We start from the raw sequence: 115,343 nt of genomic DNA, 5'->3' as shown, positions 1-115,343 counted from the left end.
GTCATGGCCACTGCCACCTGCAGCTGGTCGATATCATTGGTTATCCGGGTAATGAGTGAAGGTGTGCCGATTTTATCAATCTCGGCATAGGAAAGCCGGTTAATGTGCGCAAAAAAATCACGCCGCATAAGCGTGCCTGTCCCCTGAGAAGCCCTGGCGGCAAAATATTGGGCAATCAGCGCAAAGCACAGACCCGCCGCGCCCAGAGCCACCATCAGCCCACCCATATGATAGACATACCGGGTATCGCCATTTTTTATTCCCACATCAATAATGCTGGCCATGACCAGCGGGACAATCAGCTCAAAAACCGCCTCAGTCAGCTTGAAAAATGGTCCGAGTATCATCTCTTTTTTAAAATGCTTAAGATAATGCGCTAGTTTTAACATTTCTCTTCTCCTGTCTTTACGTCTCATCAGGACTATGTTATCATAAAAATAACCATATGAATAATATTTAGTTTATATATCTTCTATACAAAAAACAAATAGAAAGGAATCCCAATGGATCTCAAACAGCTGCTTTATTTTAAAACAGTGGTGGAGGAGGGAACAATCTCCGCCGCGGCTAAAAAGCTGAATCTCTCTCAACCTCCGCTCAGCCAGCAGATCAAACAGCTGGAATCCGAGCTGGGCGTCACGCTGATGGAGCGCGGCGCCCGAAAAATTACTCTGAACGAAGCAGGCAGAGTGTTGTATGAAAAGGCCTGTACCCTGCTCACACTGGCAGAACAGACCGTGCAGGAGCTCCGCGATATTCACGACGGCCTGGAGGGCACGCTCACCCTCGGCACCATCTCTTCTTCCGGCGCTATCATTTTGTCGGACGCGCTCCCGGCTTTTCATTCTCTTCACCCGCATATCCGGTTCGAGCTTCACGAAGGCACTACCTTTCAGGTCATCGACCTGTTAAATGCCGGCATTATCGAGCTCGGCATTGTGCGCACGCCTTTTCATTCAGAAGGATTTGAAACGCATTTTTTAGAGTCTGAGCCCATGGTTGCAGTCGGCGCTCCTGCTTTTTTTGAGGGTATTGCCTCCGATATTATTACACTCCAGGCGCTGTCTCAAAAGCCGCTGATCTATTATCGCCGCTTTGAGTCTCTGATTGAAGGCGCTTTTGAATCGGCAGGCTTGCCCTCAAAGGCGGTCTGCAAAAATGATGATGCCCGGACATCTCTCATGTGGGCCAATGCTGGCATCGGCGTTGCGGTAATCCCCAGCTCCGCCAGCCGGATCATCGACTCTGCCAATACTGTCTGTAAAAATATTGACGCCAAAGTTCTGAATACGCAGGTAGCCCTGATCTGGCGAAAAGGACATACCCTGAGCCGTATCGCCCGTTCTTTTTTGACCTTTTTTTAACATTGTAGCCTTCTTTCGTTTTCACCCTTGACAAACCACAATATCTGGTGTATCATATGATTAGTTAAATATTGAATGATCCTATGTTCAAGGGAAAAAGGTGAAAATCCTTTGCTGTAATCGCAGCTGTAAGGTAAAATGCCCGTTTCAATCCACTGTCCTGACGGATGGGAAGGGAAACCGGATGATATTACCAAGCCAGAAGACCTATATAGGAGTTTATTCTTAAGTGCCTCCGATTTAGAGGGTTTGAGAGCTACCATGTACTGTGTTAGTATTTTTTATCCTTCTTCGTATCCGGAGAAGGATTTTTTATTTCTCCTCCTTCCCGTACATGGTTGGACTTCAATGAACACAGAAACTACATCTCCAACAATTTAATCATCGCTCAATATTTGACACTTGTTTGGGATTAAAATCTGCCATTTTAAAACGCCAAAAGGGGTGGTGTGTAACACCCCTTTCCCCAAACAATTTAAACAGTTCCCAATATTTATTAAAATACTGTGTATTATTTATTAATACCGTCCTCCCTTTTTCTAGCTTTAACGCCTGAAAAGATTAATCAATTTCTCAAAAAACAGAAATCCCGCTGAATCTATCAGCGGGATTTTTGTTTTTATTTTTTATAAGATTCTTTTGCGTTTAAAGGCCATCAGCCCTGCCAGCATGACAATGAGTATGCCTGCTGTTATAAAAGCCGCGGCACCCGGGTCTGTAATGACACCGGTTGCCGGGTTGCCGGCTCCGTAAGGTGCAGAGGACGACGGCGCAAGATTATTTTCTGCGATGCTGTCTGGATTCTCATTGCCCTGGCCGTTTTCCGGACTGTCTGGTCTGGTGTCCGGCTTTTGATCAGGATCTGCTGTATCCTGATGTTCGATGACCAGATTATCGTCGGAATCTTTGTCCAGTCCGATTAGCTCAGCTCTGCTTTTCTGATAATCCGAAACATCGACCATTTCAAGCTGGCTGGCTTCAACGGTGTATTTTTCACCTGCTTTTCCCTTAACCGTCAACGTACCGATGTCAATTTTACCTGCTGGCAGCTGCCCTTTTCGGGTAACGGCCAGCGTGGCTTCTTTTCCATCATTTCTTGTGATAATTTTCACACGGCTGTCCTCTGTGCTGAGGGCACTGCCTGCCTGAATTGTTCCGGTGAAGGCTGCTCCGTCACCGGAAATTTTTAATTCAAGGGAAAAGCCTTTAATGGTTTTATCCCCCAGATTTGTCAGCGAAAGATTAACCTGATTCGCATTTTGTCCTTTTGTGACCAACAGCTCAGGGCTGTTATCTGCTGCCAGGACTGGCATTGAAAAAAGGATTGCCATGAGGGTTGCAAGACAGCCAATGCCTATTTTTCTCAGTTTTTTATTTTGCTTCATTACTGCTCTCCTATTCCTCTGGTATCTGTTCGCCGGTCAGCCTGATGTTCGGCAGGCTGTCGGGTAATTTCACGTCAAATGTATCACTGGTGAGGCGCTGCCCTTCATTGGTTTCCATATTATTGACTCGGTATAGCTCAACCTTAACCGTCACCGGAAGCTTCTTCATATCCAGCTGATCCTTATCAATCCAGTAAATCCAGGTTCCCTGGCTGATTTCACCGATATTGCCATTTTCCGGTATATTGGCCATAAAGATACTCGCTGCTTCATTATCCTTACCGACAACGTTGTTGCCGTCTTGATCCTTCAGCAGCACAGCGTTAAAGCCCGGATGCCCACGATAGCTGCCCGTAAAAATAAGGGATCCAGCCTTAATGGCCGGCTGGTCTGGATCATAGACGAAATCCTCTTCCAATAGTCCTATGCCACTCTGCTCAAGCTCCACATTATCTCCCGGAGGTCCAATAATATCAAGCTCTGCCGCGCTTACGCCTGCCGCACCATTTGCTATTATCCGCACATACTCTGCCCGGTAGGTGATCAGCTGGTTCGCACCCTCCTGGTCCTTTTCATTAAAATAAACGGTCGCTTCAGGCTTTTCTGTAGTCATTGCGAAGCTGCCCTTTGCGGCATCCTGCCATTTCACACCATCCTCACTTACCTGGATGGTATAATTTTTGATGGTATTCTCCACAAAGGCTCCATCTTTTACCGCTGCTGTGTATTTAAAGCCGACAACAGGCATATTTTCATGCAAATTGATGGTAATCTGCGGATTGTTTGTGGTCTTAGTTCCTTCATAGATACTGCCATAATCATTGTCATAGAGCTTGGCCAGCGCCGGATGGCTTAGACCTGAGCCCGTACAATCCTCGATATATTCATCGCCTTCAGAAGTCATATCGGTATCCATGGTCCATTTTGTCTTTGCGATGCTTCCGTCGTGCTGGATTTTGATCGGCTCGAGCGCCAGAGCTTCGGTTTTATTCAGGTAATTGTCGTAAGCGACCACCTCGTATTTCAGCACACGGTTGTTCATTGAGGAGATCACGTCTGTGTAGGAATTGCCTGTTGTAAAGCCAACCACCTCGCCATTTCGGATAATTTCATAGCCTAAAATCGCTTCGGAACTTTTGTTTACACCCAAATTGAAAATAATCTTCTTTGAGTCCTTCCCATTTTCCACGGTATGGTTCAGAGTCGCCTCAACCTTTGTATTCTTAGCCATTGCCGGCGCCCTTTCAATCCGTTTGTGTCTGGCGTCATCGTTCAGATAATAGATCGCCCGTTCCTCTTTGGGATACTTGCTCACATACTCAATGGTTTCTTCATTTGGCGTCAGCCCCCACTTTTCAAAATAAGCGGTTAAATCCTTTTTGGCTGTATCACTCGCCATACGGATTAACAGGTTATCTTTGTCTGTCTTCATCGTATTTCTACGGTAATTTTGATACAGGCGGCCATAGAAGCTGTCGGGATCATCGAGATTGTTGTAGGTATCATCATATGCGAGGTGCAGCTGCCAAAACATACCCAGCTGTGTAAATACATTGCTCGCGTAGCCCTTTGTGCCAGAAGTGACCTTCTGGTATATTGCGGGGTAATCGGCCCGTGCTTCTGCTTTCTCATCAAAGGTTTTTACAAGCTGAGAGAGGATATTGTTGGAGGTTTCACCGTAGACCATATCACCCTCATCGGTCACATGTCCGATTTCATGGGCGATTCCCCAGCCATAGAGGTTTCCGCCTCCCATGGTTCCGTCCGCCTGTTTCGTATGTGGCCGTCCATGTGTCAGACCGCCGACTGAGCCATACTCAATGCCGATATGCTGGCCGGTGGCATACATAAACGCGCCGGTAAACATACGGGTATAACGGATATTAATTCTGGAGCCAGGCCATTTATCTTTAGCATTCTCCGCATCTCTGGACAGTCCTTTTGAATTATAGGTAATGTCCATCAGCTGTTCCATGGCCAGACTGTTCTGATAGAGCTGCTCAATCTGTTCGCTTTCACTGCCGTTAAGGGCTTCGAGCACAGCTGTCGCCGGTACAGAAAGCAGCATCTGGTTCGTCATAATATCGGTGCTGTTGTAAATGCTGGATTTTTTATCCCATTGATGTTTCGATTCTTCACCGGCATACATGTCCGGCACTTTGGCGACAAAAGCTTTCAGTTCTTTAATATAGGACTGGATCGCCGTTTTTGCGTCATTCTCATCTGTGATTCCCGTTAAATTCAAGTATGGGATCTTTGTCGCTCCTGCCACTCTCACCTTGATATCCTTACCGGATGGGCTGGCATTAGGATAACGGATATACAGGGCTCCGCCGCGTTCACTGTCTTCACCGCCAATCTGCTCAAGGGTAATTTCGTTCTTCCCTTTCTTTAAATTAACGGTCTTGCTCCAGCCTGTTTTGACGTCAGGATGGTATTGGGTATAGACAAGCTGCGGAAGAACATTTCCTTCTGTTCCCACATAAACGTTGATGGTGTCGCCCGCTTTTGCGGCCAGGCCCAGCGGCTGAAAATCATTCAGCGCCATGGCAAAGCCCAGATTGCCATTTTTGGCGTTTGATACATTCTGGTCTACAAGAACCGTATCATCAATATTGGTTTCACTCAGAATCGCTTTTGCCAATATGAGCTCTGAAAGAATGGAATCCTTATCTGGATGAAACTCTCCGCTCACAGTATCTGGAGTATTGGCGCGCTCAATAAGCTTATCCACAATCTCCATGGTTACGCTGTCTCTCAGTTCCACATGTAAATCATCCATGAACAGGGCGTTTGTTTCATCTGCCAGACTGTCGTAAGCGTAGAATTTTATTTCCGAAATTCGGCAGCGCGCATTGGGTGCGCCGGCCCAGTAGAGCGCTGGATTCATCTGAATTTTGACGGGTTTAATCTTTTCATTGATGCGGATACGATAGTATTCTTTTCCATTGGTGCTCTTTTTCGCCTGAACCGCAAAGTCTTTTCCGATGTTCAGATCGTGTGCCTGTCCGGCCTCATCCCACCAGCGGATTTTCATGTAGGCGTTATAAGTGCTTGGCTCACCTTCGCCGCGCACCAGCACAATATCGTTCATTTCATAGGACTGGTCAAATTCTACGACCGGCGCCTGAAGCTTGCCTGACCAGCCGCCGGCATTCCAGCCCCCATAATTCCAATACGAGGTATAGTCATTGTCCACAATATCAAATTTATCATAGGCCTGTTCATAATCACTTTCCTTTAAATAAGGATAAGTGACGTCCTTAATATGGGCGGTGGGCTGGTTAACCTCACCGGCACGGTTGATCAGCTTATAATTTGATGTAACCGGCGGCTCAATGGATTCTGTGGTGCAGGTATATACAGATGATCTTGCCCCTTCACCAATGGCGTTATAGCCGGTCAGGTAAACTTCATATTCAGCCTGATCCTTAAGGTTTTCAATCACATAGCTGGTGTTTTCTAAATTTCCAGCCTTGGTGTATTCACCGTTTCCCTTTTCACGGTAGTAGACATTATATCCAGTAGAATTTTTTTGTTTTTCCCAGTTAACCGTAATCTGGCGGTATCCGCCTTTTAGGGTGATTCCCTCTGGCTGTTCAGGCACTGAGGTTGGCAGAGGTATTCCAATTACAGGCTCGCTGAAGCCGCTTTCCCAGTTTCCGCCCTCTGATCGGTTAACAGACTGAACCGAAATTTTATACTCCACAAAGTTGGTCAGATCACTGATCGTCAGGGAAGTTCCATCCACAGGTGTCAGCACAGTCTCTGCCTTACCGCTTTTGGGGTCTGTATAACTCATTTTAACCTCATAGCCTGTTACATTGCTCTGTGCTTCCCAGCTGACAGTCAGACTTTCATTGCCAGAGGCTACCTGAACGTTTGTCGGGATGCTCGTCACCTGCTCGACTATTTTATCCTTGGTATTATTCAAGAATTCAACCTTTGAAATTTCCGCCAAATTACTGCTCGCCTTATTGGTTTCTTTTACAATGATCGTAACCTTTTTAATCGCAACCTGCCCTTTCAGGTCAATAACAATGGTTGACGGGGAGGCTTCATCTGTCAAAAAGAGATAATCCGCCTGTCCTTGGAGATCGAAATCCACAGATTTTATGTTGTCCAGTTCATCGGTTACCTCAATGGTTCCCCTCTTTGGCGCATTTTCAAGCCCCAGTTCACTGGGGGCAATGCGAAGCTCTGTCGCTATGACTGGCTCCTTCATTACAAGCGGAATTCTCAGAGGCGTATCCTCCGAAATAGTGTTTCCATCTTCCCTTGCAAACTGAACCGCGCCTGCCTGGTCGGAGGCCGTACTGAAAAGTTTTGCAATATCCCCGCTTTTTATCGTCACAGGATCCTTTTCACCTGTTTTGATTTCCACGTTGTCAGGATCTACAATCGGGGAGGTGTCACTGATCTGTACTTTTCCTGAGTCATGGGACACACCCATATTTTCCTGTAAATAGACCAGATCGACAATATCCACGGTTCCATCTCCATTCAGGTCACAGTCCGCTTCAGAAGAACCAAGGCTTTTCATAACCGCATCGTAATCGGCATCGTCAATGCTGCCGTTTTGGTCGACATCGCCTGTTAAAATTGAACCGCCCATAAATTCGACACGTTTGGAGCTTCCCTGGAGACTTACCTGCGCCTGAGCTGGCACTACTCCCTTGTCAGAGACGGTGACAGTGTAGTCGCCAATCGGCAGACTGTAAAAATTGACATTGGCAAAATAAATCTTTGCATCGGGCTTTTGCTCGTTGTAAAGAACGCTGCTGCTGTCCATCTCATTAGAATCTCTGTCAAAAAGCAGTGTCTTATACTGGATACTCCTGCTGCCAAAATCCGTTGTGGCCTTTTCGCTGACGACATCCTTTAAAGGGATTTCCTTGGACGTACCGTCGCTGGCTGCCAGCGTCAGGACTGCTGTTTCTGACAGCTTTGTTCTTGGTTGGCTAAAGTGGATTTCCACCTCGATATTTCCCACCAGGTCAACAGACGCTCCTGCATAGAGGGCACCCGCCTCTTTCTTTTCCGGCTGAGGCTCAGAAGACTCAACTGCCTCAGAAGATGCCTCCTCCACACTTTCCGCGGTTTTGTCCACTTCCTGATTTTCTGTCACGGTATTATTCTCTGTTATTTGGGCTGAAGGCTCCTGTCCCGCTTCCTCCGCCAGAATAGATACCGGAAAGCTCGCAAACAGCATAACAACTGACATAAAACAAGCTAACCATTTTTTCATGTTTTTTTCCTTTCCTTCTCTTATATAAATACTCCCAGTCTTTTGCCGCTCATCTTATTATGCTCGTACAAACAAAAAACGACTGCGAAAGGGCGCAGCCGGGCAGTGTCCATCGATGAGGATGGATTTCCGTAGCAGCTGGCTGCCATTACCGGTTACCGGTTTTAGGCCCTTTAGTTTTGCGTCTCTGCCTTTCAACAGATTTGCCCTTTTTACGTTTTAAAAACGTTATTAAATTAAAATCACTATAGACTATGTCTCATTATAACAGGCACGATTCGCCGCGTCAAGAATCATTGATTATTTCGCAATAAAAAGATAAAGACCAGAGTAAAAAGCTACTCTGGTCAAAAATATAAGCTACGACTTACTCGTCTTCAGGAATTGTGTTTAAATCATTAAAATCCATGTAATTTCCGGTCACAATGAAATATACTGTTTCAAAAATATTGGTGGCGTGATCGCCAATTCTCTCCAAATGACTTCCAATAAAGGAAAAACTCATGGCCTGGAGCGCCATCTCTGGATTTTTGTTGATTTCTGCAATACAGTCACTGTGCAGGGTATTGTTCAAACGGTCAATTTCATCCTCATATCGGACCACATCGTCCATTTTACTGATATCCTCATCGATATAAGCCTGTATGCACATTTTCAGCTGGTCTTCCACCATCTTCGCCATCTGTGGAATATTATCGAGCTTTTTGTAGTATTCCTCCTTGCGCAGACAGATCACCTTTTGGCAGATATTAACCGCTAAATCCGCGATTCTCTCAAGGTTTGTAATAATCTTATAGGTTGAAGAAAGCCTTCTCAAATCTCCCGCAACCGGCTGCTGTCTTGCAATAACCTCGCTGACGATCTGCTGAAGCTGAATTTCCTTCAAATCCACGATATCATCTCGGCTGATGACACTCCTGGCCAGCTTTACATTTTGTTCTTCCAGCGCTGTAATTGAATCGGACAGCATCCGTTCTGCCTGGGAAGACATCAGCAGAATTTCATTCTTAATGGTTTTTAATTCTTCATTATAAACTTCTCTCATTATTCGCTCCTTTATCAACCAAATCGTCCGGTAATATAATCCTCAGTACGTTTATCTCCCGGATTCATAAAAATGGTGTTAGTTTCATTATACTCAACGATTTCTCCCATAAGGAAGAATGCCGTTCTGTCCGAGATTCTGGCTGCCTGCTGCATGGAGTGTGTTACGATGATAATCGTATAATTCTTTTTAAGCTCCTCCATAAGATCCTCAATTTTTGAAGTAGCGATGGGATCAAGGGCAGAGGTTGGCTCATCCATCAGAATAACCTCCGGCTGCATGGCGATGGTTCGGGCAATGCAGAGACGCTGCTGTTGTCCGCCGGAAAGGCCAAGAGCCGATTTGCCCAGACGGTCGCTGACTTCATCCCACAGCGCCGCCCCCACCAGGCTGTCATGGACAATTTTATCAAGTTTCTTCTTATCTTTCAAGCCCTGGCATTTTGGTCCATAGGCGATATTGTCATAAATACTCATCGGGAACGGGTTAGGCTTTTGAAAAACCATGCCCACCTTTGTTCTGAGCTGAATAACATCCGTATCTTTTTCATAAATATTTTTGCCGTCAAAATTCAGCGTCCCTTCAATACGGACAGAGTCGATTAAATCGTTCATACGGTTCAGGCAGCGCAAAAATGTAGATTTACCACAGCCAGAAGGACCGATAAAAGCGGTTACTTCATTCTCATAAATATCAATATTGATCTTCTTCAGGGCCTGAAAATCGCCGTAATATAAATCCAGATCCTTCACATCAAATTTTTTCTTCTTATCCATTTTAACCTCGTCTATTTTTTATGGGCAACATCCAGCTTGTCCGCTGCCAGCCTCGATAAAATATTCAATACAATAACGATCAATACAATGACAATGCCAATGGCACAGGCCAGCTCAATGTTTCCCTCTTCCTTAGCCACATAGTAAGCCTGAACCGTCAGTGTGCTTCCCGGTGAAAACAGCGTTCCTGGGATCTGCGCAACGGTCCCTGCCGTCAGCAGCAGCGCTGCCGATTCGCCAATTACCCGGCCAATACTCAGGAGCACCGCGGTCACAATACCAGGAACCGCTGAGGGCAGCACGACCTTAAACACCGTCTGAAGCTTCGTCGCGCCAAGGGCCAGGGAGCCTTCACGATAACTGACCGGAACAGTCTTAAGGGCTTCTTCTGTGCTTCTTATAATAACCGGAAGCAGAATAATCGCCACTGTTAAACTGCCTGACAGTAAAGATATCTGAAATTTCAGGGCGACAACGAAAAACGCCATCCCAAAGAGACCAAAAATAATCGACGGAATACCTGAGAGACACTCTGTGGCAAACCGGATCGCGTTGACCAGTCTGCCGGGCTTGGCGTATTCAGTCATGTATATGGCCGCCAAAATACCGATTGGCAGCGCAATGATCAGTGACAGAAACACCATATACAGTGTTGTGATAATATTGCTGAAAATGCCACCGCCAGGGTTGACCACCTTCAGCTTGAGCGTACTGCCGCCATCATCGACCAGCTGGGCAATTTCCTGCAGCGATAAATCTGCCACGTCAGCGCCATCCACGCTTTCCAGTACATAGTCTGTTTTGACCGCTGTGCCTTTGCCGGTTGTGTCCTTCGTGGCGTTTAAGCTCGAATCTTTTTCGATATAACTGAAAATCACCTGCTTGTGCTGTTCGTTTCTCTTTGAATAGTCGACCTTCATAATGGCCGCCCCTAAGGACTCGATATAAAGCGGCTCGCCATCCGGCGTTTCATATTTTTTGTAGTAATCCGATTTTGACAAAAGATCCGCCTCATTGATCGAGAGGGGAACCTCTTTCTTTTCCGCCATCTGATAGCCGACCTTATCGTTAAAATCTCGGGTGATAAAGTTCCAGTCCACCATGCCAATCCCTTTTACAAAGATAAAACCAATGATAAATAATAAAATACCAAGAGTAATGGCTGTGGCAGCGTAAATAATTCCTTTTACGCAATTGTCTTTTACTTTTCTGCTCATGCTCCTCAGCCTCCAATTTTTGATTCGACAAATTTATTAACGATAAAATTGATGATCATAATAAATACAAACAGAACCACACCTGTAGAGAACAGAAGCTGCTGATGTACCCCAGAAGCATAGCCCATTTCAAGGGCGATATTGGTGGTTAATGGCCGGATCTGGTCAAAAATACTGGTGGGAATGCCAGCGATAGGATTACCGCATACCAGCATAACCGCCATGGTCTCACCAATCGCCCGGCCAATCCCCAAAATAATACCTGTGATAATACCCGATCTGGCCGCTGGGATAATCACCTTGAAGATGGTCTGGATCTTAGAAGCGCCCAGGGCCAGGGAGCCCTCGCGGTATGCGTCTGGAACTGCGGATATGGAGGTTTCAGAGATACTGACCACTGTCGGCAGGATCATGACTGCCAAGACAATGATCGTCGCTAAAAGGGATTCGCCCTGGGCCATAGGCGAAATTTTAAGTACATAGGGCACAATGATCCCAAGACCAAAAACACCGTACAACACTGAGGGAATACCGGCCAGCAGTTCAACGGCAAACCGGACTATTTTTCCAATCCGTGTGCCTGCCAGCTCGGAGATAAACACAGCTGTCAACAGTGCGATGGGAACGCCAATGGCAATGGCCCCCAGGGTCGCGTAAACTGAGCCGACAATCATGTAAAAAATACCATACATGTCTGATCCCGGCCGCCATTCTGTCCCTGAAATGAACTTCCAGAAGGAATAAGAGCCGTTAACAAAAGGCTCCAGCCCGTTGACAAACACATAGATGGTAATGGTAACGACGCTGATGATCGATACAAGGGCGCAAAGTAAAAAAATCTTTTCAACAACTTTCTCGCCTACTTTGGTTTGTTTCTTTTCTTCCAAGTAAATGATCTCACTTTCTTAAAGAATTTTATTTTAAAAGCAGAACCCTATCTTACGCTGATTCCACCATTTTTTTCTACAATCGTCTGTCCCTCGTCTGTCATAATAAAATCAAGAAAAGCTCTGGTCTGCGGTGTGAGGTTTTTTTCATTATAAAGCGCTAAAAATGGCCGTGACAAGGCATAGCTTTCATTCAGCACATTTTCCATGGTCGCCTCCACCCCGTCTACCCTGAGCGGTTTGACGGACCGGTCCACAAAGGTAATGGACACATAGCCGATGGCATTGGGATTTGCTGAGACTGTGGACTGAACATTTCCGTTGCCTTCCTTGACTGTAGCGCTGGGCTTCAGCTGTTCTGTAAAATCCAGAAGCTCTTCCACCGCGGTTCGTGTTCCGGCGCCGTCTTCTCTCGACACCACCGCTATAGGGCGGTCTTCACCGCCGACTTCCTTCCAGTTTGTAATCTTTCCGGTATAAATCGCCTTAATCTGATCTTTTGTCAGATCTTTTACAGGGTTCTCGTCATTGACGATTACCGCAATACCGTCATAGGCAAATATCAATTCAGTCAGATCTGTCTTTTCAGACTCCTTGAGCTCTCTGGACGCGCATCCAAAAGAATACGTGCCATTTGCCGCGTTTTTAATGCCATCGGAAGAGCCTGTGCCGCTATAGGTAAATTTTACTGCCGGATGCAACGCTCCAAATTCCGCGCCCTCAGCGTCTATAATTTTTTGAACAGAGGTGGAGCCCCCTCCATTTATTTCTCCTGAAATTTCACTTGAATAAGAGGGCGTCACCTCATTACCGCAGCCAGAAAGCGAAAAAGACAGCAGAACCAGCACTGTCAATGCCGCCATCCAAGACAAAGATCTTTTCATTATTCATTCTCCTTCATGATTAACCTAAATTTAACATTACGGTAATCATATCAAAGAAAGCCGCCGGATTCGTGCAGAGAATGTTAAGCCAATGTTAAAATCAGGTTAAATCGCACCACTTACACTCCGGTTTATCACGCGCGGTATTTTGCCTTAAATCTTCGTTTTTCTTATCTGATCAAAATCTTGTTTTTCTGTTCAGGACTCTTCAATTATAGCGAACCCATGTTAAGAGCGTATTACGAACAGGTTAAGGCTCAAAAATGTCACGTTTTCATAAAACTTTTTTGATTTGACACCATATTTCCTTTATACCCAAAAAACAAAAAAGCCCATTGGAAATCTCCAATGGGCTGCAAGATTTTTAACCTCTTGCTTTTTTTCGTATATTTCGTTTTTCAATAAAAGCCTTAATAATATCCACACAGCTGTCTTCACCTAAAGCACCGCTGTTCAGGCACAGGTCATAGTTATCTGCCTGTCCCCATTTTTTGTCAGAATAATAGCTGTAGTAGTTGCTTCTTCTTTTGTCAATCTTTTTAACCGTCTCCTCAGCCTTCTTCAGATTTAAATCATAGATTTTAGATACCTGATTAACCCGCTCCTCAAAATCGCGATGAATAAAGACATCCACAGTATCCTCATCATCCCTGAGAACATAATTTGCGCAGCGTCCCACGATGACACAGGAGCCTTCGGCTGCAAATTTACGAATCACATCAGACTGGGCCAAAAACAAACGGTCGGTCATTGGCAGCTCAACGGTTGGTGAAAAATGCCCGGCACCAAAGAATGAACTGGTGGCAATGGAATACAACAGGGAGTTGGTTGGAGTTTCTTCCAGATCCTTAACCATTTCCGGATTAATACCGCTTTCCTTAGCGCCTTCATCAATAAGCTCCTGATCATAAAACGGAATCTCCAGTGCTTTTGCCAGTTTCTTACCAATGTTTCTTCCTCCGCTGCCAAACTGACGGGCAATGGTTATAATAATACGTTCACTCATGTCAGCTTCCCCCTTTATTCATTGATTTCTAATTCTAGTTTACCTGTTTTTGCCAATAAATTCAAGTGTTTCATTTCAAACATGACTAAAATCAAGGCTAACAAAAATGCCATGGCATCTGCAATCGGCCCTGCATATAGGGCGCCGGTGACACCCGTAAAGGCGGGAAGAATGATAAACAGCGGTATCAGAAAAAGAATCTGCCTTGACAGCGAAATCAAGGTAGCCTTTAACGGTTTACCGATGGCCTGAAAAAAGATCGAGGTTACCATCTGAAAACCGTTTAAAAAGCAGACTGACAGAAAAACACGAAAGGTCCTGAGTGCAAAATCATTGTACAATGCGTCCTCCTGTCCAAAAATATTGACGATGCCCTGTGTACAAAATTGAAACAGCACAAATCCGATACAGGCAAACACCGTCGCAATTCCCGCAGACATAAAAAAGGTTTTCTTCACACGATCGTAATTCTGAGCTCCGTAATTATAACCAATGATTGGCTGTGAGCCCACGCCGATTCCAATAAGGATGGACATCAGAATCTGGTTTACCTTCATGACAATACCAATGGCAGATAAAGGGATCTCCGCGCCATATGGAGACATTGCGCCGTAATATGCCAACACATTGTTGGTCACAATGACGACGACCGTAACTGCCAGCTGGTTTACACAGCTTGAAATGCCAAGCGAGCAGACCATCTTGCAAATTTTTCCCTTTAGCTTCAGATACTCTTTTTTTAAGGTAATATTTTTAAAGCGCACCAGATAAAACATCGTAATGACAAAGGTGGCAATCTGTCCAAGAATTGTCGCAAAAGCAGCACCCGAGACGCCCCACCCAAAGATAAAAATAAATACCGGGTCCAGAATAGTGTTGATAATAGCGCCTACAATCATAGCAGCCATCGAAAAACGCGGACTTCCGTCTGCACGAACAACTGAATTTAACCCCGCGCCCACCAGTACAAAAGGCAGACCAATAACGATAACGCGGGTATAGGCTTCAGCATAAGGAAAAACAGTTTCCGTTGCACCAAACAGATGCAGCATCGGTTTTAACAAGAGCATCCCAAAAACAAAAAAAAGAATTCCAGCAATCGTCAGCATGGTAATCGTATTTCCCACACCTCTGGCGGCTTCCTCATTTTTCCCTTCGCCCAGCTTCAGACTGAAATAAGCCGCACACCCGTCACCGATAAGCAACGCGATGGCCAGAGAGATGGTTACCAGCGGAAAAGCCACATTTGTGGCGGCGTTTCCAAGGTATCCTACCCCCTGCCCAATAAATATCTGGTCAACAATATTATAGAGTGCATTGACAAGCATTGACACAACGCAGGGCACTGCAAATTTAGCGATAAGCTTTCCGATTCGCTCAGTCGCAAAATACGAACTATCCTGTTTCTTAATCATTTCTTCCGACATACTTTTTCCTCTCTTCTTCTTAAGTAAAAGCTAGTTAATGGTTTCATGTGAAACTAATTATAAATTTAAAACTGTTTAATGTCAAATGAAAAATAAAAAAAATCCGTCATCATGACGGATTCAGCATATCAAAAACCTCAAGAGATGGAGCCTTTTACCGAAGGAAGAAAAAGGTGTCCTGCGGGCACTGCATTTACACCTGTATTTTCTTCAATAAAAAAGACGCTTAATCTCCCCAGTGTCCGGCATTTCTGGTAAAAAGGCGTGATTCCCGACCGTTTACCGCAGCGCTTGGACCCTTTTTCTTATCTGGATAAAGGGCGCAGTCTCGGCCTGCGCCACTTCTTTGGCAGATTGAATCCGTCATCATGACAGATTTATAATTTTCTTACCGCGTTGCCCGGTAATACGCATAGGTCATAGGCTCTGACTTGTGAAAAGCTTCGCCGCCGACAACTTTGCCGATAAACATATTGTGTGTTCCAAGGTCAACCGTTTTTTCTACCTCCAGCTCAATAAAGCATAAGGTATTTGGCAGGCCAGGACACCCTGTTTTTTCACCTGTAATATAAGAAACATCTTTAAATTTATCTACGGTGTGACCACTCTGAAAACCAAAATGCGTTACCAGATCATGGTTATTCTGGCCAAGGACCGAAACGCCAAACACACCGGATTTTTCGATCATTTCAGCTGTGCGGGTTCCTTTGTTAATGCACACACTGCCGCGCAGCGGCGTGTCCGTAATCTGAATGAAGCTGTTCGAGGTCATGCCGTTAATTTTGTCCCCATCCTTTGAAGAAATGATATATAATCCATAGCTGACATTAAACAGCAGGCTTTGCAGCTTATCCTTTTCTTCTTTAGAAAGACCATCCTCGGGCTCATCCTCTACCAGCACAAATTTATCCGGTCCCACGCCACAGATCGGGCATTTTTCCGGCGGTGTATCCCCTTCATGAATATAATTACAGACTGTGCAGCGCCATCTTTTAGGCTTTTCTTCTTCAATTAATTCAAATTTATCCGGTCCCACACCGCAGATCGGGCACTCCGCGGGCGGTGTATCCCCTTCATGAATATAACCGCAGACCGTACATCTCCATTTTTTCAAAGTATTCACCACTTTCTTTTAATTTTCTACTCTCAATAATAAAACATTTTAGAATAATTTTAATTTAAAAAACAGTCTTTGTCAATTCTATTATATACCCATTTTTACTTTTTATAAACAAACAACGAAATATTCTCATATTTTTCCATTTAAAAAAAAGCCTCATTAAAGAATGAGGCTTTTTCCGATTATTCATAATAAATTTCATCAATTGGTTTTCCAGCCGGAACCATCGGGTATACACCCTCTTCCTTGGAAATATTGCAATGAACAAGCACCGGCTCCTTCATATCTTTGATCTTTTCAAGCGCATCATCCAGCTCTTCAAGGCTGTTAACCTCAAAGCCCTTGATGCCGCTGGCAGCCGCCAGCTGAAGATAGTCCGTAGTTCCCTGATCTAAATCGGTCTGGGCATAACGTTTTTCATTGAAAAGCTTCTGCCATTGACGCACCATGCCAAGCGTCTGGTTATCAAAGAGGAATATCTTGATGGGCAGGTTATAACGCTTCACCGTAATAAGCTCCTGACAATTCATACGGAAGCTTCCATCGCCTGCAACCAGGATAACATCTTTATCCGGTTTAGCAAGCTGAACACCCACCGCAGCGCCTAAGCCAAAGCCCATGGTGCCAAGCCCGCCGGAGGTAACATATTGGCCTGGGAATTTAAATTTCCAATACTGGCCAACCCACATCTGATGCTGGCCAACCTCGGTTACAACATAAGCGTCCTTGAAAACATCGTTGATATGCTCCAGCATATTTTTAGGATTGTATTCATTTTTAGGCCGTTCAGGCAGCGGCCATTCCGCGATCTGTTTATACCATTCAGGATGCTTCTTCTCTTCCACCAGCTTAGAGAGCGCTGGCAGCACATCCTTGATATTAGCCTGAATATGAACATTAACCTGAATATTCTTTTCAAACTCTGTCGGGTCAATATCAATGTGAATAATTTTTTTATCCCGCATAAATTCATTAATATTACCGGTTACACGGTCACTGAAACGGGCACCTATGGCGATCAGGGTATCACAATTGATCACCGCTAAGTTGCACTCCTGAGAACCATGCATTCCGACAAAGCCCAGTGAAAGCGGATTATCTCTCGGGATACAGCCCAGGCCCATCAGGGAATTAGCAACAGGAATCCCAGCTTTTTCCGCAAAAGCGACCAGCTCTTCGCTTGCGCCAGATTTTAAAACACCGCCGCCGGCATAGATCATTGGCCGTTCAGCACGGTTAATAAACTCCGCGGAACGAACCAGCGCGTCGCGGCTCGGCGTTGGAAAATAGTTTACAGGCTTCCGCTCATCGCTCAGAGGAACATACTCTGTTTCAGTCATAAAGATATCTTTTGGGATATCAATGACGACAGGACCCGGCCGTCCTGTAGATGCAATGTTAAATGCCTCGTAAATGGATGGCGCCAGCATGGAGACATCTCTTACCTGAAAGCTGTGCTTTGTAATCTGCATCGTTACGCTGACAATATCAATTTCCTGAAAAGAATCCTTTCCTAACAAGGATTGTGCCACTTGTCCGGTAAAAACAACCAAAGGCACAGAGTCCAGATAAGCATTGGCAATTCCGGTAATGGCATTGGTGGCTCCCGGACCAGATGTCGTAATCGCAACACCCACCTTGCCGCTGACACGGGCATAGCCGTCAGCCGCATGAACACCATTTTGTTCATGACATGGCTCGATCTGAGCAATTTTATGATCCATCCGGTAGAAAGCATCAAAAAGTGGTATGACAACGCCGCCCGGGAAAGAGAAAACATGTTCAACTCCCAATTCTTCGAGACAGCGTACGACAATCTCTGATCCTAATAATTTTTCTGCTTTTTTCATAGTTCTCTCCTCTATTTCTCTGGTTAACGGCAAATATAAATCAATCGTACTGCCTAAAATAATATCTGGCAGTACGATATTTTATAAGAGCCGCTAGCCTTGACTATTCTAAAATAGCTCCCTTATTTGCAGAAGACACAAGCTTTGCATAACGGGCCAGGTAACCCGTTTTAATTTCCGGTTCTTTTGGCGTCCAGCCCTCCCTGCGTTTAGCCAGTTCTTCCTCACTGACCTTCAGCTCAATGCTGCGGTTAGGAATATCAATGGAAATGATATCGCCTTCCTCTACAAAAGCGATTGGGCCGCCGGCCGCCGCTTCTGGTGAAACATGACCGACACAGGCGCCTCTGGTGGCGCCGCTGAAACGGCCATCTGTAATCAACGCAACAGAGCTGCCAAGCCCTCTTCCCATGATGGCAGAAGTTGGATTCAGCATTTCGCGCATGCCCGGGCCGCCTTTTGGTCCTTCATAGCGGATAACCACTACATCGCCAGCGTTAATCTGATCATTATTAATGGCCTCCTGTGCTGCTTCCTCGCTCTCAAACACTCTGGCAGGGCCTTCATGCTTGAGCATTTCCGGTACGACCGCGGACTGCTTAACCACACAGGTATCTGGTGCCAGACTTCCTTTCAGAACCGCAATACCACCGGTTTTGCTGTAAGGATTTTCGACAGGGCGAATAACCTCAGGATTCAGATTACGAACCCCTTCGATATTTTCGCCCACTGTTTTTCCTGTGACCGTGATTAAATCTGTTTTTAACAGACCAAGCTTGTTGATTTCACTCATAACCGCATAAATCCCACCAGCGGCGTTCAGGTCTTCCACATAGGTATGGCCCGCAGGCGCCAAATGACACAGATTCGGTGTTTTCTCGCTGAGCTCGTTGGCAATTTCCAGATTCAGATCCACACCACATTCATGGGCAATCGCCGGCAGGTGCAGCATCGAATTCGTGCTGCAGCCCAGTGCCATATCCATTGTCAATGCGTTTCTGAAAGCATCCGCTGTCATAATATCCTTTGGACGAATATCCTTTTCGAGCAGTTCCATGATCTGCATACCCGCGCGTTTTGCCAGACGCAGACGTTCGGAATAAACGGCCGGGATTGTGCCGTTACCCCGCAGACCCATCCCCAAAACCTCAGTCAGGCAGTTCATGCTGTTAGCAGTATACATCCCCGAGCAAGAGCCACAGGTCGGGCAGGTGTTACATTCATATTCTTCCAGTGTTTCCTGAGACATTTTCCCAGCAGTATAAGAGCCTACCGCTTCTGACATACTGGAAAAGCTTGTTCTCAGATCACCTACCCGTCCGGCCAGCATTGGGCCGCCGCTGACGAAAATAGCAGGCAGATTAAGGCGGGCTGCCGCCATTAAAAGTCCGGGAACATTTTTATCGCAGTTCGGAATCATTACCATAGCGTCAAAGGCGTGGGCCATTGCCATGGCTTCGGTAGAGTCGGCAATCAGATCTCGGGTAACCAGAGAATATTTCATTCCCTGATGGCCCATTGCTATTCCATCACAGACAGCGATTGCTGGAAATTCCAGGGGAACGCCGCCAGCCAGACGAACGCCGGCTTTTACGGCTTCTGTAATTTTATCGAGATTCATATGCCCCGGAACGACTTCATTATAAGAGTTAACAACACCAATCAAGGGTCTTGTCATTTCTTCTTCAGTCAGGCCAAGCGCTCTCAGAAGCGCCCGTTTCGGCACATTCTGCATTCCTGATTTTACGGAATCACTACGCATAATTTTTCTCCTTATTATTATAAATTAGAAATAATTCTCTCACCCATTTCGACACAGCCGACAACATTGCTATTGTCACCGGCAATATCGCCAGTGCGGTAACCCTGGGCAAGTGTCTTTTTCACTGCCTCCTCAATATTATCTGCCTCGTCCGAAAGGCCTAAGGAATAGCGCAGCATCATTGCAACAGACAGCACTGTGGCAATCGGGTTGGCCTTATCCTGCCCAGCGATATCTGGCGCTGAGCCATGGATCGGTTCATACATGCCAAACTTGCCTTCACCCAGGCTGGCCGAGGGCAGCATCCCAATCGACCCAGTAAGCATGCTGGCCTCATCGGATAAAATGTCGCCGAAAAGATTTCCTGTCAAAATAACATCAAACTGGTGCGGATTAATGACAAGCTGCATGGCCGCATTATCGACATACAGGTGATCCAGCTCGACATCTGGATATTCCTTGGCAATTTCAAGAACCACTGAACGCCAGAAGCGTGAGGTTTCAAGGACATTTGCCTTGTCGACACTGGTTACTTTTCCGCCGCGCTTTTTCGCGCTGTCAAAGGCTACCCGGGCAATTCTTTCTACCTCTGGCCGTGTGTAATTCATTAAGTCAGAGGCGCCGAAATCGCCGTCTTTTTTCTTTTCTCCAAAATATACATCGCCAGTCAGCTCACGGACGACTAAAACGTCCAGGCCATCGCCAATAATCTCAGATTTTAACGGCGAAGCGTCTCTCAGTTCTTCAAAAAGCATGGCTGGTCTCAGGTTCGCGAACAGGCCAAGAGCCTTGCGAATGCCTAAGAGGCCGGCCTCTGGTCGCTTGTCCCCTGGCAGGTTATCCCACTTTGGACCGCCGAGGGCACCTAACAATACAGCGTCACTGGCTTTACAGATATCCACCGTTTTCTGCGGAAGCGGTGTGTCGCAGGCATCAATAGCTGCGCCCCCTGCCAGAACTTCTGTATAGTCAAAGGTATGATTGTACTTTTCACCAATTTTATCCAGCACTTTCATGCTGGCTTCTACGATTTCAGGACCGATTCCGTCCCCTTTAATAACTGCTATTTTATAATTCATTGATTTTTCTCCTCTGTAACCTACTCAATTTTTTTCAAAGCACAGGCTGGAAATCCAGCCTGTATATAATGAAGCTAAATGAGATTCTCGTTGACGTAATTTACCAGGCCGCCTGCTGCGATCAGCTTCTGCATAAATTCAGGGAATGCCTGTCCCTGGAAGCTCTGTCCCTTGGTCACGTCAGTGATAACGCCAGAGTCGAAATCCACTTCTACTTCGTCGCCTGCTTCAATCGCTGCCACCGCTTCCGGACATTCCAGAATCGGCAGCCCGATATTGATGGAATTGCGATAAAAAATACGCGCAAAGCTATTGGCGATTACACAGGAGACGCCTGAGGCTTTGATGGCAATGGGCGCATGCTCTCTTGAAGAGCCGCAGCCAAAATTATCATCAGCGACGATGATATCGCCGTCCTCCACGCGTTTTATAAAATCCTTATCAATATCCTCCATACAATGCTCCGCTAATTCCAGAGGATCGCTGGTGTTCAGGTATCTTGCGGGAATAATAACGTCTGTATCAACATTGTTGCCATATCTAAATACTTTTCCTTTTGCTTTCATGATGCGTTCCTCCTTTTTATAATTCTTCTGGTCCGGCAATACGGCCCAGGATAGCAGATGCCGCCGCAACCTCGGGGCTCGCCAGATAGACTTCCGAGTCCACATGGCCCATGCGTCCGACAAAGTTACGGTTTGTTGTGGAAACACAGCGTTCTCCCGCTGCCAGAATCCCCATATGTCCGCCCAGGCATGGCCCGCAGGTCGGTGTGCTCACCGTTGCGCCCGCTTCAATAAAGTCTTTTAAATATCCCGCTTCCATACAATCCAGGTAAATCTGCTGAGTTGCTGGAATAATCAAAACACGGATTCCTTTGGCAACATGCTTACCGCGCATCAGATCTGCGGCCTTTTTAAAGTCTGAGAAACGTCCATTGGTGCATGAGCCGATAACAACCTGGTCAATCTTAACCGGTTCAGTAATTTCATCAACGGTTTTAGTGTTTTCAGGCAAGTGCGGGAATGCCACCGTAGACTTGATATCTGCCAGATTAATATCGTACACAGCGTCATACTCGGCGTCGGCGTCTGCTTCAAAGGCCTTGTATTCCTTGGTGGAATGTTCCTTCATATATTCGATGGTCTTATCGTCGACAGGGAAGATACCATTTTTACCGCCAGCTTCAATGGCCATATTTGCAATGGTGAAGCGATCATCCATCGTCAGGCTTGACACACCCTCTCCGGCAAATTCCATTGATTTATAAAGCGCACCATCCACACCAATCATTCCGATAATGTGAAGAATCAGGTCTTTTCCTGAAACACCTTCTTTGAAAGCGCCAGTCAGATTGAATTTAATGGCAGACGGCACCTTAAACCAGGCTTTACCGGTTGCCATACCAACCGCCATGTCGGTAGAACCCACACCGGTTGAGAAAGCCCCAAGCGCACCATAGGTACAGGTGTGAGAATCTGCCCCAATCACGACATCGCCGGCAACAACCAGCCCCTTTTCCGGCAGCAGAGCATGCTCTACACCCATTTCGCCGATTTCAAAATAGTTGGTGACATCCTGCTCACAGGCAAAACAGCGCACCTGTTTGCACTGCTCCGCAGCCTTAATATCCTTGTTCGGCGCAAAATGGTCTGGGACCAGCGCAACCTTGTCTTTGTCAAAAACGGTTTCCTTATTAATATTTTTAAAAACATTGATGGCTACCGGTGAGGTAATATCATTCCCCAACACCAGGTCCAGGTCTGCCATGATCAAATCACCCGGTTTTACGGATTCCAGACCAGCATGTGCCGCCAATATTTTCTGAGTCATTGTCATACCCAAAATGATCACTCTCCTTCTTAATTTATATAAATTTAAACTCTTTCAATTTTCTTTCCATATCGTTGAGAAGCTTGTACTCAATCGAATCGATTAACGCGATAAGGCTGGCTTCAATAACGTCAGTGGAAACGCCGACGTTTGTCCAGATATCCTCGCCATCTGTGCTTTCGATTAAAACACGGACTTTCGAGGCTGTCGCGCCTTTATCAATCACGCGGACCTTAAAGTCTGTGAGGCGAACCTCCTTAATTTTGGGATAAAAGACCTCCAGAGCTTTTCTGAGCGCTTTATCCAAAGCATTTACAGGGCCGTCACCTTCAGCAGCGTTGATTTCAGACTGTCCCTCAACATTGACCTTTACAACGGCAGAAGCGCTGAGTGCCCGGCCTTCAACAGGCTTTTCACCGATGGTTTTAAAATCTTCAATCTGAAAAAACGGCCGGTATTTTCCAAGTTCTTTGCGAATCAAAAGCTTGATACTGCTCTCAGCACCTTCAAATTGATAGCCCTGATACTCGAGCTCTTTAATTTTGTCCATCACCCGCGTGGTTTCTTCTGATTTTTTTGTCAGGCTTGGATCAATTTCATTGATCAGCTGGATAATGGTACTGCGCCCGGCAACCTCTGACATTAAAATCCGCCGCTGGTTCCCTACAGACTCTGGTGGAATATGCTCAAAGGAAGTCGGCGCTTTTAATACCGCGTCAATATGCATGCCGCCCTTATGAGCAAAGGCGCTTTTACCCACAAAGGGTTCTCGCCCGGACAAAACATAATTGGAAATTTCCGCGATACGGATGGCCGAGCTGGTCAGCTTTTCCATTGACTCTGGGCTCAGGCAGTCATACCCCAGCTTTAGCTGAAGATTGGGAATAATCGAAGAAAGATTGGCGTTTCCACATCGTTCTCCATAGCCTAAAAAGGTTCCCTGCACCTGTCTTGCACCGGCCTGTACTGCCATAATACTATTTGCTACGCCCAGACCACTGTCATTATGGCAATGAATGCCGACGGCAATGCCGACTTCACTGGCAACATGCTTTACAATCTCCATGATTTCCATGGGGAGAGTACCGCCGTTGGTATCACAAAGGGCGACGCATTCGGCTCCGCCGCGCTCAGCTGCTTTCAGAACCTCAACAGCATATGCCGGGTCCATCTTGTAGCCGTCAAAGAAATGTTCTGCGTCAAAGGTTACAGCTTTTCCATTCGCTTTTAGAAAAGCCATCGTATCCTCAACCATCGCAAGATTTTCGTCCAGTGTCGTTTTAATAATCTCTGTGATATGAAAAGGCCACGCTTTTCCAAAAATAGCAACCGCCGGTGTATCCGCCTGGATAATCGCCTGGAGGTTTGCATCATCTTCCACATCAATGCCGCTTCTTCTTGTACTGCCAAATGCGCACAGCTTTGAATGCTTCAGTTCAATATCCTTAACGCGTTCAAAAAACTCGATATCCTTTGGATTTGATCCCGGGTTGCCCGCTTCGATGATATCAATGCCTACCCGGTCCAGCGTTTCCAGCACCCGGATTTTATCCTCTACAGAAAAGGATATTCCTTCTGCCTGGGCTCCATCCCTAAGGGTAGAATCGAATAAAATTATTTTTTCGGACATTCTTGTTCCTCTTTCTACTCTCCGTTACGAAGGGATTTTAGCAATTTGTTTATTTTATGAAAGAAGGCAAAAGGATAACCTTCTGCCTTCTTGGTGAATAAGCGTTAACTGGACAATCAGTCAGCCCAGGTCATCATCTTTCTCAATTCTGCACCGACTTTTTCAAGCTGCTGTTCGGACTCAATCCGTCTCTTCGCATTAAAATATGGTCTGCCGCATTTGTTTTCAAGTAACCAGTTTTTAGCAAAAGTACCTTCCTGAATGTCTCTTAATACTTCTCTCATGGCTTCTTTTGTGTCCTCGGTAATGATCTTTGAGCCTGTGACATAGTCGCCGTATTCAGCAGTATCAGAGATGGAATAACGCATCATGGAGAAACCACCCTTGAAGATCAGGTCAACGATCAGTTTCATTTCGTTGATACATTCAAAGTATGCGCTTTCCGGTTCGTAGCCGGCTTCTACCAATACTTCAAAGCCTGCCTTCATCAACGCTGTAACGCCGCCGCATAAAACAGCCTGTTCGCCAAATAAATCTGTTTCTGTTTCTTCGCGGAAGCTGGTTTCAAGAATACCGGATCTCGCACCGCCGATAGCTTTTGCGTAAGCCAATCCGATATCATGAGTATTACCAGATGGGTCCTGCTCAACGGCAATCAGCATTGGAACACCTTCACCCTTTTCAAACTGGCTTCTTACAGTATGACCCGGAGCTTTTGGCGCGATCATAAATACATTTACGCCTGCCGGTGGAACAATCTGTTTGAAATGGATGTTAAAACCGTGAGCAAATGCCAGGTAGTTGCCGTCTTCCAGATTTGGTTCAATCTCGGTTGCGTAAATCTGAGCCTGTTTTTCATCTGGAAGCAATACCATGATGACATCAGATTCTTTTACCGCTTCGGCGACAGTTTTGACTGTAAGGCCCGCTGCTTCAGCCTTAGGCCAGGATTTGCTGCCTTCATATAAACCGATGCGCACATCCACTCCGGATTCTTTCATATTTAAAGCGTGAGCATGTCCCTGGCTGCCATAACCGATAACAGCTACTTTCTTACCATCTAATAAACCTAAATTACAATCTTTGTCATAAAATAATGTTGCCATTTTTTTAGTTCCTCCTAAAAAACTCTTAAGAATAATTTTTTATATAAAAAAACCGCCTCTTTGTATACAATTCTGTCATTGTATAAAAAGAGGCGGATAATATATACATATCCACGGTACCACTCTTCTTTAAAACAGCCTCACGGCCATTTCCTCTTCAGGTCGGAACAGACATCTGTCTTTCTTAACCCTAGTCATTTAACGCTGACACTCCTGTTACAGGATAACGGCTTCCCCTACTAGTTTGGTAAACTTTCAGGTCAGCAGCTCGCAAGTGAGTATTACATACCCCTTTATTGTTGGCATCACACCATTCGCCAACTCTCTGGAATAAAGACCTACGGTATCTTTCTCTTGGTCATAGCTGTTAGATATTTTTGATGTTGAAAAGATTATATCTGTTTCTAAAACCTTTGTCAACACTTATTTTTGCTTGTTTTAATTTTAACAACCTGAAACCGCTTACCCCCAATGGAATTATTTTTATTTTATCACTTTAGAGGCTTAAATCTTAAAAGCACAGCGAAAAGACTTTTATTTTACTATGCCTCTTTCCGCTGTGCCATTGTTTTATCTAACGGTTATTTTGAAAAAAACGTTCAAGCAGTTCCTGGCATTTCTCCTCACAGATACCGGAATAAATTTCCGTTGCATTTGAAAGCATTGGATGCTTTCCCAACTCTGCCGTTGTCTCGACACCGCCAAACCGCGTTTCCCATGTCCCGTAAACCAGTTTCCTGATTCGGCTTTGAATAACTGCCCCCATACACATGGGGCACGGTTCCGCTGTCACATAAAGTTCACAGTCGTCCAGACGCCATCGTCCAAGTTTTTTTGAAGCCTCACGAATAACAAGCATCTCGGCATGTGCCGTTGGGTCCTGCAGCGTTTCTTTCTGGTTGTGGGCCGCTGCTATGATCTCTCCATTGTGCAGGATCACTGCCCCAACAGGCACCTCACCTTCTTCGATGCCCCTTTCAGCCTCCTCTATTGCTTTAGACATAATATCCTGCATGGTCATCCCTATAGGAATTTCAAGAGTCTGGTCGCATTTCTCCTCTCGGGATTTGATCTCCCCAGCGGACTGCTCTTCTGCTTGGCTGCTGCTTGGCTGTTCTGTTATTTCCTCGACGACAAGACCGCAGCTCTCAGCTGCCAGCACACGTCCGGAATCTCCAGGGATTTCAACACTGCCGTCACACTCCACAATTTCGTCGTTGTACAGATCCCTGAACTTTCCTCTCAAGTCATGGTGCTCAACTCTGACAGAATTCTCCTCGCTGTTAAACAGGGCGTAGACCTGTTCATTTTCAAAACGCCTCATGAATCCCATTTGCTGCGATTTTACAAATAATTCTTTATAATCGCCATAACGGATGGCTCTCGACGCCCTTCTAACCGCAGCCATACGGCAGATTTTCTGATATAAATCACAGTGCTCGTCAAAATGCATGCTTTCATAATTTGGTCTGAGCGGCGCGTCTGTCCCATTCCCTTTTACACCCTTGGCGCCCTGTTCGCTGCCATAGTAAATCGAAGGAATCCCCGGCATGGTATAAAGCATCAGATAAAGCGGATACAACCACGCTTCACGGGTCAGGGTTGAGGCCACCCGGTCTACATCATGGTTGTCCACAAAATTGAAAGTATAAAAGCTTTTGTAAATGCCATACTCGCCAAAAAGGCGGTTCAGGGAAAAGGAAATCTCAAAGTAGTTTTTGGTATTCAGGCTGGAATACAACCCTTTGTAGTCCTCATAATTGGTTACAGAATCAAGATGCCCCTCCTGTACCAGCACATTATAATCGCCGTGGACACTCTCACCGACAAACCAGAAGTCCTGCTTCAAATTTTTGGAAAAATCACTAAGCTCTCTTAAAAACTCAGTGTTCATAACGTTGGCAGCATCCATCCGGACGCCGTCTATATGAAATGTTTCAATCCAAAAACGCATGACTTCTTTTAAATAATCCTTTACCTCTGGATTATAAAGGTTCAGTTTGACAAGATTGTCATGCCCCGCCCAGTTTTCATAGCTAAGGCCATCGTTAAAGCTGTTATTTCCCCAAAAATTAACGCCGAGGAACCAATCTTTATAACGCGAGTTTTCCCGGTTCTGTTTCATATCCTGAAAGGCAAAAAAATCCCTTCCTACATGATTAAAAACACAGTCCAGCACCACCTTAAAACCACTGTCATGGAGTTTGTTCATAAGCGCCGCTAAATCTTCATTTGTGCCCAGACGCCTGTCAACCGTATAATAGTCTGTTGTGTCGTATCCATGCGATACTGAACTGAACAGAGGCCCAAGCAAGATCGTATTAATGCCCAGCTTTTTTAAGTATTCCAGAAGATTCTCTATTTTCCAGAGGCGGTGCTTTGTTTGTCCGCACTGCTCCTGGTATTCTTCAGCTCCGGCAAAGCCCATCGTAAAAATGTGATATACATTAAAGTCGCCAAAATCCATAAGGTTCCTCCTGTTAATGCTGTTTTCTTTTGATTATAACACTTTTTCCTTTAATATTATGTAATTTTCTCAACCTTAACAGGTTTTTCTTTTAATAAATATATCGCATCGCAGATCTTTGTAAGCTCATTCCGGTTATGGCTTACATAGATAACTGTTTTGGGATCTTGCCGCCAAAGGCGTTTGAAATCTTCAGCCATACGGTCCTTAAGCTCATAGTCCAGACTGCTGAAGGGCTCATCCATCAACAACAGGCTCGAAGGATAACAAAAAGCCCTGGCTATGGAAACACGCTGGCGCATTCCGCCGCTCAGAGCTTTTGGATAATAATCTGCATACTCTGCCAAGCCCACCATTTCAAGAATGGGTGCCACGGTCGATTCCTGCTCTTTATCCAGTACAAAGCACAGATTTTGTTTAACCGTCCGCCAGGGTAAAAGGCGGTCCTCCTGAAAAATATAAGAAACCTTCCCATCCTCTACACCTTCAATAATGCCGCTGTCTGGAGCTGTGACGCCAGCCAGAAGGTTCAGCAGCGTGGTTTTTCCGCTGCCCGACGGCCCCATAATTCCGGTGATCTTATTTTCTGGAAATTTTATACTGAAATCACGATAAATCACTTCATTTCCATAAGCCTTTGTCAGGTTTTCTATTTTAATATCCATAATCGTCACCGGCCTTTATTTTTCTCAAAAACCAAACAGTCAGTTTTTCAAGGGTAAAACTGCATATTACGACAATCAGCGTCCATGAGAACAGCGTCTCTGTTTCCAGATATACTTTAGCATAGTATAAATTCATCCCCACAGACGGGAGGGCATTGGCTAAGACCTCAGAGGTTACGGTTGATCGCCACCCCATTCCGATAACATTCATTAAAGCAGAAGCGAAGTAAGGCTTTAATGTGGGCAGATAGATATCTTTTAATACACGCTTAAAGGGCACATGGTACAGCGCCGCCATCTCCAGAAGGTTTCTGCTGGTATTTTGGATGCCCTCCACCACATTCGTCCAGGTAATGGGAAAACAGACAAGAAAGGTGACCATCAGCGGTACCCAGCCTGACTTGATCCAAAGGTTAATCAAAATACTGACCGACACTACCGGCAGCGTCCTCACAACTGTGACAAACGGCAGCATCAGTTCATAAAGAACACGGTTAAGACCGCTGAGCATTCCGACCACTGCCCCAAGCGCCACAGAGACAGCAATCCCGCCAAAAACCCGGATTAAGGTCATTCCAAGATCTTCAAAAAATCCGGCTTCACCAACGACTCCAGCCACACCGGTCAAGGTTGTCCACGGCGATGGAAGAACGAGGCTGTTTCCCACCATACTGGCTCCAAGCTCCCAAATACCAATCCAAAAAAGGATTGCCAGAAGTTTTAAAACTCCTGGCGGCATTTTTTTAATATGTGAGTCCGTAGAAATCTTCACCCGGTACCTTTCCTCCTACCGATTTTGGTTCAAAAGAAACCAGAACATCAAAGTATTTCTGCAGGTCTCCTTTGGCGTCAGACGGTGTAATAAAAACAATACTGCAATTTGGAATAGCTTTCTGAGCCATCTGCTGATTATCCATAATTTTTGCTTCCACAACATCATTGGCAGCGCGCTCATCAGCAACATTGACCGTTTCAACCGAGGTTTTATATGCCTCCATGAACTTTTTGACAATCGTTGGGTTCTTTTCAGCCCATTCCTTGTTTACTACTACACAGCCCATCTCCAGCTTTGTTCCGTCTGTAGCTTTCTCCCAGGCATCCGTCATGTCGACAGCCAACTTCAAGTTTTCATTCTTAGCAAGAGTCGCTGTGGCAAAAGGCTGCGGCAGCATGGCAATGGAGCCTTCTCCAGACGCAAGCTTCGCGGCCGCTTCACTGTGTTCCCCAAACCATTCAATGGTTACGTCAGTCCCTGGTGTCAGGCCATTTTTATCTAACAGATAGTTTAAGACATATTCCGGTGTAGAACCCTGCCCGGTAGCGTAAACCGTCTTTCCTCTGAGATCCGCCATGGAATTAATATTCTCACTTTTATCCGCTACTATTGATAAAGTTCCCAATGTGTTCACAGCACCCAAAATAACTTTACCCTCTGTTTTATTATACAGGGTGGCCGCCAGATTGGTTGGCACTGCCGCGATCTGATAATCACCATTGATGATTCCCGCTGTCACCTGGTCGGGGGCTGTGGCGATTGTCCATTCAGGCTCTACCTGCTCTCCCAGTTCAACACCTTCGGCGATCATTTCGGCCATGCCCATTCCTGTTGGGCCAGACAACGCAGCAATTTTAACTGTCTGTGGCTCTGGTTTTGGTTCTTCCTCTACCTGCTTCGTTGAGCAGCCAGCACTCATTAAAACTACTGCCAAAAGGCATCCGACAAACGCAAGCCATCTTTTTTTCTTCATTTCAAAACTCCTTTAAACGTTATTTCGAATGTATACCCATAAAAATCAAAAAACTTCCAGCCGGGGCAGGAAGTATGCAACCTAAAAGAAACCCATGCACAACATGCGTTTTTTGATTTCATCTTCCTTTCAAATCAGGCTGCTAAACCTTCTCTGTTAGGGTATTTCATCTTTTTTAGTATATCACAGCTCCAATATTCTGGCAAGGATTACATTTCCACTCTTTTCAGCGTTATTTTTACACAAAAAACAGCGAAAACAGAACTGCAAAGTCTGCTTTCGCTGTTTTAAACTTATTGAGATATATTATTAAGAATTTCCAGTACTTCATCAGCGGTTGGCATGAGAGGTGTTGTCTGAGTGCAGGTATCTACCAGAGCATTCTCTGCAAGCTGACGTTTTCCAGCTTCAAACTCATTTCTATCCATTCCCCATGCAATCAGAGAAGTAGGCATTTCCATTTTTTCCATAATATCCCGGATGTACACGATCAGCTTATCCACAGCAACTCTGGCCGTGTCTGTAAAAGGTGCGATACCCGTAACCTTAGCGAGCTGTGCGTAACGATTCAGACATCCCTCATCGCGGCTGTTAAAAGTAACCACATGCGGCAGTAAAATCGCATTGGCCAGTCCATGCGGAATATGAAACATACCGCCCAGGTTATGTGCAATGCCATGATTAATGCCCAGTCCCGCTTTATTGAAGGCCATACCTGCCATGGTTGACGCTACCTGCATCTGTTTACGGTGGTAAGTATTGTCTGGATCGTTATATGTGATCAGAAGCGACTGTGTAATAATCTGAACAGACTTTTCAGCGAAACAATCTGAAAAATTATCTCTTCCCTGGGCTACATAAGCTTCCAGAGCATGTGTTAATACGTCAATACCAGTATTGGCCACGATCGGCTTGGGGACGCTTCTTGTAAAATCCGGATTTAAAAGTGCCACAGCCGGCAGCATCATTGGATCTGCAAAAAGGTGCTTGACCTTTGCCTGTAAATCAGTGATAACCGTTGCGGCGGTTGCGTCTGACCCGGTACCGCTTGTGGTTGGAATCGCAATAAACTCAAAAACCTTCCCCGTTTGCCTGGCTGTAAAGAAAAGGATCGCTTTAGCGGCATCGATGGCTGATCCGCCGCCGAAGGCGACGATCACATCACAGCTGCTTGCCATGAGCCGCTTCATACCGGCTGCAACTTCTTCAAGTGGTGGGTCTGGCACCACATCTGTGAACAGTACAACTTTATTTGAATCGTCTATTTCTTTTAAAATCCGGGTTACAGACTGGTTTTCTGCCAGAAACTTATCGCAGACAATGAAGATTCCCTGATTCTTGTACTGATTAAAATATTCAAGGCAGTCAACGCCACTGATGACTTTTGTATTTAATTCAAAAACTTCCATATTACCCTCCTGGTATTTATCCATGGACATAAATCTTCCAAATAGAATATTAGTATTTTATCCTTTCAATTCACTTTTTAGAAGAAAAAATCCCGTCGACATCATATAAATTTTTATCATTAAAAAAGACCAAGGCCTGAGCATTGGTCTTTTTAATCTTTATAAAATCATTGAAGGGGTGTGGTCCTTATCTTCCGGTTTGTTTAATAAAACATCAAATTTCAGGTCGCATTCCGGCAAATCAACGCCAAGAGCCTCTTTAAGGACATCCTCAATCGTATCGACGAAAACAAAAGTCAGTTCATTTCGCACTTCTTCTGGAATATCCTCAACATCTTTCTGATTCTCTCTGGGAAGCAGCACTTTTTCAATGCCGCTGCGGTGAGCTGCGATAACCTTTTCTTTAATTCCTCCAACTGGCAGTACCTGGCCGCTCAGGGTAATCTCACCGGTCATAGACAGTTTGCTGTCTACCGGTTTTCCAAGAACTAAGGATGCCAGAGCAGTGGTTAAGGTTACACCCGCGCTTGGGCCATCCTTGGGTGTTGCACCGGAAGGCACGTGGATATGTGTATCGTAGGAGAAATAGTTAAACCCATTGCTTTCACCGCCGAGACGGGAACGAATCAAACTCATGGCAATGGTAGCACTTTCTTTCATGACATCGCCCAACTGGCCGGTTAAAGTCAGTTTTCCGTTTCCTGGCATAATAGTGGCCTCTGTAAAGAGGATTTCTCCGCCAACAGCAGTCCACGCCATACCGGTTACCACGCCAGGTTTATTGTTTTCACCCGCTTTTTCATGGCGACGTGTTTTATTGCCAAGAATTTCTCTTAGATTGTCTTTTGTAACTGCCAGCTCTTCACATTTTCCGGAAACGATACGTTCCGTTGCCACACGGGCAATTTTTGCCAATTGCTTGGTCAGTCCTCGGACACCCGCTTCTGCGGTATAGTCTTCAATGATCTGAAGCAGTGCTTCGTCGCTGATGGTCAGCTGACTTGCACTAAGACCATGGTCGTCCAATACCTTCGGAATCAGATGGTCCTTGGCAATATGCAGTTTCTCACGGTTTGTATAGCTGGAAAGTTCAATGATTTCAGCTCTGTCTAAAAGCGGTGCTGGAATGGTGCTCAGATCGTTGGCAGTCGCAATAAAGAAAACATCGGACAAATCATAGGGTACCTCCAGATAATGATCCGCAAAAGTATTATTTTGTTCTGGATCTAAAACTTCCAAAAGAGCCGCAGACGGGTCACCCTGGTTTGAAATACCCAGCTTATCAATTTCATCAAGGATGAAAACCGGATTCATGGTTCCCGCGTCATTGATTCCCTTGATAATGCGTCCAGGTAAGGCGCCAACATATGTGCGGCGATGGCCACGGATTTCAGATTCATCTCTGACGCCGCCAAGGCTGACACGTACGTACTCACGATCCAGCGCTTCAGCTATACTCTTTCCAAGGCTTGTTTTACCTGTTCCCGGAGGTCCGGCTAACAGCAGAATGGAGCCCTGTTTATCTTCTTTCAGCTTCATAACAGCTAAATGCTCAATGATACGTTTTTTCACATCATCGATACCATAATGGTGCGAGTCAAGCACATTTCTGGCTTTACCAATATCAATTTCCTTAATTTCACTGTGCCAAGGCAGCTCAAGCAATAAATCGAGATAATTCTGAATGACGTTAACCTCCGCACTTCCCTGGGCCGCAGCCTCCAGCTTTTTAAGCTCTTTCATCGCTACCTTGCGGACTTTTTCCGGCATATCGGATTCTTCGATGCGCTTTCTGTAATCTGCTTCCTCTTCCTCTTCAGTATCCATCTCGCCCAGCTCAGCGCGAATATTTTTCAGCTGCTCTCTGAGCATGGCTTCTCTGTAAGCTTTATCCTTCTGCTTGGAATACTTCTTGCTGATTTCAAGCTGCAGATGAACCGAATCCTTCTCGCGGATCACATAATCAATAAATTTAAGCGCCCGTTCTTTTTCTGAATCAATCTCCAAAAGCTCCTGCTTGCTGGAAATTGGAATCCCCATCATGGGAACAGTATAGCCGATTACCTCTTCAATCGAATGGAACCCTTCAAGCAGCTTGACAAAATAATCTGCTCCCTTAAAGTTACGTCCAATATCTCCCATGATACCTTTGATATAGTCAATCATTTCTGCCTGCTCGGTTTCATCCAAATCATGAATATCCTCGAGTTCATAATAATCGCCTACAAGTCCTTCACCATCGTTGGCAATATTGCTGACGCGCACCCTTCCTAATGTATTAATATCAATAATATATCCGTTGTCTGCACGTTGAATATTATCAAAGTTCAAAAGCACTCCAACAGAGTAAAAAGATTCACCCGTCAGGAGGTCGTATGCATGATAATCTTTTGTCGTTACGCCGACAGCCAAGGTGTCGTTGCGAACGATCAGTTTTTTTATATTTTGGCCAATCACTTCATTTACAAAAATACGGCTTGCCACACCAGGATAGATAACCGTCTCAGTAATTGGAATGATCGCTGTATGCTTCATTTCTAAATTCATAAATGTCCTCCTCAATTTTATTTAAATCCATAACGTCAATTCAGTTTATTCAACAGGGTTATGAGTGTATTAATTTCTGACTCATCCAGACAAGCTTCAATGCGTTCGATCAGCCGAAGCTGGGTCAGTTCCTCTGCCCGAGCAATGCGTTTTCCTTTGGGTGTCAGGTGGATGTAGCACACCCTTTTATCTTTATCTGATTTCTCTTTGTAAACACAATCCCAGGAAATAAACTTATTGATCACTTCCGTTATGGTTGGCTTAGAATTTGATGTAAAATCAGCCAGCTTGCTAAAGGTCATATTGTTGTTTTCATCAATGATCCGTAAATAATAAACCTGTTTACGGGTCAGTGCTTTGGCCTGGCATTCATGGCTGATGGTCTCGCTACACTGGCTTCCTAGTTCTAAAAGCTTCATGTATGCCTGATAGAGCTCATGTCTTTTACATGTCATTTTGTCCACCTTTTACCATAATTAATTAGTTAGCATTAACCTAACTTTACAAGCATAATTATAGCCCTATCCTAACCAAGTGTCAAGACAGGGCTACCTTGCCTAAAGTTTTAATTAAGTTAATCCATAATCGTTACGGTTTCAAAAAAGCGGTCAAAATGTGCGATTCGATAATCCGCCAGATGGACATCAACCTGACCTTCCGGAGCGCTGAGATACGCTGTACACTGCATACCGGCCCGCTTGGCTGCCAGAATCCCGCTGCCAGAATCTTCAATGACCATACATTTTTCAGGCGCTACATTCAATAATTCTGCAGCGCGCAAAAAAATATCCGGAGCCGGCTTACCCACAGCGACGTGATCTCCTGAAACCCTTACATCAAAAGCGTCCTCTAAATCAAACAATTCCAACACACGATTAATCGCAGGAACGGTTGAGGAAGAGGCGATTGCGATGCGGTACCCTTTATCCCTTAAGGTCTTCAGAAAAACATCTACACCCTCCATCATGGTTTTCTGATTTTCATCGCTGAATAAAAAGTCCAGATATAGATTATTTTCATATTCTGCCAGTTCCTCAGCGCTCTGTTCAAAACCAAATCGTTCTTTCAGCTCCCGCCACCAGTCAACTGTCACTCTGCCCATGCTTTTCACTGCGTCTTCTTCAGACATCTCCAAGCCCATTTCGGCGTACATATCCAACTCAATTTGTTTATAGTCTGGTTCAGAATCAATAATGACTCCATCCATATCAAAAATGACTGCCTCGATCATTTCATCTCCTCAAAAAAATATTTCCTATATAAATACTGCAAACCACTTCCGCAAGCTCATATCACTCCAAAGCATCTAACGCCGAGGTTAGATCAGAAAGCGAATTTCTGACAGTTGTCCGCTTTCAGAAAAACGAAAGGCCTGCTCAATAGTATTATCCAGCGTTTCTTTGTCAATGGCTAAAATACGAAACGTGTTGCGTACCAGATACTCCACAACCTTGTGTGCATCAAAAGGCAACTCTCTGTCGTAATAATCCATATATATTTCCTTTTGCGCGCCATAATTCGTAATGGCATATGCGTCCAGATCATCTTTCTCATATGATTTATTGAAAAAATCAAGACATGATCGATTGAATGTCTTAATTAAATACAAACGCTCTTTACGGCTGGCATCTTTTTCCAATATTTCATAATAAAACCGAGCATTTTTTGAGTCTTTAAGGATATCATCAAAAAAACAAATCAGCGTAAAACAGTATTTTGTAAACAGTGTTGCCTCCTGTCCCAAAGTCTCACTGATAGAGTTGTAAAGCCCCATGAAATATGTATTGTAAATCTCACCTACTAAATCTGTCTTTTTTTTGAAATAATAGGTCATCGTACCAAGCTTTACACCTGCTTCTTCTGCAATATCCTGGATTCCTGTATTGGTATAACCGCGTTCATAAAACAGCTTTTTTGCAGTATTCATTATATTTTCTCGGGTCTTTTTCCCTTTAGTTGTTAATTTTTCGGCCATACTTCACCCTGCTTTCTTTAAGTACTAATGGAGAATTTTATTTTCCAATACAGTAATTGTACCATTTGATTCTCATGATAACAACCAATATTCTCAGTAAAAATATCGTCTTTTTCGCTGTTTTTTTATATTTTCTTTTTCAATAATCGTTTTATTTATATTTTGATATATAATTCAATCACTACCATCTAAGCCTTGGTATTGCAAAAGAAAATTACATAAACAAAGTTACATCAATAACGAAAGAGTTTCATTTTGTAATAAAATAAAAATAATTTTTTATATTTTATACTTGACAGTTCTTTTTCTTTGTTGTATACTTAAGTCATAAGTTAGTTATGCTTAACTTAAGCAGCTAAACTGAACAACAACACACTCTCTGATTAATGCAGCCAATCAGATGAAGATTATCGAAGCACAGCGATAATCACTCACCGTAACATGTGAGAAGTATTCCTATTAAGACAAATCCTTTTAACAATCAACTTCGTTCAAATACCAATGAATTGTTTAATCCACTTTCAAAAGCTGCTGAAACTAACTTATTAATTTCTTCAAAAGTGTTTCGGGAAATGATACTCCTTCTTTTGGAGCCTGCCAAGGGCAGGCAGGCTCCTTTCCCAACACATCCAATTAACCTCTCTTGAATTGATGAATGCTATCATTCATTGTTCATTAAACAGCCTGCAGGCTTTACTGACAGGCTTTTTTTATTTAGACTTTATAAAAGCTCAGCTCGCAATAATCATCTCCCTGCCCTTTATAATAAGGACGACTAAATCCAACTTTATCTTCCATACCTTCAAAAGCAGTTTTTTCAAATTCACAAAATAAAGGAGCTAAAATGACGCAATCATTTGCTTTTAAAACATCAAAAAATAGACAGGCTTTAATATCAAAGCACAACTTGCTGCGTGTATTTTCAATCAATTCAATATCCCATTCTTTTTCAGAAAAATAATCGCTATAACCTTCCGCTACCTTTTTTCGATAGTTCGCAAAAAAGAACGGCGTTGACGACAGCCTCTCCAGCTCTCTAGACATTAAAACAGCATACCCTTTCATAAGCGCTTTTAATATTTCCTCGGTTTGCTGCCATGAAATTTTTATCTTAAGCAATGCCTGATATAACGCTATTGTGCGCAGCACAATCTCCCGCATCTGCGGCAGCTCGCCCTTTGTCTCTTCAGACGATTCTTTTGTCAGCAAAGCATCGTAGCTAAGCTCAAAAGACCTGTAGGCTTTACCTCCTCTTTCAGTTCCGAGCATTTCCAAAAGCAATAATCTGCATTTTTCAAGTAATTCCTGTTTATTGATTGCCGCTCTCATATTTTGTCCTTTCTAAGATGAATAACAAAAAGGCCGGATCTCTGCCGGCCTGTAAAACTAAAACTGCGCAAATCCTTTTCCAAAGTCAACGCACTCTTCCTCACCGTCACTATCGGGTGTTTCCTGAATAATCAGCCCTTCGTCATAAAGCACTGCCCCAGCTTCACGAACACGATCCTCCCAGTCTCTCATCCATTCACCGTCGCCCCAGCCGTAAGAGCCAAACAAAGCCACTTTTTTATCTTTTAAGTTGGCTTCAATATCCGTAAAGAACGGATCAAAATCGCCTTCTTCAAGCACTTCTGCCCCCATCGACGGACATCCGAAAACAATATGATCATAATCCGCGATTTTGTCTTTGCTAAAATCCGTTACAAAAAAAGTCTCTGAACTTTTCCCACCTTTTTCAATACCGTCCGCAATACGATTGGCCATTAATTCTGTATTTCCTGTGCCGCTCCAATAAATAACTGCAATTTTATCCATTTTTATTCTCCTTTAATGATTTTATCAACCAGCTTGCATTAATTGTCTGATTGAGGCTCCCCGATTAATATAGCTGCAAACTACATCTCGGCATTTTGTATATTTTTCAAATAATTTCAATTTATTTTCAACGTCCGAATATACCTTCCAACAACCACACACCTGGCAGTTTTTTCCCTTATTGAGGATAAACCCTTCAACATCTTCTATGGGATATCCCAGAAAAACACCAATTTCGTGTGGAAAATCTCCTGTTGCACTTACATTTTTTTTAAGGTTATCCAGCAGTTCATTAAAAGTCATATTTTCTTGATAACCATATTTTTCTAAAAAGTTTATTACTTTTGGTTCTTTAAGACTCTCTGTAAGCTTCTTTTTTTGATAAACCAGAACCAATACGCGACGTTCTGTTTCCCATAACGGTTCAAGGTATAAACCTTTATGATTCAAAAAGGCATTATACTCAGATAACAAATCTGAAATATCTGCAAACTGCTTCTTTGCGCAGCAGATGAGATTCGCTTCTTTTATTCCCATCAGGGTTGGGGCACAATGAAAACCCAGTAATTTATCAAAATCATTCAGCATCTGTCTTATTTCCCCTTTTATATGTTCAATGATTCCAGCGTTAACTTTGGAATTATTGTTAGTGCTAGCTAACTAACTGAAAACATCTTAGCACGCGTTTTTTATTCTGTCAATACCTTTTCATTAAATAGGAATGATTATAAATTAGTTAATATTACGCTATTTTTTCTCTCGAAATTGAATCAATCGCTAAATTCTTCTTGACAATATTATCACAAAAGGTTAAACTTTAAACAAGATATCAGATGCGGCTAACATTTTTATGAGCATCTAACTGAATTAGGAGGTATGAATGATGCCGTTAAGTATGGCCCGTATGGGAGAACCAGTAAGAATAATGAAAATTAATGGTAAAGATGAAACAAAACGTTTTTTAAATAGTTTGGGATTTGTTATTGGTGATAATGTCACTGTCGTTTCTCAACTAGGCGGCAACATGATCATCAATGTTAAAGATACACGAGTTGCCATTGATAAATCAATGGCAAATCGAATAATGATCAACGAATAAGGAGATATGAATATGAAAACTTTAAAAGCCACTCCATGTGGTCAAACAGTAAAAGTTGTAAAAATTGAAAACAAAGGGCCAATCAAACGTCGTATTATGGATATGGGAATTACCAAAGGTGTCGATATATTTGTCCGAAAAGTTGCTCCTTTAGGCGATCCGATAGAAGTAACTGTACGAGGCTACGAGCTGTCCCTTAGAAAATCAGATGCTGAAAATATTATTGTAGAATAAAATTATTTTTTGCGTTTTTGTTAGTTTATTCTAATCATGTATAGATGATAAAACAAACATTAAGTAACTTGATTGCTAAGGAGTATAATCATGAAAAATATTTTAGAAAATAACAAGTTGACTTTTTTTATCGGCGGTATTATGGCGGCAACGCTTGGTGTAAAAGCTTTAAAGAGTAAATGCGCCCATAAATTCTTTGTAAGTGCTTTAGCCTCTGGTATGAAATTGCAGGATGATGCTAAAGTGATGTATGAAAATATCAAGGAAGATGCTGTTGATCTCTGTTATGAAGCAAAACTCGAGTCAAAAAAAGCTGAATCTGCTGGAGAATAAGGAGTAGTCAGACTATGAAATACACCATCGTTCACGATATGCCTGGACGCATTCGTCTGCGTTGCGGGCGTAATGCTTTTTCTCTTGATGAAGGCTACAGTATAACTTCTGTTTTGATGGCACAAACCATAGTTACCGACGCAAAGGCTTCCAGTATCAACGGAAGCCTTTTAATTTTTTATATCGATGACTCCCGTTCTTTACTTTTAGACTTCATTGATACTTTAGTGCCTGCAGAACTTCCCGTCATACCGCCAGCCGAGAGAGACACCACTTCTGAAGTTGACGCAGGCTTTCAATATGCGCTTGCGTTTAGAATTGTCCGCCGATTACTTTTCCGGGGGCTTCTTCCCTCTCCTGTCCGTCATGTAATCACTTTATTCCGCGCTGTCCCCTATGTTGTGCGCGGAATAAAGAGCTTGCTTAATTTCCGTATTAATGTCGATGTTTTAGATGCATCCTCCATTGGCGTTTCTTTAGCACAGGGAGATTATGGAACCGCAAGCTCCATTATGTTTCTCCTGTCGCTTTCAGATTTACTGGAAGACTACACAAGAAAAAAAACAAAGCTTGCCCTGGCAGGAAGCTTGTCTGTCAATGTTGACACCGTATGGAAACAGGATAGTTATGGCAACTTTATAAGCACACCCATCAGCCAGCTTGAAGAGGATGATACTATTATTGTCCGTACCAGCGGCACAATCCCAGTAGATGGTACTATCTGTGAGGGTGAAGCCTACATTAACGAAGCCTGTATGACGGGCGAATCTCAGTCCGTTTTAAAAAAAGCGGAGGATTCAGTCTATGCAGGAACCGTCGTTGAAGACGGCAGCATTGTTATAAAGGTACGTGCTATTGGAAACGGGACTCGTATGAACAAAATCATCGAGCTTATTGACCAATCTGAAAACCTGAAAGCAGATGTACAGAGCCATGCCGAAAATTTAGCGGACTCCATTGTTCCCTTTAGCTTTCTGGCATCTGGTCTGGCGTTTTTACTCACCAGAAACGCGACAAAAGCGGCCTCTGTCCTGCTGGTTGACTACTCCTGCGCCATCAAACTTGCAACACCGATCTCCGTCATCTCAGCTATGCGTGAAGCTGCAAACCATAAAATCGTGGTAAAGGGTGGGAAATTTCTCGAATCTTATGCTCTGGCAGATACCATTGTTTTTGATAAAACCGGAACGCTCACCGTTGCCTCTCCAAGTGTCAATGAGGTTATTTCGTTTCCACCGTATAATAGGACAGAGGTTCTGAAAACCTCGGCCTGTCTTGAAGAGCATTTCCCTCACAGTGTTGCTCACGCCATTGTTCACAAAGCAGAACAGGAAAATCTAAAGCATCGTGAAGAACATGCCGAAGTAGAATATGTCGTTGCACATGGGATTCGTTCAAAGCTTCACGGCAAAAAGGCGCTTATTGGCAGCTACCATTTCATTGTAGAGGATGAAGGGATTCCCGTAACGCCAGAACAAAAATCCATCATCGAAGAAAAAGGTCATGGCAAATCGGCGATTTTCTTAGCTTTGGGTGACGCATTGGCCGGAATGATCTGTATTGATGACCCTCTCCGTCCAGAAGCTGCTGAAACCATACAAGCACTCCGCGAATCTGGCATAAAGAAAATTATCATGCTCACTGGCGACAGTGATGAAGCCGCGAGAGACGTCTCAGCCCAGCTTGGCATTACGGAATACCAGGCGCAAATTTTACCAGAAGACAAGGCATCAGTCATCGAGCGTCTGAAGGAAGATGGCCACCAGGTTATCATGGTGGGTGACGGCATTAATGATTCACCGGCTTTAGCCGCTGCAAATGTCTCTGTTTCCATGAAAGATTCCTCTGATATTGCCCGTGAGGTTGCTGATATTACGTTGCTCAGCACAGACCTCAGAGCGCTTGTTACTTTGCGGCACCTCAGCCTGTCTTTAATGGAACGCATCCAAAAAAATTTCCATGTCATCATTGGATTTAACAGCCTGCTGCTGGCAGGCGGGCTCATTGGATTTATTCCTCCTGCTACCTCTGCCTTTTTACACAATTTTTCTACAATGTTTATCAGCGCGGCCAGTATGCGGCCCTGCTTAAAACCACCTGTATGATCGATTATCTGAAAGGAGTTTTATGAAAACACTTTATCTTATTATTGGTTTTTTATTCTTCGGGCTTGGAGCCATCGGTGTTATCTTGCCGGTGCTCCCAACCACCCCTTTCCTTCTTGTCGCAAGCTATTGCTTCGCGCGGGGCAGCAAGCGGTTTAATGACTGGTTTTTGAGTACCAAAATTTATCAAAAACATCTGGACAGCTTCGTTAAGGAACGAGCCATGACACTGAAAACTAAGATTTCGCTTCTGTCCTTTGCATCCGCTATGCTGATCCTGGCCTTCTGTCTGGTCGATGTCATTTATGCGCGTATCCTCATCATTGCGGTAATGATTTTTAAATACTACTACTTCATCTGTAGGATTAAAACCATTCAGGAGGTACAGAATGATTGACAAACGCCTGACACATATGATGGGTAAGGCTAACCGCTATATTTTTTTAAATGTGTTCTTTAACTGGATCTGTCTTTTAGCAAACATGGCGATTGTTTTCACCATCGCCTGGCTTTTGCAGAATATTTTAACAGACGGTATTGAAAGCATTAAAATATCCGGCTATCTGGTAATCATCTGTGTGTCTTTGATTGTACGGTCTGCCGCTACTCTTATGGCTTCAAAAATGTCTTACGCAGCTTCCTCCGGTGTAAAAAAAACATTGCGTGAAAAAATATATGAAAAACTTCTTCGCCTGGGCATAAGCTACAATGAAAAAATTTCTACAGCCGAAGTAGTTCAGGTTTCTGTGGAGGGTGTTGAACAACTGGATATTTATTTTGGCAAATATCTTCCGCAGCTTTTTTATAGTCTTCTCGCACCGTTAACCCTGTTTGCAGTTCTCTCGTTTGTTAATTTAAAAACCGCACTGATCCTTTTGATCTGTGTGCCGCTTATCCCTGTTTCAATTGTAGCTGTACAAAAAATCGCCAAAAGGCTTCTATCAAAATATTGGAGTACCTATACAGAACTAGGAGACAGCTTCCTTGAAAATCTTCAGGGGTTGACGACCCTTAAAATTTATGAGGCGGATCATTATAAAAATGAAGAAATGAATGCTCAGTCCGAAAAATTCCGAAAAATAACCATGAAGGTCCTCACCATGCAATTAAACTCTGTAACTGTCATGGATATTATCGCCTACGGGGGCGCTGCCGTTGGGATTATTCTGGCGGTCACAGAATTTATGAAAGGAAATATTTCCTTTGGCGGTACCTTTGCACTGATTATGCTTTCAGCGGAATTCTTTATCCCATTGCGTCTGCTGGGCTCTTTTTTTCACATCGCAATGAATGGAATGGCCGCATCGGATAAAATTTTTCGTCTGCTTGACCTTGATGAGCCTGTCCACGCCGCGGGTAATATTGATCCAGAGGACGCGGATATTCATTTAAATCACATTGAGTTTTCTTATGATGTCGAGCGCCCTGTTCTGGAAGACGTCTCCCTAAGCATTCCAAAGGGAAAATTTGTATCCATCGTCGGAGAATCTGGCAGTGGAAAAAGTACCATCGCTTCGCTTATTATGGGTGCCCATCGCAGTTACCGCGGCGATATCAGTATTGGAAAGCAAAATTTAAAATCCCTGTCTGAAGCCAGCATTATGGAAAATATCACCCTCGTAAGTCACAACAGTATGATTTTCAAGGGAACTGTTCGTGACAATCTTTTAATGGCCCAGCCAAATGCCAGTGACGAAGCGCTGTACGCTGTACTCAAACGGGTTTGTCTCTATGATTTTCTTATAGAACAGCAAGGGCTTGATACACAGATACTGGAGAATGGTTCAAACCTTTCCGGAGGCCAGTGCCAGCGTCTTTCCCTCGCACGGGCACTTCTTCACGACTCTGAAATCTACATTTTCGATGAAGCAACTTCTAACATAGATGTGGAGAGCGAAGAACAGATCATGGACGTCATCGAGGATCTGTCACATACCAAAACGGTTGTGCTGATCTCCCATCGACTGGCCAATGTGCGTTCCACCGATCAAATTTATGTTTTGTATAAAGGGCGTATCATCGAATTCGGAACGCATACAGAGCTTTTGGAAAACAGCAGCTACTATGCAGATCTGTATTTTACCCAGACATCTCTTGAAAATTATGGAAAGGAGACTCCTGTCTATGCGCAGAAATCCCATCTCAATCATGATGCGGCTTATCGGGCTGGTTAAGCCGCTGATCCACATCATGCTGCTCACGATCCTTATGGGTGTTGCGGGCTATCTATGTGCAATTTTTATTACCATCCTGGGCAGCTATGGTATTCTTTCCATTCTGGATATCCAGAAAATAGATTTAAAGCTGCTTTTTATGGTCATCCTTATCCTGGGGCTTTTGCGCGGCGTGCTTCATTATATTGAACAGGCCAGCGGCCACTATATCGCGTTTAAGCTTCTTGCTATTATCCGTGACAAAGTTTTTAAAGCCCTTCGCAAGCTTGCTCCTGCAAAACTGGAAGGCAGGGATAAAGGCAATCTGATTGCTGTCATTACTGGCGATATCGAGCTTCTGGAAGTATTTTATGCGCACACCATCGCCCCCATTGCCATCGCTATTATCACCTCTTTAATCATGGTAATCTTCATTGGGCAGTTTCATCTGCTGCTCGGCCTTATTGCCGCCGTCGCCTATCTTTGTGTAGGGCTTCTCATTCCCGTAGCCGCCTCACGGCTGGGGGCAGATAAAGGAAGAAGCTATCGGAGACTTTTTGGCGAGCTCAACACCTATTTTCTGGACAGCCTGCGCGGTTTAAAGGAATGTATCCAATACCATTGCGGCCCCTCAAGGCTAAAAGAGATCACACGCCAGTCCGATGCTCTTGATATTCATCAAAAAGCCTTGAAAAATCAGGAAGGTTTATCGGCTGCTGTTACAAATACAGTTATCCTGTTTTTTGATCTCGCGATGCTTTTTTCCTCTATTATACTAATGCGTCAGGGGATTGTCGGCTTTGAAGGTATTTTAATTCCAACCGTTGCCTTATTCAGCTCCTTTGGTCCAACCGCAGCGCTCAGCAGCCTTTCAAACAATTTGCTTCAAACCTTTGCCGCCGGAGAGCGTGTGCTGGATATTCTAGACGAAAGTCCAGTTGTTAGTGAAGTGGAGAAGGGTATGGACATTACCTTTGACAGAGCCTCATGTAAAAACCTCTCTTTCGCCTATGACGACGAAATAATCCTCGACAATATTACCATGGAACTCCCCGCCTCAAAGGTTATTGGCATTCATGGAAAAAGTGGGTCTGGAAAGTCTACTTTTCTTAAACTGCTCATGCGCTTTTGGGACCGCCAGTCCGGCAGCCTTGAGCTTTCCAGTTATGATATCCGCTCTGTTAATACCCGCAGTCTCCGTGAAAATGAAAGCTATGTCACTCAAAGCACCTACCTTTTTAATGATACTATCGGAGCAAATATCCGTGTTGCCCGTTTAAACGCCAGTGACGAAGAGGTGGCCGAAGCCGCAAAAAAAGCCGCTATCCATGATTTTATCACTCGGCTTCCTAAAGGGTACGATACTCCCGTAGGCGAACTTGGCGAATCCCTGTCGGGCGGCGAACGACAACGTATTGGGCTGGCCAGGGCCTTTTTACACCAGGCACCCTTTATTCTTCTCGATGAGCCTACCAGTAATCTGGACAGCCTGAATGAAGGGATTATTTTGAAATCCATCCGGGAGCATGCAGCTAACCATACCGTTGTGTTGGTTTCTCACCGGCGTTCCACCATGGGTATCACCGACCTGGATTATTCCATAGAAAACGGGAGGCTCTCCTAATGGCATGTGTAAAATCTGAACAGCATATTATTGAAAAAATGATCCGCCTCTACTGCTTAAAAAAGCACCGCCAAAAAAACCTGTGTCCCGATTGCCAGGCACTTCTGGATTATGCTCTGGGCCGCCTGGAGCGATGTCCTTTTCAGGATTCAAAATCATTCTGCAGCCATTGTCCGGTCCACTGCTACAAACCGGAAATGCGAAAACGCGTGCAGGAGGTAATGCGTTTTTCAGGCCCCCGGATGCTTTTTCATCATCCTGTTTTGGTGGTTAAGCATATGATTGAAAGCAATCGCTGATGACAAACGGCCTTCTTTGAGGTAAAATAACCTCAAAGGAGGCCGACATGAAATATTTTTACTTGCTCGTTAATGATCAAAATATTAAAAACTGGACCCTCGTCAATCAAGTTTCGATAAGAAAAAATGGGAAAACACATTGCTATTTCCCGGATATTCTCTATCGTCATCCCTTTGACGAGGGGTCTTTATATCTCTCTGTCGATGATGCTCTGAGCACTGATGTTACCGCTGCGCTGGAAACAGCTTTTAGAAAGCTTCCGCCCCATCGTATTGTTCTGCTGAGGATTAATGACAACCCTGAATGGCAAAAAACCTTTTCCCGCTGGAAGGCTATGTTTGAAAAAGATGAGGAGCCCTTTTTTACCCCAGAGGAATCTCTGCTGATGGAAAAAACAAAGTCCGCGCTTCGCCTGACTCAGACACAAAAAATTACTTTTACAAAAGCATGCGTTTCGAAAAAGCTCAGAGATTCAGCCTGCCTTTCTAATACTCTTCTCCCTTATACTGAGCTTAAAATTACCATCAAAAAAGAAAGGAGCTTCGCTTTTAATGCATTACTTAAAAACCTCTGGTGCTAAGCCCTTTTCACACATTTACATTGAGAAGGGGGCAGCCCATCATCCAAACACACAGGCTATTTTACAAAAAATCAATTACGACAGTCTTATTTATATTGATGACTACTCACAAATTTTCAACCGGCACCATCAGGATTTCATTGCACAGAAGCGTTCCCCAAATCTTATTTTAGCCCGAAAAAAGCAGGATTTTTATTATGATGGTTCTCCCTACTGTGAAAACTTTGGACATGCACGCTTTTACTATACTGGTATTATCATGAACTGCCTTTATGATTGCAGCTATTGTTACTTAAAAAGCATCTACCCCTCCGGGCACATAGTTATTTTTGTCAATAATGAGGATTTCATCACCTCTGTAGAACAGGATTTATTATCCAGCTGTGAGCCCCTTTATCTGGCCATTTCCTATGACAGTGATTTGATGGCGCTTGATCCGCTTACCCACTTTCTGGGCCCATGGCTCGCATTAGCTAAAAGACATGCTAACCTGACGATCGAGGTGAAAACAAAAGCCGGGCGTTTTCCCATCTCAGACCCGCCTCAAAATGTCATTTTTGCCTGGTCGCTGCTCCCCGATCCGGTAATCCATCTTTACGAACGTCATACCCCTTCCCTTGCAACGCGGATGGCGGCAGTATCTCAGGCGCTTAGAGCCCATGCGACAGTTCGATTCTCCATTGAGCCCGTAATGCCTATCAACAACAGTGCGAGGATATACCGCGACTTTATCGACAGCCTGGGAAAACAGTTTGATTTAAACCAGCTGCTGGATATTAACATCGGCGGTTTTCGAATCAGCGGTAAGCAGTTTAAGACCTTTTATAAAAAAGATCCGACCTGTCCGGTTTTTGCCTGGTCTTTAACCGAAAGCACCTGCGACGTCAGCTATGCAGATAGCAATGCTCTGATCAGGCAAATAGAGCGGGATTTGAAAAGCTTTGTAAAACCTGAAAAAATCATTGTATACCAAACCGCCCCTTGACAAAGAGAAATATAAACTATAATATTTAATTTAATGACTATTAATAGAAGGAGATTTTCTAAATGGAAAAACAAGTCGTAGCAGTGGTCGAAGGTAAAGAAATTTACAATACCGACCTGGAAGCTTTAATACAACAATTACCTCAGGAGCAGCAGGGCCAGTTCCGTACAAAGGAAGGGCGCAGAAAATTACTCGAGGAGCTTGTTGCTCAGGAACTTTTCTATCTGGAAGGGAAGAAAGATCACGAGGACGAATCTGAAGAGTATCTCGCTCTGGTTGAGGATGCAAAAGAAAAGCTGCTGAAATCGCATATGATTGCCAAATTCATGAAAAATGTAGAAGTCAGCGATGAAGAGGTTAAAAAGTTTTATGATGAAAACCCCAAACAGTTCATCGCACCGGACAGCATCCGCGCCAGCCATATTTTACTGCCATCTGAACAGCAGGCCATTGATATTATTAAGGAAATCAAGGATGGAGGCAAAACCTTTGAAGAAGCCGCAAAAGCTTACTCTGTCTGCCCGTCAAGAGAACAGGGCGGCGATTTGAGTTATTTCTCAAAAGGAAAGATGGTACCACAATTTGAAAATGCCGCCTTTGCTATGAAGGTTGGCGAAATGAGCGATGAACCTGTAAAAACAGACTTTGGCTGGCACATCATTAAGGTGACCGACAGCAAAACCTCTGAAACTATTCCTTACGATGTGGTAAAGGAGAGCGCCCGCCAGTATCTTCTTGGGCAAAAACAAAACCGCGCTTTCCTTGATCGTGTCGATGAACTAAAAAAAGAATATGATGTCGATGTAAAAATCGGCTTATTCTAATTTAAAGGCCTGGCTTTCTGCTCAGGCCTTTTCTTTTTCAATCTTTTTTACTGTTCAATGGAAATTCTTTTTATCAAGAGTACACCTATTCCAAGCGAGATAAACTCTGTTAAGGGTACTGCCATCCAGATGCCTGTCACACCCCATAAAAGCGGCAGCACAGTGACTAAAAACAAATTGAAAACACAGCCTCTAAACAGACACAGGCCTAAAGAAATCCTCGGCCGTACAACTGCCTGAAAATAATTGATAATGAACATGTTGGTTCCTGTAACAAAAAAACCAATAAAATAAATGCGTATGGCCGTTGCAGACAGCGCCAGTACTTCCGGTGAGGGGTTTAAAAAAATATAGGTAAACAGATCCGGCATCAAAAGCCCAAGAAGCGCCGGCAAAGCACAAACGGCTAGAGCTGTCCTCACCCCCAGAGCCCGCACTTCGTAGATACGGTCAAACTTTCCAGCGCCATAATTGGTTGACAAAATTGGCTGAGCTGCCTGGCTGACACCATTACTTAAAGCGGTGACCACAAAGGCCGTATTTGTAATAACACCATAAGCACTGACGCCAATCTCTCCCACATAGCGTAAAAGCTGATGGTTAAACGCGAAAATAACAATACCAGCTGAAATTTCAATCAGAAAGCTGGTAAAGCCATTGGCAAAAACAGCTTTGAAAAAAGATAATCTCAGCCCTCCAAAACAAAACCGCAGCCCGTTTTGCCTGGAAAAGAAATGCGAAATCAGGATACAATCTGTTAATACAGATCCCATAACGCTGGCCAGTGCAGCGCCGGACATTCCCATCTGAAAGGGAAAAACCAGCAGTATATCAAAGATAATATTAAACACACCGCCCGCGATAACAGCCGCCATTGCACGCCTGGGCGCACCATCATTTCGGACAAAGGCCTGTAAAAATGATGAAAAGCTAAAGATCAGTGCACCACCTGCAATATAAGGGGCATATTCCATGATGTATGGCATGGTAACAGCGGTTCCACCTAAGAAAAGCATGATGTTTTCCCCAAAGGCAAAGAAAAGCGATATATAAACAATCCCTGCCAGCAGATTAAGGATAAAGGCAGTGGTAAAATACTGCTGTCCCTTTTTCTCTTCTCCCCGCCCCCGGCTGATCGACATCAGCACAGAGCCGCCCACACCAAACAACAGGCCGGTTCCAAAAACAAGGTTAAAGACAGGCAGAACAATGTTTAAGGCAGCCATTGCTTCTGTGCCGATACCTTTTCCTATAATAATTGTATCGGCTAAAATATAAATAGAAGTTACCATCGTCCCACTGACCGCCGGAAGCAGATAGTGAAAGAACAGCTTTGGAACAGGCTGTTTAACCAGTTGGTTTTTATCCATTTTATTCTCCCTTTAGGGCCATTTACCATTAATCAGCAGACCCGTTAGTTTTTGTTAATCTTTCAAAATTATAACATAAGCCTTTACGATACGGAAAATTTTTTTCTTTAACTACAAAAAGACCGCTGATGCGGAAAAGCAACAGCGGCCTTTTTGGTTGTCCGAGATTATCAAAGATAAGGGTTTGGTATGATATTGCAATGTTTATATACCCTGATCAACAGTATTTAAACATTTATAAATTTAAAAAGATGATGAGATCGCGCAAAATCTTCCAGAACGATTGAGTCACTGTTAACAGTGGCATAAACGCATCCGGCAGCAGATAAACTCCAAACTTTTCAATTCCAGGGTCCTGTTTATGGCTTTTTCTATTCTTTTTCTTAAAATTTTATCTTTCACCTGGAAGATCATACAAGACACAAGCCAGCACTTCTGCTAAAATAAAACCAGAAAGAGAGGCAATTACATGACATTTGAACAAGAACAGCGGCATGTTTACTATGATACAGATCTGAAAATTGAAGCATACCATCTGACTGGAATTGTACAGCCATTTCCCAATCATTTTCATGATTATTACGTTATCGGCTTTGTAGAAGGCGGACGACGGCATCTGTGGTGCAGAGATCGGGAGTATGACCTGAGCGCCGGTGATCTGGTGCTCTTTAATCCAAGAGACAGCCACCGTTGTTCCCCAAGGAACGGAGAAATCCTGGACTACAGAGCTGTCAATATTCCTGCTGATATCATGAAAAGCGCTGCTCACGAGGTTACCGGCCAGCCCTACACACCGTTTTTTACCCAAAACGTCGTCTATCAGAGTGACATTACCTCTGCCTTAAATGATCTTTATACAGGGATTGTCGAGATTTCATCACGCTTTGAAAAGGAGGAGGCTTTCTTTCTGCTTTTGGAACAAATTTTTCGTGAATACAGTTCCCCCTTTGAACAGAGCAGCACCGCCGAGCCTGATAATAAAATCAAAGCCGTCTGTGCCTATATGGAGGATCACTTTTCTGACAATATTTCCCTGGACGATTTAACGGCTCTTGCCGGGCTCAGCAAGTCTTATTTTTTGCTGCTGTTCACAAAACAGGTTGGCGTCTCCCCATACCGTTATCTTCAGTCAATTCGTATTGAGCGGGCTAAAAAGCTGCTGGAACAGGGTATACCGCCCATTGACACCGCTGCCATGACTGGCTTTTCTGACCAGAGCCACTTTTCCCGTTTTTTTAAGGATTTCATTGGGCTGACACCCAGACAATACCAGAAAATCTTCCAGACAGATAAGCATTCAAAGAAAGAGGCTTCTATCAATGAACACGAACATTAAGAGTACATCCTTTGGCCACATTGCTGCCTTTTTTACCATTGTCATCTGGGGAACTACCTTTATCGCCACAAAAGTGCTGCTGCGAGTGCTTACGCCTGTTGAAATTCTGTTTTGCCGCTTTTTTCTCGGTTATCTGATTTTATGGCTGGTCACACCCAAAGGCCTCAGGCTAGACAACCGCAGACAGGAATTCTATTTTATGGCTGCCGGTCTTCTCGGCGTCACGCTTTACTTTCTTTTGGAAAATTTTGCCCTCACCCTTACTCTGGCGGCAAATGTCGGGGTAATCATTGCCATTGCGCCTTTTTTCACCGCACTGTTTGATTACTTTTTCCTTCATGGAGAACGGCCCGGGCCGCGGTTTTTCATCGGGTTTATCGTGGCGATTACAGGCATCTGCCTGATCAGCTTCCGCGGTGACAATACCGTACAGCTTAACCCGGCAGGTGATCTGCTGGCCATTACCGCTGCTGTCGTCTGGGCTGGTTACTCAACCTTCACCAAAAAAATCAGCAGCTTTGGCTATGGAACCATTCTGACTACCCGAAGAATCTTTTTCTATGGGCTGCTTTTTATGGTTCCCGCCCTGTTTATTTTTGGTTTCCATCTGGATCTCTCGGTTTTTATTGAGTTTAAAAATCTAGCAAATATTTTATTCCTGGGCTTTGGCGCATCAGCGCTCTGCTTTGTCACCTGGAACCTGGCCGTTAAGCTCCTGGGTCCAGTCAAGACCAGTGTATATATTTATATGGTCCCGGTCATTACGGTTGTTACCTCTGTCATTATTCTTCATGAGCACATTACCCTGCCAGCTATTTTGGGCATTGGGCTAACCATTGCCGGCTTGTTTCTTTCAGAAAGCCGTCTTAATTTCAAGCGTCAGAAAATAGTAAATGAAAAGGAGGAGCTGCGCAGCTAAGCACGCAGCTCCTCCTTTTCTGTGTCAGCGTCAGCATTCAACTTTGATCTGCTCCATAACCTTGCCAATGGCGTCGTGGATCGCCAGGGAAGCTTCTGATTCTCTGGCAGTGGCGTCCTTATTGATAACCACCAGATTCTTTCCTCTAAAATAGTCAATAAAACTGGCTGCCGGATAAACGACCAAAGATGTTCCGCCGATAATCAGCGTATCCGCCTCACTGATTGCCTGCACGGCTTTCTGGATAGTATCTGAGTCAAGAGCCTCTTCATAAAGCACTACGTCTGGCTTGATCATTCCCCCGCAGGCGTCGCATTTTGGCACTCCATCCGCATTTATAACATAGACGGCGTCAAAAAACTTCCCACATTTTTGACAGTAATTGCGATGAATACTGCCGTGCAGCTCATAAACCGTCCTGCTACCTGCTGCCTGGTGCAGACCGTCGATATTTTGTGTCACCACAGCTTTAAGCTTTCCACATTTTTCAAGCTCTGCCAGCTTCATATGGGCAGCGTTTGGCTTAGCGTCCAAAAACATCATTTTGTTTTTATAAAAATCATAAAAGGCTTCTGTATGGTTTACGAAAAAGCTGTGGCTTACCACTTGTTCAGGCGGATAGCGGTACTCCTGCATATAAAGACCATTACTGCTGCGAAAATCAGGAATCCCACTTTCTGTTGAGACACCCGCTCCGCCAAAAAATACAATGCTTTTGCCCTCATCAATAATTTTCTGCAATTGTTCAATCTGTTCCATGGCTAAAACCTCTTTTTATTTTTAGTATATCACACTTTATGATAAAAAAATCAATCATTTCTACTAAAAGAGTGATAAACCATCCTTCTCTACTGTATAAGGATCTTGAAATATGGTATAATAACAACATTTTTAAAATCCAATTTTTCTTTCAGGAGAATTTTTTATGAAAAAACAAACCATTGGCTTTGCCGCCCTGGCAATGCTGCAAAAAATATTAAGCCTGTCCTGTTTTTTAGTTGCAGCCGGGACTCTGGGCTGTATACGCGGCTGGATCTATTTTATTTTATATCTGATTATCATGGCTGGCACACTGGCTGTCCTGTTACACCGCAACCCAACCGCTCTGTCGTTTCCAGAAAAAAATGCAGAGAAAGCTTCCGGGAGCGATATCACCCTTCGCAATTTTTGCAGTCCTTTGTCTTTTTACGGCATTTACATCGTTGCCGGGCTGGAAGCACGGTTCCATTGGTCCTCGGTACCTCAGCCGGTTGTGGCTGCCGGACTTGTTCTCAGCGCTGTCGCCAACCTGCTGATGTCCTGGGCGCTGCTTTCAAACAAGTACTATGAAGCGGACACGCCGATGCTGAAGGATGCTCAGCCCGTAGTCTGTAGCAGTGGTCCCTACCGTTTTGTAAGACATCCCGGCTACCTCTTTATGAGCTTCTGGGCCGTCACTGTCGGGATGATTTTTGGGTGGGCCACTGGTATTGTGTCCGCGGTCATAGTCCTTCTGCTGATCCTGCGAACCTATTATGAGGATCAATCGCTGCTGGCCTCTTTCCCCGGCTATGTACGCTATGCCCAACAGGTAAAATACCGATTAATCCCATTTATCTGGTAAACCTAAAACCGTATTTTGTCTGACCTCACGTTCCTCTTCTCTATTTTTCGGGGTTTTTAGCGATTTCGCTAATTTCTTCACCCCTTGATTCACCCCAAACCAGGGGCCTATTCCGTCTTTAATAACCCGAGTTGTCTCTGTTCGAATGCTCCATTCACAACAGCGTACAACTCTTTTGGTCTATTATACTTCACTTTTGCATATATGTCCATTGTGATTTTGCTGCTCTCATGACCAGCCAGATACTGCACTGTTTTCGGGTCCACAGATGCAGCGATCAGGTTGGTAATATAGGTATGACGCAGCTCATGCGGTGTCACCTGAAAGTCCAATGTATATACAACCGTGTTGTTATGCTTAGCCTTTTCTCCAAGCACCGGCGTAACTGTATGCTTGATTTTCTCACCGTTCACATATCTCACATAAGTTCTCTCCTTGGTTGATCGTGTCACAATATACTGCCACACTCTCCTAAACTGTGTATAGGAAAGGGCCTCACCACCTCTATTACACACCACAAACTCAGATTTCGACTGTTCCTTTGCTTCTCTTAAGCATTCAGTCAGACAATCTGGAAGTGGAATATCTCTTTTTGCAGCCTTCGTTTTCAGCTGTTCTGTAATAACCGGACGATTACGCTCTGTGTGCCAGGCTCTTTTCACAGAAAGATACGGCACCTCTTCATCAAGAAACACACAATCCCATTTAAGTCCCAGAATTTCTTCTCGTCGAAGTCCAGCATAAAGCCCCAGCATTACAAACACATAAGGTGGCAGACCCTTGATCGCATCCAAAAGCATTTCCACCTGCTCATCTGTCAATGGCGGTTTCTCCTTCTCCGGAACGCCTCCCCTGGAAGGGATTCTCTTCGTTGGATTTTCCCTGATTAAATGATTGTCCTCTGCTGAATAGAAAATGCACTTCAACAGCATCACCACGGAATGATATACCGATTCAGATTTCTTTGAAACCGGCACCAAAGCCATCTTGATATCATCCTGCGTCACATCTGCCATGTACATATGCCCCAGCGGCTGAACGATATAGTTTTTCACCTTTGACGTGTAATCTAACATTGTCGTATATCTGACATGGGCCGACTGCATGTACAGCCATTTTTCAGCATACTCTTTTACTGTTGGTGTCTTCTGCCTGAAGATCTTGTCCTCGATCTGTCGATTAGCTTCTTCTACCTTATCATAAAGTTCTTCCCTTGTTTTCCCATAAAGAGCAACTCTCTTTCCACCTGCATCTCGAATTCTAGTTCTATAATAAGTCACTCCGTTATGCACCACTGTTCCGTATTTCGGAATCTGACGTCTTCTAGCCATTACGTCCCTCCATTCTTCCCAGCACTGTAATTATTATTTAACATATGCCGGGAGTTCTATCCATGTTGTCGATTTCTATACTCTTCTCTTTCTGTAGGTTGGGTTATTATCCAAAGGTCTTGCACGATGGGTGCAGCGAGCAACGTATTCCTGTAATGCTCTCTCTGTAAAATACACACAACCATTTTCTACATACTGCACATAGGTGATATGACCACAGCTACGTGCCTGATCCAGTGCTGTAACACTGATTCCCAATATTTTTGCAGCCTCTTTTCGGCTAATTAATTTTTCCATTCTATGTACCTCTTTCTCAGTTATTGTTTCTGGAACCGGAAGCTCTCGCATCCACACTACGATAGCTCCGGAAACCTTGCCAGGTTCTTGACCCCTCTATATAATCTGTGGTCACGTTTTTTTGACTGCATCTCCACTTTTATGAAACTTTTTTTGCTTTTTAGAATAATTCTCGGAGTAATTCTACGATTTTGTGCATTCTTGTATTGGCCTGCTTTTTGGAAAGTCCATAACGGACACAGAGTGCATCCAGAAATTTTCCTTCTCCCTTGCCTTCAAAGTATTCTATGATGAAGCAGCTGTCTTCCTCGTCAAGCATAGCTAACACCTCATGCAGGCGTTCCAGCTGCAGCTTGTGCATTACAATCTCCTCGACATCCATATCAGGATCGGCCATCTCAAAGCTTCCAACCTCTCCATCCGGTCCCATCATTGCATCCGAAGACAGAATCTCAACGCCATATTTTTCTCTTGCCTGTTCCTCTCTGTATTTTGCCTGGGTTAATGCGTGGAGCCCGTTGTCAATCTTTTTGATGTGCTCCTCTGTTAAATTCTCGTTTCTGCAGATTCTTTCGTATTTGTAGATCATAAAAGTCCTTTCCCAAGCATTTGCCGGGATCAGGACTTCTACTGACCGTACGAAGCAATCGATATTGGAGCTGGCAGCAAAACAAGCATTTTTGAGCATAAAGAAAAGCGCCGTCGAAATAAGTCAAATAAAAGGATATGGTTATCCCATTATTCAATGACTTGCTTCGTACGGCGCTTGGTAGATTATCCGATCAATGACCGGCTCCGCTTGCTCGATTAAAAGTTCGTAATTGTTATTTTGTTTCTTATTTGATTGTTAGCGAATCATGCCTCTTTTCTGATACGGACCGGTATAAGCATAATTCTTTCTTTTCATCCTGCGGAAATATGCAGGACTTAAGGGTCCTTCAAATTTACACTTGCGACATCTGACATAGACAACCTCGGTCTGAGTCAGTGGTACATCCGTCACCTTGAAGCCACAGATTGGACATCGCATTTCGCGGGAACCAACCTCCTCAGCAGCTTCCATAGATAATAGAAGCTTTCGCTGAATATCTTCACAGGGAATCGGATACTTTGGGTTAAATCTTAATGTTGCCTGATTCAACCAATCACCTCCGTCATTAATGTAGCCTCAACATACTCATCAATTGGTCTGCACTCAACCATATCGAGCTGTTTGATTCGGATCAGGAGTGCTGAAAAGGACACTCCGATCTGTGCTGCCATTTTCTTTATGATAATTCGATCCTTTGGAGCAAATACACTGTCTCCATAGATCTTAAGCTTGTTTCCATTGTTAAAGTCCTTCAATGCAGCTTCTACAATAAAGTAAGGCATCAGAAGTGCTGCAGCAAGCTTGTCAGCCTGCGTTTCAGCCAGATTGAAATGCTTCTTCATCTCAGCTAACGAATACTCCCGCTCCGCGTCGAATGTCCGCTGGAACTGGGGCACTGGATTGTGGCGATTAATAATGAAATGTGCCACCTCGTGCGCGATGGTAAAGCGGCGTTTCCCGCTCTCTGTTTCCTTTCGAAGATTAGCTTCCACAACGATTGTTCCCAAAGGGAAAAGAAATGGAACGATCTTGTTTCCTCTTTTTACCTTCAAAGGTGTAATTCCGTCTGACAGAAATCCGATTTTATCGTAATCGTCCTCTGCGTAAGTTTCATATACAACGTTAAGTCCCATTGAATTAGCAATGCCTTCAATATCCACACACCTTGGAAGGCCTGCTATTCCTGACTTTTTAATGTAGGTCAGAACTACTCCTGTACCGAGCTCATCAAGCTCTCTGTTTGGAATAAAGTGTTTCAAGCTGAGTCAACCTCCGTCTGGTCCGGATCCTCAATGGTATACACATACCAGGTTGATCCTAACCGATATATATTTTTTACCGCACTCCCAATTGCAATGGTGTAGCGAATTCCTTCAAACTCATTGTTGACCGGTCCGGCCATATGGATGACTCTGTCAATATTCCAGGTACGTCCATCCTCCCAGAAGATCTTCTTCGGGACAATGGAGCCATCAGCATAAGTAATGCTTTCTACACTGACGTTCACTCTGCTCATACATAACCAACCTCCAGATCGTATACTTTCCCATATTCTTATGCGTGCAGCACTGCAGGCTTGCAATGCCCATTCACGGCGATTATGGGGATTCGGATTGTTTCACCGAATCGATTTAATCTGGTCATGGAGCTGCATTCTTCGCATTCCATCCATCCGTCAGTTTCCTCCAAAAAGAGGTTGTGATTTACATGTCCACACACAGGGCACTTCACATCATACTGTTTCATCGGCTAATCCTCCCTTAAAAAGTTTATATCGCCTTGATCACATGACTTAGAACTCCCTGACAGATCAGCGAACTGATCAGAATCTTCTTATCCGGATATACTTCCTGGTTCATATACTCAAGAACAACCTTGCGGGATTCCTTGTCGATTCCCGCATAACGCTTCAGCGTATTCTCATTGTTCTCATCCAGTGCGGGTTCACCACAGTTGATTGCACCGACAGCATCTACCTGCTCGGACTCAACTATAATCTTGCCCATGTCCGGAATGGATATCCTTCCATCCTGGTAAGAAATCATGCCCTTCTTATCCATCGCCACAAGATACTTATACGCAGTGCTTCTGACAACACCCATCGCATTGGAAATCTGCGTGATGGTAGGCATGAGGCCGTTATACTCCCTATAATAGCCACTGATATACTCTTTGATTCTGTCCATTAGTTCTGGATCCTTAGTATTCATAAAAGGATCCTCTCTTTCTAATTCTAAATCTATACCGGAAATAAGTTGTTTCCACCTGCGATATGGTCATTATAGAATATATGTTCGTGGTCTGCAAGCACTTTTTGTGCCAAAAGAAGAAGGTGTCGCCATCAGACAACACCTTCCACGATTATCGTTATAAAATTGTGATTTGTTCGTCAGAAAATCAGAATAACTGACCTGGAAGCTTCAATTTTTCCTTGGTAGGAAATGTAGCGTCATACTTCTCGGCTTCATTTTCATCTACCATATAGCCTTCCGGTGTAGCATACTCTCCAGTGATTCCATCCAGGTAACCGGGAATCAGCTCCTTGCACAGAAAAAAAGATGCATCCTCACCTTCTGGTAATCCGTGGTAACGAATACCATACTCACTGGCATACGTAAAACCGCTCTTTCCATAGAAATCAATGTTTCCTTCGAAGCATACAGCTCCAAATCCCATAGCGGCAACCTTCTCAAGCGAATAATCCAACAGGATTTTACCATAGCCCTTTCTCTTAAGCTCTGGTGTGATACAGATTGGACCCATGGTTATAATCGGAACATCTCTTCCATCATCTGATTTGATCACTGCCTTCATAAACATATTCTGTCCAATCATCTTTCCATCCAACTCCATTACGAAATCGAGTTCTGGAATAAACGCAGGATCCTCTCGCAATTGATTGAGCACATAATGCTCCAGACATCCCGGACGATACACGTTCCAAAATGATTCTCTTACAAGGTTTTCTACTACACGATATTCTTTTTTTCTCTAAACGAATGTTAATGACATTTGTATTCATTATTTATTTCCTCCTGAAAATTGATGACGTTCAATGCTTTCGAAAAGCGGGAGGTTTTGCGATTGTCAGCAAACCTCCCGGTTATGCCACAATCTCCAGTGTTCTGCTAATTGTCAAAAAGCAAACTCCTTTTTCATAAATGATTATTTAATTGGTAACTAGATCTCGGTCAGCCATTCATCTACGCTATCCTTGTTCCAGATACCATCAATATAACATTCTCTTGCAAGACCAGCAATCTCAAATCCATTTTCTTCTGCATATTTCATAATGTAGGCGTATGCCTCACCAATCTGATCATATGCACCTTTGTGGAAGATACTGATCACCTTTGTCTCAGGAAGCCGTCTGAATTTGATAGTGTCACTCTCAACACCCATGGCTGTTACAGCTTCGTTATGTCTGATTTGAATGTCTGTTTCCTTATGCTCTCCGTCAAGATACTCGCAAAATTCATAAGGTGGCTCCGCACATTTCAGATTCGGATTGAGCTTCATACACTCTGCTCCCTGAGCAGGAATCCACTGCATACTGTCTTCATACTTGTCCAGTACAGTTTCTGAATAATAAACGATCATTTCCGGAATAGTCTTTTCTGTTACCTGATATTTCATCTCTTCATCCTCCAATATGTGATTGATTATGGAGAGGCGAATATCAATGTCATCCCTTTGCTCCTGCAGTGCTTTCGCTTTCTCGGTAAAGATCTTTCTTGCATCCTTACCATTCATAATGTCTCTGATCTCATCTATGGATAGACCAAGCTGTCTATACGCTTTGATCTGAGCCGCTCTTGCCAGCTGACTGGTTTCATAAAAACGATATCCGGTCCAGAAATCAATCGATACCGGTATCAGAAGGCCTTCTCTTTCATAAAACCTGAGCGCCTTTACTGTCAGATGAGACAGCTTCGAAAATTCACCGATCTTTAGCATGTGACATTCACCTCCTTCGTTACAATCCATATTCTGGATGCTCCCCTAAGGGGAGAGTCAAGAGTCTTTTTAAATCTTTTTCAGATGATTATCACTCTATAGAATCCAATGCCTTTTTCAGCATTTCTCTATATTCATTTCGGACCTCCGTCGGCCCTTCAATTTTGATTTTTCCTGCAGATCCGAATACCCAGCGATAGAAGGTTGGGCTTGCGCAGACCTTAACCGTTGTCCGGAACTGTTCCTCACCGACGCTACGAGTCTTGATCTTCATACCGAACTTATCTACCACAGACTTCATACAGCAGTTGTCACAAAGCAAGGTCACGTCAACTGCTTCATCTGTAGAGAACATACGGAAGACTTCGGTTGTGTATTTGGATACATCATAGCCCTTCGGCTTCTTAACAGCCTTCTCTGTCAGCAGCTCCGGTTGCTTCTTAATGCGGTCTACTCGATAGGTGCGAACAGACTCCCTCTCATCACAGTAACCAGTCAGATAGTAATAGTCGCCATCCCAGATCAGATCAAATGGACTGACTGTATATGGTTTCCCATCGTTCCTGAGCACTTCCTTCTTCTTACCATTGATTTCAAAATAATAGAAGGAAATCTTCACGCCGGCATTAATGGCATCATTGATTGCATCAACAATGTAATAGCCTTTTTCATTCTCTGACTTCACACGGCCGGTGATATGCACAGATCTCTTTAACTTATCTGCATTGGTCTCACTGGTCAAAGAAATTAGCTTTTCAATCAGGCTCTCACTCTTCTTCTCCGTAATGAACTTGGAAGACTGCACTGCATCGATCAGAAGCTTTAACTCCGGCACAGAGAACTTGCGGTCTGCCAGGTAGTATTCCCAGGCACGCTTACGCTCTCCAATAATCTCGAATCCAGCTGCTCGAAGCAAATCAATATCCTTAGGCACGGTGGTTCTATGCACAAGAATATTGTGCTGCTCCATCATGCAGTCAGTGATCTGCTTTGTGGAAAGGGTATGTTCCTCATCGGTCTGCGTCAGAAGCATCTGATAGAGATATATGATGCGAAGCCTTGTATCGTTGTCCTCTGCCTTTGGTTCAATCACTACTTCTGTTTTGGTTGCCTGATCAGCTAAGATAACATCAGCAATTACCTGCGCTGCAAGCTTAGATCCAAGCTCATTTGGATGACAGCCATCCTCAGCAAAGATATCCTGCTTAGCTGCTTCCTCATAGAAGCACTTACCTACATCGGCAATCAAAGCTCCGTTCTGATCGGCAGCCTCATGATAAGCATCATACATCTTCTGAAACATCTCATCATAATCCATACCGAAGGATTCCAGCTGCTTGCCGCCCTTCTGATAAGCCCAGGTGGCATACAGAACCGGTACTGCTCCGTTGGCACGAATACGCTCGCACAGCAATGCAGTATTATTCAAGAAGCTTTCCCTGGAAGTAATCGGGCCGTTGCTCATCTCCTGGAGAATTACATAATCCCACTTCTCATTCTCCAGAGCCGCTTGCGTCATTCCTCCCATCTTGGTGTTAGGATTCAACTGCTCGGCAAGGCGTGCTCCACCACGGGTGTGCTGAACCACTTCGGCATCTATTAAGTTAGCCAGGGTATCTGGCATGTTGTTTGCAAAAGTAAAACTATTGCCAAGCATTAACACTCTCATATTTAACAGTCCTCGTTATTACTCATTAACAATGCTAAACAGCGAGTTCTCTCTTCTGGATTTAATTTCTTAAAATAGAAAACCACATCTTCAATCATTGCTTTACTTACAATTTGGTCGGCTTCTATTTTCATTTTCTCAACAGCTTCTATTGTTTCTTGTTTTAAAAATGCTGGTAAAATTCGGGTGTTATCCTTCCATATATGTATTTCTTCTCTTGTCTGGTTTCCTAAAGTAAGATACTGAGTTCTCCATACATGATCCTTTGTATCGATTGCATTTTCTGCACTCGAAATAACATCTTCAAGAACTGCATCAACATCAAAATCTAATTCTGCATCAGAGTATTTATTTCTTAATGAAGCAATTTCTTTCTGTAATAATTTTCTATCATTCACAGCTTCCTTCAAAACATTAATATCTGATACAAAATTATCTAAGGCTGTATTAAGCTCTTCAAAATCCTGCAAATCACGAGTAGCCATTCGATAGTTCATTACCATAGCAATGCAACTTTGGACATTTTCAATATCTTCTAATGTTTGTGTATTAGCTAAATCTTCCCAGATATTTTCCATATCTTGTTGCATTCTCTTTTTAGCAGAATCGAGTTTTGCTACACATTGATCCAATTGTGTATGTAATCGCTTTGCATCATTTCCTAAGGCTAATTCGTATTTTGATAATCGTTCTAACAAATCCTTAGCCTTTGCAAGCATATCAGAAACGTCCGTATAATTTTTGGTGGATACTTTTTTATATGCAGTTAAATACTTTTGTCCATCCGAAAGCAGTTCCTGTCGGCTTCTAATTTCATCCTTTTTAGCTAACTCAGCATCACCTTTTGCTGACAATTTCTTTGCATAAGTAGCAAATCTAAATTTCACTAATTTCTCATTGCACCGCTTAACATGCTTTTCAAACTGAGTCATTGCTTCTACAGATTTACAATGAATAGTACCCTCCAACCAATTTTCAAAACACGTGTCAACGATATTTCTTGCCTCGTTTCCCAACTCTAATAACCGATTTCTATATTCTTCGCTGATAGTAAAACCATTTTCATTAAATATTGAATATAAAGGAATTTCATCGATTGTCTCAAGTGCAACTAGCGCATTATATACATTACCTCTTTCATACGCGGTTTCGAGTTCGTCTTCAACCTTAACAATTCTGTCATCCCAATCTTTTCGGGCTCTAGCTGCGATTTCAAATCTAGAATTGGCTAATTTGTAATTTACTTCAAGAGACTCCGGTACTCCGTTATCATCAGCAAATTTCTGAATTTCTCTCTGCAAACGAATTACAGCATCTAAGTCTGTCGTTGCATCTAAGCGATTAATATATTGCTGGAATTTGGCTTCAACAGCATTAGTATCAATTAAAATCAATTTGGATGTTCTGATTAAGTCCATATTGATTTTTTTATCCTTGATAATAACTTCATCTTTCCAACGAATAATGCTGTTTTGTGAGCCATTATAGTGGATTCTTACACAGTAACTATGATTTGCAAGTAATACTGCAAGCATCATCAAAGCAGACTCTTCACTCAAGCCATACGGCGGATAACAATATTTTTCTAAAAATTGAACACAATCATACTTTTTAGAAGAGTTCAAATCACTTACTGCTTCTTCATATACAGCTCTAGCTCTAGATTCTGCTGGTGGCATAATAGCATAGTTTGTGCTAATACATTTCCAAGAAGTAGCACTGCTTTCCATTAGCACTGCTGTAATCTTACTCCTTACATCTGATGTAAAATCATGAATGGTGTCGTAATTTACATTATTTGAAAGAAGCATTTTAATGATTTGACAATAATATTGACTTCCTTTTCCTGTAAAATTATTCGAAGCAGTTAACAACCCGTCAAAATTAAACGAAACGACTTTTGGATATATACCTTCAAACACTTCTGTCAACGCAACCTGCAGACGCTTTTTCAGCTGAATTATTTCGTCAGGATATATGCACTGTCTTTGCTTTTTCAACATCTCAAATTCATTTCTCAAGATATCTTCAGCTTGGTTATAGTCATCAGAATATGCTCTAGAATACATTTGACGGATGCTATCATCCATCTGATCCAATACATCATAATTCTTCAATGCAGATGCTAAGCGGTCCTCAGAATCATTAAGCAACATCAGCAATATTGGTGATCCTTGGAGTTCTTTAGCAAACATATGTAAGCGTTTAATGTATTGATAATCCGTATCTTTATTTACATAAATCCATATTAATCTGCCTTTTGGCACTGCAGCGCTCACGCTTGCCTTCCAAGTTTTCTTGTATTCTCCAATTAATTCTTTTGATACGTCTTCTGCAAGAAGAACCTCCTGTGAATACTTCCACTCATTTGTAAGTATTTTATGCGTTGTACCAAAAGATGTTTCTTGCGGTTCGCTAAGCTCTCCTATTTCTAGGACTTTTGCAGTCTTAAACATTGCTCTGAAATCTGTTTTCCATGTAGCTGCAATTCGTTTCTTTTTGATTTTGTATTCATGAGCACCACGAGAATCTTCCATAAAGTCAAAACATCCTGCATGCTCATCAAATCCAAGTACTGCATACTCATTTTCAAGAAGTTCTAATTCGTCTTCTAATTCTGAGATGGTGAGTCCTGAACATAAAACCAATGCTTCTTTCACATCTTCATAATCGCGAGTTTTAAACTTCAGAATACGTGCAATTAAGTTTGCTCTCAAAACTGCCAACAAACGATCGGAAAGTTTATCTCCTTGTTTTCTTAAAATATTATCATATCGAATACAATGCTGAGACAACTGTTTACCGTTTATCTCTGATGACAACATTTCTTGATACAGATCGCCACACATCAACTCTTCAGGAAGTACCAACGGTATTCCATTTTCAATTGAAGAATCCGCAACTTCTGCTATATACTGACTTATCAAAGTCATCGACGATCTATTTTGAAGATAATCTGATAATTGCGTAAGCATAAATGTAGCCAGCGGGTGCATCGGATAGATTCCTTCAACAATCACTTTTCTAAACAGTGAATAATCTGCCCACACACCACTTAATGACAGCCAACGATTCATCTGGGAATACAACTCTTCCCATTTTATTTCATTGTACTTCTGCCACTCAACTATGGTACTTTCAAACGCATCTCGGTTATTTCTGTATATTAAATTTGCAAATACAGTTTCCAAGTTTGATGAAATATGATATTTATCACTCTGGTCGTATCTGCCGATATATCTACTAATGTTTCTTGTTTGATCAACACGAACAAGATAACTCTTAATATCTGACTGAATAAAATTAATAACCTGCAGAGCACCATCTGCGTCTTGCGCCACCTCAAAAATTTGTTGAAGGGCAGAATCTCCTGATTTTCCTGCATCAGATCCAGATGCATATTCTAGGTATCGACCAAACTCATCAAATAAAATTATCACGCGATCAAACTGGCCATTTAATCCGCAATACTCGGACAAAAGCATTTCCAAAATAGAACGTGCAGATATGCCTTCGTCCCAACTTATCTCTTTTCCAGTAATCTGGCGATACACATTATTAACAATTTCGAATGCATTATCATCAGTGAGCAGTTTTTCTTTGATTTTTTCAGTTAATTGACTTCCCTGCTCTTTCCAGCCTAATTCTCTTGCACTATTCTCAAACAATTCAAGCTGTGAATCTTTATTACGTTCAAAAAATAAACTTGCCGTTTCAACCGTTCTATTAAGATTACGTAATTTATCATCGCTTAGTCCATATAAACATAAGCTTTTTTGAGCCGCTCGAAGAATCTCGTAATGAAGATTAAAATCTCTCATTCCATTTATTACGAGAACAAAATTTCTATCTGTACATATTTCTCTGATTTCAGAAGCCGCTTCACTGTCTATCTTATTGATGTTGTCAATGATTTTGGCAAATGTTTTAGGCATGTAGCTTGCCCCAGAAAACAATTGGCCTAAAGTAACAGCTAAATGTGATTTTCCTGTTCCATAATCTGCAATAGCTAATGAAAGCGGATTAGATGAATCCTCAAACTTTTCCGCTAATGTTTTTACTAAGCTAATCGTATCAATGGTTTTATTCTTTGTTTTAGACTCCACTCCATAGTAGTCTTTTCCATGAAACACAAAGTTTTCAGCTACCTTTGCAGCCTTTTCCGGCACGTAAAACCAGTCTGCTTGTACTGCGCCTTCAAAATACAGATCTTTTCTAAAGGCTATAATATCTCCAATTCTCATGGCACTTCCCCCATTAACACAGTTCACTGTACAGTAATTCTATTAGTGATTCTGTATCTACAACTCGTCGTACCGTAAAAGGAATCATCTGACGATTCAATACTATCAACCCTTTACTCGCCATCATTTCTAATGCCTGATACTCTTCTTTTTCACTCCATCCAAAAGCATTTTTAAATCCAATTTTCTTTAAGTGTTCAGATGTTATTTCCGATATAGATGCCAATGTCACTTCAGTTGAATCTGCATTTTCTAACCATAAACGGCTCGGCGCTTATAAAATCACTTATATCTTAATGCGTGACTATGGCATTAACATCAGTGTCGGGCGAGTGTACCGGCTGATGAAACACCTTCAGCTCCCAAAAATGTCAACCGATAAACCTTCGCTTTCCCGCTCGCATTCTGATGACGCTTCTTGCTTTAATCATCTGCAACAGAACTTTCAACAGAAAGCTCCCAATCTTGTATGGGTTAGTGGCATTACCTACCTCAAAGCCGGTGGAAAGTGGTACTTTCTCTGTATTGTGATGGATCTTTACTCCAGGAAAGTCCTTTCCTGGCGTCTTTCTGCCCGGGCAGACACCAATCTTGTCATCGCTGTTTTTCAGAAGGCTTACGAAAAACGCAAGACGCCTTATGGCCTGATGTTCCATTCGGATCGGGGTACACAGTATACTGCCTTTTCTTTTCGTCAGCTTCTGGATTCCCTGAACGTTGTCCAGTCTTTTTCAAAAAAAGGCTATCCCTTTGACAATGCCTGCTGTGAATGTTTCTTCAAATATCTCAAGAAAGAAGAAACCAGCCGCAAATCTTACCATTCTTTACAGGAGCTACAGCTCTCTATCTTTGAGTACATTGAAGGCTACTATAACTCTAAAAGACCGCATCTTTCTCTGAATATGCTCACGCCTAATGAAGCGGAGGATTTGTATTGGGAGCAGCTTCACTAGCCTGCTCCTCAGAATTTTTCCCTTTTTTTCTGCCTACTTACTTGACTATAGTCCATCGCTATAACTTTACTCATCTTTTCTTTCCTCCTCGTAATTCTTCCTGTCTCTTCCTTACCCTGAGCCAACCCTCAAGCAGCTGAATGATAGTATCCTGCATCTGCTGATGGGTATAGTTGCCTGGGAAGTATTTGGATATCTTATTCATTGGTATTGCCAGATTCCAGCAATCTGCCTTTTTCTTTTCTGTCAAAATTTCCAAAACGCTATCTTCATTCAGTCTTTTTTGCTCCGACAGCCTTCTGATTCGCTGTGCCTGGGATAGGGATGGTGAATTCTGCTCACTCTCGATAGTCAGCTTCACCAGCTTCTGCTCTCTGATTTTCAGATGCGACAGCTCAACAGCCGGTGTGACTGCTACAATGCCTTCATCCACCATTTCCAAAAGCTCTGGAATCAGTTCATTTAATCGAATGAACCTTTGAATCTGTGTGGAGCTGTCCGGACTGTTCTCTGCAATCAGGTCTCTGGATGTCTTTCCCCGCAACTTCTGTTCATCGTGGTCAGAAGATAAATCCCTCCTGGCTCCCTGACGTTTCACTGCATCCAGCTTCATCTTGTAGGCCCTGGCCTTTTCACTTGGTAATAAGGACTGCCGCTGAAAATTGCTGTCTACCATCATGACAATGGCATCATCCATCTCGATATCCTTCACAATGGCAGGTATCGTCTCCATGTCCAGAATCTCACAGGCATGTACTCGTCTGTGACCGGATATGATCTGCCAGGCATCTCCCTCAGGTCGAACTACGATGGGCGTTAATACGCCAAGCGATCTGATACTGTCCGTCAGCTGGTCCATGAACTCGTCATCTCTTACCTTAAAGGGATGTTCCGGGAACTCTGTTAAGCGATTCAGTGGAAGCTGAACCACCTGTTCATTCTTCATTTCCATTTCGCCTCCTTCTGAACGCAAAAAAGCGCTCAACTTCATTGGAAAAAGTTGAACGCTCTTGTATAACTGATGATTAAAAGCATCGTTTTTGTTCAAATTGAGACAAACGAGTCATTTTGTCGACGGACATAAAAACTGCTGTATTACGGGAAAAATTTAAGGGAACTAAAACAGTGCTGAAGATGATTATTTAGCTTCCTTTTTAAGCCCGATTTGTAACCCATTTACGCTTTTTAACCCATGCTTCACCATTAAAAAGATGAAAAAACACTGTCAAATTTGTACAGGTGGGTTTAGCCGTTTTCGAAACGTTGAAAAAAATAAAGCCCCGAAAACCTTGGCTTAACAGTGATAAGGAACTAATCACTTATCAACTGTTAGCTGACGGTTTCCGGGGTGCATACGGACAAATCCCGTCTGATTTCTAACAGGAAGTCAGACGGGATTTTCGCTTTATATCACGAATTATGGAGGACATACCATGAAAAACTTAATATCTTGTGCTTACAATATGGACAACTGCTGCGTAGAATTGAAATTCACCGATGGCAGCATGATTGCGATTGACACTAACGCAGTGGAGAACGAGGTTGCCGACGATATGTACCAGCGGTCAGAGTTGGACTATCTAATCTACAATGCACCGTTGGAATATGCAAATCTCATTTTGAACGGCGATCCCGAAACCTATCTAAAGACGGTTACAGAATACAAGTGTCTTGATTAAACGATTTAAGCCCTGCTGTTGGTCGATTAAGTGACTGACAGCAGGGCTTATTTTATTTTGCATAGGTTATTTTAATTTGCAGTTTGTCGCTGTTGTAGATTGCTTCAATATTCCCACCCTGTAAATGGTAAGATAAAGTATACCAATTTCGGCCAAGAGAAGTATACCACCCTTCGCCACGGAAACTGGGCCACTTTCGCCACAAAAGGGGCCACCTGCGCCACAAAGTATACCACTTAAATTCAGGTCATTTTTCTGGTACAATGGCTGTATTCCAGAGAAAGACCGTGACGAAATGAAGGGGTATCAAGTGTACAGCAAGGTTCATCAAATGCGGGAGGCTGGCTTTTCCCAGCGCGCCGCAGCAAAAGCTTTGGGTATCAACCGCAAGACCGTGAAACGATATTGGGATATGGATGTGGACGAGTATGAGCATAACGCCCGGAAGATCGTTCGCATCCGCAATCTGGATTCCCGCCGGGATAGATCGTTACCTGGCTCCGGGAGTATCCTTCTTTGACAGCAGCCCAGGTCTGTGACTGGCTGAAAGAGCATTACGAAGAAGCTCACGCTGAGAGAACGGTGTCCCGGTATGTGAAAGAACTCCGGGAGGAATACCGCCTTCCCCGGCATCCGAATCCACGAAGCTATGAGACCGTGGCGGAGCTTCCCATGGGGCAGCAGATGCAGGTAGACTTCGGTCAGACCACGCTCAAGAATGTGGAAGGAGGCTGGACGACGGTGCATGTAGCCGCCTTCCTGCTTTCCCATTCCAGATACAAATACGCTCAGTGCCAGAGCAGGCCCTTTACGGCGGCAGATTTGGTGGCTGCCTGCCATAACTGTTTCCGTTACTGGGGCGGGATGCCCCGGGAGATGGTATTTGACCAGGACAGCATCGTCTGTGTCAGCGAGAACAGCGGCGATATCGTCTACACCTACGAATTTGAGAAGTTCCGCCAGAACTGCAAGGTGGAGATCTACCTCTGCCGGGGAGCAGACCCCGAAAGCAAGGGTAAGATTGAAAATACCGTCAAATTCATAAAAGGCAATTTCCTCAATAACCGTCTTTATGTGGACGATGAGATTCTGAATCGAAGCTGTGTGGAGTGGCTGATAATGTACAATAAGTTGCGCAAATTGAAAAAGGCATAAGAAGAGACATGGTTTGCAGATCTCTGGTAGAATGAAGTTACCACACACCATTCTGAAAGGAGTCTGTAAACCATGTCTGAGAAAATTGTACAGCTAAATGAAGAAGTTATCAAGGGTCAGCTCAAAGAATTGGTCCGTGGCAGCGTGGAAGAAACGCTCAACGAACTGCTGGAGCAGGAGGCTGAGAAACTGACTCAGGCTTCCCGCTACGAGCGAAATGAGGCCCGCCAGGGCTACCGCAGCGGCCACTATGACCGGAACCTTACCACTACCTCCGGAGACGTCACGCTCCATGTCCCTCGCCTCAAGGGAGTTTCTTTTGAAACGGCCATCATTGAGCGGTATCGCCGGCGGGAGAGCAGCGTTGAGGAAGCCCTCATTGAGATGTACCTTGCCGGCGTCTCGGTCCGCAGAGTGGAGGACATTACCGAGGCCCTGTGGGGCAGCAAGGTATCTCCGGCTACCATCAGTGAGTTGAACAAGAAAGCCTATGTCCACATCGAGGATTGGCGAAACCGACCTTTGCAAGGCGGCAAATATCCGTATGTCTATGTGGACGGCATCTACCTGCGGCGCAACTGGGGCGGAGAGTATGAAAATGTGGCAATTTTGGTAGCAATTGCAGTGAATGAGGATGGATACCGTGAGGTTTTAGGCGCCGCTGAGGGCATGAAAGAAGACAAGGCCAGCTGGGTGAATTTCTTCCAGTGGCTCAAAGGCCGTGGACTGGACGGCGTGAAACTCATTGTTGGGGACAAGTGCCTGGGAATGCTGGAAGCCGTGGGAGAAGTGTTTCCTGACGCCAAATACCAGCGTTGTACAGTCCATTTTTACCGTAATGTGTTTTCCGTCGTTCCCCGTTCCAAGGTAAAGCTGGTGGCCAAGATGCTTAAGGCGATCCACGCTCAGGAAAGCAAGAAGGCCGCCCGTGAAAAAGCGAAAGCTGTGGCAGCCCAGTTGAGGGAAATGAAGCTGAAAGAGGCCGCCAAGAAAGTGGAGGACAATGTTGAGGAAACTCTGACTTATTGCGATTTTCCCTATGAGCACTGGACTCGAATCCGCACCAATAATGTGATTGAGCGGCTGAACCGGGAGATCCGCCGCAGGACCCGTGTGGTGGGGACCTTTCCGGACGGCAACTCCGCTCTGATGCTGGTCTGTGCCCGGCTGCGCCATGTGGCCGGCACCCAGTGGGGCAACAAGAAGTACATGAATATGAAGCACTTAGAGGCGGCTCTGGAAGACGTCTCTATTGCCGGCTGACCTCATTCAGCCAGAGACTGCAAACGAATTTGCGCATAACTCTTGGCGGCACCGAGTGGCTGGAACGGACGGGCAACGCCAAAATCCACGGAACCACCAGGAAGATCCCGGCGGAAGTATTTCAGGAAGAACGGGAGCAGCTTCGTCCTCTCTTTGCGTTGATATTGGCAGTCCGTCATATCCATAGATGGTTCGGCGGAAACAGGTAGAAAAAGCCCCACGGGAGTGATTTCCCGTGGGGATTGCGGTTCTATTCTGTTTTACTGCTCCCACTCGGCTTTGTGGGCTTCCCACCATGCGGGGAAGTTGGGGTCTTTCTTTAGCTGGCCTAACAAGTAGGAAATATTACGGCTATTATCTATGATGTGCTGGTCATCAAAGACAATTATCTCATTGAGAAGGAAAATGTCACCCATTTTATTTCCGGCATGGCAATCGGCATTGATATGTATGCCGCAGAAATCGTTCTTGACTTGAAAAAAAGTTATCCTGGCATTACACTGGAACTCAGCTATGAACAACTAAATACCCCTTTTGCTTTATCTTCTTTGGTGTTAAATGTTGAGATTTCCTGCAATCGTTTTCACGACTTCATAATGTCTTTGCATTTTTTATAGCCTTGGGAATAGGTTACATCCAAACCAAGCTTAACGAATTCATCATACGCATTATCAAGCTTGGTTGGATTAACAACGAATGTACCGGCACCTTGGAAGCGAGGGGCTTTTGCCTTTCCCTTCATTTTACTGCCCTGTACCACTCATTTTAACGGCGTCGTCACCTTGGTTTCCAGCTCGCAATGTGTTACATCACTCCAATGGCGGCGGATGGCAATATCAGCAGAAAGGTCAGTATTGTTATAGGAAATAGACCATTGTGTGTTGCTTGTGATGTTATCGGGGTTTGGGTCTTGTGCCGCCGCTTTCATTGCGTTCCACACGGTATCGTCGGTGTAATTGCCTTTTTCCGTTTCCAGCACCTCCAGCACAGCGTCATAGCGTTCCCTGCCGTGACCGTAGATACCGTTTTTCTGATTTGGAAGCACCTCATCCTTATGACGAATAAAGAAATTAGTAACCGCCTCTGATGGAGTATCTATCAGCTCTCTTGGTTCGCCGTTAATGTCATACTCTATTACTCTGCCATCGCCTGATGCATCGGTTATGTAGAAATGATAATCTCTACCGGATGATGCGAACATATCATAGCTGCGCAAAAGCTCCACTGCTTCCTCTGTGGTCGCTGCCCTGTCAAGAACAAGTCGTATCGCAAGAGTAGTTGAAATGACAGGCTTGCCTGTGCTTTGACGTACAGGCTCACTATCAAGTGTCAACACAGCGATAGACACGCCCTTCTCATTCATACCATCAAGGCAGATAAATGGAGCTGTTAGACTTGCTAGCTCTTTTTTGATATTCTCATCAGGCACATTTGCTGAAACATTGTCAAGAGCGGCAAAGGCAATAGACTTATATCCGTCCTTTGGAGCACAGTAAACCAACATAGCAGATGTATCTTTACTAAAATCGTAATTACGTCCCATATGAACGTCGCCGTCCGTATCGGTCAGACAAAACACCGTACAGCCGAAATTGGGCGCTTTGATCTTTACAGGCAGCAGCGGCAACGCCTCTTTCAGAATCGCATCGATCATCGTCTGATCGTCCTGAATGCCGTAATCGATAATATTGTCAAGATTGTAATCGTATTTGACATCCATGCGATAGAGATTGTATCCATCCGCGTAATCCGTAAGCCGCTCAATGCTGCCGATGGTCTGGATCCTGGTGAAATACAGTCCTAAAAACGCAAGCAAGGCGAATACAACGACCGCCAGAATCGCCAGCGAAACGATCAAACTACGCTTCTTTACTTTATTCATGTCTTATTCTCCTTTTTGGTTCGGTATTATTCTGTAATAGAACCCGACCTTGCTTTCGGGTTCTATTACAGAATAAAGAGTTCAAGGGTTTCTTTGAGCGTTTTTATTTGTGCTATCCTTTTATTCGTTAATCTATATGATATGCAATATTAATGGGTACTTCCTGTTTTGAATTTAAATACGAAACCTTAATTCCAATACGCTTTGATTTTCCCTCTAAACTATCGTGCCAACGCAAGATAAATTCTTCTTCTGTAAGATATGTGTAACTACCGGAAGTCGATGGATCCATAAAATAATAGATATATGTATCTTTTTTCGCATCCTTCTTATATCCGATTAACACAACATAATGACCATCGTCTTCTGTTTCAGTCTTATAATCACCGTCATCTTTCCATGCCTGAATCGCACAAATAACAGGAGAATCATCATCAAGAGCTGTCCTTAATTGTATTAGCAAGCTATCCGTATGATCCGAATCGTATTCATTTGAAGCATAATCTACACACACAACCTCTGTTGCAATCACCGGTGTATTCGGAAAACCTTCTGTACGAACGGATTCTAAATATTCTGCTATATTCATATAGTTAGTCCCATTTTCCGGAGTTGCTTCAAGCTCCCAAAGTAATCGATCTTCTCTGGTGTCAAAATCGTATCCCGCATAGCGTAAAACAGATGCAACGCAAGCCACTCCACAGGTAAAATTATGACTTTGTCTATATAACGGTAATTTTATAAGTTTACATATTCCTTTTTCATCCGTTTCAGGCAACGACGTTGATGAAACATTATAATCATAAAATGTATTTCCTTCCGGTTCAGTATCGTTCAAGTAATACTCCTTCATCTGATTGGCAATACCTTCAGATTTCGGTTCTTTGTTTGCTGTAATTATCATAAACAAAGACACAACAAATAAAAGAATTAAAAGCACAGGGATAATCTTCTTGATTGCTTTCATTTTGAAATTCCTCCGATTACAAAGCAAACACTCATTTATATTATCCTGCTTTTGCTTTGCTGTGTCAAGTGGTACAGAAAAAATCATAGGTCTTTTCTCTTCATATTTACCACAATTGCGGTGAAATATGACTGCAATCGCATAGCAAGTACATTCTGTAATTGCTGTAAATTCATTTGATGTGTTTTGCGCTCCAATCAATTCCATTTCCCCAATGAAACAAGGGGCATTTATGAAATTGATTAGGGAAATGAGTTTATGCTCCCTGAGTTTATGCTTCCTGAACTCAATCTTACAGAAACTGCTGTCACTGTGGTAAACGCATGGATCAGTGCTCACCCTTCATATGACTTGGAGGTTGTGTTCAGCTGTCTGAACCAGAAAAACTATAATTTGGTAAAAGAAAGAATGGGGCGTTTGGCAAAAGGAAATACAGTCGATGATCATGGTGAATTTTGAAGATGAGAAAAAGAACTCAAAAACTTTAATGAATAATTTCTTTTGTTGCATGCAGAGAGACATTTTTAAACTCTCTGCATATTATACTTACCTCATCAAAAGAAAAAGGTATTAAGAAGGAGTGGAATCAGGATGATTGATAATGCGGACATTATTGAACAAACCGGTGCACTGCAGAAACTCAGCGATGCTGACAGGGTTATGCTTGTGTTTAATACATATGTATGCCCAAGTAAATGCTACCAATAGCAATTCTTACATTGAACGATATAAGGCAATATTGCTACAACATCCTGAATTTACCCCGTTTTCTTGGGGTTCCAACACAATTTTTATTGATACTGAATATACGCTCTATGATGTAGACAAAAACGGAATTCCTGAACTTATAGTGAAGGAGGATAGGTCGAAGTATTATATTTACTCTTTTAACGGAACGGATGTTATTTCAAGCGATGTGTGTTATTGGTCTTATGATGAGTGTTTGTATGAGTATGAAGGAAACGGAATTGCAATCCATGATGGCGGTATGGGGAACATGCGAATTGAGAACGTCTCATTATATTCGATGGTGAACAATAAGTTGGTGTGGTCAGGGGAACTTATGAGTACAGAGGAGTGCTCCTTTGATGAGTTATATTCTTTCTTGGATAGCCTGACTCCAATCAACGATTTCCTCCCGATAACTGACTATTCACATCTGTCCAATTAACCGAATAAATAAGCGCAAAGGGTGGAAGTTAGAACGATTAACACTTAATTCTTGTACTTTGCGCTTGTTTACCTATAGTATTGGAAATATGGCTATTCAGCGGGTACTTCCTCAGTTGTGGGTTTCCGGTAGGAGAAGATGCTCTTCGTTGGAACTTACAGATTAAAGGCAACCATCGTTTCCTTTGGCGGCTTCTCATTCTCGCAGCTTAGAAGATACGTTATCGCCTTGTTTGCAAAGCGGTTTGTTTTCATGGTATCCCAATCGGCAAGCCGGGCGATCTCCGCTGTGCCGTTCTCAAAATCCAACGAAATCTCGCCCCATTCGCCGTCGCAGTCTGCTTGATATTCGTAGATTGCGGTGGCGATTTTCTTTTTGCGCTTAGTTTTGGATTTCTGTTTCAGCCGGACAGCATGGAGCGCACCTTCGGCAACCAGACGCTCCGTCAGCTTGTCCACCGCTTTCCGGTAGGCTCGCTCCGCACCGCTGGCTGTGCTGCCCTCAAACATAACTGCCAGTTCTTCAAAGGTGGGGCGGTTCTTCCATGAACCAACACGTCCACAGGTCATGCAGACCGCCAGCCGCTTTTCAAGCAAGGTCTGTTCCCGGTAGTTCAGCTTCTCGAAAGCCCGTTGCACCTTTTCTGCCTGTATGCCGTTCCAGAGGATGTCGGTATAGTTCCAAGTATCATCAAGGGCAACATCCTCGCCTGTTTCCTCACCGTCCTCGTCTGTCACATAGAATGGCTGCTGATTGCGGATGCCACGGACAACTTTCAGATATTCTTCCGCAAGAGCAAGGTCACAGTTATACTTCTTGGAAAACTCGCTTACAGCATCCTTGGTGTTAAGGTACAGCCATGCCATTGACCGCACCATTTTATAATTGGTCAGAGAGGATACCGACCATTTTTCTTCGCCCATGCGGAAACGGAGCATAGTGTCCCGGATGAACTGAAAAATGTATGTAGCATACTCCGCACCCTTGGCAGGATCATAGTCCATCAGCTTTTGGAGCATTTGCTCCCGACAGGAGAGTTTTATATCCAGAAAACGGTCTGTGTCGTACAGATCGCCGCCATCCACACCGAGAAAGGTTTTGATGCGCTTGTTAAGCTGCGGCTCGTAGTGGTGCAGGAAGAACGAAAAATATAGCAAATTCTTTTCCTGCAAGGCAGACAGGATGTATTCATTCAGGCTGCCTACCGCTGGCGGTTCCGGTTCCAGTTGGAAGATGCGCTCTGCCACATAGGGAATGATGCCGTCACCGTGCGGATTTACAGCGTGTTTTGGTATGTATCCGGTCATATTCCATGTAAAATCATTCAGCATAGCGCACCTCCCTCCCGATTTAATATAATATTTGCGAACATTCAGAAAGCTGAAATTTTCTGTTCCCTACAAATTGGAATGGGCTTACTTCTTTTTCTGCTTGTGTTTGATGATTGCTTTTATTACAAAGCATATCAGCAACATAACAAGGGTAAATGCTCCATAAACCAAAATGCTTGTGTACCAAGGTGCTGATTGCATAGCATACAGTTCAGGGCGAGTTTTGAAGTCCCAAAGAACATAAAACCCATGCCCAATGAATACACCAACAAAAGAACCAATAATGATATTTAAGATATTGTTCAGCTTTTTCATACAATCACACTCCTTTGTCAAATTCAAAGTTTTCTCATAGCTTCTTTATTCAAGGCCGCCTGTTCCATTTCTTTCTCATAATCGCCCTCGGCATAGGCTACATTGCTCAATGCCCGGAGCATCTTATCTTTTGCCAGTTTTTTCATAATCTCTGCAAGATCAGCGTCCAGAGTACCACGCTTCACATAGCGGTTTATGGTATTCAGCCGCTTCTCATAAATCTGTTTCAGCGGATGATCGTCCGCAAGCTCCCGTTGTTCTCGACCTTTCAGGTTTCCAACCTGCCGACAGGTGCGGTGCAGCTTATCCCCCGGCGCAAGACCACCGCAGTATTTGGTGTGCCTTGCGTTGGTGGTCAGAAACCATTTGCCGCAGATCCGGCATTTCTTCGGTGCATGACCGACACACAAGCCCTCAAAGAGATCAGACCGGAACATCCCTACAAAGGACACATAGTGCATCCGCTTAACAAGCTTCGCCATATCTTCGCCGGGACGGATGGTTGCCACATACTGAACAGAGTTGTTCGCAACAGACATCCAGGAATTGCCCTCCGTGATAGAAAACTCCGGCGGGAAATAGCTGCCGAACATTTTTGCAAAGCCCTCTGCGGTACGGTCTGCTTCGTTGCCGTTTGATTTTTCCGCAAAATCAAGCATTGCGGTTTGGTATTCCCCAAGAGAATATGCCAGATGCCCGAATACAGCGGTATAGCGTTGGAGCATCATCGCATCCGCATAGTTCGGAACTTCTTCAAACTGCAAGGAGTTGGTTGCGGCTTTTATAGCAAACTCCACATATTTCAGCGCATTGTCGGCAGTAAAGACCTTTTCTATTCGTTCTCGGTGCTGTGATATGTTCATATAGGAGAACGGCGGCGTTTGGCTGAGAATATCAAGCATTGCCAGAGCAGCATCCCGTGCCATAGGAAAAAGCGTGGAAGCATTCTGTCCGGCGTTTAACATTCCAAGCAGCAGATTGATTTTCTCGCATTGCTCGTTCATCTTTGCAATGGTATCCGCAGGAACATTCAGCGCATCACAGGCAAGAGTGCCGACAGGAAATGTTTTGCCCTCATATATAACCGTATCCTGCCAAAAATCCAATGTCATCAATTCTTGATTCATACTCGCCATCCTGTCCTGTTTTTTCATTTCTTTTATTATACCATGCAAATGTGAAGAAATCTACATCCTCCGAAAAGCTGTCCTGTTTTTTGAAATGGGGTTGTCCACCGATTAGCCTGTTTTTTGAAAAATCCGGCATAACCATAGTAGAAGGAGCGAAGCACCTGCCAATCACGGCGGGTGTTTCGTGCTTTCTGAATACTATGAACGGAGGTTTTTCTATGACAATCTATGAAACCATCAAGGCGGCAATCAGCGTAAAGCAAGCCGCCGAACACTACGGGCTGAAAGTGAGCCGCAACGGCATGGCTTGCTGCTCGTTCCACAACGACAGGCATCCGAGCTTGAAGCTGAACGAGGAATATTTCTTCTGCTTTGGCTGCGGAGCCAAGGGGGATGTGATCGACTTCGTGGCAAGGTTGTTCGATCTGAGCAGCTATGAAGCAGCACAAAAGCTGGCTTCGGATTTTGGGCTTGACCCGAAACCGCCCACTGCCGCAGCTATGGTCAAGCCCAAACGTCCCTATATCCGTCAGTTCCGGGAGGACGAAATGCTGTGCTTCCGGGTGCTGATGGATTATCTGCATCTTCTGGAAGATTGGAAAGTGCGGTATGCACCGAAAACACCGGACGATGCTCTGGATGATCGCTTTGTGGAAGCATGCCAGATGATTGATTATATCGAATATCTGGCAGATATTTTGACAGTGGGCGATCTGGAAGAACGGGTTGCTGTGGTGGACGAGCTGATGAAGGACGACAAAATTACGTTCTTGCAGGACTACACCGCAAGAAAGAAAAAGGAGGTGGCGCAGCATGGCGAAGAACCGGAAAACGCCTGATATGAACCTGCCTGTCTGGTTCGACGGGCAGAATATCAATGAAGCTCTGTTCTGTGAAGAATTTCTGCGTGAGCGCAGAATCATCTTCGCAAACGGAGCTTTTTTTACGCCCGATGGTCGGGTAACAGACGATCTCCCTCTGCGTGGGGAGATTTACGACAAGCTGAAATTCTGTGCCGTGAACAACATCCCCCGGAAGATCACCAACATTCTTGAAGTGCTGAAACTGGAAGCGCAAGTGCCTGACTTTCCACCGGAGCAGGATCGCATCCATGTGTCCAACGGTACGCTGCTGCTGAACGGCACATTTACCGAGGGCAGACCGACTATCGTGCGGAGCCGTCTTCCTGTTGCCTACAATCCCGATGCCCCCGCACCTGTGATCTGGCTGACCTTTCTGGATGGGCTGCTCCATGCGGAGGACATCCCCACCTTGCAGGAGTTCATCGGTTACTGTCTGATTCCCTCCAACAAAGGTCAGCGCATGATGGTCATTAAGGGCAACGGCGGCGAGGGTAAATCCCAAATCGGTGCGGTGCTTTCTGCTATCTTCGGTACGAATATGAAAGATGGCAGTATTGGTAAGATTTCTGAAAACCGTTTCGCTCGTGCCGATCTGGAACACATCCTGTTGTGCGTAGATGATGATATGCGGATGGAAGCCCTGCGCCAGACCAACTATGTAAAATCCATCGTGACGGCACAGGGCAAGATGGATTTGGAACGCAAGGGCAAGCAGAGCTACCAGGGATGGATGTTTGCCCGGCTGCTTGCATTCAGCAACGGCGATCTGCAAGCCCTGTATGACCGCAGCGACGGTTTTTACCGCAGACAGCTTGTGCTGACCACTAAGGAAAAGCCGGTGGACAGAGCTGACGATCCTGACCTTGCGGAGAAGATGAAAGCCGAAGCCGAGGGCATCTTCCTGTGGGCATTGGAGGGCTTGCAGCGGCTTGTTGCCAACAACTTTAAGTTTACAGAGAGTGACCGTATCCGTGAAAACCGGGAAGCGGTCAAGCGTGACAATAACAACATTTTCGATTTCATGGAGTCGGAGGGATACATCCGACTGAAAGCGGATGCGTCCATCAGCTCCAAGGATTTCTATGAAATCTACCGGATGTGGTGCGAGGAAAATTCCCTTGCTCCGCTGAAAGCCCGTAGCTTCAGCGACGCCATGATTGCCAATGCCGGGAGATTCAATCTCGAGCATTGCAACAACATCACCAACTCTGCCGGACGGCGGGTGTGGGGCTTTATGGGCGTGGAAGCTGTGGCAAGACCTCATATAAACGGGTTTTACGATGTTTCGCCGTGTACGTACGTACCGGAGGACTGGCGGGATTGATTTTGCCAGTCATGCTCTGTACGTATGTACGCAGCATTTTACACGTTGTTCTCTATTTATGGGAACAACCAGAGGTCAGAACTAACCTGTTTTCGGGCATTGAAAATCAATGGTAATGGAAACAGCAAAGTTTTTGATCGCAGGACGAAACCATTTCACGAAATCGTGCTTCTCTGAACCGTGTACCCTGTTCACGGAACAATGGGTGTTTTCACTATTCCAGACCAAACCGCACGAAACAGAAAAGCGGGATATGGTCATATATGGACAGGACATCACGGAAGAAATTCTGAATGAATTTCAGAGATTGCAGATTTTTCGCTATTCGGTGTATCTGCTCCGTTTTGGAGTGCAGAGGTTGCACCGAAACACAAACAGAATTATGGAGGATTTTTCAATATGAATGTACGCAACGAAATAAAGGCACAGATCATCCGTGCCGGAATGACCATGCAGGAAGTAGTTGACCTGCTCTCAGACGAATACGGTTGGAGCGACAGCGTTTCCAACCTGTCCGCAAAATTACAGCGGGAAAGTATCCGATACAAGGAAGTATTGGAGCTTGCCGCTGCGCTGGGATACGACATCGTATGGCAGCAAAGACGGGAGAAGTAATGCCCCGGCAACAGCCCCCTCGCATCTCCCGTCCCCATAGGCGCACCGCAGTGCTGCCTATGGATGGCAGTGAAATATACGGTTTTCGCTGCCGCCGTCTGTAAGAAATGTTCTGCAGAACAGCTTCATGCAGACGGGTTGACCATGGGAAAAGGCGCAGACATTTTGCCTTGGTCAGCAGAGGTCACCGCAGTGACCGCATACCCCCTCCGGAGGAGCCCTCGGAGAGCCCACGGCACTTTGCAGCCAATATGGATGAAAGTGTAATAGTGGGTTATTACACTTTGAAAAAGTGCCGTTCCCCAGCCCTCCGCTGTCTGCAAATCCCAAAGAAAGGACAAAAAATCTATGGCAAGAAATGATGGAATAGATCGTACCGTAGCCCGAAATCAAGACTTGAAAACACCGGATGATGTGGCGAAGGTACAGGAACACAATGAACGTGAAAAGGACAGCTACAGCAATCAGGACATCGTGCCGGAACGCACTGCGCTGAATGTCCACTTCAAAGCCCCCAGGGACGATTATGTAAAAATGTTTGAGCAGATGGAACAGGACGGCGTAATCTCCACAAGAGGTCTGAAACCGGATGCCGTCAAATACGGTGAGCTGATCTTCGATGTGAACTCCGCATATTTTTATAACCACGGCGGCTATGAGTTTGCAAAACAGTTTTATGCCGATGCCTATAAAGCCGCTGTGGAGATCGTGGGCGGTGAGCAGTATATCCTCTCCGCTGTAATGCATGCCGACGAGCGCAACCGGGCAATGTCGGAAGCTCTGGGTGAGGATGTGTACCACTATCACCTTCATGTGGTTTATATCCCGGTGGTGGAGAAACAAATCCTGTGGTCGAAGCGATGCAAGGATGAATCCCTCCGGGGAACGGTAAAGGAAACGATCACACAGGTCAGCCGCAGTAAGAAATGGGAGTCCAAGCCCGTTTTGGATGCTGAGGGAAATCCAATGCTGAACGCAAAAGGGAAAAAGATTTTAAAGTCGTCCTACAGTGTATTGCAGGATGACTTTTTTCATTTCATGCGAGCTGCCGGATATGATGATGTGGAGCGTGGAGAGCGTGGCAGTACAGAGGAACATCTGACCGTGACACAGTTTAAGGTACAGGCTGAACAGCAGCGTTTGGAAGTTGTAACCGGACAGGTGGCACAGGCCGAGCAGAGTTTGGAGGATGCCAAATCTGCCACGGAGAAGCAGAAAAAGAGACTGGAAGCTCTACAAAGGGAAACCAAGGCGGCAAAGACCATTGCGTTGACGGTGCAGGATATTGATGCGATGGGCAAGAAAAATGCCATCACCGGAAATATTTCGCTCACACCAGATCAGTGTGATACGCTCAAACGCTATGCGGTTAATGGCATTATTACCAATGCCGACAACAAGCGGTTGAAGGAGAAACTGGCTTCCGCTGAAAAGACAGTTTCCATCTGGAAGCAGCGGTACGATGCGCTGAACGAAAAATATCAGGAACTCAAAAAGAAAGCCCAACCCTATCTGGATGCACTGGAAATTGCATCCGAAAAGGTTCGGGCTTTTCTTAACGCCATCCTCGCCAGAGGACAGGAAAAACAGGAACACAGACAGCCTGACCGCAGGCGTGGTCAGAATATGGAAATCTAAGAAAGGAATTACTGCCTATGATTGATATTGTAAGTAAAGTTAATAACGTGATGCTCGAAGGTGCGCCACTGTGGGATGTCATTGACGCCTGTTCCGTGATTGATATAGAAGCCTGCTTTGATCCGATATTTGAGCCGCCGCTGGATTTTCTGGAAGAATGCCGTAAACGTCAGGAAGCAGCGCAGTCTCCGTTTCACACTACCATTGAACGGAAGATCGGCAACACATGGTATATCGTTGAAACAGAATGTATTGGAAGTGAGCCGCTTGCCGATAAGGTAAAACGGCTCATTTTTTCTGATAAGGGGGTGGCTTGTTAATGACAGAGACACAAAGTTATGTTAATATAAAACCATGCACTACGGTACTGTCAGCTGACCAACCACCGAAGGAGGAAACAATGTTGGATCAGCAGAAAATAACTGTTCTCTACTGCCGTCTTTCTAATGAAGATGCGCTGGATGGAGAAAGCAACAGTATCGCAAATCAGAAAGCAATCTTAACGAAATACGCAAAGGAACACGGGTTCATCAACATCCGGATTTTCGTGGATGATGGTTATACCGGGACGAACTTCAATCGTCCCGGCATCCAGGAAGCACTTTCCCTTGTGGAGCAGGGATTGGTCGAAAATTTCATCGTCAAGGATATGAGCCGCTTCGGTCGAGACTATTTACAAGTCGGACAGTACACGGAGCTGGTTTTCCCAAGCTATGATGTTCGTTTTATCGCCATTCATGATGGTGTGGACAGTGCCAAGGGTGACAATGATTTCACACCTTTCCGTAATCTGTTCAATGACTTCTATGCCAAAGATACCAGTAAAAAAGTGCGCTCTGTCATGCGAGCGAAAGGTAACAGCGGAAAGCATCTGGGCAGCCCGCCCTACGGATACCGCAACGATCCGGAGGACAAGCATCACTGGCTCATCGATGAAGAAGCAGCTCCTGTTATCAGGAGGATTTTCGATTTGACCATTGATGGCAAGGGACCGACCAAAATCGCAAGAATTCTGGAACAGGAGCAGGTGCTTACAACCAAGGCGCTGTATGCCAAGCAGAAAGGCAAACCACTTCCGGATAAACCGTATCGCTGGAATGAAAATTCTGTTGTCGGTATTCTGGAAAGAATCGAGTACACCGGATGTACCTGTAACTTCAAGACTTATTCCAAGTCCTACAAGCTGAAAAAGCGGATAGCGAATGATCCGGAAAATATGGCAATTTTCCCGAATACGCAGGAAGCTATCATCACGCAGGCTCAGTTTGATCGAGTACAGGAACTGCGAAAAAATAAACGCCGACCTACAAAAGCAGATCGGCAGGGGTTATTCTCTGGACTGCTGTTCTGCCCGGATTGTGGAAACAAGCTGCACTTCGCAACCTGTAAGAGTTTTGAGGGCAAGCAGGATCACTATGTTTGCTCCAGCTACAAGAGCAATCGTGGCACCTGTACTGCACACTATATACGGGAAGAAACGCTCCGTGATCTTGTTCTGGAACGCATCCGGGCTGTCTGCGATTATATTCGCAGTGATGTAGATGGTTTTCAGGAAGAATGGCTGCAATGCCGTCGTACAGATCAGGAGAAAAGCATTCTGGAGGATCAGCGGAAAATTGCCAAAGCAAAGAAGCGTCTTGCTGACCTGGATGTTCTGATTACACGTATTTATGAGGACGCTGTTCTGGGAAATCTCAGTCAGGAGCGGTATCAGAAGATGTCGCAGAGCTACGAGGAAGAACAGGAGCGTCTGAAGCTTGAGATTGAAGTAACAGAAGAATGGGTTGACCAGCAGATGGAACTGGAGGACAATCTGGATGCTTTCCTTGCTCTGACAGAAAAGTATGTGGATGTCCGAGAACTGACACCGACGATTGTAAACGAGTTCATCAAGAAGATTCTCGTTTACGCACCGGACAAGTCCAGTGGAAAGCGTCAGCAGCGTGTCCGCATCTTCTTTAACTTCCTTGATGAAGTGGAGATTCCCACTGTATTTGAACCCATTATCTATGAAAGACCTACGAAAAACAGAAAAACGGCGTGACCTTTCGGTCACACCGTTCTTCTGCAACTTAAATAGTTACTTATCCCTATTAAGCCTTGGGTTTGCGGGACTTTGTAATAATTTTCTCCGAAAAATAAGAGAGATTATCTCTTGGAGAACTGCGGTGCTCTACGAGCTGCTTTGAGACCGTATTACTTACCGATTAGTTACAGTGTAATGTCATTTTTATCTTCATAGAGCGGCAGAATAAGCCGCATTGAGAACAAACCGTTTTCCGCTTTATATTTTAACAATCCGCCATAACGCCTGGCAAATGCCGAGATGCTCTGTGTACCAATACCATGATCCTTTTCCCGCGTCACCGGATAGCCTGTCTTCGCATCAAACAATATCTTTCCCGTGTAGGTATTGGTAATTTCAATAAACAGCTGCGATCCTACCGGGGAACAAACAATGCTGATTCTCCGTTCATCAACGCTGCTGATTTGATGACAGGCGTTAATGGCGTTCTCGATACCATTGGCGAAAACCAGGGATATTTCCTCTCCGCTGATAGGCAGTGTTTCTGGGAGATCAACTCTTATGCACACCTTAATACCCGCATTTTCAGCCATCTGCCCATAAACGGACAGCACAGCGTTCAACACCTCATCCTCGCAGTGATAAACCGCTGGGCGGCTGATCTTCTCAATGGTATTATTCATGGAAGACAGGAGGGCCAGCGCCTCATCATCACGCCCTGCTTTGATACACACAGTTAACGCATTGGTAAGATGCCGGAGATCGTGCTGGAAAATTCTGAGATGCTCTTCGCTCTCAGCAATGGCCTGTATGTGTTTTTTTAAGGATGTCATCTGAAGTTGCATGGCGGAAAGCTCCCTTGTACTCTGAAAATAGCTGCTCTGCTGCTTGAGGATTGTGTAGATGGTTCCATTGTACAAAACAATAGCGACACAAAGGCCAATAGCTGCCGGAATGTTTTCTGGCCGTTCATTTAAAGGCGCAGGGTAAGAAGCGACATTTAAGAATGAAAGCAGCAGGCAAATGGGAATCAACGATAAGCGTATCCAGCCTGTTTGTAGTTGTCCGAGTGTCTCAAGAAGCGGCCTTCGGATAAATTTTATAATTACCAACGCCAGTATCATAAAAATTAATATCTGGTTTAAAAGCTCTCCAACGCCATCTGGCATATAAGGTGCCAGGATACCGCAGAACAGGTCCTGGATCGCCACAAAGGTACATGACAAAAGAAAGGAAAAAAAGGTCCTCGCGTCATTATAACGGGAAAGGATAATGACAAATCCCGCAGCGATAATGATATGCAGCAGACGAAACTCCAAATCACTCAAGCCGTAGGGCAGTCTGAGCTCCATTAAAATATCAAGAATAATAACCCCAAGTATCCCGGCTCCAGTGATCAGAAAGGTTTTTGTTTTTGAAAAACGCCAGTTCGACAAAAGCAGGAAGTAGACAATGCCAAAGGGCGCAGTGATAATGATTTTCAATAAACTGAGTGCATCCATGTCTGTTACCTCCCCTCACTTTTGATTCTATTATAACGAAAAAATACACAAGATGCAAAGTGAATTCGTCGTTAAATTCAACCGATATTTAAAATGGTCATACCATCTGCCCTTTAGAAGGTGGTGTATGCCTTCACCCCATCAAAAAAACGGTGGCCAGAAAGCCACCGTTTTTTCTGTTTTTTATTTTGCTTTTCCCTGCTCAGCCACTTTTTTCATTCGTGTTTCAATAATGGATTGGTCTCCCAGGTAGTAATGGTCAGTCATATTAAAGTCATCGTCGAATTCATAAATCAAAGGAATACCGGTTGGGATATTGACACCCATGATCTCATCCTCCGACAGGTTTTCAAAATATTTAACCAGCGCGCGGATCGAGTTTCCGTGGGCTACCAGCAGAACGCGTTTGCCCTCAAGCATATCCTTTTTTATCACATTTTCATAATAAGGGATAACGCGAGTGATCGTATCCTTCAGGCTTTCTGCCAAAGGCAGCTCGCTTTTTTCCACATTTCGATACTGCTCCTGCAGCTGTGGGTTTCTGGGGTCATCCGGTTCCAGAGCCGGTGGACGGACGTCAAAGGATCGGCGCCAGATTTTGACCTGTTCCTCTCCGTATTTCTCTGCTGTCTCGGCCTTATTCAGCCCTTGCAAGGCGCCATAATGGCGTTCGTTAAGCTTCCAGTCCTTTATGACTGGCAGCCAGGCCCGGTCCATGGTATCCAAAACCACGTTTAAGGTATCCACCGCTCTTTTTAAAAAAGAGGTGTAACAGATATCAAAATCGTAGTCCTTTCCTTTTAGCATATTGCCAGCGTCTGCGGCTTCTTTAATACCTTTATTCGATAAAATTACGTCCGTCCATCCTGTAAACAGGTTCAGGCGGTTCCATTCACTTTCACCATGTCTTAAAAGTACAAGCTTCATCTTTATCATCTCCAGTTCTTTTAAAATTTTATACCCAAAAATTTCTGGAAATTGCATATTTTTCAAAAATGATTCTTTTTTATACCCAATTATTTTTTACAACTAAGATTCATTCTCATCTTTATCTAAATTTTACTTTAGAATCAAGTTGAAGTCCCTGCTGTTATCAACTATAATTGACATACAGGCAATAAAACACCTGTTTGATGATAATAATATCTGAGAGGGAGAGCTAATATTATGAGATTAATTACCCGTTCTGATTTCGACGGCCTTGTCTGTGGCGCGCTGCTCAAGGAAGCCGGAATCATTGACCACTGGAAATTTGCCCATCCTAAAGACTTGCAGGATGGCCTGGTAGAGGTCAACGAAGATGACTGTCTGGCAAATGTCCCTTTTGTGGAGGGCTGCGGCCTTTGGTTTGACCATCATTCCAGTGAGTTTGAGCGCAACCAGCTTGAAGGCAAATATAAAGGTGAAAGCCGTATCACGCCATCCTGTGCGAGAATCATTTACGAATACTATGGCGGTGAGGAACGCTTTTCACATTTCAATGAAATGCTGGCCGCCGTCGACAAGGTGGACTCTGGCAATTTGACTATTGATGAAATTCAAAACCCGGAAGGCTGGATATTGATCGGTTTTCTGATGGACCCCAGAACCGGGCTTGGACGCTGGCGTAATTTTACCATCTCCAACTACCAGCTGATGGAAAAGCTCATTGATGCCTGCCGTACCATGTCCACTGATGAGATTCTAAACCTTTCCGACGTTCAGGAGCGTATCGAAGTTTATTTTGAGCAAACCGCCAAGTTTAAGGAAATGGTAAACAAATATACCCGAACCGACGGCGATGTCATCATCTCTGATCTGCGCGGCGTCGACCCTATTTATACGGGGAACCGTTTTCTTATTTACAGTATGTATCCAAAGCAGAATATTTCTGCCTGGATTGTCAGCGGCAAAGGTGGTCTGGGCTGTTCTGTGGCTGTTGGTTATTCGGTCTTAAACCGGACTTCCAACATTGACGTTGGCAGTTTAATGCTGAAATATGGCGGTGGCGGCCATAAGGCTGTCGGCACCTGTCAGTTTAAAGACGAGGAAATTGAAGCGAAGCTCCCTAAGCTGCTGGATGAGCTTGTGAATCCTCAATAAAAATCATCCATCTGCAACCCCGCTTCTGTCACAGGGAGCGGGGAGTTTTATTTTTCTTCTTTAAAACGTTATCAAACCGTGCTATAATGAATTTATATAACAAGCTCTGATGGACTTAACCTAAAAACGGATTGCCCAAAATCATTTGTTCATGGTTTTGCCACGATAGGGTACTGTTGGAAACGGCTTTACCTTCTGTATTTGAAAAGGAGTAAAAAAATGAGAAAAAAACTACTGTGCATGATTCTGGTCCTTACTTTAATTTTAAGTATGACTGCCTGCAGCCCAAAGCAGGAGGACTCGTCAGACAAAGCATCCGGCGAGATTAAAGTCACAGACGCCATCGGACGCGAGGTGACGCTTCCTGCACCAGCGACGAAGGTGGTGGGAACACACAATCCATCCTTAAATACTGCGGTTGTCATTGGCGGCGGTGGCAAATACATTGTCGGATTTGGAAATAAAGATATGGCCCGTGGCCTGTACGAGGAAGTAATCGACGGATATGACGACCTGCCGCAAATCGGTAAGGCCAAGGATATCAATATGGAAACAGTTATGGAGTTGGGCGCAGACCTCGCTATTCTGCCTGAACGTTTCGCCAATCAAGCCGACCAGTTCGCCGAAGTCAATGTCCCGGCAGTTGTTGCTCTCCCCAATGATGAAAGCTTCGACACAGTCACCAACTCTCTGAAAATTGTCGGAAAGGCTCTGGGTGAGGACAAACGCGCGGAAGAAATCACTTCCTTTATCGACGATAAAATCGCCGATGTCAGCAAAAAGGTGGGTTCAGCCTCTGAAAAACCGTCCATTTTATTTTTAGGCGGTTCCAGCCCTCTCACCGTTGCGCCCGACGCCATGATTCAGACCTATATTATCGAAAAGGCCGGCGGTACTAACGCAGTCAGCGGGGTCGATAAAAAAGGGGAGTTCGCCGATGTGAGCATTGAACAGATTGTCGGCTGGAATCCCGATATTATCTGGATACCCTCCTATGCTAAATACAAGGCCGACGATCTTCTGAACGACCCGGCCTGGAGCAGCATTAAAGCCGTACAGGATAAGGCCGTTTATGTCTTTCCATCCTCTCTGGAGCCGTGGGACTACCCCACCGCCTCCTCTGTACTGGGAGTCTGCTGGGCAGCTAATAATCTTCACGGTGATCTTTACAGCTCAGATGATTTTATGAAGGATGTCGATGCCTTCTATCAGATGGTCTACGGCAAAACCTTTACCAAGGAACAGCTTGGGCTTCAATAAGCATTGAGGTCTTCCGGGCTGGCGGGCTGTGCAATTGCCTGCCGGCCCTTTCATTTTATCTGCTATGAAGAACACAAAACATCGACATCTCATTATTGTACTGAGCACCATATTGCTCTCGCTCATGGTTATCGCCTGCTGCGTTGGGCGTTATACAGTTAACCCTCAGGATATGCTTTATGCCATCCAGACTAAAATGACAGGCGAGCCGGGGAATCTGGCCATGGAAAACGTCTTTTTTGTCATTCGGCTGCCCCGTGTCATTGCCGCAGTCAGCATTGGTGCGGTGCTTTCACTCTGCGGCGCGGTCTATCAGGGCATTTTTAAAAACCCACTGGTATCGCCGGACTTGCTCGGTGTCTCCAAGGGCGCCTGTGTAGGCGCGGCTTTTTCAATCCTGCTGGGCGGCGGTATGCTTGCGCGTCAGCTGTCTGCTTTTGCCTTCGGCATCATCGCCATGCTTATGACCATGACCTTTCCAAAGCTCCTGCGCAACCAGAGCAACCTTGTTCTGGTGCTTGCCGGTATCATCACCAGCGGCTTTATGGACTCAATTCTTGGACTTATGAAATTCACTTCTGAAAATGATACGGATCTCGCCGCCATTGTTTTCTGGCAAATGGGCAGTCTGGCCTCCATAAAGGTTCATGAAATTCTTTCTGTGCTGCCTGTGTTCGCTGTTGGCGCGTTTATCCTGCTGAGCCTCTCCTTTCGGATCAACATCCTTTCCTTTGGCGATATTGAAGCCCAGAGCCTTGGGGTTAACGTTAAAAAAATCCGATGGATCATCATCCTGATCGCCAGCCTGCTGACAGCCAGTGCGGTCTGTATCAGCGGAACCATTGCCTGGATTGGGCTGATCATGCCCCATCTCGCAAGGATGCTGGCCGGCTCCGACCATATTAAATCTCTCCCGGTAACCATGCTGATGGGTGGTATTTTTCTTCTTCTCATTGATACCATCGCCCGGACCGCCACCTCTCTGGAAATTCCGCTTTCGGTTTTGACAGGACTCATCGGCGCGCCCTTCTTTGCCTGGCTTTTATACCGGCAGAAAGCAAAGGTAAGCTGATGAAGATACAAATTGAAAAGTTGTCCTTCTCCTATGATGAAGCCGCTCCTCTGCTAAAAAGTATTGACTTTACCCTTAACGCTGGGCGGGTAATATCCATTCTGGGACCAAACGGAGCGGGGAAAACAACGCTGCTCAACTGTATTGCAGGCCTTTTTAAGCCCAGGGAGGGTAATATCCTGATTGACGGAAAGAACATGGAGACGCTCTCCCACCGGGAGGTTGCCAGAATAATCGGCTATGTGCCACAGATCATTGTCCCTGCCTTTTCCTATTCTGTTTTAGATTATGTGGTGACAGGCTGCGCCCCGCACATTGGCACCTTTGAACGGCCAAAGCAGATTCATTTTGACGCTGCCATGGCTGCGCTGGAGTCCATGGGGATCGCGGCACTCAGAGATAAGCCCTACAACGAAATCAGCGGCGGCGAACGGCAGCAGGTCAGCATTGCGCGAGCTCTGGCTCAAAGGCCGGCTTTTATCCTGATGGATGAGCCCACCGCCCATCTGGACTATGGCAACCAGATTCAGGTTCTTAAGACAATCCGCACCATGGCTTCTCAGGGCTATGGCATTGCGCTGACCACACACAATCCCGACCATGCGCTGCTTCTGGGTGATCAGCTGGCTGTCCTGGAACGGGACGGCACCTTTACCTTTGGCAAATGTAAGGAGGTATTGACGGAGCCCTTTCTTAATCATCTTTACGGCATCGACCTCCGGCTTGAGGAAATTCCTTCTGTTGGCCGCCGGGTCTGCTTTGCACCAAAACTATAAAATGGAGGTTTACCATGAATCCAAAAAAATTACTGGAAGAACAGCTTAAGCTGGAGGAAGCCGGGCGTCCCTACGCAGTCATCACCATCATCCGGGCCAACGGCGCTGTCCCCAGAAAAAGCGGCAAAATGCTGGTAACCGCGGATGGCAACAGCATTGGCACCATTGGCGGCGGCAGCTCGGAGCTTTTGGCCATACAGGACGCTCAGGCATGTATCCGCTATGGCGAAAACGCCGTTAAGGATTATGTCCTGAACAGCGAAAACGGTATGGTCTGTGGCGGAGACTTCTCTGTATTTATTGAGGTTGAAAACCCAAGACCGCGTCTGCTGCTCTGCGGCGCTGGCCACGTTGGAACTGCCCTTATGAAAGCCGCCCATCTGGCTGGCTTTGATATCACTTTGGTCGATACCCGTGCAGAGGACCAGATCGGAGACGCCATCCTGCTGGCAGATACCTATGTGCCTGTTGAGGACTTCTACAAAGGGATTATGGCACTGACGATTCCCGCTGGAGCCTTTATCGTCATTACTACTTATGGCCATCGTTTTGACAAAGAAGCGTTGGCGGCAGCTCTGACCAAAAAGGCCGCCTATCTTGGAATGATCGGCAGCCGAAAAAAAATCGCAGCGGTTTATGAAAAGCTGCGTTCAGAGGGTTTTACCCATGAGCAGCTGGAAGCAGTTTATGCGCCCATTGGCATGGATATTGGCGGTGAAACCCCTGAGGAGATCGCCATTTCCATTGTCGCTGAAATGCTGGCGGTTAAATATAAACGAAGTGGCGCGCATTTAAAGGATCTCTAACTGATATGTTTATAATTTTACCGGAGACAGGTTCTTCGGTTTTTTATTTTTTGTTCAGAGTCTTTGAGTTGTTTTTGTGAAAGCCCGATTCATTTTAGACTCACTTTTGATTATTTTTTGTAATTTCTTCTTTTTTATTTTCTAAATCCCTTTCAAAACCCTTTTAACACACTATATTTTCGTAATTTTATATTTATTTTGTTTTATGGCACACATCTTGCGTTAACATATTGGCATCAGAGATCTGAAACATTTTTAGAAAGGAAAAGAAACAATGGACCTTAAGAAAAAACGTTATATTCTCATGTTCTTTATGGGAATGCTCTACTCTTCCCAAAACGTCATGCCCTGGTTTTCAACTTACTATTACAAAGCCATGCAGGGGGCCCTCGGCTATACAGATGGCCAGCTTGGAATGCTGATCACGGTTTTTGGTATTATTGCAGTCTTTATGTACATCATCGCCGGTATTCTATCCGACCGTTTTCCACTCAAACCATTGCTGCTTATCTCAAGCTTTGGAACCGGCGCCCTGATCCTGCTGATGGCCACGCTTCCCAGCTATCCTATCATGCTGGCTATTCAGATGGGTTTTGCCATCACTGTTGTCTGCACTTTCTACGGCGCTTTTGTAAAATTCACCCATACCATCGGTGAGGAACACGAGCAGGGGAAAATGTATGGTTTTATGTTTGCCTTTAATGGCCTTTTAGGAATGACTCTTGGCTTCATTGCCTCAGGTATTTACGCAGGCCTCTCTGGGGCCGGCGATGTCGAAGCCTTCCGTTACATGCTTTACCTGTACGCCTTCTTTAATATCCTGCCTGGGATTGTCCTTTTGTTCTTCTACAACGAAAAGCGGGATACTTACCTGACCGAGGAGGATCAGGATGAAAAATTCCAGCTGAAATATCTGGGCGATGTCGTGAAAATGCCCGAGGTCTGGCTGATCGCCTTAATGGGCTGCTGCTCCTACACCTTTAAATGCAGCGCCTCTTATTTCACACCCTATCTGACCGATGCCTTTGCCATTCCGGTGGTCATGATGAACTTTATCGCCATTTTCAGATCTTATGGCGTGCGTATTATCATGAATCCCATCTCAGGTATTTTCATTGATAAGATGAAATCTGCCACCAAGGTCATGACAGTGGACTTCATCCTCGGCATCATCGTTATCGGCATTACGCTGCTGCTGCCAGGCAGCCCTTCCTTTGCCATCATTGCGGTTATTCTGCTGCTCATGGTTGCAGCGATCTATAACCTGTCTGTCCCCTGCTGGTATACCCCCATCACAGAAGCCAGAATCCCGAACAAATATTACGGCACCATCGTCGGTATTGTCTCGGCCGTTGCCTTTTCACCCGATGCTTTCTTCTATCTGATCGGCGGCAATATGCTGGATAAATACGGTGAAGCAGGCTACAGCTATATCTTTATGCTCGTTCTCGGTATTGTGACCGTCGGCCTTTTGATCAGCATTATCTTAAGACGGATGATCCAGAAAAAGAACACACAGCAGGCCCTTTAGTTTTCAATTAAAATTACAATAAAAGTGAGGTAGAAAAATGTTACGCAAAAACGCTTATGACTTGTTTCTGAGTTTGGATGATGTCGAAAAAATCCACGAGAGTACCCTTCGCGTCTTAAAGGAAGTCGGTGTAGAATTCAAGCACGAAGAAGTGCTGGATGTCTTTAAAAAACACGGTGCACGTGTCGAGAACTCAATCGTCTATCTCGATGAGGATATAATTAATAATGCACTGCAAACCGTGCCAAAGAGCTTTGAACTCCATGGCCGCGCTGGTTTCTCCACCATTTCTGTGGATGGCGCCCCGGTCATCACCACCGCCGGCGGGCCTCCCCAGCTGGTACATGAGGACGACTCGATCCGCGATTCTACCCTTGAGGATGTCATCAAATTTTACAAGCTCATCGAGTCCAGTGATGTTATCGATGTTACCCGTATCGTATCCTCGGATACCGCGGATCTTGACCGCAACTCTGAAAATCTCTTTAATCCGCAGCAGGCATTGCTGCTAAAATACAATACCAAACCTGTTTACGGAACCATTGTCAACAGTAACCATACCCGGGGTAAGAGCATCCGCCAGGGCACCCGCGATTCTATCCAGCTCATTAAAAAATTCTATGATGTGTGGGACAAAAATATTATTCTGACTGACCACTGCTGTATTTCTCCTCTTTCTGTCGGCAGTGAGGTTCTGGAAAATATGCTGGCGATGCTGGATGAAGACCAGATTGTCCAGTTCACAGTCTGCTCCATGACCAATCTTACCTCCCCCCCAAGCATTATGGGAACCGTTGTGCAGGATAACGCAACGCTGCTGGCCGCCATGGTCTTCACGCAGCTTGTAAAACCCGGAACCCCGACCATTTACCGTACTTTAAGCGCCCCGACTGATATGCGTGAGGTCAAGCTGGCAATCGGCAGCCCTGAAAATACCCTTCTCGGCTTTGCCGGTATCGCCATGGCCCGCTACTACGGTGTGCCGGTAGGCTCTGGCGGCGGTCTTTCCGACTCCCTCACTGTTGATTATCAGGCAGGCGCAGAAACCATGATGACCCTTCTGCCAACCTACCTGGGCAATGCAGACTTTGTTTCTCACTCTGTCGGTACCCTCGGCTCCTTTAACCTCGGTAGTTTTGAAAAGCTGGTGCTGGATGAAGAGGTTGTCTCCATGCTGAAACGCCTCTACGAAGGCATCGCCATTTCCGACAAAAAGGACGGCGTTGACCTTATGCTTAAAGTCGGCCCGCGCGGCAACTACCTCAAAGGCAGAACACCAAAGGACTACCGTGAAGAACACTACCTGCCGAAGTACTTTAATAAACAGGGTGACAAGCTGGCGGATCGTGAAAAATTCGGAACAGCCCTAGACCGCGCTAAAAAGGAAGTACAACGCCGCGTAGACGAATACGAGCTTCCTGAAACGACCAAAAAACAAAAAGAAATACTAAACGAATACCTCCCTGATCCTTATAAATACGACCTTTAAACAAAAAGGAGATGCGCTCAGCAGCGCATCTCCTTTTCCTATTTCTAGTCTTCCTTCTCGTCATACACATATTTGCGTATAAGGCGGTAAGCCTTGGACTGGCTGATGTTTAAGGCCTCTGCCATTTTCCGGCTGCTCTTGTAAAAAAGATAGCTGTTCTCCACCAGCTTACGCTCTGCCTCCTCCATCACTGATTCGTAGTCAGAGTTTACAACCCTCTTTGATCCGGACTCTTCCTCTGAGGTGAAACGCTGAAAATCATAATCCTCAATGACCTTACCATCGGACAGGATCACAAGTCTTTCCACCAGATTGCGAAGCTGACGGATATTGCCTGGCCAGTGGTACCCGCACAGAAGGGGCGGCACTTTTTTGGAAAAATACTTATTGGTTTTATACTTTTCATTAAACACGTTCAAAAAATAGTTTGCCAAGGAGATGATATCCTCTGGCCGCTCCCGCAGAGGCGGCAGTGTGGTCTTAATGCTGTTCAAACGCCAGTAAAGGTCCTCCCTGAATTTATTGTCCTGCACTAGCTGATACAGGTCTTTATTGGTAGCGGTGATGATTCGGATATCCGCGTGCTCCGGGGTAGTGCTCCCCACTGGAATAAAGCGTTTATTTTCAATGACATCCAGTATCTTAACCTGCATGGGCAGGGAGAGCTCTCCAATCTCATCCAAAAAAAGGGTTCCGCCGTTGGCAATCTTGATCAGACCTTCCTTCCCCTTATTGCTGGCGCCGGTAAAGGCATGGGGGACATAACCGAACAGCTCAGATTCCAGCAATGTCTCTGGAATCGCCGAGCAGTTAATAGAGATAAAGGGCTTGTCCTTACGCAGGCTGTTGGTATGAACATATTTTGACAAAAAACTTTTACCCGTCCCCGATTCGCCCAAAATAAGAACGTTGATATCAGTTTTGGACACCTTCTGTAAAATAGACAGGCATCGCTTAATCGCTTTGCTTGAGCCAATGATCTCCCCAGAGTCTTCTTCCTCCGATACGATGGTTTTAACCTCATTTTTAATGCTGAAATCATAGCTGTTGATGGGGTCCTGAGTCGTTGAAACGATCATCTCCACATTTCCTTCTTCATCGAGAATCGGGACAGAGATGGTGACCACGTTTTGCTCCATGGCGTAATACTTGTTCTCCGCGATAATGACCTTCTTCGACTTTTTCACCCGGCCCGACAGGGATATTTTCCACCGCTCAGGCCTCAGCTCACTTTGGAGATTCATGTTCTTCATCTGCTCCGGCGTCAAGCCATAGTGGCGCATACACGCCGGATTGGTGTAGACATACCGGTCATCAGCATCCGTCACAAAAACCTCAGTATACGCATTTTCTAAAATTTTAAGCAGCGTTTCCTTAGGCAGGCTGTCCAAATATGCCTGATACTCCTCGCTGTAACCTGTTTCTTCCATAATTCTCCTACTCACACTTTTTTTGTAATTTAACAATTATTACAACTCTATTTAAAGTTGTAATCATTTTCTATGCTTATTATAACCGATTTCGAGTCATATTTGAACGGTTATTTTCAAATTTGAAACATATTTTTTTGAGTAAATTTTATTTTTCAAAAGATTCCAGCCTTTTAAACAGTACAAAAAGCCTTATTTTCCTATTTTTCGTAAATTTAAAAATAATACAGCGTTTTTGTTGATTTTTTCGACTTATGGCATTAATATTGCATATATAAATAGTAAAAAGGAGGTTCTTCATATGAAACAAAAATCATCTTCCATTATTATTTTTCTCAGCGTTGCTGTTCTTCTGTTTAATCTCTGCGGCTGTGCCAAGCGGGACAGCCAGCGTGTCGTCATCTATTCCTGTCTCGAGTCCTTCAGAAACCAGGACATGATTGAACAGCTGCAAAAGGACCTCCCTCATATTTCCGTCAATGTCCAGAGCCTGTCCACTGGCAAGATCGCCTCTAAACTCAAGGCCGAGGGCACAAAATCGGAGGGTGATATCATCATTGGGCTGGACACAGCTTATTCTGAAAGCCTCAAGGATTATCTGGAGCCACTTAACGGCTATGATGACAGCCTGTATCTGGATGAGTTTAAAATACCAGGCCGGGAATACGCCATCTGGGAGCGTTACGGCGGCTGTATTGTCATCAATGAGGCGCTTTTGGCTGAGAAAGGCCTGCCTGAGCCCACCTGCTACGAGGATCTGCTCAAACCCGAGTATAAAAACCTGATCGTCATGCCCGACCCCAAATCCACAGGCACCGGCTACCTTTTTCTTGAAAACATGGTAAACTTTATGGGCGAGGACGAGGCTTTTGACTATCTTGATCAGCTGGTCGAAAACATTATTTTCTTCACAGCTTCCGGCTCCGGGCCAGTCAACCTCCTGATCCAGGGAGAAGCGGCCATTGGTCTGGGCCTTACTTTTACCGTTGTCCAGGAAATCAACAACGGTATGCCTTTTAAAATCATCTATTTTGGTGAGGGCTCCCCCTACAACACCTCATCCTTTGCCATGCTGAAGGACAGGGATAATGCCGAGGATGTAGCGGCAGTATTCAGCTATCTGTACAACCATTTTATTTACAGAGATAAGGCGCTTTTTTCTCCTGAGCCTGTCTTTAAAAACCAAACCATTACCATCCCTAACTACCCGCAAAACATTGTCTACGGTGACATGAAGGACATCAATGACATAAAACACAAAGAAAATCTGCTAAAACGCTGGAGGTACTGACATGAACCAAACGGTTAAACTTACCATTAAAAATATACATAAGTCTTATAACGGCAAAACGATTCTGGATGATATCAGCTTTGAGGTCTACTCTGGTGAGTTTCTATCCATCCTGGGGCCATCTGGCTGCAGTAAAACAACGCTGCTCCGGATTTTGATCGGCATTACAGATCAGGATGGGGGCAGGATTACAAAGGATGGCGTGGATATCTCACACTTAAGCGCAGACAAACGGGGCATGGGCATTGTCTTTCAGAATTATGCCCTCTTTCCAAATATGACGGTTCTGGAAAATGTAGTCTATCCCCTTAAAATCAACAAATTTCCCAAAAAGGAAGCCCTTGAACGCGCCCGCGCGGCTATTGACAGCATTGGTCTGTCCGATCATCTGGACAAAAGGCCCAGTAAGCTTTCCGGCGGCCAGCAGCAGCGTGTGGCCATCGCACGCACCCTTGCGCTGAACCCGGATATTATTTTGTTTGACGAGCCGATGTCCGCTCTCGACGCCTCTACCCGGCTGACGCTGCGCTTTGAGCTGGAGCGTATCCAGCGGGAGTTTGGCGTAACGATGATCTACATCACCCATGACCAGGAGGAGGCTTTCTCCATGTCGAACCGCATTATGGTCATGAGTAATGGCGCCATTGAGCAGCTGGATACGCCTTTCAACATTTATCATCACCCCGCCAATGCCTATATTGAAGAATTTGTTGTCTTTCACCTGATGGAAAAGCTGGCAGCGTTCCGTCGTTTCACAGGAAAATAAAGGAGGCGCTACCATGAAATGGATAAAATCTAAATCGCTGAGGCTTTTATTCGTCGTGTTCTTTTTTGTTACCCTGATTCTTCCCCTGTTCAATATGTTTGCCACCATCACCACAGAAAGCATTCAAAACCTGCTGTTTACACCGGTTTTCGGGGAGGTTATTCTGCAGTCTGTCCTCGTGACTGCTACCGCGACGCTTATTGCAATCCTGCTGGCGCTGGCGCTTTCCTGGTGCGTGGCGAAAACAGCCATGCCTTTTAAAAACATTCTGATCCCAGCCCTGACCCTGCCGATGCTCATCCCCTCCATTTCGCACGGTATGGGGCTGGTCATCCTCTTCGGCGCAAAGGGGATCATTACAAACCTGCTGCATACCAGCTTCAGCCTTTACGGCTTCTCAGGCATTGTCATTGGCTCTGTGCTCTATACGTTCCCCATCGCTTTTTTAATGCTCTTGGATGTTTTTAAATACGAGGATGACGCCTTGTACGAAGCGGCGCAGGTCATGGGTGTTTCAAAGCTCCGCCAGTTTACAGACCTCACCCTTGTTTATCTGAAAAAACCGTTAATCTCGGCCTTTTTTGCTGTGTTTACCATGATTTTTACCGACTATGGCGTCCCTCTGGCAGTCGGCGGCAAGTATCGTGTGCTTTCAACCTATATGTACCGCGAGGTCCTGGGCCTGCTCAATTTCTCTAACGGTGCTGTTGTTGGGATTATCCTGCTTCTGCCGGCCATTCTGGCTTTTATCATCGACTTTTTCAGCCAGGACAGCCAAAGCGGCAGCAACAGTGTCAGGCTTAAAATCAAGGCTTCTCCGGTGCGCGACCGCTGCGCTGCCGGCTTCTGTATCCTGACTGCGGTTTTGTTTAACCTGCCGATCATCGCTTTTGTTGTTTTATCTGTTGTGAAAAAATATCCGGTTGACCTGTCGCTTTCCTTTGACAGCATTTTGCAGACGCTTCAGCTCGGCGCTGGCGAATACTTTTTTAATGCCATTGTCATGTCTCTCCTGACAGCGCTTGTCGGGACTGCCATCGCCTTTACTGTGGCTTATTTTACCTCCAGAGGAAAACAGACCTTTACCTCAAGATGCCTGCATCTTATCTCACTGGTAACCGTTGCGGTGCCTGGTATTGTCCTCGGCCTTGGATATGTTACGCGTTTCAGCGGCAGTATCCTTTACGGGACGCTCATGATCCTCGTCCTTGTCAACACCATCCATTTCTTTTCATCGCCCTATCTCATGGCGCACAACGCTCTGCTCAAGCTGAATCCGAACTTTGAGGATATCGCCATGACACTGAACATTCCAAAGCACCGCATGATCCGGGATGTGCTGCTGCCCTCCACCTTCGGTACGCTGCTTGAGATGTTCACTTATTATTTTATCAATGGTATGATCACCATCTCTGCCATTTCGTTCCTGAGCACGGTTGACAATATGCCTCTGGCATTGATGATCCCTGTCTTTGAGGGACAGCGGCTCTTTGAATGCGCTGCTTTTGTCTCTTTGATCATTCTTGTGAGCAACCTTATTCTGAAAGCGCTCATCAGCTTTGTCTCCTCAAAATGGCAAAAGTATCTGAACTGAATACAAAATAAAAACCCCTTCATGTCCATTACTCCATGAAAGGGTCTTTATAAAAAGGAAAAGAAATGAAAAAGTTTTTGTTTTAATCTCATACAGCCCGTTAGAGATTAGTAAGTTAATTTCTTAACTTGATTATAGTATAAACCGGCAATGTGATGGTTATGTGAAGTGCCGCCTGCCCTTAAGCCAGCTTTAAGACTGCGGCTTTTATTCAGGCAATCCTCCAGCCCTCAGCCGCTTCTCGAATATCGACAAACTGCCTGTAGATTCCCTTTTCCAGAATAAGCTGTGCATGGGTTCCGCGCTGGGCGATCCGTCCGTTATCTACAACCAGTATCTGGTCGGCATGCTCGATGGTTGCCAGTCGGTGGGCAATGACGATGATGGTCTTTCCATTTGTCAAAGAGGAAATTGCCTCCTGTATAAAGTGCTCGTTTTCCGGGTCAACACTGGCAGTGGCTTCATCCAGTATTATGATCGGCGCATCCTTCAGAATAGCCCGGGCAATGGATATTCTCTGCTTTTCGCCGCCGGACAGTGAGGAACCGCCCTCGCCCACCAGTGTGTTGTAGCCATCGGGCAGGGCTGTGATAAACGCATGGCACTGTGCCTCCTTTGCGGCTCTTATGACTTCCTCCATATCCGCATCGGGGTTGCCAAAACGGATATTATTTAAAATGGTGTCGTGAAAAAGATAAACGTTCTGGAATACCATACTGATATTTGAGAGCAGACTGTCGCAGGTCAACTCCCGGATATCCATGTTCCCGATGGTAATGGCACCGCTGTTTACATCGTAAAAGCGGGCCAGCAGGCTGCACATTGTGGTTTTACCGCTTCCAGAGGGGCCTACAATAGCTGTGGTTGTTTTTTCGGGAATATCAAAGCTGACATTTTCCAGAACCGGCCGGCTGTCATAACCAAAGCTCACATTATTAAAGGTGATATTAAAGTTATCCGGCTTTTTATCCTTTCCGTTTTCATCAATAAATTTTGCCTTTTCAATTTTGTCCAGCTTTTCAAACGTCGATTCAATCAGCTCCATGGTATGGGCCGCATTGTTAATCTGCTCGACATGCGTAAAAATCATAAAGGAGAAAACCGCAAACATTAAAAAGACCGGCACAGCCATGGCGCCCTCCGCGGTAAAAACAGCTGCCGCTGCCGCCACTGCCACCGACGCAAGCTTCAAACAAAACTGATGAAGACAGTTGCAGGGAATGTAGTCCAGCTCGATCTTCACATTGATGCGCCGGTGCTCCCTGCAGGCCCGCTTCATCCCCTCGACAGAAACGCCTTCCTGTCCATAGGCCTTTACGACTGCCAGGCCCCTTATGTATTCCAGCGTTGCTGCGATGAGATCATTCTGGGCCTCCTGATGTACGGCTGCATTTATCCGGCTTCTGCGGCTCAGTATTCTCAGAAAGAAGGCCGAACCTAAAACGCCGGCAACTGCAATCAGGGCGATCTGCCAGGAATAAAAAGCCAGGCAGAGAATAATGGCCAGTGCGCTGATATAGCCGCCGACCACCACATCGGTCATCTTCATGGCGTACATCTCCAAAACAGACAGGTCCGTGGTTACTGCCCCGGCAAGCTCCCCTGTATTATTGCGGTCAAAAAAGCCAAGGGAAACTCTTTTCAGAATATCACCGATCCGGATGCGCTCCTCGGCGGTTTTTTCATAGGCGATGCTCTCCTGAAAGGTCGCCTTGAGATATGAAAACAGAAAGCGCCCAAGGATCATCCCAACCATAAAGATAAGAAACCAAAGGGCCCAGACAGGTGTCAGAACAATTTCTCCACGCTGATCCTCCAGCATAAGCTCCAGCCCGTAGGCAGCGCCGATAACAGGCATTGCTGTAAAAATACTCTGTAAAAAGGACCAGAGGAACCCCCAGTATAATCGGTTTTTACGTCCGCCAGTCCATTTTATAATGTGTCTGATGGTTTTAAGCATCGGTCAATTCTCCTTTCATCTCTTTTCCCGCTGCCCAACATCTGGCACCGACATGGGCCTGCCACATATCCCGGTACAGTGCACAGCATTCCAGGAGCTCCTGCTGTGTGCCCTCGGCTGTAATCTGCCCCTTTTCCAAAACGACAATTCTGTCAGCATTCTGGATGGTTGACAGCCGGTGCGCAATGACCAGCAAGGTTTTTCCCTCCGTCAGCGCTGCGATGGAACGCTGCAGCTGTGCCTCGTTTTCTGGATCTGTAAAGGCTGTGGCCTCGTCAAGGATAACCACCGGGGCATTCTTCAGAATCGCCCGGGCAATGGCGATGCGCTGGCGTTCGCCACCGGAAAGCTTTCCGCCGGCTTCTCCCGCGGTTGTATCCCAGCCCTTTTCCAGATGGCTGATAAAGTGCTCGCACTGGGCCGCCCTAGCCGCCTCAAAAACTTCCTCGTCGGTAGCTGACGGTTTACCAAGCCGGATGTTTTCAAGCAATGAACAGTTAAACAGAAAATTATCCTGGGTGACAAAGCTCACTGTATCTGCAAGCTGAGACAGTGGGATTTTTCTTATATCAACACCTCCGATGGAAATACTTCCATCCCTCACATCCCAGAACCGGGCAATCAGCCGGGCAACTGTTGATTTCCCGCCGCCTGAAGGACCGACCAGCGCAGTAAAGCTGCCCTGCGGCAGATGCAGGCTGATATTTCTGAGCACATCGCCGTCCCTGTCATTGTAGGCAAAGCTCACGTCCTCCAGCACGACCGTGTAGTGCTCCAGACAGACGTTCTCCTTTTCCTCCGGGAGCTCTGGAAGCTCCATCAGCTGATTGACATCGTTAATGGCATACTGGATGGATTTAAAATCATTAACCGCTGTGGTGAACCAGCTCACCGGACCCACAATACTCATGGAGAGAATCATGCACAGGGTCAGCTCCGCAGGTGTGAGCGCACCGTAAATATACAGAAGCATTCCCACCGGCAGGATACCAAGCAGGGTACTGGGCAGAATGGCGTTTCCCAGATTCATCAACCCCCAGGTCGAGCGGAACCAGTCAAGGGTAAAGTCCTTGAAATCTCCCACTGCCCTGGTGAATTTCTCATATGAGCTCGAGGACTGGTTAAAGGCCTTGATGACCTGTATCCCCTCGACATACTCCACGATTACACTGTTGACATGGCGGCTGGATTCCATGAATCTGGCGTACTGGCTGTTATAGTTGCGCATCATAATGGCATAAACCAGTGCTCCGGGCGGAATACAGGCCAGCGATGCCAAGGCAATGCGCCAGTCAATGCTGATCATATAAATAAATACACAGACCGGCAGCAGCAGATTTGAAATTCCCTCTGGAATCAGGTGGCCCAGCGGAAGCTCAATGGTTTCTACCCTGTCGACAAAAATACTTTTAAGACCGCCAGCCGTTTTGGACAAAACTGTTCCGAGGGGCGCACGCATCAGCTTATCGGTCAGCGCCAGACGGATACTCTCTAAAATCTGATATGCCGACATATGGGAAAAGGTTGTTGAAATGCCGTAAAACACCAGCTTTACAATGTACCCTGTCACACACACCGCCGCCCAGGCCAGAATGCTCTGTACTTCGGGCGTCCCCTTAAAAAACAGCAGGATTATCTGATAGACGCCGAGATAAGGCACCAGCCCACCCAGCACACTGACCACAGCGCATATCACAGACAAAAACATCTTTGTCCTGCACTCAGCTGCAAACGAGAAGATGCTCTGAAAGGTTCCTTTTTTCTTCATGCTTTCGCCTCCTAAAAATAATAACGGACAGTCCTTTTTTAAGAACCATCCGTATTATACGCAATCATTGCGCTTCCTGTCTGCTCCGTTCCTGCCAATACTGATCCATTCGGACGACGGATTTACGATACTCTGCCGGGCACATGCCCATAACGGATTGAAAAGCTGCTGCAAATTTACTCGGGTTTTCATAGCCTACCCGGTTGGCAATGGAAACGACATTTTCATTGGTTTTCTGGAGCATAAGCGCAGCGGCGTTCATCCGGTATTCCTTCATATAGGCATAAATAGAGGTTCCATAAACACCTTTGAAACAAAGCTTCATAGAGGTGAGCGGAAACTCAAAGCGTTCAGAGAGCTCTTTTAACGTGTAATGCCGCTCCAAATTGTCGGTCAAAAGCCGGACGATGGCTTTGACTTTTTCGACCTGTGTTTTGTAAAAATAAGGGCGCTCGGCACTCTTCTGGGCAACCTCCAGCGCATCCAAAAACAAAAGGAGTTCAAACACCTTGATCTTAAAATAGCTCATCCTCAAATGCTCAGGGACAGTGTAAAGCTCTGAAAAGATGTGCTCCACCCCTTCGCCTGCCCGCATGACAAAGGGGTGCTCATCCCCGCAGAATTTCTCTCGGATTTTTGCGAGGTCAACAGGAACCCCCTCCAGGACATGCGGCAGAACCTTCATGGCTTTTTCCATATAAAAACCAACAGTGATGCCATGATAGTGCTTTAAGGGAAAGCTGAAATCACAGACGTGATGCTTTCGGTTATTCATCTGCAGATCTCCGGCTTCCAGGTATATGAATTTATTTTTTACGATCTCCCACTCAATCCGTCCCTCCCGGCAGTGGTCGATGCAGAACAAGTCTACATCAGGCTTGAACTCTGAAAAGCATTTTTCCATATGAAAATCATTATAAAGGAGATAAACCCCCGGGAATACATCGTAGGCAGTCATCACCCCTTCGCCGCTGTCCTCATTTACCTGGTAAACCGTACAGCTTTCATCTTTACAGATCAGCGAAACGTTTGGGCCCATTGCTTCCCGGTCAAAATGCATAGTGTCTGCCTCCTTCCCCGTCCTCACTGGTTTTTAAAAAGAAAGAGAGCATCCTGTCCCTCCCTGCTGCGCTAAGGGGGTAATTTCCCACCAGCCTGCCTTGGTCGATATGAAGGATATGCGTACAGCAGGACAGGATAAACTCAGGGTCATGGGTGACAACAAAGACTGTTTTGCCCTGCTCTGAAAGGCCGCGTATATTGCTGGATACCTCACGCATATGCCGAAGATCCAGCCCGCTGGTCGGTTCATCAAAAACAATAATCTCCCGCTGTGAGGCGATGGCTGAAGCCACCGCGACACGCTGCTTCTGTCCGCCCGACAACGCCATAGGGTGCTTTTCCTTATAGACCAGCAGGTCGAGGGATTCCAGGATGGAAGCTGCCCGTTCCGGTGCCTCCTGCTTCATAGAGAGCAGCACCTCGTCCAGCACGCTCTCAGTAAAAAGCTGGTGGTTGACATCCTGCATAACCATATAGCAGGCCGACAGCCGTTTTTTAGATTTAAGCGCTGTACCTTTATAGCGTACAATCCCTTTATCTTTTTTCTGCAGGCCGCAAAGACTCCGCGCAAAGGTGGACTTACCCGCGCCGTTATGGCCGATGATACCGATAACGCCACGCTCTGGCACATCGGCCTGTCCGATGGACAGCGCCGGCGGACAATGGGGATAGGCAAACTGAAACCGCTCAAGCCGCATGGTCTTCTCGTCGCTGAGTCCGGCCACCTTTATTTCTGAAAGACCAGACATGGAAAGTGCCCTCAGACCCATCTCCTCCGGTCTGCTGTTCGGCAGCCTGTAAAATTCCCGACCGGTGTAGGTCTTGTCAATCCGGCCTTTTTTCATACAGACCACCCTGTCCGCCAGGCCCTCCAGATAATACAATCGGTGCTCTGCCACCACAATGGTCTTTCCCTGCGCTTTCCACCGGCGGATGACTCTTCTCAACTCCTTTATGGCAGCAGTATCCAAATTGGATGAGGGCTCATCCAAAACCATGACCTCCGGGTACAGCGCCGCCACAGACCCGCAGGCAATCTTCTGCTTTTCGCCGCCTGAAAGCTTAAAAATATTCCTGCCACAAAGCGAATTAAGCCCAAAGGCTTCGGTGGTGTTTTTCAGCCGTCTGTATATCTCATCCTCTGGCAAGCCCAGATTTTCACAGCCAAAGACCAGCTCGCTAGTGGTATCCACATTAAAAAACTGCGACCGGGGATTCTGGAACACAGACCCGACCATTTTTGCTGTTTCGTACAAAGGCGCACTCCTTACATCCAGGCCGTTAACCACGACACTGCCTGACAGGACACCCTCGTAGTAATGCGGGATTAAGCCGTTGATCAGCCGGGTCACGGTTGTTTTGCCGCATCCCGATTCACCACACAATAAAATGATTTCACCATCGGCGATGGTAAGATTGAGACTGTCCAAATCAACCTCTTTTTTGTCCCGCCCGTAAGAAAAACATACGTCTTCAAATATAATCATACTCACCTCACAGAAGCGCAAATTTATTCAAAACAAATGCCGCCAGACTGCCAACGCACAGAACAATGGCCAGAATATCGGCCAGCCGGAAACCAATCCGGCAAATATTTGTCCGCGGCACAGGTGCGCCTAGTCCCCTTGTCAGAGCGGCTGCCGAAAGCTCCTCTCCAATCTTCACACAAGACATCATAAGAGGCACCAGACGGTATTCAAGCATGGCGCCTGCCTTGCCGCCGCCAAAGCGGATACCCCGCATCCGCATAGCGTCTCCGATGGCTCCGTACTCTTCCCGGACTGTTGGGAAAAAGCGAAACATAACCGACATTGGGATGGATAATTTCGGGGTAACGCGCATCCGGGCCATAGCTGCCATAAAGGCGCTGACCGTGGTGGTATTTACCAGGAAATACCCCATCATGATCCCGGGCATAAACCGGGCAAACAGGCCGCAGGTTGCAACGATGATAAAATTCAAAAAACCTGTGGTGACAGGCACCAAAAACAGTTCGCCACAGAAAGCCGCCGTGTAAGTTGCTAAATACACAAAAGCCGCCCCCCGCTTTTTTGAGGCCAGCAGCAGCATAAAGGGAACCAGTGTGAGGGCCGGCTTGACAAAATTCATGACACCACCATTCCCCCCACCGATGACAACCGTGGAAACAGTGACAACCAGAAGCATTTTTGTCCTTGGATCAAACGACAGACCGCCAGACACATCCGCGTTGGTACACGCCTTTGCCATCAGACAATCCCTGCTTTCATAAAGTGCTTTTTAAGCACTGCCTTGCCCAGCAGAGCCCCTAAAATACCGGAGATAAAGCAGGCGGCCAGAAGCGGCAGAAGACTCCAGTCGGGAATGTAGGCCATGAGCGTGTTGGCATACTCCTGGCCATATCCAGAAACCAGCATATCAAAATAGCTTCCCCGGTTGACTACAATGGGAATGTAATTGCCGATAAGCCACATGGAAAATACACCGTAGCTTAAAACACCCTTTCTGGAACTGGTGTAATCACCGGATTTTAGTACCAGTTCTGCCAGCAGACCGCTGACCGGCGCGGTAATCAACGCCCACATACCCATGCCCATCAGACACATGATAATACCGATGATGGCAGCCATGATAAGCACCATCCCAAACTTTCTAACCCTTGTCAAAAACAGCATGAAGGGTATCCCACCCACAAAGGGAACGATCACGGAGAGCAACGGTACAAAAATGGGAATATAGCCAATCATAGCTACACCCATGCAGATAACCAAAAGAATGGCGGTGAAAATGCCCACATTAATCAGGTCCTTTGCCTGAAGCTTATTATTCATATAAATTTCCTCCTGTTTTAGTTAGTTCTATCTAACTACGATTTTTTAAAGAAGGACTCCATGATCTCGGAGTCCTTTCATAAGCATATTAAGTGTAGCATAACCCTTTGTCTCTCGTCTGCTCCATCCGGACAAAATAAATCTATTCAGACAGAAAAACCGTCTAAACGGTTTATTCTCCGTCTTTTAGGAGCAATTAGGCTTTTCTCTGAACTCAGGCTGCCTCCTCGGCAAAGTTTCCAGTATAGAGCTCATAATACTTCCCCTCCTCGGCGATAAGCTCATCGTGGGTACCTCGCTCAATAATGCGGCCGTTTTCCAGCACCATGATACAGTCTGCATTGCGGACAGTGGAGAGGCGGTGAGCGATAACAAAGGTGGTTCTGCCCTTCATCAGGCGGTCCATTCCCTCCTGCACCATGACTTCGGTACGGGTGTCGATGGAGCTGGTAGCCTCGTCCAGAATGAGAACCGGCGGGTCGGCAACCGCAGCTCTTGCTATGGACAGAAGCTGTCTTTGTCCCTGGCTCAGGCTGCCGCCGTCGCCAGTGAGCATGGTCTGGTAGCCATCCGGCAGCCGGCTGATAAAACCGTCGGCATTGGCCAATTTCGCAGCAGCGATACAGTCCTCATCGGTGGCATCCAGCCGTCCAAAGCGGATATTGTCCATGACAGTGCCTGTAAAAAGATGCGTATCCTGCAGAACAATGCCCAGTGAGCGCCGTAAATCGGCCTTTTTAATCTTATTGATGTTAATGCCGTCATAGCGTATTTTCCCGTCCTGTATATCGTAGAAGCGGTTGATCAGATTGGTGATGGTCGTCTTTCCTGCACCAGTGCTGCCCACAAAGGCAATCTTTTGCCCAGGTTTGGCAAAAAGCCTTATGTCATGCAGTACCATATGGATATCGTCGTAGCCAAAATCGACGCCGTTAAAGGTAACCTCCCCTTCCAGCCGTTTGTAGGTAACAGTACCTTCTGCCCTGTGTGGGTGCTTCCACGCCCAGAGGCCTGTACGCTCTGTACTCTCGCAAAGGGAGCCGTCCGGCTGCTCCACTGCATTGACCAGCTGGACATAGCCTGCATCAGACTCGGGCTTTTCCTCCAGAAGGTTGAAGATACGGTCAGCCCCTGCCAGAGCCATGACAATGCTGTTAAGCTGCTGGCTGACCTGGGTGATGGGCTGGGTAAAGCTTTTGTTCAACGTGAGAAAAGACACCAGTGTTCCCAGAGTCAGGCTTACACTGCCACTCAGGGCCAGCACCGCACCCACAATGGCACACAGCACATAGCTGATATTACCGAGATTCGCGTTGACAGGCATGAGAATATTGGCAAACTTATTGGCGCTGTTGGCGCTCTCACGTAGACGGTTATTACGCTCCCTGAAGCCTTCCAGGCTTTTTTCTTCATGGCTGAAAACCTTGACGACCTTCTGACCGCTCATCATCTCCTCGATATAGCCGTTCACACTGCCCAGGTCCTTCTGCTGGGCCGCAAAATAAGCGCCTGATTTTCCGCCGAGCTTTGAAGTCGCGACCAGCATAACCACGGTCATGGCCAGTGTCACCAGTGTCAGAGGAATATCCAGAAACAGCATGCTCACAAAGGTGGTGGCAATACTGATAATCGACTGGATAATCTGTGGAAGACTCTGGCTGATGAGTTGGCGGAGAGTATCGACATCGTTGGTGTAAACCGACATGATATCGCCGTGAGCGTGGGTGTCAAAATACTTGATAGGCAGCGACTCCATGTGGGTAAAAAGCTTGATTCTGAGCTTTTTAAGGGTACCCTGGCTCACATTGATCATGATGCGGTTATAGGCAAAGGCCAGCCCTACACCAATGAGGTACATACAGGCCAGACGGACAAGCGCTGTGGCCAGCGGGCCAAAATCGGGATTGGCAGCTCCGGTCAGGGGGATAATATAATCGTCAATCAGAGTCTGCATAAACAGGGTTCCCTTAACGGTGATCAGAGTCGATCCGAAAATACATAAAAGCACTACCACTGTGGCTGCCTTGTAATTCTCGACAATCATTGTCAGAATACGGCCAAGCGCCTTTATGCTCAGACCGTCTTTTTTAATTTTGTTCATTAGCTCACCGCCTCCATTTCCATACTGCCCTCATCAAAATCTCCGCCGCCGTTTAGCTGAGAGGCGTAAATTTCCTGATAGATGGCATTTGTTTTCAGCAGATTGTCAGGCGTATCAAATGCGTTGACACGCCCCGCGTCCATCACCAGAACCCGGTCAGCATCCTCGACGCTGGAGATACGCTGGGCGATAATCAGCTTGGTCGTGCCTGGAATTTCGCTGATAAAGGCGCTCCGTATCCGGGCGTCTGTAGCGGTATCCACCGCACTGGTAGAGTCGTCCAGGATCAGTATTTTCGGCTTTTTCAGAAGCGCCCTCGCAATGCAGATACGCTGCTTCTGTCCTCCGGAAACATTGGTGCCGCCCTGATCAATAACCGTGTCATATTTGTCGGGCAGCTGCTCAATAAAAGTATCGGCGCAGGCCAGCCTGCAGGCGTGCTTACATTCCTCCAGCGTCGCCTGCTCATTGCCCCAGCGCAGATTGTCCAGAATTGTCCCTGAAAACAATACATTCTTCTGAAGCACCACAGACACCTGATTTCTAAGAGTCTCCAGGTCATAATCCCGGACATTCCTGCCACCCACCAGCACCCTGCCATCCGTCACATCGTAGAGCCGGCTGATGAGATTGACCAGACTCGACTTGCCGCTGCCTGTGCCCCCGATAATGCCAATGGTCTCACCGGCGCGGATGTGAAGGTCGATATCTGAGAGTGTTTCCTTACCGCTTCCCTTTTTATAGGCAAAACAGACCTGTTCAAAATCAATGCTGCCATTTTCCACGGCTGTTACTGGGCGCGCCGAATCTTTGATATCGGCCTGTTCCTCCAGCACCTCGGTAATACGGCGGCAGCTGGCAAGGCTCATGGTCACCATCACAAAGATCATGGACAGCATCATCAGAGACATCATAATATTCATGATATAGCTGAACATAGCGGTCAGCTCGCCGGTTGTCAGACTGCCGACAACAATCATCTGAGCGCCAAGCCAGGAAATCCCAAGGATGCAGCCATAAATAACAAACATCATTACTGGGTTATTAAAGGCAAGGATGCCCTCTGCTTTAACAAAAAGCCGATACAGGTTAGTGGCTGCCCTGGTAAAGCGTGTATTTTCATAGTCCTCCCGGACATAGGCTTTGACCACCCGTATGGCAGATACATTTTCCTGGACGCTCTCGTTTAAGGCGTCATATTTTTTAAAAACCTGGTCAAAAATTTTAATGGTCTTTAAAATAATCAATGCCAGAGCCAGGCCGAGAACCACAATAGCTGCCACAAAGACCAGGCTCAGCCGGGTATTAATGAAAAAGCACATGACCATGGCGCTGATGAGCATCAGCGGCGCGCGGGTACACATGCGAAGGATCATTTGAAAGGCGTTCTGCACATTGGTAACGTCTGTTGTAAGCCGCGTGACCAGCCCGGCCGTGCTGTACTTGTCGATGTTTGAGAAGGAGAAGCGCTGGATATTTTCATACATTCCCTCCCTCAGGTTGCAGGCCAGGCCTGAAGACGCGCTGGCCGCGTATTTGCCCGCCAGAATACCAAAGATCAGGCTTGCCATGGCCATGATCACCATGATCCCTCCGTAAAAATAAATCTGCTGTATGTTTCCAGCCTCAATACCCCGGTCGATGATGAGTGATATGACCAAAGGGATCAAAACCTCCATCACAACCTCCAGGGCTGTAAATAAGGGTGTCAGCAGCGAAGCCTTTTTATACTGCTTCACCTGCCCTAAAAGTGTTTTTACCATTTTTATCTTCCTTTCAAGGTTTGTTGTTTTTGCCTGTTATAGATAATATTAAACTACAAATTTTGTTGAAAGTGAATTCAAAAAATGTTATTATTAATTAAGAGTGTCAATTAATTAATAAATAAAATTTTTATCAATAAATCAAGGAGGCCCTTATGAACAGCACACAGCTCGAATGCTTTATGCAGGTCGCAGAGAACCTGAACTTCGCACGGGCAGCGGAAGCGCTGCACATCACACAGCCCTCAGTCACCCACCAGATCCATACCCTCGAGGCAGAGCTGAACGTAAAGCTCTTTCACCGCACCACGCGCTCCGTATCCCTGACACAGGCCGGACTGAGTTTTTTTGCCGACGCCAAAAACATCCTGTCCCTCATGAAAATATCAAAAATGCGGCTTCACGATGATAGCACAGACAAGCTCTCCTTTTTTGCCATGGGACTCCACAGCAAAATGGAGCTTTCCTTTCTTCCGGATATTATTAAGGAAATGAAGCGGCAGGTTCCACTGCTGCACCCCATTATCAAAATGGTTCCTTTCCACGCCCTTGCCAATCTCCTGACCGATGAAACCATTGACGTCATGTTTGAATTTAAAAACGAAAAAACAGATAAGCTCCGTCTCAATTATGTCGAGCTGACCAAAGCGCCCATCGCCTGTGTCCTGCAAAAGGACCACCCCCTTGCCGGGCAGCCGTCTGTTACCCCGGCTGAGCTTAAAGATCTCAGCATTGTGCTCTGCCAACCGCCAGTGCCAGTATTCTCTGATATTTCGGCCTTTCAACAAAAGGAGGCATCCAATTTTTCACCGGCCAATTCCTATTTTTCTGAAAATATTGATGAGGCCTATACCCTCGTAAAGGCCGGACTAGGCTTCTCCCTTTTGCCCGACCTCATGCCAAGCCGTGACCCTGAGCTGGCCTACATTCCATACGACCCGTCCAACGAGGTTTCCTATGGCGTGTATTATAAGGGAAAGAAAAAAGACCCGCTGCTTAAGCTTTTTATTGAGCTTACAAAAAACACCTTTCTCCAATAACAACAAAAACACCTGAGCATAATGCTCAGGTGTTTTTAGAACGAGGGAGATAAACCCTATACTATACTGTTTCCTTCTTTTTTGAAATAAAATAGTACGGAATCGCCACAAAGAGAATGCCGCCAACCATGTTGCCCAAGGTTACGACAATGAGATTGTATGCGTAGCCGCCAATAGTGACAGCCGCTTCCATGGGCGCAAGCAGGGAGATTGTCAGCAGGGTCATATTTGCAATGCTGTGCTCAAATCCTGTTGTGATAAAAGCAAAAAGGCACCAGAAAATCATGATAAGCTTCCCACTTTCCGATTTGCATTTAAAGCCGCACCACACTGCCAGGCAGACCAGCACATTACACAGAACCCCTCTCAGAAACAGGGGTACCAGAGGAAGGTTCATCTTAATCGCTGACGACGCTGCAATAAACTCACCGACTGGGCCGGTCGCAAAGCCTGCTCCCCAGAAAACAAGGGCCAGGAGCACAGACCCTGCCAGATTGCCAAGCCAGCAGACGCCCCACAGCTTTAAGGTATCCGCCATGGTAACGGATTTCGACATAAGTCCTGCTGTCATGACCATATTGTTTCCTGTAAAAAGCTCTGCCCCCGCGATGACCACCAGGCTCAGGGCAACGCCAAAGGCTGCCCCCATGACAATCTTAACATAAGGTTCCCCGGTCAGCAGGCCGCCAATGGTAAAAATTAATAAAACACCAAATCCAATGAAGGCACCAGCCAGCATGGCTGCCACAAAATAGCCAAGGGGGTTCTTTTTCAGCAGCCCGGTTTTGGCCGCGGCTGCTTTCTGCACACTCATAAACTCTTCAAAAAACATCTGTTATCCTCCTAACGCTTTTGTGAAAATTATAACAAAGGCAAAAAAGAAGCGCCGTGACCATCGTCACGGCGCAGGATTGCTTTGTTGATTCTTAACGGTATTTTTCAGGCAGCAGGTCCTCCAGAATACTTCTCTGCTCCTTGTTAAAGTCAGGCTTAACATACTCATCCAGACGTTTCTTCCAAACCTCCGTCGCCAGCGATTCCGACGACGGACAGCCGGCCTGTATCCAGCTGTTATGATTATCCCGAATCGAAAGCTTCGGCATGATAAAGTCCGTACGGTAAGATTTTTGTGTCCGCTCAAAATGCTGTCCGGAGGGGCCGGTCTTTTTGATGGAGTCAAACATCACAGTTTTTTCATTAACCTCGTACCCCTGCTTCAGATGCTCCAGTGATTCAATCTTTTCTTCGTCTAAGATATATTTTTCATAGCCAATGGAATTAAAGGAGTCCAGCGTACCGCAGGCGTGCACAAGGCAATCCGTATCCAGTGCGTAGGCTGAAAACAGGTTCATAAAGGTCTCTGCACCGGCCTGGTAGTCCATGAGTTTGGAGTCTGTATTGCCTGCGCCGGTGTGTAAAGGTACATGATAATAACGGGCCATCCGAGCCGAGGTCGCCGCGCTCCAAAGGCTTTCAATACCTCCGTAGGCCGCCCCGGAGGACAGACGCATGTCGGCGGAATCAAACTTTCCGCAATAGACTACCGGTGTCCCCGGCCGCACAATCTGTGACAGCACAATGGATGCCAGGATCATGGCATTACCTAAGATGAAGGTGCCCGCCATCGACTGCGGTGCAGTAATACCGAGGGTCTGTCCGCTGCAGATAATCAGCGCCTGCCCGCTGCGCGAGTAGGTGATCAGAGCCTCCGCCATCGAAGTTGAGAGACGCATCGGTCCCATTGTGTCAATTAAACCGGCAGCGATGATCTTATCACTCAGGTGTTCCACACCATAAAAACGGCGCATCATTTCAAGACTTTCTTCTGCTACCTCTTTTCCCTCAACCAGTCCCATCATCGGTTTGGTACAGTACTCAAGAGCTACTCCAAGACGGTATTTTTCCCTGATATCTGGCGGAATGTAAGATACGTCAATGACATTTGGATTTGACACATCCATTATTTTACTGGTTTCATGGAGTTTGTGAAAATTTACCAGATGCTCATGGCTTGCCTTTTCATATCTGCCTTCCTTTAAGACATAAATGGGCCCATAGGCTGGAACATTTTTTGTTTTTCCATCACCCACAGTGATCTTATCACCGTCACGCCCATACCAGTCAAAGGTACGCGGTACTGACGCAAGGGCTTCATCGACCATTTTTTTGTCGATGTAGACAATATCATTCTCGACCTTCGCGCCATAATTCCTGAAAATATCAATGGCCTCCTCGCAGTGAAAAACCACGCCGACCTCCGATAAAATTTTCAGGCTCTCCTCGTGAATTCTCTCAATTTCCTGGTCTGTTCCTATTGAATAGTTTAACTTCATTCTCTTGTCTCCTCGTTGTTAAGTTAATTGTTCTTTCTCTTTTTCTGTTCTTCCTCTGCCAACAGCCGTATACGTCCCCTGTTACGCTTCATAAATATTATCAGCGCGGCAACCGCCATAATGCCAAAGCCTGCCTGCATCAGCATTACATACCGGTAAGCCATGCCTGAAGGATAAGTGTCTAACAGCTTGCCAATCACTGGCGGTAAAAAAGCATCGGACGCATAAGCGACTGTGGAGATAAGACCGATGGCGGTCCCCGAAAACTTCATCGGAATATCCGCTTCGTTCAGCGGCGCGTAGAGCTGACCTCTGACCGCGCCCGTCAGTATGATCTCAATAATAAATACAATGATAAACAGATACAGGCTTGCCCTGCTGTTTGGTATATAGCCGATCGCCAGTGCGCAGATAATCAGCAGAATGACCAGCCACAACATTGATTTGCTGGCGCCCAACCGGTCACCAAAGAAACCAGAGGCCAGAGCCCCAACCGGCTTAAAATAGGCAGTCAGCATGCCGATAAAAGCCATAGATGATACAGAAGCCCCAAAATTCAGATGGGCAATGGAGCTGCCGTAAGACCCAATAGTGCTTCCGATTGTATAGCCTCCAAGAGCGATGATGGCAATGAGCCAGATATCGGCATTTTTCAGGCACTGCAATATGATTTTCCAGGGCTTCTCATCATTAATACTCTCATCGTTTTCCAGGTCGTCTGTAAAGACAAACCAAGACGCCGCAGCCAGAAATATGAGGATACCGCCATATAAAAATATAACAAAGCGCAGCCCC

The 115,343-nt window shown here is 45.3% G+C and carries 103 protein-coding genes and 3 riboswitches (2 of these 106 cut by a window edge); of the genes, 40 read left to right on the top strand and 63 right to left on the bottom strand.

The annotated features are described in order from the left end of the window. Positions 1–389, bottom strand: partial view of an ABC transporter ATP-binding protein gene (locus tag FYJ53_RS16825; RefSeq protein ID WP_148430105.1) — the 5' end (the start) only. The gene continues 1,348 nt to the left of window position 1, outside the view; the window shows 389 of its 1,737 coding nt (coding positions 1–389); it begins with the start codon at positions 387–389; the stop codon falls past the left edge of the window. Between the two features lie 114 nt (positions 390–503). On the opposite strand from FYJ53_RS16825, the gene FYJ53_RS16820 reads away from it, so the two are divergent. Beyond that, on the top strand, positions 504–1,364 hold the full coding sequence (locus FYJ53_RS16820) for a LysR family transcriptional regulator (protein ID WP_013381021.1): 861 nt from the start codon (positions 504–506) through the stop codon (positions 1,362–1,364). 51 nt (positions 1,365–1,415) lie between these two features. After that, a riboswitch (cobalamin riboswitch) is annotated at positions 1,416–1,594 on the top strand. Positions 1,595–1,990: 396 nt separating this feature from the next. On the opposite strand, the gene FYJ53_RS16815 is transcribed toward FYJ53_RS16820, so the two are convergent. From FYJ53_RS16815 to FYJ53_RS16675, 29 genes are all read right to left on the bottom strand, one after another. Beyond that, positions 1,991–2,749: a hypothetical protein gene (locus FYJ53_RS16815; RefSeq protein WP_148430103.1), complete on the bottom strand. Its 759-nt coding sequence runs from the start codon at positions 2,747–2,749 to the stop codon at positions 1,991–1,993. A gap of 10 nt (positions 2,750–2,759) precedes the next feature. Next, the gene (locus tag FYJ53_RS16810) at positions 2,760–7,997 is read right to left on the bottom strand and encodes a fibronectin type III domain-containing protein (RefSeq protein ID WP_148430101.1); all 5,238 of its coding nucleotides are present in this window, start codon (positions 7,995–7,997) and stop codon (positions 2,760–2,762) included. Between the two features lie 130 nt (positions 7,998–8,127). Next, a riboswitch (cyclic di-GMP riboswitch) is annotated at positions 8,128–8,215 on the bottom strand. A gap of 149 nt (positions 8,216–8,364) precedes the next feature. Further along, positions 8,365–9,042, bottom strand: a complete 678-nt coding sequence (gene phoU, locus FYJ53_RS16805) for a phosphate signaling complex protein PhoU (RefSeq protein WP_013381024.1) — start codon at positions 9,040–9,042, stop codon at positions 8,365–8,367. Between the two features lie 14 nt (positions 9,043–9,056). Next, the gene (gene pstB / locus FYJ53_RS16800; protein ID WP_013381025.1) at positions 9,057–9,818 is read right to left on the bottom strand and encodes a phosphate ABC transporter ATP-binding protein PstB; all 762 of its coding nucleotides are present in this window, start codon (positions 9,816–9,818) and stop codon (positions 9,057–9,059) included. An 11-nt stretch (positions 9,819–9,829) separates the two neighbouring features. Beyond that, entirely contained in the window at positions 9,830–11,035 is a 1,206-nt protein-coding gene (gene pstA / locus FYJ53_RS21915) for a phosphate ABC transporter permease PstA (protein ID WP_013381026.1), read from the bottom strand. Between the two features lie 5 nt (positions 11,036–11,040). After that, positions 11,041–11,922, bottom strand: a complete 882-nt coding sequence (pstC, locus tag FYJ53_RS16790; protein ID WP_013381027.1) for a phosphate ABC transporter permease subunit PstC — start codon at positions 11,920–11,922, stop codon at positions 11,041–11,043. 47 nt (positions 11,923–11,969) lie between these two features. Continuing rightward, entirely contained in the window at positions 11,970–12,806 is an 837-nt protein-coding gene (locus tag FYJ53_RS16785) for a phosphate ABC transporter substrate-binding protein (protein WP_148430099.1), read from the bottom strand. A gap of 364 nt (positions 12,807–13,170) precedes the next feature. Then, positions 13,171–13,812: an AAA family ATPase gene (locus FYJ53_RS16780; RefSeq protein ID WP_013381029.1), complete on the bottom strand. Its 642-nt coding sequence runs from the start codon at positions 13,810–13,812 to the stop codon at positions 13,171–13,173. Positions 13,813–13,826: 14 nt separating this feature from the next. After that, the gene (locus tag FYJ53_RS16775; protein WP_013381030.1) at positions 13,827–15,239 is read right to left on the bottom strand and encodes an MATE family efflux transporter; all 1,413 of its coding nucleotides are present in this window, start codon (positions 15,237–15,239) and stop codon (positions 13,827–13,829) included. A gap of 388 nt (positions 15,240–15,627) precedes the next feature. After that, positions 15,628–16,362 (bottom strand): flavin reductase, encoded by a 735-nt coding sequence (locus FYJ53_RS16770; RefSeq protein WP_227930331.1) that lies wholly within the window; start codon positions 16,360–16,362, stop codon positions 15,628–15,630. A gap of 179 nt (positions 16,363–16,541) precedes the next feature. Next, positions 16,542–18,209: a biosynthetic-type acetolactate synthase large subunit gene (ilvB, locus tag FYJ53_RS16765; protein WP_013381034.1), complete on the bottom strand. Its 1,668-nt coding sequence runs from the start codon at positions 18,207–18,209 to the stop codon at positions 16,542–16,544. A gap of 103 nt (positions 18,210–18,312) precedes the next feature. Beyond that, positions 18,313–19,971 carry a dihydroxy-acid dehydratase gene (gene ilvD / locus FYJ53_RS16760; protein WP_148429197.1) on the bottom strand — a complete coding sequence of 553 codons (1,659 nt, stop codon included), beginning with the start codon at positions 19,969–19,971 and terminating at the stop codon, positions 18,313–18,315. Positions 19,972–19,988: 17 nt separating this feature from the next. Continuing rightward, complete coding sequence (leuB, locus tag FYJ53_RS16755) at positions 19,989–21,050, bottom strand: 3-isopropylmalate dehydrogenase (protein ID WP_148429199.1); 1,062 nt, start codon at positions 21,048–21,050, stop codon at positions 19,989–19,991. A gap of 74 nt (positions 21,051–21,124) precedes the next feature. Further along, positions 21,125–21,616, bottom strand: coding sequence for a 3-isopropylmalate dehydratase small subunit (gene leuD / locus FYJ53_RS16750; protein ID WP_013381037.1), 492 nt, complete (start codon positions 21,614–21,616; stop codon positions 21,125–21,127). Positions 21,617–21,632: 16 nt separating this feature from the next. Beyond that, positions 21,633–22,895 (bottom strand): 3-isopropylmalate dehydratase large subunit, encoded by a 1,263-nt coding sequence (gene leuC / locus FYJ53_RS16745; protein WP_013381038.1) that lies wholly within the window; start codon positions 22,893–22,895, stop codon positions 21,633–21,635. A 22-nt stretch (positions 22,896–22,917) separates the two neighbouring features. Then, entirely contained in the window at positions 22,918–24,513 is a 1,596-nt protein-coding gene (gene cimA, locus FYJ53_RS16740) for a citramalate synthase (RefSeq protein ID WP_148429201.1), read from the bottom strand. 116 nt (positions 24,514–24,629) lie between these two features. After that, positions 24,630–25,619 carry a ketol-acid reductoisomerase gene (gene ilvC / locus FYJ53_RS16735; RefSeq protein ID WP_038351264.1) on the bottom strand — a complete coding sequence of 330 codons (990 nt, stop codon included), beginning with the start codon at positions 25,617–25,619 and terminating at the stop codon, positions 24,630–24,632. A 574-nt stretch (positions 25,620–26,193) separates the two neighbouring features. After that, complete coding sequence (locus FYJ53_RS16730) at positions 26,194–28,086, bottom strand: alpha-amylase family glycosyl hydrolase (protein ID WP_013381043.1); 1,893 nt, start codon at positions 28,084–28,086, stop codon at positions 26,194–26,196. Positions 28,087–28,142: 56 nt separating this feature from the next. After that, the gene (locus tag FYJ53_RS16725; protein WP_090414380.1) at positions 28,143–28,751 is read right to left on the bottom strand and encodes an ABC transporter ATP-binding protein; all 609 of its coding nucleotides are present in this window, start codon (positions 28,749–28,751) and stop codon (positions 28,143–28,145) included. Next, positions 28,741–29,421 (bottom strand): ABC transporter permease, encoded by a 681-nt coding sequence (locus FYJ53_RS16720; protein ID WP_243144003.1) that lies wholly within the window; start codon positions 29,419–29,421, stop codon positions 28,741–28,743. Before FYJ53_RS16720 ends, FYJ53_RS16725 begins: the two co-directional genes overlap by 11 nt. A 73-nt stretch (positions 29,422–29,494) precedes the next feature. Next, positions 29,495–30,499 (bottom strand): ABC transporter substrate-binding protein, encoded by a 1,005-nt coding sequence (locus FYJ53_RS16715; protein WP_013381046.1) that lies wholly within the window; start codon positions 30,497–30,499, stop codon positions 29,495–29,497. A 293-nt stretch (positions 30,500–30,792) separates the two neighbouring features. Beyond that, positions 30,793–31,908: a 1-propanol dehydrogenase PduQ gene (locus FYJ53_RS16710; RefSeq protein WP_195840264.1), complete on the bottom strand. Its 1,116-nt coding sequence runs from the start codon at positions 31,906–31,908 to the stop codon at positions 30,793–30,795. 159 nt (positions 31,909–32,067) lie between these two features. Continuing rightward, positions 32,068–34,455 carry an endopeptidase La gene (gene lon / locus FYJ53_RS16705; protein WP_013381048.1) on the bottom strand — a complete coding sequence of 796 codons (2,388 nt, stop codon included), beginning with the start codon at positions 34,453–34,455 and terminating at the stop codon, positions 32,068–32,070. 35 nt (positions 34,456–34,490) lie between these two features. After that, positions 34,491–34,910, bottom strand: a complete 420-nt coding sequence (locus FYJ53_RS16700) for a MarR family winged helix-turn-helix transcriptional regulator (RefSeq protein ID WP_013381049.1) — start codon at positions 34,908–34,910, stop codon at positions 34,491–34,493. Between the two features lie 119 nt (positions 34,911–35,029). Next, a complete protein-coding gene (locus FYJ53_RS16695) occupies positions 35,030–35,686 on the bottom strand; it encodes an HAD family phosphatase (protein WP_013381050.1) in 657 nt (218 codons plus the stop codon). A gap of 87 nt (positions 35,687–35,773) precedes the next feature. Beyond that, positions 35,774–36,430 carry a TetR/AcrR family transcriptional regulator gene (locus FYJ53_RS16690; RefSeq protein ID WP_013381051.1) on the bottom strand — a complete coding sequence of 219 codons (657 nt, stop codon included), beginning with the start codon at positions 36,428–36,430 and terminating at the stop codon, positions 35,774–35,776. Positions 36,431–37,144: 714 nt separating this feature from the next. Next, positions 37,145–37,759, bottom strand: coding sequence for an L-2-amino-thiazoline-4-carboxylic acid hydrolase (locus FYJ53_RS16685; protein ID WP_013381053.1), 615 nt, complete (start codon positions 37,757–37,759; stop codon positions 37,145–37,147). 57 nt (positions 37,760–37,816) lie between these two features. Beyond that, positions 37,817–38,245, bottom strand: coding sequence for a flavodoxin (locus FYJ53_RS16680; protein WP_013381054.1), 429 nt, complete (start codon positions 38,243–38,245; stop codon positions 37,817–37,819). A gap of 24 nt (positions 38,246–38,269) precedes the next feature. Then, the gene (locus tag FYJ53_RS16675; protein ID WP_013381055.1) at positions 38,270–38,833 is read right to left on the bottom strand and encodes a DUF3793 family protein; all 564 of its coding nucleotides are present in this window, start codon (positions 38,831–38,833) and stop codon (positions 38,270–38,272) included. A gap of 295 nt (positions 38,834–39,128) precedes the next feature. On the opposite strand from FYJ53_RS16675, the gene FYJ53_RS16670 reads away from it, so the two are divergent. From FYJ53_RS16670 to FYJ53_RS16620, 11 genes are all read left to right on the top strand, one after another. After that, on the top strand, positions 39,129–39,344 hold the full coding sequence (locus tag FYJ53_RS16670) for a FeoA family protein (protein ID WP_038351731.1): 216 nt from the start codon (positions 39,129–39,131) through the stop codon (positions 39,342–39,344). Positions 39,345–39,356: 12 nt separating this feature from the next. After that, positions 39,357–39,578, top strand: a complete 222-nt coding sequence (locus FYJ53_RS16665; RefSeq protein ID WP_148429208.1) for a ferrous iron transport protein A — start codon at positions 39,357–39,359, stop codon at positions 39,576–39,578. A gap of 90 nt (positions 39,579–39,668) precedes the next feature. Beyond that, positions 39,669–39,911: a DUF6110 family protein gene (locus tag FYJ53_RS16660; RefSeq protein WP_148429210.1), complete on the top strand. Its 243-nt coding sequence runs from the start codon at positions 39,669–39,671 to the stop codon at positions 39,909–39,911. Between the two features lie 14 nt (positions 39,912–39,925). Further along, positions 39,926–42,016 carry a heavy metal translocating P-type ATPase gene (locus FYJ53_RS16655; protein ID WP_013381059.1) on the top strand — a complete coding sequence of 697 codons (2,091 nt, stop codon included), beginning with the start codon at positions 39,926–39,928 and terminating at the stop codon, positions 42,014–42,016. A gap of 22 nt (positions 42,017–42,038) precedes the next feature. After that, complete coding sequence (locus FYJ53_RS16650; RefSeq protein WP_013381060.1) at positions 42,039–42,413, top strand: YbaN family protein; 375 nt, start codon at positions 42,039–42,041, stop codon at positions 42,411–42,413. Further along, entirely contained in the window at positions 42,406–44,190 is a 1,785-nt protein-coding gene (locus FYJ53_RS16645) for an ABC transporter ATP-binding protein/permease (protein WP_148429212.1), read from the top strand. The genes FYJ53_RS16650 and FYJ53_RS16645 overlap by 8 nt, the downstream gene beginning before the upstream one ends. After that, the gene (locus FYJ53_RS16640) at positions 44,141–45,793 is read left to right on the top strand and encodes an amino acid ABC transporter ATP-binding/permease protein (RefSeq protein ID WP_148429214.1); all 1,653 of its coding nucleotides are present in this window, start codon (positions 44,141–44,143) and stop codon (positions 45,791–45,793) included. Before FYJ53_RS16645 ends, FYJ53_RS16640 begins: the two co-directional genes overlap by 50 nt. Continuing rightward, positions 45,793–46,092 carry a nitrous oxide-stimulated promoter family protein gene (locus tag FYJ53_RS16635; protein WP_013381063.1) on the top strand — a complete coding sequence of 100 codons (300 nt, stop codon included), beginning with the start codon at positions 45,793–45,795 and terminating at the stop codon, positions 46,090–46,092. The genes FYJ53_RS16640 and FYJ53_RS16635 overlap by 1 nt, the downstream gene beginning before the upstream one ends. 47 nt (positions 46,093–46,139) lie before the next feature. Beyond that, the gene (locus tag FYJ53_RS16630) at positions 46,140–46,673 is read left to right on the top strand and encodes a hypothetical protein (RefSeq protein WP_013381064.1); all 534 of its coding nucleotides are present in this window, start codon (positions 46,140–46,142) and stop codon (positions 46,671–46,673) included. Then, positions 46,645–47,658: a spore photoproduct lyase family protein gene (locus FYJ53_RS16625; RefSeq protein ID WP_013381065.1), complete on the top strand. Its 1,014-nt coding sequence runs from the start codon at positions 46,645–46,647 to the stop codon at positions 47,656–47,658. Before FYJ53_RS16630 ends, FYJ53_RS16625 begins: the two co-directional genes overlap by 29 nt. 62 nt (positions 47,659–47,720) lie before the next feature. Further along, complete coding sequence (locus FYJ53_RS16620; protein WP_038351261.1) at positions 47,721–48,482, top strand: peptidylprolyl isomerase; 762 nt, start codon at positions 47,721–47,723, stop codon at positions 48,480–48,482. Between the two features lie 47 nt (positions 48,483–48,529). Here FYJ53_RS16620 and FYJ53_RS16615 read toward each other — a convergent pair whose 3' ends face one another. Further along, positions 48,530–49,852 carry an MATE family efflux transporter gene (locus FYJ53_RS16615; RefSeq protein WP_148429216.1) on the bottom strand — a complete coding sequence of 441 codons (1,323 nt, stop codon included), beginning with the start codon at positions 49,850–49,852 and terminating at the stop codon, positions 48,530–48,532. A gap of 469 nt (positions 49,853–50,321) precedes the next feature. On the opposite strand from FYJ53_RS16615, the gene FYJ53_RS16610 reads away from it, so the two are divergent. Further along, positions 50,322–51,188: an AraC family transcriptional regulator gene (locus FYJ53_RS16610; protein ID WP_148429218.1), complete on the top strand. Its 867-nt coding sequence runs from the start codon at positions 50,322–50,324 to the stop codon at positions 51,186–51,188. Further along, positions 51,172–52,107: a DMT family transporter gene (locus tag FYJ53_RS16605; RefSeq protein WP_013381071.1), complete on the top strand. Its 936-nt coding sequence runs from the start codon at positions 51,172–51,174 to the stop codon at positions 52,105–52,107. The genes FYJ53_RS16610 and FYJ53_RS16605 overlap by 17 nt, the downstream gene beginning before the upstream one ends. 30 nt (positions 52,108–52,137) lie before the next feature. Here FYJ53_RS16605 and FYJ53_RS16600 read toward each other — a convergent pair whose 3' ends face one another. Next, complete coding sequence (locus FYJ53_RS16600; RefSeq protein WP_013381072.1) at positions 52,138–52,866, bottom strand: NAD-dependent protein deacylase; 729 nt, start codon at positions 52,864–52,866, stop codon at positions 52,138–52,140. Between the two features lie 166 nt (positions 52,867–53,032). Between FYJ53_RS16600 and FYJ53_RS16595 the strand changes: the two genes are divergently transcribed. Further along, a complete protein-coding gene (locus tag FYJ53_RS16595) occupies positions 53,033–53,710 on the top strand; it encodes an isoprenylcysteine carboxylmethyltransferase family protein (protein WP_013381073.1) in 678 nt (225 codons plus the stop codon). Between the two features lie 107 nt (positions 53,711–53,817). Here FYJ53_RS16595 and FYJ53_RS16590 read toward each other — a convergent pair whose 3' ends face one another. The 10 genes from FYJ53_RS16590 to FYJ53_RS16545 all read right to left on the bottom strand — a co-directional run bounded on the left by FYJ53_RS16590 (position 53,818) and on the right by FYJ53_RS16545 (position 65,800). Further along, positions 53,818–55,041, bottom strand: coding sequence for a site-specific integrase (locus tag FYJ53_RS16590; RefSeq protein WP_013381074.1), 1,224 nt, complete (start codon positions 55,039–55,041; stop codon positions 53,818–53,820). A 75-nt stretch (positions 55,042–55,116) separates the two neighbouring features. Continuing rightward, entirely contained in the window at positions 55,117–55,338 is a 222-nt protein-coding gene (locus FYJ53_RS16585; RefSeq protein ID WP_013381075.1) for a hypothetical protein, read from the bottom strand. 160 nt (positions 55,339–55,498) lie between these two features. Then, the gene (locus tag FYJ53_RS16580) at positions 55,499–55,927 is read right to left on the bottom strand and encodes a hypothetical protein (RefSeq protein ID WP_013381076.1); all 429 of its coding nucleotides are present in this window, start codon (positions 55,925–55,927) and stop codon (positions 55,499–55,501) included. A gap of 548 nt (positions 55,928–56,475) precedes the next feature. Next, positions 56,476–57,189, bottom strand: a complete 714-nt coding sequence (locus FYJ53_RS16575; RefSeq protein WP_013381078.1) for an ImmA/IrrE family metallo-endopeptidase — start codon at positions 57,187–57,189, stop codon at positions 56,476–56,478. Beyond that, entirely contained in the window at positions 57,186–57,446 is a 261-nt protein-coding gene (locus FYJ53_RS16570; protein ID WP_013381079.1) for a hypothetical protein, read from the bottom strand. The genes FYJ53_RS16575 and FYJ53_RS16570 overlap by 4 nt, the downstream gene beginning before the upstream one ends. Positions 57,447–57,699: 253 nt before the next feature. Beyond that, on the bottom strand, positions 57,700–58,140 hold the full coding sequence (locus FYJ53_RS16565) for a LexA family transcriptional regulator (protein ID WP_013381081.1): 441 nt from the start codon (positions 58,138–58,140) through the stop codon (positions 57,700–57,702). A 187-nt stretch (positions 58,141–58,327) separates the two neighbouring features. After that, positions 58,328–58,765 carry a GNAT family N-acetyltransferase gene (locus FYJ53_RS16560; protein WP_238054404.1) on the bottom strand — a complete coding sequence of 146 codons (438 nt, stop codon included), beginning with the start codon at positions 58,763–58,765 and terminating at the stop codon, positions 58,328–58,330. 345 nt (positions 58,766–59,110) lie between these two features. Further along, positions 59,111–59,887: a MerR family transcriptional regulator gene (locus FYJ53_RS16555; protein ID WP_013381083.1), complete on the bottom strand. Its 777-nt coding sequence runs from the start codon at positions 59,885–59,887 to the stop codon at positions 59,111–59,113. Between the two features lie 91 nt (positions 59,888–59,978). After that, positions 59,979–61,406 (bottom strand): WYL domain-containing protein, encoded by a 1,428-nt coding sequence (locus tag FYJ53_RS16550; protein WP_227162935.1) that lies wholly within the window; start codon positions 61,404–61,406, stop codon positions 59,979–59,981. Positions 61,407–61,558: 152 nt separating this feature from the next. After that, entirely contained in the window at positions 61,559–65,800 is a 4,242-nt protein-coding gene (locus tag FYJ53_RS16545; RefSeq protein WP_154557500.1) for a hypothetical protein, read from the bottom strand. Positions 65,801–65,982: 182 nt separating this feature from the next. Between FYJ53_RS16545 and FYJ53_RS16540 the strand changes: the two genes are divergently transcribed. Next, on the top strand, positions 65,983–66,753 hold the full coding sequence (locus FYJ53_RS16540) for an IS3 family transposase (protein WP_148429222.1): 771 nt from the start codon (positions 65,983–65,985) through the stop codon (positions 66,751–66,753). Positions 66,754–66,823: 70 nt separating this feature from the next. Here FYJ53_RS16540 and FYJ53_RS16535 read toward each other — a convergent pair whose 3' ends face one another. Then, positions 66,824–67,705 (bottom strand): ParB/RepB/Spo0J family partition protein, encoded by an 882-nt coding sequence (locus FYJ53_RS16535; protein WP_227930332.1) that lies wholly within the window; start codon positions 67,703–67,705, stop codon positions 66,824–66,826. Positions 67,706–68,186: 481 nt separating this feature from the next. Between FYJ53_RS16535 and FYJ53_RS16530 the strand changes: the two genes are divergently transcribed. From FYJ53_RS16530 to FYJ53_RS16515, 5 genes are all read left to right on the top strand, one after another. Then, complete coding sequence (locus FYJ53_RS16530) at positions 68,187–68,432, top strand: DUF6061 family protein (protein WP_154464637.1); 246 nt, start codon at positions 68,187–68,189, stop codon at positions 68,430–68,432. A 295-nt stretch (positions 68,433–68,727) separates the two neighbouring features. Beyond that, on the top strand, positions 68,728–68,952 hold the full coding sequence (locus tag FYJ53_RS21545; RefSeq protein WP_235930762.1) for a helix-turn-helix domain-containing protein: 225 nt from the start codon (positions 68,728–68,730) through the stop codon (positions 68,950–68,952). Further along, a complete protein-coding gene (locus tag FYJ53_RS16525; RefSeq protein ID WP_243144002.1) occupies positions 68,949–69,587 on the top strand; it encodes a DDE-type integrase/transposase/recombinase in 639 nt (212 codons plus the stop codon). The genes FYJ53_RS21545 and FYJ53_RS16525 overlap by 4 nt, the downstream gene beginning before the upstream one ends. A gap of 72 nt (positions 69,588–69,659) precedes the next feature. Then, positions 69,660–70,850 carry an IS256 family transposase gene (locus FYJ53_RS16520; protein WP_154557498.1) on the top strand — a complete coding sequence of 397 codons (1,191 nt, stop codon included), beginning with the start codon at positions 69,660–69,662 and terminating at the stop codon, positions 70,848–70,850. A gap of 29 nt (positions 70,851–70,879) precedes the next feature. Next, positions 70,880–71,059, top strand: coding sequence for a hypothetical protein (locus FYJ53_RS16515; RefSeq protein WP_154557497.1), 180 nt, complete (start codon positions 70,880–70,882; stop codon positions 71,057–71,059). Between the two features lie 374 nt (positions 71,060–71,433). Here FYJ53_RS16515 and FYJ53_RS21220 read toward each other — a convergent pair whose 3' ends face one another. From FYJ53_RS21220 to FYJ53_RS21215, 3 genes are all read right to left on the bottom strand, one after another. Further along, on the bottom strand, positions 71,434–71,592 hold the full coding sequence (locus tag FYJ53_RS21220) for a hypothetical protein (RefSeq protein ID WP_195840266.1): 159 nt from the start codon (positions 71,590–71,592) through the stop codon (positions 71,434–71,436). An 18-nt stretch (positions 71,593–71,610) separates the two neighbouring features. Next, positions 71,611–72,732, bottom strand: coding sequence for a linear amide C-N hydrolase (locus FYJ53_RS16505; RefSeq protein ID WP_154557496.1), 1,122 nt, complete (start codon positions 72,730–72,732; stop codon positions 71,611–71,613). A 127-nt stretch (positions 72,733–72,859) separates the two neighbouring features. Next, complete coding sequence (locus FYJ53_RS21215; protein ID WP_195840263.1) at positions 72,860–73,900, bottom strand: C39 family peptidase; 1,041 nt, start codon at positions 73,898–73,900, stop codon at positions 72,860–72,862. 57 nt (positions 73,901–73,957) lie between these two features. Between FYJ53_RS21215 and FYJ53_RS21210 the strand changes: the two genes are divergently transcribed. Together FYJ53_RS21210 and FYJ53_RS16495 are read left to right on the top strand one after the other, a co-directional pair. Then, positions 73,958–74,158, top strand: a complete 201-nt coding sequence (locus FYJ53_RS21210) for a hypothetical protein (protein WP_195840262.1) — start codon at positions 73,958–73,960, stop codon at positions 74,156–74,158. A gap of 142 nt (positions 74,159–74,300) precedes the next feature. Then, the gene (locus FYJ53_RS16495; RefSeq protein WP_154557495.1) at positions 74,301–74,870 is read left to right on the top strand and encodes a hypothetical protein; all 570 of its coding nucleotides are present in this window, start codon (positions 74,301–74,303) and stop codon (positions 74,868–74,870) included. A gap of 155 nt (positions 74,871–75,025) precedes the next feature. Here the strand turns inward: FYJ53_RS16495 and FYJ53_RS16490 are convergent, their stop codons facing one another. The 3 genes from FYJ53_RS16490 to FYJ53_RS16480 all read right to left on the bottom strand — a co-directional run bounded on the left by FYJ53_RS16490 (position 75,026) and on the right by FYJ53_RS16480 (position 77,643). Further along, positions 75,026–76,201, bottom strand: a complete 1,176-nt coding sequence (locus FYJ53_RS16490; protein WP_154557494.1) for a hypothetical protein — start codon at positions 76,199–76,201, stop codon at positions 75,026–75,028. An 84-nt stretch (positions 76,202–76,285) separates the two neighbouring features. After that, the gene (locus FYJ53_RS16485) at positions 76,286–76,516 is read right to left on the bottom strand and encodes a hypothetical protein (protein WP_154464631.1); all 231 of its coding nucleotides are present in this window, start codon (positions 76,514–76,516) and stop codon (positions 76,286–76,288) included. Positions 76,517–76,539: 23 nt separating this feature from the next. Next, positions 76,540–77,643: a DUF6076 domain-containing protein gene (locus FYJ53_RS16480; protein WP_154557493.1), complete on the bottom strand. Its 1,104-nt coding sequence runs from the start codon at positions 77,641–77,643 to the stop codon at positions 76,540–76,542. 221 nt (positions 77,644–77,864) lie between these two features. Here FYJ53_RS16480 and FYJ53_RS16475 point away from each other — a divergent pair, with 221 nt between their 5' ends. The 6 genes from FYJ53_RS16475 to FYJ53_RS16450 all read left to right on the top strand — a co-directional run bounded on the left by FYJ53_RS16475 (position 77,865) and on the right by FYJ53_RS16450 (position 84,130). Next, positions 77,865–78,485 (top strand): CHC2 zinc finger domain-containing protein, encoded by a 621-nt coding sequence (locus FYJ53_RS16475; RefSeq protein WP_154557492.1) that lies wholly within the window; start codon positions 77,865–77,867, stop codon positions 78,483–78,485. Beyond that, on the top strand, positions 78,460–79,833 hold the full coding sequence (locus tag FYJ53_RS16470) for a phage/plasmid primase, P4 family (RefSeq protein WP_154557491.1): 1,374 nt from the start codon (positions 78,460–78,462) through the stop codon (positions 79,831–79,833). Before FYJ53_RS16475 ends, FYJ53_RS16470 begins: the two co-directional genes overlap by 26 nt. A 399-nt stretch (positions 79,834–80,232) precedes the next feature. Then, the gene (locus FYJ53_RS16465) at positions 80,233–80,448 is read left to right on the top strand and encodes an LLM class flavin-dependent oxidoreductase (RefSeq protein ID WP_117803036.1); all 216 of its coding nucleotides are present in this window, start codon (positions 80,233–80,235) and stop codon (positions 80,446–80,448) included. 348 nt (positions 80,449–80,796) lie between these two features. After that, positions 80,797–82,086, top strand: coding sequence for a plasmid recombination protein (locus FYJ53_RS16460; protein ID WP_154557490.1), 1,290 nt, complete (start codon positions 80,797–80,799; stop codon positions 82,084–82,086). A gap of 17 nt (positions 82,087–82,103) precedes the next feature. Next, positions 82,104–82,406 (top strand): hypothetical protein, encoded by a 303-nt coding sequence (locus tag FYJ53_RS16455; protein WP_154464627.1) that lies wholly within the window; start codon positions 82,104–82,106, stop codon positions 82,404–82,406. Further along, positions 82,406–84,130 carry a recombinase family protein gene (locus FYJ53_RS16450; RefSeq protein WP_154464626.1) on the top strand — a complete coding sequence of 575 codons (1,725 nt, stop codon included), beginning with the start codon at positions 82,406–82,408 and terminating at the stop codon, positions 84,128–84,130. The genes FYJ53_RS16455 and FYJ53_RS16450 overlap by 1 nt, the downstream gene beginning before the upstream one ends. A gap of 167 nt (positions 84,131–84,297) precedes the next feature. On the opposite strand, the gene FYJ53_RS16445 is transcribed toward FYJ53_RS16450, so the two are convergent. Both FYJ53_RS16445 and gpmA read right to left on the bottom strand, forming a co-directional pair. Beyond that, a complete protein-coding gene (locus tag FYJ53_RS16445; protein ID WP_096920019.1) occupies positions 84,298–85,614 on the bottom strand; it encodes a sensor histidine kinase in 1,317 nt (438 codons plus the stop codon). Between the two features lie 183 nt (positions 85,615–85,797). Then, the gene (gene gpmA, locus FYJ53_RS16440; RefSeq protein WP_041690284.1) at positions 85,798–86,541 is read right to left on the bottom strand and encodes a 2,3-diphosphoglycerate-dependent phosphoglycerate mutase; all 744 of its coding nucleotides are present in this window, start codon (positions 86,539–86,541) and stop codon (positions 85,798–85,800) included. Positions 86,542–86,781: 240 nt separating this feature from the next. Between gpmA and FYJ53_RS16435 the strand changes: the two genes are divergently transcribed. The 7 genes from FYJ53_RS16435 (at position 86,782) to FYJ53_RS16405 (ending at position 94,630) form a co-directional block, all read left to right on the top strand. Next, entirely contained in the window at positions 86,782–87,696 is a 915-nt protein-coding gene (locus FYJ53_RS16435) for a hypothetical protein (RefSeq protein WP_013381107.1), read from the top strand. A 92-nt stretch (positions 87,697–87,788) separates the two neighbouring features. Then, a riboswitch (molybdenum cofactor riboswitch) is annotated at positions 87,789–87,924 on the top strand. Further along, positions 87,916–88,956 (top strand): ABC transporter substrate-binding protein, encoded by a 1,041-nt coding sequence (locus tag FYJ53_RS16430; RefSeq protein WP_096920042.1) that lies wholly within the window; start codon positions 87,916–87,918, stop codon positions 88,954–88,956. (Overlaps the previous riboswitch by 9 nt.) 64 nt (positions 88,957–89,020) lie before the next feature. Further along, a complete protein-coding gene (locus FYJ53_RS16425) occupies positions 89,021–90,028 on the top strand; it encodes an iron ABC transporter permease (RefSeq protein ID WP_041690285.1) in 1,008 nt (335 codons plus the stop codon). Next, a complete protein-coding gene (locus tag FYJ53_RS16420; protein WP_013381110.1) occupies positions 90,028–90,804 on the top strand; it encodes an ABC transporter ATP-binding protein in 777 nt (258 codons plus the stop codon). The genes FYJ53_RS16425 and FYJ53_RS16420 overlap by 1 nt, the downstream gene beginning before the upstream one ends. 14 nt (positions 90,805–90,818) lie before the next feature. Next, complete coding sequence (locus tag FYJ53_RS16415) at positions 90,819–91,610, top strand: XdhC family protein (RefSeq protein ID WP_013381111.1); 792 nt, start codon at positions 90,819–90,821, stop codon at positions 91,608–91,610. Between the two features lie 274 nt (positions 91,611–91,884). Then, positions 91,885–93,141, top strand: a complete 1,257-nt coding sequence (locus FYJ53_RS16410; protein WP_013381112.1) for a nitrate/nitrite transporter — start codon at positions 91,885–91,887, stop codon at positions 93,139–93,141. 37 nt (positions 93,142–93,178) lie between these two features. Next, entirely contained in the window at positions 93,179–94,630 is a 1,452-nt protein-coding gene (locus tag FYJ53_RS16405) for a trimethylamine methyltransferase family protein (RefSeq protein ID WP_013381113.1), read from the top strand. Positions 94,631–94,674: 44 nt separating this feature from the next. Here the strand turns inward: FYJ53_RS16405 and FYJ53_RS16400 are convergent, their stop codons facing one another. Then, positions 94,675–96,060, bottom strand: coding sequence for a sigma-54-dependent Fis family transcriptional regulator (locus tag FYJ53_RS16400; RefSeq protein ID WP_013381114.1), 1,386 nt, complete (start codon positions 96,058–96,060; stop codon positions 94,675–94,677). Positions 96,061–96,361: 301 nt separating this feature from the next. Between FYJ53_RS16400 and FYJ53_RS16395 the strand changes: the two genes are divergently transcribed. Genes FYJ53_RS16395 through FYJ53_RS16385 form a run of 3 tightly spaced genes read left to right on the top strand, consistent with a single transcriptional unit; the run spans position 96,362 to position 99,711 of the window. Next, a complete protein-coding gene (locus tag FYJ53_RS16395) occupies positions 96,362–97,351 on the top strand; it encodes an extracellular solute-binding protein (RefSeq protein ID WP_013381115.1) in 990 nt (329 codons plus the stop codon). A gap of 1 nt (position 97,352) precedes the next feature. Further along, positions 97,353–98,117, top strand: a complete 765-nt coding sequence (locus FYJ53_RS16390; RefSeq protein ID WP_148429343.1) for an ABC transporter ATP-binding protein — start codon at positions 97,353–97,355, stop codon at positions 98,115–98,117. Between the two features lie 13 nt (positions 98,118–98,130). Further along, positions 98,131–99,711: an ABC transporter permease subunit gene (locus FYJ53_RS16385; protein ID WP_013381117.1), complete on the top strand. Its 1,581-nt coding sequence runs from the start codon at positions 98,131–98,133 to the stop codon at positions 99,709–99,711. 211 nt (positions 99,712–99,922) lie between these two features. On the opposite strand, the gene FYJ53_RS16380 is transcribed toward FYJ53_RS16385, so the two are convergent. The 8 genes from FYJ53_RS16380 to FYJ53_RS16345 form a co-directional block, all read right to left on the bottom strand. Further along, positions 99,923–101,671 (bottom strand): ABC transporter ATP-binding protein, encoded by a 1,749-nt coding sequence (locus tag FYJ53_RS16380; protein WP_013381118.1) that lies wholly within the window; start codon positions 101,669–101,671, stop codon positions 99,923–99,925. Beyond that, positions 101,664–103,439: an ABC transporter ATP-binding protein gene (locus FYJ53_RS16375; RefSeq protein ID WP_148429344.1), complete on the bottom strand. Its 1,776-nt coding sequence runs from the start codon at positions 103,437–103,439 to the stop codon at positions 101,664–101,666. The genes FYJ53_RS16380 and FYJ53_RS16375 overlap by 8 nt, the downstream gene beginning before the upstream one ends. Before the next feature lie 64 nt (positions 103,440–103,503). Continuing rightward, entirely contained in the window at positions 103,504–104,499 is a 996-nt protein-coding gene (locus FYJ53_RS16370; RefSeq protein WP_013381120.1) for an AraC family transcriptional regulator, read from the bottom strand. Next, positions 104,489–105,988, bottom strand: coding sequence for an ABC transporter ATP-binding protein (locus FYJ53_RS16365; protein WP_013381121.1), 1,500 nt, complete (start codon positions 105,986–105,988; stop codon positions 104,489–104,491). Before FYJ53_RS16365 ends, FYJ53_RS16370 begins: the two co-directional genes overlap by 11 nt. Positions 105,989–105,995: 7 nt before the next feature. Further along, entirely contained in the window at positions 105,996–106,730 is a 735-nt protein-coding gene (locus FYJ53_RS16360) for an energy-coupling factor transporter transmembrane component T (RefSeq protein ID WP_013381122.1), read from the bottom strand. Further along, on the bottom strand, positions 106,730–107,311 hold the full coding sequence (locus FYJ53_RS16355; protein ID WP_013381123.1) for an MptD family putative ECF transporter S component: 582 nt from the start codon (positions 107,309–107,311) through the stop codon (positions 106,730–106,732). The genes FYJ53_RS16360 and FYJ53_RS16355 overlap by 1 nt, the downstream gene beginning before the upstream one ends. A 214-nt stretch (positions 107,312–107,525) precedes the next feature. Continuing rightward, positions 107,526–109,412: an ABC transporter ATP-binding protein gene (locus FYJ53_RS16350; RefSeq protein ID WP_013381124.1), complete on the bottom strand. Its 1,887-nt coding sequence runs from the start codon at positions 109,410–109,412 to the stop codon at positions 107,526–107,528. Next, entirely contained in the window at positions 109,412–111,175 is a 1,764-nt protein-coding gene (locus FYJ53_RS16345) for an ABC transporter ATP-binding protein (RefSeq protein WP_013381125.1), read from the bottom strand. Before FYJ53_RS16345 ends, FYJ53_RS16350 begins: the two co-directional genes overlap by 1 nt. Before the next feature lie 155 nt (positions 111,176–111,330). On the opposite strand from FYJ53_RS16345, the gene FYJ53_RS16340 reads away from it, so the two are divergent. Further along, positions 111,331–112,215, top strand: coding sequence for a LysR family transcriptional regulator (locus tag FYJ53_RS16340; RefSeq protein WP_013381126.1), 885 nt, complete (start codon positions 111,331–111,333; stop codon positions 112,213–112,215). Positions 112,216–112,276: 61 nt separating this feature from the next. Here FYJ53_RS16340 and FYJ53_RS16335 read toward each other — a convergent pair whose 3' ends face one another. From FYJ53_RS16335 to FYJ53_RS16325, 3 genes are all read right to left on the bottom strand, one after another. Further along, complete coding sequence (locus FYJ53_RS16335) at positions 112,277–113,047, bottom strand: formate/nitrite transporter family protein (RefSeq protein ID WP_013381127.1); 771 nt, start codon at positions 113,045–113,047, stop codon at positions 112,277–112,279. Positions 113,048–113,141: 94 nt separating this feature from the next. Then, entirely contained in the window at positions 113,142–114,548 is a 1,407-nt protein-coding gene (locus FYJ53_RS16330) for a trimethylamine methyltransferase family protein (RefSeq protein WP_013381128.1), read from the bottom strand. Positions 114,549–114,571: 23 nt separating this feature from the next. Continuing rightward, positions 114,572–115,343, bottom strand: partial view of a nitrate/nitrite transporter gene (locus tag FYJ53_RS16325; protein ID WP_013381129.1) — the 3' portion only. Its footprint extends 503 nt past the window's final position; 772 of the gene's 1,275 nt are visible here — the last part of the coding sequence; its start codon lies off the right edge, out of view — the gene reads right to left on this strand; it ends in the stop codon at positions 114,572–114,574.

It is taken from the genome of Eubacterium sp. BL-380-WT-2B, assembly GCF_009696115.1.
In the GTDB taxonomy this organism is placed as follows: Bacteria; Bacillota; Clostridia; order Eubacteriales; family Eubacteriaceae; genus Eubacterium; species Eubacterium callanderi.
Note: the sequence above shows the minus strand (reverse complement) of the source record. Positions and strands in the feature narration are given on the sequence as shown.

What these genes read in the sequence shown, in the direction of transcription:
- FYJ53_RS16810 (WP_148430101.1), bottom strand. Translation starts at nt 7,997, where the DNA reads ATGAAAAAATGGTTAGCTTGTTTTATGTCAGTTGTTATGCTGTTTGCG.
- FYJ53_RS16815 (WP_148430103.1), bottom strand. Translation starts at nt 2,749, where the DNA reads ATGAAGCAAAATAAAAAACTGAGAAAAATAGGCATTGGCTGTCTTGCA.
- FYJ53_RS16360 (WP_013381122.1), bottom strand. Translation starts at nt 106,730, where the DNA reads ATGGCAAAGGCGTGTACCAACGCGGATGTGTCTGGCGGTCTGTCGTTT.
- FYJ53_RS16605 (WP_013381071.1), top strand. Translation starts at nt 51,172, where the DNA reads ATGAACACGAACATTAAGAGTACATCCTTTGGCCACATTGCTGCCTTT.
- FYJ53_RS16630 (WP_013381064.1), top strand. Translation starts at nt 46,140, where the DNA reads ATGAAATATTTTTACTTGCTCGTTAATGATCAAAATATTAAAAACTGG.
- leuD (WP_013381037.1), bottom strand. Translation starts at nt 21,616, where the DNA reads ATGAAAGCAAAAGGAAAAGTATTTAGATATGGCAACAATGTTGATACA.
- FYJ53_RS16350 (WP_013381124.1), bottom strand. Translation starts at nt 109,412, where the DNA reads ATGAACAAAATTAAAAAAGACGGTCTGAGCATAAAGGCGCTTGGCCGT.
- FYJ53_RS16700 (WP_013381049.1), bottom strand. Translation starts at nt 34,910, where the DNA reads ATGACATGTAAAAGACATGAGCTCTATCAGGCATACATGAAGCTTTTA.
- FYJ53_RS16340 (WP_013381126.1), top strand. Translation starts at nt 111,331, where the DNA reads ATGAACAGCACACAGCTCGAATGCTTTATGCAGGTCGCAGAGAACCTG.
- FYJ53_RS16650 (WP_013381060.1), top strand. Translation starts at nt 42,039, where the DNA reads ATGAAAACACTTTATCTTATTATTGGTTTTTTATTCTTCGGGCTTGGA.
- FYJ53_RS16580 (WP_013381076.1), bottom strand. Translation starts at nt 55,927, where the DNA reads ATGATCTACAAATACGAAAGAATCTGCAGAAACGAGAATTTAACAGAG.
- FYJ53_RS16570 (WP_013381079.1), bottom strand. Translation starts at nt 57,446, where the DNA reads ATGAGCAGAGTGAACGTCAGTGTAGAAAGCATTACTTATGCTGATGGC.
- FYJ53_RS16595 (WP_013381073.1), top strand. Translation starts at nt 53,033, where the DNA reads ATGAAAAAACAAACCATTGGCTTTGCCGCCCTGGCAATGCTGCAAAAA.
- FYJ53_RS16330 (WP_013381128.1), bottom strand. Translation starts at nt 114,548, where the DNA reads ATGAAGTTAAACTATTCAATAGGAACAGACCAGGAAATTGAGAGAATT.
- FYJ53_RS16485 (WP_154464631.1), bottom strand. Translation starts at nt 76,516, where the DNA reads ATGAAAAAGCTGAACAATATCTTAAATATCATTATTGGTTCTTTTGTT.
- FYJ53_RS16620 (WP_038351261.1), top strand. Translation starts at nt 47,721, where the DNA reads ATGGAAAAACAAGTCGTAGCAGTGGTCGAAGGTAAAGAAATTTACAAT.
- FYJ53_RS16425 (WP_041690285.1), top strand. Translation starts at nt 89,021, where the DNA reads ATGAAGAACACAAAACATCGACATCTCATTATTGTACTGAGCACCATA.
- FYJ53_RS16445 (WP_096920019.1), bottom strand. Translation starts at nt 85,614, where the DNA reads ATGGATGCACTCAGTTTATTGAAAATCATTATCACTGCGCCCTTTGGC.
- FYJ53_RS16550 (WP_227162935.1), bottom strand. Translation starts at nt 61,406, where the DNA reads ATGACGCAAGCGGCTCTGGAGAATGAGAAGTGGGATTATGTAATTCTC.
- FYJ53_RS16490 (WP_154557494.1), bottom strand. Translation starts at nt 76,201, where the DNA reads ATGCTGAATGATTTTACATGGAATATGACCGGATACATACCAAAACAC.
- FYJ53_RS16615 (WP_148429216.1), bottom strand. Translation starts at nt 49,852, where the DNA reads ATGGATAAAAACCAACTGGTTAAACAGCCTGTTCCAAAGCTGTTCTTT.
- FYJ53_RS16775 (WP_013381030.1), bottom strand. Translation starts at nt 15,239, where the DNA reads ATGTCGGAAGAAATGATTAAGAAACAGGATAGTTCGTATTTTGCGACT.
- gpmA (WP_041690284.1), bottom strand. Translation starts at nt 86,541, where the DNA reads ATGAAGCTTGTACTTTTAAGACATGGTGAAAGTGAATGGAACCGCCTG.
- FYJ53_RS16820 (WP_013381021.1), top strand. Translation starts at nt 504, where the DNA reads ATGGATCTCAAACAGCTGCTTTATTTTAAAACAGTGGTGGAGGAGGGA.
- FYJ53_RS16560 (WP_238054404.1), bottom strand. Translation starts at nt 58,765, where the DNA reads ATGATTGGACAGAATATGTTTATGAAGGCAGTGATCAAATCAGATGAT.
- FYJ53_RS16465 (WP_117803036.1), top strand. Translation starts at nt 80,233, where the DNA reads ATGAATGTACGCAACGAAATAAAGGCACAGATCATCCGTGCCGGAATG.
- lon (WP_013381048.1), bottom strand. Translation starts at nt 34,455, where the DNA reads ATGAATTTAGAAATGAAGCATACAGCGATCATTCCAATTACTGAGACG.
- FYJ53_RS16355 (WP_013381123.1), bottom strand. Translation starts at nt 107,311, where the DNA reads ATGAATAATAAGCTTCAGGCAAAGGACCTGATTAATGTGGGCATTTTC.
- FYJ53_RS16415 (WP_013381111.1), top strand. Translation starts at nt 90,819, where the DNA reads ATGAATCCAAAAAAATTACTGGAAGAACAGCTTAAGCTGGAGGAAGCC.
- FYJ53_RS16460 (WP_154557490.1), top strand. Translation starts at nt 80,797, where the DNA reads ATGGCAAGAAATGATGGAATAGATCGTACCGTAGCCCGAAATCAAGAC.
- FYJ53_RS16645 (WP_148429212.1), top strand. Translation starts at nt 42,406, where the DNA reads ATGATTGACAAACGCCTGACACATATGATGGGTAAGGCTAACCGCTAT.
- FYJ53_RS16420 (WP_013381110.1), top strand. Translation starts at nt 90,028, where the DNA reads ATGAAGATACAAATTGAAAAGTTGTCCTTCTCCTATGATGAAGCCGCT.
- FYJ53_RS16480 (WP_154557493.1), bottom strand. Translation starts at nt 77,643, where the DNA reads ATGAATCAAGAATTGATGACATTGGATTTTTGGCAGGATACGGTTATA.
- FYJ53_RS16690 (WP_013381051.1), bottom strand. Translation starts at nt 36,430, where the DNA reads ATGGCCGAAAAATTAACAACTAAAGGGAAAAAGACCCGAGAAAATATA.
- FYJ53_RS21220 (WP_195840266.1), bottom strand. Translation starts at nt 71,592, where the DNA reads ATGAAGGGAAAGGCAAAAGCCCCTCGCTTCCAAGGTGCCGGTACATTC.
- FYJ53_RS16600 (WP_013381072.1), bottom strand. Translation starts at nt 52,866, where the DNA reads ATGGAACAGATTGAACAATTGCAGAAAATTATTGATGAGGGCAAAAGC.
- FYJ53_RS16555 (WP_013381083.1), bottom strand. Translation starts at nt 59,887, where the DNA reads ATGCTAAAGATCGGTGAATTTTCGAAGCTGTCTCATCTGACAGTAAAG.
- phoU (WP_013381024.1), bottom strand. Translation starts at nt 9,042, where the DNA reads ATGAGAGAAGTTTATAATGAAGAATTAAAAACCATTAAGAATGAAATT.
- FYJ53_RS16390 (WP_148429343.1), top strand. Translation starts at nt 97,353, where the DNA reads ATGAACCAAACGGTTAAACTTACCATTAAAAATATACATAAGTCTTAT.
- FYJ53_RS16495 (WP_154557495.1), top strand. Translation starts at nt 74,301, where the DNA reads ATGCGGACATTATTGAACAAACCGGTGCACTGCAGAAACTCAGCGATG.
- FYJ53_RS16335 (WP_013381127.1), bottom strand. Translation starts at nt 113,047, where the DNA reads ATGTTTTTTGAAGAGTTTATGAGTGTGCAGAAAGCAGCCGCGGCCAAA.
- FYJ53_RS16675 (WP_013381055.1), bottom strand. Translation starts at nt 38,833, where the DNA reads ATGCTGAATGATTTTGATAAATTACTGGGTTTTCATTGTGCCCCAACC.
- FYJ53_RS21210 (WP_195840262.1), top strand. Translation starts at nt 73,958, where the DNA reads ATGCTCCCTGAGTTTATGCTTCCTGAACTCAATCTTACAGAAACTGCT.
- FYJ53_RS16720 (WP_243144003.1), bottom strand. Translation starts at nt 29,421, where the DNA reads ATGGTGGGAAACAGCCTCGTTCTTCCATCGCCGTGGACAACCTTGACC.
- FYJ53_RS16475 (WP_154557492.1), top strand. Translation starts at nt 77,865, where the DNA reads ATGACAATCTATGAAACCATCAAGGCGGCAATCAGCGTAAAGCAAGCC.
- FYJ53_RS16435 (WP_013381107.1), top strand. Translation starts at nt 86,782, where the DNA reads ATGAGATTAATTACCCGTTCTGATTTCGACGGCCTTGTCTGTGGCGCG.
- ilvD (WP_148429197.1), bottom strand. Translation starts at nt 19,971, where the DNA reads ATGCGTAGTGATTCCGTAAAATCAGGAATGCAGAATGTGCCGAAACGG.
- FYJ53_RS16660 (WP_148429210.1), top strand. Translation starts at nt 39,669, where the DNA reads ATGAAAAATATTTTAGAAAATAACAAGTTGACTTTTTTTATCGGCGGT.
- FYJ53_RS16680 (WP_013381054.1), bottom strand. Translation starts at nt 38,245, where the DNA reads ATGGATAAAATTGCAGTTATTTATTGGAGCGGCACAGGAAATACAGAA.
- FYJ53_RS16585 (WP_013381075.1), bottom strand. Translation starts at nt 55,338, where the DNA reads ATGGAAAAATTAATTAGCCGAAAAGAGGCTGCAAAAATATTGGGAATC.
- leuB (WP_148429199.1), bottom strand. Translation starts at nt 21,050, where the DNA reads ATGAATTATAAAATAGCAGTTATTAAAGGGGACGGAATCGGTCCTGAA.
- FYJ53_RS16535 (WP_227930332.1), bottom strand. Translation starts at nt 67,705, where the DNA reads ATGGAAATGAAGAATGAACAGGTGGTTCAGCTTCCACTGAATCGCTTA.
- FYJ53_RS16385 (WP_013381117.1), top strand. Translation starts at nt 98,131, where the DNA reads ATGAAATGGATAAAATCTAAATCGCTGAGGCTTTTATTCGTCGTGTTC.
- pstA (WP_013381026.1), bottom strand. Translation starts at nt 11,035, where the DNA reads ATGAGCAGAAAAGTAAAAGACAATTGCGTAAAAGGAATTATTTACGCT.
- FYJ53_RS16610 (WP_148429218.1), top strand. Translation starts at nt 50,322, where the DNA reads ATGACATTTGAACAAGAACAGCGGCATGTTTACTATGATACAGATCTG.
- FYJ53_RS16635 (WP_013381063.1), top strand. Translation starts at nt 45,793, where the DNA reads ATGGCATGTGTAAAATCTGAACAGCATATTATTGAAAAAATGATCCGC.
- FYJ53_RS16730 (WP_013381043.1), bottom strand. Translation starts at nt 28,086, where the DNA reads ATGGATTTTGGCGACTTTAATGTATATCACATTTTTACGATGGGCTTT.
- FYJ53_RS16450 (WP_154464626.1), top strand. Translation starts at nt 82,406, where the DNA reads ATGACAGAGACACAAAGTTATGTTAATATAAAACCATGCACTACGGTA.
- FYJ53_RS16430 (WP_096920042.1), top strand. Translation starts at nt 87,916, where the DNA reads ATGAGAAAAAAACTACTGTGCATGATTCTGGTCCTTACTTTAATTTTA.
- FYJ53_RS16375 (WP_148429344.1), bottom strand. Translation starts at nt 103,439, where the DNA reads ATGAAGAAAAAAGGAACCTTTCAGAGCATCTTCTCGTTTGCAGCTGAG.
- FYJ53_RS16640 (WP_148429214.1), top strand. Translation starts at nt 44,141, where the DNA reads ATGCGCAGAAATCCCATCTCAATCATGATGCGGCTTATCGGGCTGGTT.
- pstB (WP_013381025.1), bottom strand. Translation starts at nt 9,818, where the DNA reads ATGGATAAGAAGAAAAAATTTGATGTGAAGGATCTGGATTTATATTAC.
- ilvC (WP_038351264.1), bottom strand. Translation starts at nt 25,619, where the DNA reads ATGGCAACATTATTTTATGACAAAGATTGTAATTTAGGTTTATTAGAT.
- FYJ53_RS21545 (WP_235930762.1), top strand. Translation starts at nt 68,728, where the DNA reads ATGAAGGGGTATCAAGTGTACAGCAAGGTTCATCAAATGCGGGAGGCT.
- cimA (WP_148429201.1), bottom strand. Translation starts at nt 24,513, where the DNA reads ATGTCCGAAAAAATAATTTTATTCGATTCTACCCTTAGGGATGGAGCC.
- FYJ53_RS16625 (WP_013381065.1), top strand. Translation starts at nt 46,645, where the DNA reads ATGCATTACTTAAAAACCTCTGGTGCTAAGCCCTTTTCACACATTTAC.
- FYJ53_RS16505 (WP_154557496.1), bottom strand. Translation starts at nt 72,732, where the DNA reads ATGAATAAAGTAAAGAAGCGTAGTTTGATCGTTTCGCTGGCGATTCTG.
- FYJ53_RS16590 (WP_013381074.1), bottom strand. Translation starts at nt 55,041, where the DNA reads ATGGCTAGAAGACGTCAGATTCCGAAATACGGAACAGTGGTGCATAAC.
- FYJ53_RS16565 (WP_013381081.1), bottom strand. Translation starts at nt 58,140, where the DNA reads ATGAATACTAAGGATCCAGAACTAATGGACAGAATCAAAGAGTATATC.
- FYJ53_RS16370 (WP_013381120.1), bottom strand. Translation starts at nt 104,499, where the DNA reads ATGCATTTTGACCGGGAAGCAATGGGCCCAAACGTTTCGCTGATCTGT.
- FYJ53_RS16670 (WP_038351731.1), top strand. Translation starts at nt 39,129, where the DNA reads ATGCCGTTAAGTATGGCCCGTATGGGAGAACCAGTAAGAATAATGAAA.
- FYJ53_RS16710 (WP_195840264.1), bottom strand. Translation starts at nt 31,908, where the DNA reads ATGGAAGTTTTTGAATTAAATACAAAAGTCATCAGTGGCGTTGACTGC.
- FYJ53_RS16655 (WP_013381059.1), top strand. Translation starts at nt 39,926, where the DNA reads ATGAAATACACCATCGTTCACGATATGCCTGGACGCATTCGTCTGCGT.
- FYJ53_RS16545 (WP_154557500.1), bottom strand. Translation starts at nt 65,800, where the DNA reads ATGAGAATTGGAGATATTATAGCCTTTAGAAAAGATCTGTATTTTGAA.
- FYJ53_RS16520 (WP_154557498.1), top strand. Translation starts at nt 69,660, where the DNA reads ATGTCTGAGAAAATTGTACAGCTAAATGAAGAAGTTATCAAGGGTCAG.
- FYJ53_RS16410 (WP_013381112.1), top strand. Translation starts at nt 91,885, where the DNA reads ATGGACCTTAAGAAAAAACGTTATATTCTCATGTTCTTTATGGGAATG.
- FYJ53_RS16400 (WP_013381114.1), bottom strand. Translation starts at nt 96,060, where the DNA reads ATGGAAGAAACAGGTTACAGCGAGGAGTATCAGGCATATTTGGACAGC.
- FYJ53_RS16365 (WP_013381121.1), bottom strand. Translation starts at nt 105,988, where the DNA reads ATGATTATATTTGAAGACGTATGTTTTTCTTACGGGCGGGACAAAAAA.
- FYJ53_RS16345 (WP_013381125.1), bottom strand. Translation starts at nt 111,175, where the DNA reads ATGGTAAAAACACTTTTAGGGCAGGTGAAGCAGTATAAAAAGGCTTCG.
- FYJ53_RS16665 (WP_148429208.1), top strand. Translation starts at nt 39,357, where the DNA reads ATGAAAACTTTAAAAGCCACTCCATGTGGTCAAACAGTAAAAGTTGTA.
- FYJ53_RS16715 (WP_013381046.1), bottom strand. Translation starts at nt 30,499, where the DNA reads ATGAAGAAAAAAAGATGGCTTGCGTTTGTCGGATGCCTTTTGGCAGTA.
- FYJ53_RS16685 (WP_013381053.1), bottom strand. Translation starts at nt 37,759, where the DNA reads ATGAGAGCGGCAATCAATAAACAGGAATTACTTGAAAAATGCAGATTA.
- FYJ53_RS16395 (WP_013381115.1), top strand. Translation starts at nt 96,362, where the DNA reads ATGAAACAAAAATCATCTTCCATTATTATTTTTCTCAGCGTTGCTGTT.
- FYJ53_RS16530 (WP_154464637.1), top strand. Translation starts at nt 68,187, where the DNA reads ATGAAAAACTTAATATCTTGTGCTTACAATATGGACAACTGCTGCGTA.
- FYJ53_RS16405 (WP_013381113.1), top strand. Translation starts at nt 93,179, where the DNA reads ATGTTACGCAAAAACGCTTATGACTTGTTTCTGAGTTTGGATGATGTC.
- FYJ53_RS16470 (WP_154557491.1), top strand. Translation starts at nt 78,460, where the DNA reads ATGGCGAAGAACCGGAAAACGCCTGATATGAACCTGCCTGTCTGGTTC.
- FYJ53_RS16785 (WP_148430099.1), bottom strand. Translation starts at nt 12,806, where the DNA reads ATGAAAAGATCTTTGTCTTGGATGGCGGCATTGACAGTGCTGGTTCTG.
- ilvB (WP_013381034.1), bottom strand. Translation starts at nt 18,209, where the DNA reads ATGAAAAAAGCAGAAAAATTATTAGGATCAGAGATTGTCGTACGCTGT.
- FYJ53_RS16695 (WP_013381050.1), bottom strand. Translation starts at nt 35,686, where the DNA reads ATGATCGAGGCAGTCATTTTTGATATGGATGGAGTCATTATTGATTCT.
- FYJ53_RS16725 (WP_090414380.1), bottom strand. Translation starts at nt 28,751, where the DNA reads ATGGATATTAAAATAGAAAACCTGACAAAGGCTTATGGAAATGAAGTG.
- FYJ53_RS16455 (WP_154464627.1), top strand. Translation starts at nt 82,104, where the DNA reads ATGATTGATATTGTAAGTAAAGTTAATAACGTGATGCTCGAAGGTGCG.
- FYJ53_RS16780 (WP_013381029.1), bottom strand. Translation starts at nt 13,812, where the DNA reads ATGAGTGAACGTATTATTATAACCATTGCCCGTCAGTTTGGCAGCGGA.
- FYJ53_RS16380 (WP_013381118.1), bottom strand. Translation starts at nt 101,671, where the DNA reads ATGCTTAAAACCATCAGACACATTATAAAATGGACTGGCGGACGTAAA.